The sequence below is a fragment of the Mesorhizobium sp. CNPSo 4670 genome (assembly GCF_057784235.1).
Window position 1 is genome coordinate 107,574 of the sequence record NZ_JBWJFQ010000003.1, and the last position, 111,800, is coordinate 219,373.

Here is a 111,800-nt window from a genome sequence, read left to right on the forward strand (position 1 = left end):
CGGCATCAATGTCGGCTGGACCGACACACCGGCCGAACGCACCATGCAGGCCGAGACGCTCGGCAACGGTCCGGGCTGGCTCGACGCCGCCAAGGCCTCGCAGCCTTTCGGCCGCCTGTTCTCGACGAGCGATGTGGCGAACCTCGCCGTCTTCCTGCTTTCCGATGCGGCCGGACCGATGACCGGCACGCTGGTCGACCAGGAACAGTGGGTGATCGGAGCGAACCGGTGAGTGTCGCCCTCTCCCCCGAGACACTTGGGCCGGCGCTGCTCGCCCGGTTGCCTGCCGCCGTCCAGAAACCGGCCTATGACCGCGCGGCGCTCGCGCCGGGCATGGCGCACCTCGGCGTCGGCGCCTTCCACCGCTGTCACCAGGCCGAATACACCGACGATCTGCTGGCCAGCCATTTCGACCGCTGGGGCGTCGTCGGCATCAACATCCGGCCACCCAGCCTTGACGACACACTTGGCCGGCAAGGCTGTCTCTACACGCGGTTGATCCGCGAGAACGGCAATGTCGAGGCGCGCGTCATCGGCAGCATCATACAGGTCGTCGACAGCCAGGCGAGTGCCGGACCCGCGCTCGACATTCTGTCCTCATCCGACATCGAGCTGGTGACGACGACGGTGACCGAGAAAGGTTATTGCCACATCCCGTCCAGCGGCGAACTCGATCTCGACCATCCCGACATCGTCCACGACCTAGCCCACCCCGAGACGCCGCGCAGTGTGCCCGGCCTCCTGGCGCGGGCGCTGGAATTGCGCCGGGCGACACATGGCCGGCGGCTGACGCTGCTCTCCTGCGACAACATCCCGGCCAATGGCACTATCCTGGCCAATGTCGTGCAGGCTTTTGCGGAACGGCGCGGCAACGGCCTTGCCGACTGGATCTCGGCCAACGCCGCCTTCCCGTCGGCCATGGTCGACCGCATCGCGCCGGCGGTCACGCAAGCCGACCTCGACGGCGTCGAGCAGCGTTTCGGCTACCGCGATGCGGCGGTCGTCGTCGGCGAGCCGTTCCGGCAATGGGTGATCGAGCAGAAATTCGCCGGCCGCGTGCCGCGCTGGGATCGGGTCGGCGCCAGCTTCGTCGACGATGTCACGCCGTTCGAACATCTCAAGATGCGGGTGCTCAACGGCGCCCAGACGACGCTCGCCACGCTCGGCGTGCTGGCCGGCCTCGAACACACATTCGATGCCATCGCGGACCCGCTGCTGTTGGCCTTCGTGCAACGCATGCTTGTCGAAGAGACGCTGCCGACGCTGCTGCCGGTGCCGGGCATGGAACCGCTGGCCTATGTCGCGCAGAGCCTCGGCCGGCTGCGCAATATCGCGATCCGCCACCGCAACCACCAGATTGCCACCGACGGTTCGCAAAAGATCGTCCAGCGCCTGCTCAACCCGATCCGCGACCGCCTGAGCCAGGGCCAAAGCATCGCACTGCTGGCGCTCCCGGTCGCCGGCTGGATGGCCTATCTGATCCAGGCCTCGGCACGGTTCGGCAAACGCTGGCCGGTGTCGGACCCCTATGCCGGCAAGGTCGCCGACATATCGGACGCAACCGGCCGCGATCCACAGGCACTGGTGGCCGGCATCCTTGCCATCGACACGATTTTCGAGCCCGGCCTTGCCGCGAACGATGTGTTCCGCAGGTCCGTCACATCAACGCTCGGCGAGCTGCTGTCGGACGATCCGATGGCGGCCATCAGGCACAGTCTGGAACAGAGCGAGGCCGTACGGTTGAAGCGGCCGGTACAATCGGCATAGTAGAAATCGGTCGTGAGGCCGCGACCAGGGGAGGCATGATGAAACTTGGACTGCTCACCGCACCCTTCGCGGAGACGCCGCTTGGCGAGGTCGCCGGCTGGGCAAGCTCCGTCGGCTTCGAGGCGCTGGAAATCGCCTGCTGGCCGAAATCGTCGGGCGCCAGCCGCCGCTATGCTGGCACCAGCCACATCAACGCCGCCTCGACTTCCGCCGCGCAGGCCAGAGAGATCGTCGCCTCGCTGGCAGAGAAGAACCTCTCGGTCTCCGGCCTCGGCTACTATCCCAACCCGCTGCACCCCGACGCCGCCCACCGCGAGGCTGTCATCGGCCATCTGAAGAAGGTGATCGTGCTGGCCGCCAATATGGGCGTACCTGTGGTCAACACTTTCTGCGGTGGCGATGCCGCCAAGACCGTCGACGTCAACTGGCAGGAGGCGCTCAAGGTCTGGCCCGAAATCGTCGCCCATGCGCGCGGCCATGGCGTCAAGCTCGCCTTCGAGAACTGCCCGATGATCTTCAGCTATGACGAGTGGCCGGGTGGGCACAACATCGCCTATTCGCCGCAGGTCTGGCGCCGCATCCTGGAAGCCTGGGGCGGCGATGTCGGCATGAATTTCGACCCTTCGCACCTGGTCTGGCAGATGATCGACCAGGCCCGCTTCATCCGGGAATTCGGCCCCTACATGCTGCATGCCCACGCCAAGGACCTGATGATTGATCATGATGGACTCTACGAGCGCGGAATCCTCTCGGCTGGCATAGGCTGGCAGGTGCCGCGCATGCCGGGGCTCGGCGATGTCGACTGGAGCGGCTTCTTCTCCGGCCTCTACCGGGCCGGCTATGACGGATCCATCATCATCGAACACGAGGACAGGCGATTTGAAGGCAGCGACGATCAGGTGAAGCGGGGCTTCCTGCTTGCCCGCGATGTGCTGCGTCCGTTCGTGAAGTGACGGCGCAAATGCATGTCGCCCAAAGCGGGGAGGAGCGATTTTGGGACAGCGACATGCATGGAGCAAGAACAAGAACTTAAGGCGCGCCGCCTGAATCTCTTTCTACGCGACGCGGTTTAACGGCTTGGAACTGAACTGAAAAACAATGTGGAGGAAGTCTGAAATGAAGAAATATCTGACCATGGTCCCGCTGCCCATCATCCCACTACTTGCCGGCGCGGCTTTCCTGGCCTCGGTGGGCGCCTCGTCCGCCGCGGGCAAATACACCATCGGCATCTCCAACACCGTGCAGGGCAATGGCTGGCGCGAGGAGATGGTCTGCGCCATGAAGGCGCAGGCACTGGCCTCCGGCGAGGTCGCCAAGCTCAATATCGCCCACCGCAACACCGATGCGGCCGGCCAGCTGGAAGACATCCGCAACCTGATCAGCGCCAAGGTCGACGCCATCGTCGTCAACCCGGCCGATCCGGCCGGCATCAAGGCGGGCCTCGAGGAAGCCACCAAGGCCGGCATCGTCGTCGTCGCCGTCGACCAGGCGGTCACCGAACCGTCGGCCTACATCATCTCCAACAACCAGGAGCAGTACGCCTATCTCGGCGCCAAATGGCTGTTCGGCCAGATGGGCGGCAAGGGCGAGGTGTTCTATATGCGCGGTGCCGCCGGCGCGTCTGCAGACAGCGACCGCGACAAGGGCTTCAAGAAGGCGCTGGCCGAATTCCCCGACGTGAAGGTCGCGCAGGAAGTCTTCACCGGGTGGCAGCAGGACCAGGCCAAGCAGCAGATCCTTTCCTTCCTCTCGACGGGAACGCCGATCAGCGGCATCTGGACCTCCGGCATCGACAACGTCATCGTCGACGCGCTGGTCGAGTCGCAGGCGCCGCTGGTGCCGATCGTCGGTGCCGACAATGCCGGCTTCGTCGGCCAGTTGAGCTCGGTCAAGGGCCTCGTCGGCGCCGCGGTCACCAACCCCGGTTCGATCGGCGGCGCTGGCGTGACGCTCGCGCTGCAGATCCTCGACGGCAAGAAGCCGGCACAGCAGACCGTGCTGGTCGAGCCGCAGCTGTGGGAGAACGCCACCGACGAAGGCAAAGCCAAGCTGAAGGCCGCCGCCGACCCCTCGCTGAGCCCCGAATGGCCGGTCTCGATCTCGATCCCGGATTGGACCACCTACACCAAGGACCAGATCGTAGCCTGCAAGGGCCCCGGCGAGTAAGTCTGGGCTTTCGCTAACGGCCGTCGGTCGGCGCCGCCCCTCACCTGCCTGCCGGCATCCTCTCCCCGTATAGAGACGGGGAGAGGGACGTCGTCGCCGGCGTTGCGGACAGCTTCTCTCTCCCCGTTAACGGGGAGAGATGTCCGGCAGGACAGTGAGGGGCGGCGCTGACATTCGCAGTGATCCGAGCACGCAACCCGAGAACCACACGATTTGACCAGCAACCCGCTCCTCGACGCCACCGGCGTCGCCAAGAATTACGGCGCCGTTGCCGCGCTGCGCAACGCATCGCTTTCGGTGCTGCCGGGCGAGGTGCACGCGCTGATGGGCGCCAACGGCGCCGGCAAGTCGACGCTGGTGAAGATCCTGACCGGCGCTATTCCTGCCAATGCCGGGCGTATCCTGATCCGTGGCGAGGCCCGCGACATACGCTCGCCCGCCGCCGCCCGCCGCGCCGGCCTTTTACCCGTCTACCAGGAGCCGTCGCTGATCCCCGATCTCGACGTGCTGTCCAATCTCAGGCTGACCGGCACGCCGGTCGAGCCGTTCCGCGCCTGGGTGCGCGAACTCGGCATTCCCGATCTCGATATCCGCGACACAGCCCGCGACATTCCGCTCGCCGTGCTGCGCGTGCTCGACCTCGCGCGGGCGCTGGCCGTCGAGCCCGACGTGCTGCTGCTTGACGAGATGACCGCGGCGCTGCCCGCCAACCTTGCCGAAAAGGTGTTGGAAGTGGTGCGCCGCCAGGGCGACAGCGGCCGCGCGGTGATCTTCATCTCGCATCGCTTCGTCGAGATCTCGGCACTTTGCGACCGCGCCACCGTGCTGCGCGACGGCGAGACCGTCGGCGTCGTCGACATCGTGCCCGGCGTCGAGGAAAAGATCGTCGAGCTGATGCTCGGCACCCGCATCGTCAAGACCCATGTCGCCGCCCGCAGCGCCAGCCAGAAGGCCGCAGTCGCCCCTGCCCGCTCGCGGCTGGCCGTGCGCAACCTGCGCGTCGGCACCAAGCTCAACGACGTCTCCTTCGACCTCGCCGATGGCGAGGTCGCCGGCGTCGTCGCGCTCGAGGGCCAGGGCCAGGACGAGCTGTTCGCCGCCCTTGCCGGCTCGATCCGGCCATCGGGCGGCACCATCGAAGTCGACGGCCGGCCGGCGAAATTCTCCCACCCGATCGACGCCATCCGCGCCGGCCTCGCCTATGTGCCAGGCGACCGCGCCGAGGCGCTGGCCATGCAGCGCTCGGTGCGCGAGAACATCGCGCTGCCCTTCAGCGCCGCCCTGCGCAACTGGGGGCCGATTGCCATGCGCCAGGAGCGCGCCAAGGTGGTCAGCGCCATCGAGAGGCTGCAGATCGACACCCGCGCGCAAGGGGAAGTGCAGCGTCTCTCCGGCGGCAACCAGCAGAAGGTGACCATCGCCCGATGGATCGCCGCCGACACACGGACCCTGCTGTGCTTCGACCCGACGCGCGGCATCGATGTCGGCACCAAGCAGGAGATCTACAAACTGCTGCGAGAGGTCGCCGGCCACGGCAAGTCGGTGCTGTTCTACACCTCCGAACTGGAGGAGGTGCAGCGTGTCTGCGACCGCGTCATCGTGATCTTCGGCGGCCGCGTCGTCGACATCTTCGCGGTCGAGGAGGCCGACGAGCCGGCGCTGATGCGCGCCGCCTACGGCCTGCCGCGCGGCGCCAAGGCCGACATCGGCATTCTGGCCGACCCCCACTCTTCTTCCCCGGAGAGCACGAGTTCCTCGGATTCGAACACGCCGGGGGCGACGCCATGAGCCATTTCCTGCGCCGCCAGGGTTGGGTTGCCGGCCTGTTCGTCCTCTTCGTCGTCCTGTTCATCATCACAAAACTGATCCAGCCGGCCTATGGCAGCGGCGATTTCGGCTCGCTCGTGCGCGCCGTGCTGCCTTACGCCTTCGCCGTCGCCGCCCAGACCGTCGTCGTCATCGCCGGCGGCATCGACCTGTCGGTCGCCGCCATGATGGCGCTGACCAGCGTCACCGCCGCCTCGATGATGAACGGCGCCAGCGAAGAATACGCGCTGTTCGTGGTACCCTTCGTGCTCGCCACGGGTTTCGTGCTCGGCGCCATCAACGGAATGCTGATCGTCGTCACCCGGGTGCCCGACATCGTCGTCACGTTGGCCACTTTGTTCGTGCTGCAAGGCGCTGCCCTTTTGGTGCTCGATGCGCCGGGCGGTGCGGCGGCCGAATGGCTGAAGGCGCTGATCTCGGGCACGGTGCCGATACCCGGCCTGCCCGACGGCATCGATGCCTGGCTGCCCAAGGCTTTGCTGCTGCTCATCGTCTGCCTCTGCATCATCTGGATACCGCTCAGGCGCTCCCGCCTCGGCCTCTCCATCTACGCCATCGGCTCGAGCGAACTGGCGGCGTTCCGCAGTGGCGTGCCGGTGGCACGCACCCGCATCATCGCTTATGCGCTGTCGGGCCTGTTCGCCGCTTTTGGCGGGCTGGCGCTGACCATGAGCACCGGCATCGGCGCGCCCATTCCCGGCCCCTATCTGCTCGCCAGCGTCGCGGCGGTGGTTCTCGGGGGCGTCGCACTCGGCGGCGGCAAGGGCGGCCTCCTCGGCCCCATCGTCGCCGTCTTCGTGCTGCGGCTGGTGCGCACCGACCTGACGCTGCTTGCCATCGACCCCAACGTCACCGCCATCATCGAAGGCGCCATCATGGTCGCCGTGGTGATGTTCGGCGCCTTCATCACCATGCGGAGCCGGCAGTCATGAGCGGGCATGAAATGGGGCGTCGTGGAGCACTCTCCCCTCCCGTCAACCGAACCAACATCGGGCGAAACCAATCGCGAGCACGAGCGTCATGAGCACAACCGCGATCTCTCCCCAACCTGTCCCCTTCGGCCGCCGCGTAAAGCGCTTCATGGCCGACCGGCCGCTGATCCCGCTGATCATCTTGCTCGTCATCCTGGTAGTGATCCTGCAGATCCTGCGCCCCGGCATCGTCAACGAGCGCTGGATCGCCAACACCATCAAATTCGCCATTCCCTTGGCGATCCTCGCCGGCTGCCAGACCATGACCATGCTGACCGGCGGCATCGACCTCTCGATCGGCACTGTGGCGACGATGAGCGCCTTCATCATGGCCACGCAAATCGTCAACCAGGACCCGGCGGTGGCCTTCGCGCTGGCGATGATGCCGGCGGTGCTGATCGGCCTCGTCAACGGCATCGGCGTCGGCGTCTTCCGCGTCCATCCGCTGATCATGACGCTGGGCACCAGCCTGATCGGCACCGGCTGCCTGCAGGTCTACCAGCGCACGGTGATCGCGTCGGGCGCCAGGATCCCCGACTTCCTTGCATGGCTCGGCACCGGCCTGACTTACGGCATTCCCAACGCGCTGCTGCTGTTCGTGCCGCTGGCCGCACTCATCGTCTTCACGCTCAGCCGCACCGGCTTCGGCCGCCTGCTCTACGCCGTCGGCGACAATGAGCGCGCGACCCGCCTCTCCGGCGTGCGATACTGGCAGGTCATCACCGCGCTCTACGTCATCTCGAGCGTGCTCGCCGGCATCACCGGCCTGCTCTATATCGGCCTGATCAAGGCCCCCTCCCTGTCGCTCGCCGAACCGCTGGTGCTGCCTTCGGTGGCGGCAGCAGTGATCGGCGGCACCTCGATCTTCGGCGGCCGCGGCGGCTACACCGGCACCATCATCGGCGCACTGATCCTCACCGTGCTGACGACGCTGCTGACCATCCTGCAAATGCCGGAAGGGGCAAGGCGGATCTTGTTCGGGCTGATCGTGCTGTTCGTGACGGCGGCGTATTTGCGGATCGTGGAGGAGCGGTAGGGCGTGGGCGCGGTACCGAATGTCCACGTCACGCCGCGTTTCGGCCACAGAGGCAAGAGGCAGGTTTGCGCCGACAACGGTCGCTGTCCCCCGGCATTTTCGAACAGCCATTCTCCGTCCCTAAAGAAGACCCTTCCTTCCAGCTTTGGGCCCGCATCGCAATCCGATGGTCGCAGTATACACCTGGATGTGAGGCAGTATGTGCACCGACAGGTCAGCGATCTGCGATGGATCGAAAGACTCTTTGAAGCTTATTTGCGCTCCAGCAGCTATAGCCGACTTTGTCTCACTCCCTTGGCAAGTAGATTTCGTCCAACGGGCGATTGGCTTAGCCGGCTTTGGCCGCCACTACAAAGAAATACAAGAGTGACACCAATCGGAACTCGTGCCTTTGTTGCTGGTCCAAGAGGCAAAAAAGGGGCACTGGGATCGGCTTAAGCTAGGAAGATTCCAGCTTGCGGCCTGGCTAATTTACTGACATATTTATCTGTTTCCGAGTTTTGCACTATGGCAATTGGGGCAAAAAGATGGCCAAGGAATCTGCGAATGCCGCTTCTCCAGCAGTTAAAGCGGACGTAAATCTGATGGGTAATGCAGAGGGTAACGGGCTGAACTTCATGGCGGCCCAGGCGCGCGAGGGCGGAGGCTCCGGCGACGCTGTAGGTGTCGACAAGATACGCGATCTGTTGTTCGGCAACCAGATGCAGGACTATGACCGCCGGTTTTCCAAGCTTGAAGAACGGTTCTTGCAGCGTTTCAAGGATGTCGAATCCGAGGCCAAGCGCAATCTCGAAATGTACGAGTCAAATGCAAAGAAGCAGGTCGAATCGCTTGCGGCGCAATTGCGGAACGAAAAAGACGCACGAGCCGAGGCCGACAAGGAGATTGACCGGAACCTTCGCGAGCAAAATCAGGCACTTGAAAAGCAGGTGCGTGCGTTGTCGGATCAATTGAGCGAGCTTGAGCGCGATGTTGCGGATCGGATGAATCGAAATGATCATTCGCTGCGTGAGGATATCAAGCAAAAGAATGAAACCGTTCAGATGATCATGGAGAAAATGTTCTCCGATCTCAGCAACGTCAAGACCGACCGAAATCTTTTGGCTGGCCTGTTTGTCGAGGTTGCAAAATGTCTGAATCAGGATCCGGTCGGTAACAAGAACAACTCGGAACGCAGCTGGAAAGTGAGTTGATCGGAATTTGACGTCAACCGTCGACCCAGTCAACCTTCCTCAAAGTACAGCCTCGAACGATACCGAGATTGATCGCGAGGCTCTGGCTAGGCTGTTGGTCGAAATTGCCCGAAACGTCGATCCGGACAATCATGCGCATTTCGACGTTCCAGCCGCCGATCATCGCATGGACACACTTCGCGAGCTGCTGGTCGGCCGCGAAATCTCTGAGCTTTCACGCGTTACGCACCTGCTCGACGAACCCGAGCAGCTTGCGGCCGCAGTGGGGGACGTTCTCCCTAGCGCAGCCGCATCGGCGTCTCATGCGCAACTCGGCGAGGCCTTTGCGCCAGTTGTTGAGCGGGCCGTGCGACGGTCCATCCAGAAGAACCCGCGCACGCTGACGGATATATTATACCCGGTGTTTCTGCCGGCTATTCGCAAGTCGATCGGCGAAAAGATCGACCAGACCTTTCAGTCGCTTAATGAATCTTTGAGGCATATATTTACCTGGCATGGACTTAAATGGAGATTTGAAGCTTGGAGGACAGGAACGAGCTTCTCAGAAGTTGTCCTTAAACACTCCCTATCCTATCAAGTAGAGCATGTCTTTCTCATTAACCGTAATTCCGGGCTTTTGATTACACATGTAGCCGCCGAAAATGCAACGAGCGAAGACCCTCAACTAATTTCTTCGATGCTTAGTGCAATTCAAGATTTTGTAAAAGACTCATTCAACGAGAAAGAACAGAGCGGACTGGACACTATCCGTTTCGGGGAGCTTCGTCTTTGGTCGGAAGTTGGACCGTTTGCGACCTTGGTTGCGGTGATCCGCGGAAATCCGCCAGAGGAATTACATGAAATAATTCGCGACGTACTGCTTCGCATCCACGATGAGAGCTCAGAAGCTCTAGAGCAGTTTGACGGCGACAGTTCGCAGTGGGCCGGCGTAGAGGCGCAGCTACAGACCTGTGTTGAACTGAAGCACGAGGATTCAAACGAGGGATTTCCGTGGCTGGTGGTGGCTGCAGTCCTGCTGGTTTTGGTACCGGCAGGCGGTTGGTTCTTTCTTTCCTGGCAAGCCGGGCAGCGCTGGCAGGCCTATGTGTCGCGACTGGAGACCCAGCCGGGCATCATCGTTGCGGAACACCAGATGCGCGGCGGCCAATTCTATATTGCCGGCCTGAGAGACCCGCTTGCCGCCGACCCCCAGTCGCTGTTGTCCGGAACGCAGGTCGATCCCGCTCGCATTCATTCGCAGTGGCAATTCTATCAGAGCCTTGAGCCGGAGTTCGTGTTGAAGCGGCTGGCGGCGTCGCTGGCCCCGCCGGATACAGTACGACTTTCAATCGTCAACGGTCGCATCGTTGCCGAGGGTGAGGCTCCCGACACGTGGATCGACCGGGCACGGGCCGCCGCCCAGCAGCTTTCGGCAGGCGGGCCGGAATTCGACATCTCCAAGGTTCGTGATGTTAGCCCCGAAGCACGCGCGGCGGAGCGCTGGCAGGCCTATGTGTCGCGGCTGGGGGCCCAGCCGGGCATCATCGTTGCAGATCAGAAGATACGCGATGGCCAATTCTATATTGCCGGCCTGAGAGACCCGCTTGCCGCCGACCCGCAGTCGCTGTTGTCAGGAACGCAGGTCGATCCCGCCCGGGTTCATTCGCAGTGGCAATTCTATCAGAGCCTTGAGCCGGAGTTCGTGTTGAAGCGCCTGACGGCGTCGCTGGCTCCGCCGGATTCGGTACGGCTTTCGATCGTCAATGATCGCATCGTTGCCGAGGGTGAGGCTCCCGACACGTGGATCAACCGGGCGAAGGCCGCCGCCCAGCAGCTTTCGGCAGGCGGACCGGTCTTCGATATCTCCGGGGTTCGTGATGTTAGCCCCGAAGCACGCGAGGCGGAGCGCTGGCAGGCCTATGTGTCGCGACTGGAGACCCAGCCGGGCATCATCGTTTCAGAACAAAAGATACGCGGCGGCCAATTCTATATTGCCGGCCTCAGAGACCCGCTTGGCGCCGACCCGCTGTCGCTGTTGTCCGGAACGCAGGTCGATCCCGCCCGGGTTCATTCGCAGTGGCAATTCTATCAGAGCCTTGAGCCGAAGTTCGTGTTGAAGCGGCTGACAGCGTCGCTGTATCCGCCGGATACAGTGCGACTTTCAATCGTCAATGATCGCATCGTTGCCGAGGGTGAGGCTCCCGACACCTGGATAGATAAGGCGCGCGCAGCAGCCCGACAGCTTTCGGCAGGCGGACCGGAATTCGACATCTCCAAGGTCCGTGATGTGAGCCCCGAAGCACGCGCGGCAGAGCACTGGCAATATTATGTGTCGCGACTTGAGGCCCAACCGGGAATCATCGTCGCCCAACAAACGGCGAGGGGCGGACATTTCTACATTTCCGGCCTAAGAGACCCGCTTGCCGCCGACCCGCAAGCTCTGCTGTCCGGAACGGAGGTTGATCCTGCCCGCGTTCATTCACAGTGGCAATTCTATCAGAGCCTTGATCCGAAGTTCGTGGTGAAGCGGCTGACGGCGTCGCTGACCCCGCCGAAATCGGTTCAGGTTTCGATCGTCCAGGGCCGCATCGTTGTCGTGGGTGAGGCTCCAGCCGCCTGGATCACCCGGGCGCAGGCCGCCTCCGAGCAACTTTCGGCGGACGGAGTGGTTCTGGATGTCTCGCAGCTGCGTGAGCTGAACCTTGCAGAACTTAATTATTTGAGAGAAGCCATCCAGACGACCGATATTTTCTTCTCTTCCGGCAAAGTTGTGCCGGGACCAGAGCAGGTGCCGGTTCTCGACAGGTTGGCGGATCAAATCAAGGAATTCGCCCAGAATGCCCGCAAGTCAGGCGTAACAGCGCGGTTCATGTTAACCGGGCATTCGGACGCCACTGGCCGTGAGACGGCCAACGCGTCGATCAGCGCCGCCCGCGCCGAGACAGTTCGCGCGCTTCTCAACAAGCGCGGCGTCCCTCCGGAACTGCTGCTGGTTCGAGGCGCGGGAACTTTTGAGCCGTTGGTGCCTGAAAATATTCAAACTGGTAGCTCCACCAATCGCCGGGTTTCGGTTACGGTAAACCTGGACTAGGGCGGGGCCCACGATGCTGCAAAAAAAGATCTGCATGTTGGGCGGGTTCGCCGTCGGAAAGACGAGCCTGGTGCGCAGGTTCGTGCAAAGCATCTTTTCGGAAACTTACTTGACCACGGTGGGAGTGAAAATCGACAAGAAGAGTGTCGTACTCGCGGACAAAACCGTGGATCTGATTTTGTGGGATTTGGCCGGCGAAGACGATATCGGCTCATTCCGAGTCAGCTATGTGCGAGGTGCGACCGGGCTCGTGCTTGTCGTCGATGGAACCCGCGCCGCCACTCTTGCCGTGGCGCTCACGCTGCGCGAGCGGGTTGAGGCCGAATTCGGGCCTATGCCGTTCGTATTGCTGTTCAACAAATCCGATCTGGCCGATCGGTGGGCAATACCGGATAGTGAGATTGACGGACTGAGGCAGCTTGGATGGCAAATCTATCTCACAAGCGCGCTTTCGGGTGAATGTGTCGACGATGCGTTTCGTCAGCTTGCTTCGATGGTCACTGAATAGACCATGCATGGATTGCCAAGAGAAGTCAGAAGCTGGATTTTCAACTTCTTCTACCGTGAGCACTCTGTCGCATATCTGAAAATTGACGCAGACCTTTGCATCGCTGCGAAGGGCGGCAACCTTAAACACTACGGGCTCTCATCACTTCGCATTGGCAAACCAGTTAGCGACCAGCTTGAATTCATGGAAGGCTTGCTGCCTTGTCCGGAGCTTCCATTTCATATGGCCATGGTCGAACTGCCCGGCGGGCGTGTCGCGGACCTTCATCTTTTTGCTGACGATGACTGCGTGTGGCTGCTCGTTCTTGACGCCACCGCCGAACGCGACAGCAGGCAGCGGCTTCAACAGAAGGCTTATGAAATGACGCTCCTGCAAGAGAGGGAGCGTCAACTCAACGAGAAATTACGATCGACGAACGAGGCGTTGAGGGAGAGCCAGGAGGGATTGTCGCGTGAATACCAGCGCGCCGAAACCCTGCTCCTCAACATTCTTCCGGCGTCGATCGCGGAGCGGCTAAAGGCGCACGAACAGATTGCGGACAACCACGCAGAGGTGAGTGTGCTTTTTGCCGACATCGTCGGTTTTACGGAAAGAGCGCGCAGCGTCGGAGCCGTGACGACGCTCGCTATCTTGAATTACTTCTTCAAAGTGGCGGATCAGCTCTCGGAACGATATGGCTGCGAAAAGATCAAGACAATCGGCGATTGTGTGATGGTGGTCGCCGGCCTGCCCGCCGCGCGATCCGATCATGCGGAAGCCCTTGCGCACTACGCACTTGAACTGCGCGAGGCGGGTCGGCGCGAACGCTTCGCAGGAGAACCGCTAAGACTGAGAATTGGGATTCACTCAGGACCGATCGTCGCCGGCGTCATAGGCAAAAAGCGGTTTGCCTATGACCTGTGGGGCGACACCGTCAATCTCGCCGCACGGATTCAAACGTCCGCCGAGCCCGATGAAATCCGTATTTCGGATGCAACTCACACACTGCTTGGACCAGATTTCGCTTGCGACCCACTCGAGGAAACGGAATTGCGGGGCACAGGTCGTGTGCGAATGTGGCGGCTCCGGGCCTGATTTGCCGCTTGTCCTGGGCGAGTCGGGCTGCCATCAACTAGAACGGGGCCGCTCCCATATCTGAGACCGATAAGGTAGACTGCAGCATCGGAAAACGGCGATGCACCATTCGTTTGGACAATTCGAACTTGATGAAGCTGCCCGCAGACTGTCCCTTGAGGGCGTTGGGCAGAAAATCCAGCCGCTTGTCTTTGACTTGCTCGTGTACCTGGTTCGCAACGCAGGCAGAGTTGTACCCAAAGAGGAGTTGATGGACGCTCTTTGGCCGGATGTCATTGTGACAGAAGCTTCGCTTCAGCGGGTGGTTAGCCTTACACGCAAGGCGCTTGCAGCAGGCGGATTGCAGGACGCAATACACAGCTACGTCCGCCACGGCTATCGCTTCGCAATCGATGAGCCAGGACTGGGCTACGTGCGGCCTGCCACGTTCGCGGGGGATGACAACCTTGCGCAGGCTCGCAGGCTAGCGGCGGCACGTGATTGGAGCGCGGCCGCAAAGCTCTTCGCAGGTCTTGCGGATATTGAAGCTCTCTCTCCGGCCGATGTCGATCTTTGGGCTTTGGTCGTTGAATGCGGAGGGCGGCCGACCGAGGCGATCCCTGTGCTGACCCGCGCCGTTGCTGCTCATATCGAGGCTGGAGATTCGGCGCGCGCCGCCAGATCCGCTGTGACACTGGCCAAGATCCAAGCCGAACGGGGAGCGGCTGCCGTTGCGGAGGGATGGCTGGAACGTGCTGCTTCGCTTCTTTCTCAGTCCAAGGACGCGAGCACGGAATCGTATCTGCTGTGGATGAAGTCACGTCTTGCATCCTCAGCCGGCCGCCCGGAGGAAGCGCTTCGATTGGCTTCAGCCGCCCACTCGATAGCTGAACATTGCGACGACCCTGGCCTGCGAGCCCTGACCCTGACCTACAAAGGATTTTACAATCTGGCGCTTGGCAAGATCGAGGAGGGCAACGAGCAGCAAAACCATGCGGCGGCGATCGCGTTGTCGAGTCAGGTGGACCCGATCACCGGTAGCTTGGCCTATTGCAACATCCTCTGGAGTTGCAGGACTTTCGCCGATTGGTCTCGTGCTCGCCAGTGGAGTGAAGGTTTTGAAAGCTGGTGCACCGCAAGCTTTGCCCAAACATCAGGAGCTTGTGATCTTCATCGTGCCGAAGTGGCTGCGGCGCAACAGATTTTGCCTGAGGCCCTGGCTTGCATAAATGAGGCGCTTCCTAAACTTTCTGCAGAGGAATCTTGGTCGCTTGGCGAGGGCTTTCGGGTCCGTGGCGATATCTTCGCCATGATCGGCGATCTCGCGTCGGCGCGAGTTGACTACGATCAGGCCTATGCACTCGGCTGGGACGCGGAACCGGGCAATGCCTTGCTATTGTTCGAAACCGGCGACTTGGAAGGTGCGCTCGCTGCAATTGACCGTGTCTTACAAGGGGGGTCATGGTTCCATCTTCAGCGGCGTGGAAACCTGTTGGTCAATGCAGCCTGCATTGCAGCACGCGGCGGACGCTCGAACCAGGCATCAATCTATCTCGCCGAAATCGATGCGCAGCCACAACGCTGGCGACAACCAGCGACGCAGGCGCTGATAGCCGAAACAAAGGCTGCACTCTGCAAGCCAGACGACCCGAACAAAAATCGCCTTCTGCTATTGGCCCGGCAACTCTGGACAAGCGCCGGCGTCGATTATCATGCAGCGAGGATTCGCCTGCAGTTGGCAAGAGCTCTGCTCAGTTTGGGCGACGTCAGCGGCGCGAAAGTAGAGATCACAGCGGCAGAAAGATCGGCCCGTCACCTGGGATCGCAGCGCCTGGACCAAGAAGCCGAACTGCTTCGCCACAGCCTTTTGCCCGATAGCCAATCGCTCATCAATGGTCCCAGGCAAGAGCTCATCACCTGAACGTCGCTCACTTGCCTGCCGCAATGAGCTACGGATCAGCTCTTGCCGCCGAGCCAGGGCGAAGATCAGCCAAGGATAAGGTTGAGATAAGGACGGTCAGTCCCCTCAGGAGGTAATTTTTCCCCGTCATGCAGACACGCATGGCAATCAGCAGCGCCGATGAGTTGGCGCGATAGCGAAAGGGAAAATCATGAACCTCTATGTCATCCGTCGCCCTAGCGCATGGGAATCTCTGCAGGAACTCGAAGCCGCCGGCGCGAAATCAGCAAAGGTCGCCAAGGAACAGATGCCGGGCCAGGTCCGCTGGATCCGCAGTTACGTGGTGAATGAACCCGATGGGCGCATCGGCACCTTCTGCATCTACGAAGCGAAAGACGGCGAGGCCATCCGGGATCACGCCAAGCGCGTCGGCATGCCGGGAGAGGAATTCTACCCGGTGGCCGACACTGTCATCCTTCAAAACGATCCGATTTCAACAGCGGCCGCCTGACGGAGTCCGTTTGTTGCCTCACGTCATCAGCGTGGGGCAGCATCACGCAACCAACCGGCAATGAACAGACGGCGCTTGGAGGCGGCCTGCCCACCTACCAGCGCCTCGAATCCTAGCAAGTGGAGAAAACAATGTTTCACTACCTCAAGCATGTTTCGATTGGGCTGAAGGCTCGCAGAACCGAGAGGGCTTTGCGCGCTCTGCCAGACCATACCCTGAAGGACATAGGCCTTCGACGCGATGCAATCTCTTATGCCGTTCGAGAGCATCTGAAGCACGATCGCATTTGAACGCTCGCAATAGATGGAATTGGAAAATGGAAATTCTTATAAACATGGCGAACATCATGTATGTGGTCGCTTACTTCACGTTGGATATATTGCGGCTGCGGATTCTAACGACTGCAGCAGCAATCTGTCTCGCCGTGTATTTCTACAGCCAGCCGGCACCGCTCATGAACGTGGTCGGCTGGAATGTCTTCTTTGTGCTTCTGAACCTCATCCAGATCGGCCGCATCTTGACGTCTCGCTACGTTAAGGTGCGGTCATACTCTCGCCAGGAAAATGCCAGCGGGCGTATGCGAAATGGCGGCTTTTGAACGACATTGGCGCTCGAAACCGAGACATCAAGTATGAGGCGCATAGTTCCGGACAGGTGTGATCAGCGGCTGCCGGCGACTGACGCGGCCCTCACACCGCCAGGCTCCCCTGCTCCGCCTCCTCGGCGTTGGGGTCGCCCGGGGCCGTTGCCCAGGCGAGTTCGACCAGCGTCACGGTACGCCGGCCTACCCCGTCGAGCTGGCAGACGATGAGGCCCTGCTCCTCGATATAGGTGAGGAGACGCCGGGCACGGCGCAGCGAGTGGGAGCCATAGGCGCGGGCGATCGCGGCGTCGCTCGGGCAAGGCCAGCCCTCCTTCGCCGCCCTGGCGATCATCATGAACACGCCCTGCATGTCATCGGGCAAAAGCGAGGCGCGCACCGAGACGTCCTGCCAGGCATCATCCCCTGCTGCCATGTCGGAGCCGAGCCCGGCGCGGGCGCGCGTCAACATGCGGCGGAACTCCGGCAGGTCGGGCACGACCGAGGCAAGGCCCTCGATGCGGCAGCGCACCACGAACTCCTGATAGAGCACGCCGATGACACGGAAGCCTGCATCGGGCTGCGCTAGGATGGCGCGCAGCACACGGTCCACCCGCTCGCGGCGCTCGGCCAGGTCCTCGGCGCTGATTTGCGGCTCCACCGGCTCTGGGCGGATTTCGAGTGCCGCCGACTTCGCCGCCATCAGTTGATCGAGCAGGTCCGGCGACGACCGGCGCTGCGGCCGCACCGTCTCGGGCGGCGGCGCTGCCAGGATGATGGCGCGTGCGTCCTCCAGCGCTGCTTCCGGCAGCGGCATCAGGCGCGGCGTGCCGTTGCGCGGACTGGTGTCGGTCGGACCGATGCGCAGGCCGAGCGGCCGGCGTGACAGGGCCGGGCCGAGCGCCATGAACTGGCCGCGTTCCAGGTCGCGAAACGCCTCCGCCTGGCGCCGCTCCATGCCCAAAAGGTCGGCGGCGCGCGCCATGTCGATATCGAGGAAGGTGCGACCCATGAGGAAATTGGACGCCTCGGCGGCGACATTCTTGGCGAGCTTGGCCAGCCGCTGGGTGGCGATGATGCCGGCAAGCCCGCGTTTGCGGCCACGGCACATCAAATTGGTCATGGCGCCGAGCGAGAGTTTGCGCGCCTCGTCCGAAACTTCGCCGGCCACCGCCGGTGCGAACAGCTGCGCTTCGTCCACCACCACCAGCATCGGATTCGGCGTCGAGCCCCTCGAGATTGAGCACGGTGGAGACGCGGTGGATACGCGCCCGCTCGCCGGCGCTTTGCAAGCCGCGCTCGGTATGCTCCTCGGCATCGATCACCAGATGGCCGAAACGGTCGCCCAGCGACACGAAGTCGCCTTCGGGGTCTATGATGGTCTGCTGCACCCAGGGGGCGCTCTGCTCCAGCAGCCGCCGCAAGAGATGCGATTTGCCGGAGCCCGAATTGCCCTGCACCAAAAGGCGCGTCGCCAGCAGCTCCTCGAGATCGAGCGTCGCCGCGGCGCCTGCGGTCGTGTGTCCCATCTCGATCGCAACGGTCATCTCGACTCAGGCGCTCCTTTCGCAGACGGGCTTATCAACCCGATCACAGCCCGTCGAGCGCGCATGGCCGCCCGCGCCGTGTTGCGCACAGGCCAAGGACCGTCTCCGGATCATCGACAACAAGGGAACCCTGTGGATAGTAACCACCTGTTCACCATGTGCCGGCGTTCCGATTGAAGACGCGCCGCATCCGCTTAGCCTGACCTTGCATCGCGTCCCCAACGTGGTGCGTCCCAACCGCCCCCTGGCGACCGACGTTTTCAAGTTCCCTCTCGCAGTATATGTCGGTCGCCAACCTCGCCTGATCCCGCCAAGTCCCGACATCGTCGAGACTCGCCCGCTGGCGCAAACTTTGGGTTGACCGCCCCGGAGCGCGAGGCGACACTTCCCCGACGCTGGAAGTGCGAGGAGGAAAAGCGATGGACGAGCCCGAACGGTGGCGCCACATGTCGACGGCGCCGAGGGATGGCAGCCGCATCCTGGTCACGGTTCGCCCGTCCGAACAGGGGCCGGCGGAAGTCGACCTCGCCTATTGGTCGCGCGCCGACCAGTTCGCCAGCGAAGGCTGGCGCGCGTCGGACTCCTCGCCGGGGCGCGTCGTCGAATACGCCGAACCGGAACTGAAATGCTGGATGCCACTGCCGACAGCCAATCTCAGCCGCGCTTCCATGCCGGCCCCCTGGGAGGGTGACGACGCCCAGCAGCTCGACGGCTCGGGGATTTAAGGCGCGAAGCCTTAGGTGATCAAGCGAAGTCTTGCAGGTTGGCTTCCCGGAGCTTGGCGCCCGCCAGCAGGGCTTCGAGCACCTGCTTCTTGAGATTGAGGCACTGCGAGCGGGCAAGTTTGACGATGCCGGAAACGTCGCTTGCCTCGCAGGCATGAACCAGGTCCTTCTGCTGACCAATGATCAGCTGCGTGAAGTCGCGCGACCTGAATCCGAGGTGGAGAGCCCTCTCCGACTGGTCGAGTATCTGGCCCAGCAGCTGCGCCAGGCGTGAATTTCCGGATAGCTCCGCCAAGGCAAGACGGAAGGCGCGATCCGCTGCAAGGAATGCAACGTGACTGCGCAGCGTCTCCGGCTTCAGCACCTTCCTCGCCGCCTGCCTGACATCTTCGAGTCCCCGCTCGGTGAGGCCCGACGCAGCCACCCTGAACACTTCCGGCTCGATCAGACTGCGGACATCGAAGATCTCGGTGACATCGCGCAGCGTCAGCGGCGTGATGACGTAGCCACGGCGCGGCTCGCTCCTGACCAATCCCTCCTGCATCAGCCGGGTCAGCGCCGCGCGGATCGTCGCCTTTCTGATCAGATATCGATCGCCAATCTGCTTTTCCGTCAGCGTTTCACCAGGGCGCAGCACGCAGGCGACGATGTCGCTCTTCACCTGCTCGTACGCCTGCTCGCTGCGCAGCAGGTCGGCGGTCGACGGCACTGCGGCCGTGCCGGCGGACAGTGCCGGTTTCGTCGATGCGGCAGTCAAATCACGACGAGTCATGCTTGTTCCGTTCTGGCGATCCGGTTGACGCCGCCATCGACTTTGAGTAGCCTTGAGCATCTCAGATCAATCATTTGATCATCTCAAAGGGATAACGGCAATGGCTGTTCCGGCTGGCTCGCCTCTCTACGCGGTTGTGGATGCTATCGTCAACGCCGCCGGAAGTCCCGATCCCCTCGCACGAATAAGGGGGGTGCTGGGCGATCATGTGAACCGTCTTCACGCATTGGGGGTGCTCGTGCATGAAGAAGAAGACGACGAGGTGCTTCTCCATGCAAGCCGGAATTTGACGATCTATCACATCACGCTGTCGCCCGGCCTGCAGTACCCGCCGCACAACCACCTGATGGACGCGTTGATCGGCATCTACAGGGGTGGCGAGACGAACTTCATCTATCCCGATGCCGCCAGCAAGCTCGATGCTCCCCAACGGCAGGACTCCACCGCGCCCACCGTGCTGCACCTGCCTCCACATGCTGTGCATTCGGTCGCCAACACCGGCAGCGCACGGTCGGGCGCGCTTCATGTCTATCTGGGCGACCTGCCGGCGACCCATCGACAACTCTGGGATATGCAAAGCAATCGAGCCGAGCCCTTTGACAACGATCGCTATCTGGCTGGCGCCCGGCCCATCGAGTAGTCTTGAGGGGCGAGCGCCCCTCTCCCTTCAGAAAAGGAACGACGCCGTGGCGGGGTTTGGGCCGGTGCGGCCGTTTGGCGAATCCATGCCCCGGATCGCCTGCAGGTCCTGCGCATCCAGCTCGAAATCAAAGACATCGAAATTGGCTGCGATGCGATCCCTGCGGATCGACTTTGGAATGACGATCAGCCCTTCCTGAAGGTGCCAGCGGATGATCGCCTGCGCCGCGGACTTGTCATGCTTCCTGGCGATGCCCGCGATGGTCGGGTCGCCCAGCAGCCGACCGCTGCCCAGCGGGCTCCAGCTCTCGATGCGGATGTCATGGCTGGCATGGAAGTCCCTGATGCCGCGCTGCTGGAACTGGGGATGCAGCTCGATCTGGTTGACCACTGGCGTCACGCCGGTCTCGCCGATGATCCGCTCCAGATGGTCCTGGTTGAAATTCGAAACGCCGATCGACTTGATGCGGCCGGCCTGCCTGAGTTCGACCAGCGTCTTCCACGCCTCGACATATTTGTCCTGGCTAGGCACCGGCCAGTGGATCAGGAACAGCTCGAGTTGCTCGATGCCGAGCTTCTCCATCGTCTCGTCGAAGGCGCGCAGCGCCGCATCGCGCTGGTGTGCGCCGTTGCGCAGCTTGGAGGTGATGAACAGCTCGCCTCTCGGCACGCCGGCGCTGCGGATCGCCTCTCCGACCCCATCCTCGTTCCGATAGCCCTCGGCGGTGTCGATCAGACGATAGCCGGCCTCGATCCCCCAACCCACCACCTGCGCGGTGATATCCTGGTCGACTTGCCACACGCCAAGTCCGAGCTGGGGAATGGCGGAGCCGTCGTTCAACGGTATCTGTTCAGGCATGGCAGGTCCTTTGCAAAAGATGATCCGGGCGGTCCGCCCGGCGCATGCCCTATCTAGGTTCGACAGGGAGCAACGACCAGTCGACAGCGGTCAAATTTGCCTGGTGTGCGGCCTCTAGTCCTGATCTCTGATTGAGCTCACCTCGGCCGGCGTACCGCTCTCACCACCCCGGCGGATATGCTGCCGCAGAAGAGGCGGTCGCCGCCATCGGATTCCAGCCCCGAGACGCCCATGCCGGCCGGCATGTCGAGCTTCTCCAGAACCTTGCCGGTTTGCGGGTCGACGCGGCGCAGGTCGCTCTGCTCACCCTCCCAAGTGGCGTGCCACAGTTCGCCGTCGACCCACGTCACCCCAGTGACGAAGCGGTTGGATTCGATGGTGCGCAGGATTGCCCCGGTCTCGGGATCGATCTGGTGAATCCTGCGCTCCCGGTACTGGCCCACCCAAAGCGTTCCTTCGGCCCAGGTGAGCCCGGAGTCGCGTCCGCCGCCGGGCGCTGGAATGGATGCCAGCACCTCCCCGGTGTCGGGGTCGATCTTCTGGATGCGATCCCCGGCAAGCTGGAAGAAATGTCGGCCGTCATAGGCGGTGCCAGCGTGCGCGGCGACATCGATCGAGCGCAGCGCCTGCCCGCTTTCCGGATCGAAGGCATTCAGTTTCTCACCGGAGGCAAACCAGACGTTGCGCCCGTCGAAGCTTACCCCGTGCACGGTGTCGACGCCCGGAAAGGGTCCGTATTCGCGCAGAATTTCGGCCGCTGAATGTTTCATGTCGTTATCCTCACTGAGATGATCGGGCATTTTCGGGGATCATGCTCTAACCGTTCGGCAGCGGTGCCGGGAGTAACAAGGTCGTCGTGAATCCGGCCACCGGCGGCGTCATCCAGCGGCGCGCCCGCCCGTGCCCGAACGACTGCACCTTGCCGGCCTCGCCAAGTTGCTCCAGCGCCCGCTGCACGCTGCGCTGGCCGGTACCAAGCGCCAGCGCCAGTGCCGAACTCGCCCAGGATTCACCATCGGCAAGCAAGGCCAGCACCGCCGCGTACCGCTCCTCGATCGGCCGTGCCAACACCACCACTTCGGGCGCCTGGCGCGACGCCAGCGCAAAACCTTGGCTGGTGGCATTGATGTCGGCAAGCGGGCCTAGTTCGGCGCGCAGGCGGCCGATCTCGACCCGCAATCGCGCCCGATGCGATTCATCGGCGTGCCTGCCGCCAAAAGCCTGAGCGATGAGCGTCGCCCGCGACACGTCCGCCGGCCATGCTTCGGCTAGCGTGCGCGCCAGCGCAAACAAAACCGGGCGCGTTGCCAGCGAGACCATGGTTTCCTGTTGGCGCACGAGATGGCGCAAGGCATCGACCACCAGCGCCGGCGATGCCTGCAGCGCCTCGACCTCCTCGAGCAGCAAGGGGCGCTGCTGGCCACGCGCGATCAGCCGCGCCGCCGGCGCGTCCAGCGCCAGGAAGGCGTTGTCGACCTCGGCCATCAGCCCCGGGATGCCGGCCCGGCGAGCGGCGTGGCGCGCCCACTCCAGCGCGGTGCGCGCAGCCCTTGTCTTGAGGCGCCGCATCGCGATGCCGGCGACGGCCAGTTCGTGCGCGGCTCTCGAGGCTGGCGGAAGCGGCGCCGGATCGAGCCCGGCCAGCACGTCTTCAGCCTCATCGAGGCGACCAATCAACAGCAGGCGCCGCACCTTGAGGTGGCCGGCATGCGCGGCGTTCAGCCGATCGCCATGCCTTTCCAGCGTCGCCCGCGCCGCATCCAGCACCTTGGCGGGCCAGCCGAGGTCCCGCGAGACCAGCGCGATCTCCGCCTCGGCGACGACGCATCTGGCTCGCGCCACCGCCTCTTTCGGGCCGAAGGCGCGTGCGGCCCGGCGCAACAGCGCCTTGGCGCGGTCGAGGTCGCCGAGCTGCGCCATCGCGATGCCGCGCAAGGCCAGCGCCGGCGCGTCCTCGCGCAGGGCGACACGATCCAGCGCGCCGAGCGGATTGCCCGCGGCCAGCGCCAATGCCGCTGCCGTGATCAGCGAGTCCATTCAAATCCCGTCACACTTGTAACTCCCACCCCTGCATTCCACGCCCTAACTTAAGTCATGACCGCCCCCCAGCAAGCCGTATCGGCAACAGGTAGCATACTAGGGAAAACGGCAATGACTTGGATGATGACCTAGCCATCAGGACTGGCTGAAGGCGCCGTAGCCGCCGTTGACGCCAATATGGGCATTGGCTAGCCTGAGCATCTCAGACAAAGATATTAAGCTTCTCACAAGGGAAAAACAGACAATGCCTGACTCCGACGATCTGCCCCTCCACGCGACGAACGACATGGTCGAGCGCGCCGGACGCCACCCCTGCTGCGGCGGGCCTGTCCATTCAAATCCCGTCACACTTGTAACTCCACCGCGGCACTTCATCGCCCTACCCTGCCTCACGATCCGCAAGCAACGACACGCCGCCACGGCGCGACAGACTGACAAAGGAGACGAGCAATGACCAAGCACACCGCAATGAAGACCCCACCAGTCGTTTCACAGCAGGCGTGGGAAGCCGCGCGCGAAGAGCTGCTGGTGAAGGAGAAGGCGACGCTGCGCGCCAAGGACGCGCTGGCCGCCCAGCGCCGGCGCATGCCGTGGATGGAAGTGGACAAGGCCTATGTGTTCGAGGGGCCGAACGGCAAAGCGAGCCTGCTCGATTTGTTCGAAGGCCGCCGCCAGTTGATCGTCTACCGCGCCTTCTTCGAACCGGGAGTCCATGGCTGGCCCGATCACGCCTGCCGCGGCTGTTCGCTCGGCGCCGACCAGGTCGGCCATCTCGCCCATCTCAACGCCCGCAACACCACGCTTGCCTACGCCTCGCGCGCACCACAGGCCGACATTACGCGGCTGAAGAAGCGGATGGGCTGGGAGATGCCCTGGTACACCATCACCGACAGCTTCGACAAGGACTTCGGCGTCGACGAATGGCACGGCCACAACGTCTTCATCCATGACGGCGACCGTGTGTTCCGCACCTATTTTATCAACAGCCGGGGCGACGAGGCGATGGGCACCGTGTGGAGCTACCTCGACGCAACGCCGCTCGGCCGCCAGGAGATCTGGGAAGACTCGCCCGAAGGCTATCCGCAGACCCCGCTCTACAGCTGGTGGAACTGGCACGACAATTACGACGCCGCGCCCGACCAGAAATGGGCCGAAGTGTCGGCTGCCGGCGAAGCGGCATTCCGGGACAAGGACGGCCAGTAGTAACCTGTCGGGAAAGGGTGGCGCACGCTCATCCAGCTTGGTTTCCTCTCCCTCACGCAGTGGGGGAGAGGTGGCTCGGCGAAGCCGAGACGGAGTGGGGGCTGGGCCCTACGAAAGCCCCCACTCCGTCCGCTTCGCGGCCACCTCTCCCCCGCCTCTGGCGAGGGAGAGGAACCCAAATCCTGGTCTCGACACCGCCATGACCATCAAGGAAAAGACCATGAGCGATACCCATTCTGGCACCAGCAGCGAGACCCCTGAAAATATTGCCTCTCTGGGCCTCGCCGACTGGCTGTGCCTTGCCGCGGCACCGACCTTCGCCCTGATGGCGCTGTTCGCCTGCATTCAGAATGGTGACGTGGCCATGCTATGCATGGCTGCGAACGCCTCACCGTTGAACAGCATGCCGGTGATGTATCTCCTGATGAGTGCCTTCCATCTGGCGCCCTGGCTGAGGGTGATGTCCGGCCGGCCGGTCCGGCAATGAGGCTGGTCAGGCTGAGAGCGCCGGGTGGCTTGGACAAGCTCGAACTGGTCGAGGAAGACCGTCCCCAGCCAGGACCGGGTGACGTGCTGGTCAGAATCCGGGCCTGCTCGTTGAACCTGCGTGACGATTTCGTCGTTCAAGGCAAGGTGCCGTTCGCCGATGGCCGCGTTCCGCTGTCCGATGGCGCGGGCGAGGTGGTCGAAGTCGGCGACAATCTCGATGCGTTCAAAGCTGGAGACAGCGTCGTCAGCACCTTCTACCCCTGGTGGCTGGGCGGTGACATGACGCCTGCCACCAGGCGCGACATACCGGGAGAAAGTTTTGACGGCTTTGCCAGCGAGTATGTGTGCATGCCGGCGCAGGCCTTCACCAAGGCACCATTGGGCTACACGCATGTGGAGGCGGCTACGCTCACCTGCACCGGGGTCACCGCCTGGCGCGGCCTGGTTGTGTGCGGCAAGGTGAAACCCGGCGATACGGTGCTGGTCCTCGGCACGGGCAGCGTATCGCTGTTCGCGCTGCAATTTGCCAAAGCCGCCGGCGCCAGGGTCATCGCCACGTCTTCCGACGAGCAGAAGCTGGAAAGGCTCACGCGCCTCGGAGCCGACGCCGTCATCAACTACAAGGCCGTGAAGGACTGGGGCCAAAAGGCCCGGGATTTGACGGACGGACGCGGCGTCGATCACGTCATCGAAGTCGGCGGCCCCGCAACGCTCACGCAGTCGATAGCGGCCTGCCGAACGGGCGGCCACATCGCCCTGATCGGCGTCCTCACCGGCTTTGCGGCTGATGTCTCGATCCCGGCCTTGTTTTCGAACCAGATCCGCATCAGCGGGATTTCGATTGGTAGCAGAGCCGACCAGGAGGACATGATCAGAGCGATAGATGTCAACCGTGTGAAACCGGTCGTCGATCGCCGTTTTGCGCTTCAGGACATCGCCGCCGCCTTCACGCACTACGAATCCCAACAGCATTTCGGCAAGGTTTGCCTAGAACTTTGAGCGCTCCGAAGGCGGCAGCCCCACAGCCCCCACCGATCATCCATCAGCAACAGCTAATTGACAGCCCGAAGGAAACGGCGCTGACTGGCTGAACAGGTGGATCGCACATCAGGCGGGCGATATCGACCGCCGGCTTCACCTTGGGGAGGATGCCATGCCAACCGTCATTGGCCATCACAACATCACGAAAGACAGCAAGCACTGGCTCAGTTCACCCAAGCGCAAGGAGCTTTTCGGCGCCCTTGGGATCACCAACATCCGCACGTTCGTCGATCCGCAGAATCCGAAACGCGTGGCGGTGATGATGGACGTCCCGGACATGGATGCCCTTGCGACAATGATGCAGAGCCAGAAAGCCGCCGACGCGATGGTCTACGATGGCGTGGTGCCGGAATCGCTGGTGATCCTGGTCGAAGCGAAGGGCTAACTCCCTGACCTAATGCAGGTGCCTGAGCTTGTCGGGGTTGCGCACCACATAGATTGCCGAGATCTTTCCGTCCTCGATGTCGAGTGCGGTCGTCTGCAGTTCGCCATCGGCTTCCAACGTGATGAAGCCGGGCAGTCCATTGACGAAAACCACACGAACAAGCGTCGAGGCGTTCTTCTGCAGCCATTCCGCCACACGCGCGTATTGCTGCATCACGGCATCGAACCCCAGGACCACTTCCGTGGCTGCCGGACGCTTTCCGCCGCCATCGGCATGGGCGCTGACGTCGGCCGTCAGCATCGCGCCCAGCGCCTTCATGTCGCCGCTGCGCGAGGCGGCGAAGAAGGCCTCGGCAAGCTCGAGGCCGCGTTGCCTTTCCACCTTGAAACGCGGTCTCGCCTGGCGGACATGGGTGCGCGCGCGGGCAGCGAGTTGGCGGCAGGCGGCGGGCTCGCGCTGGATGGCGGCGGCGACCTCGTCGAATCCGAGCCCGAACACATCGTGCAGCAGAAAGGCTGCCCGCTCGAGCGGCGAAAGACGTTCCAGCACCAGCATCATCGGCAAGGTGACGTCTTCCACTTCGTCCTCTTCCACGACGGGATCGGGAAGCCAGGGACCGACGTAGGTCTCGCGCAGGCGGCGCGCGGATTTGAGCTGGTCGAGACAAAGCCGCGTGACCGTGCGGCGCAGGAATGCCGCCGGCTCACGCACCTCGCCGCGGTCGGCCCTGATCCAGCGGATGAAGGCCTCCTGCACGACATCCTCGGCGTCCGCCACGGAGCCAAGCATGCGGTAGGCGACGCGCATCAGCGTCGGACGCAGCGGGTCGAAGGCTGCCGCCGCATGCTCGGTCCCTGCGCTCGTCATCAGGCGGCCGCCGCCTTGGCGGCGGACCTTATGGCCGCCGGATCGGCCCAGCCACCGAACCCAACCGCAAGGCGGTTGTAGCCGTTGATCACATTGATCATCAAGGTGAGCTTGACCTGTTCTTCCGGCGTGAATTCAGCCTCCAGGGCCTCATAGGCGCTTTCGTGCGTATGGCCTTCGCAAATCCGCGTCAGCGCCTCGGTCCAGCCGAGCGCTGCGCGTTCGCGGTCGGTGTAGCAGGGCGCCTCGCGCCACGCCGACAACAGATAGATGCGCTGCTCGGTTTCGCCGTCCTCGCGCGCAAACACCGTGTGCATGTTGAGGCAGTTGGCGCAGCCGTTGATCTGGGATGCACGGATCTTCACAAGCTCGGCCAGGCTGGGCTCGAGGCTGGAGGAAATGGCGAAGGATGCGCGCTGCCATTCCTTCATCAGCGAGGGGGCAGCGGCGAAGAGATCAAGTTTTGCGGTCATGATTGGCTTCCTTCTGTTGGTGCCGACCTCATGACGAGTTGGGATCCGCCAATGTGACATTCACGCCAGGTTTTTTGTGTGTTGCCAGCCGGCGAGAGCGGTCGCGCCGGCACCTGGTATCGGGGATCGGTGACGCTTGCCTAGGTCGCGATATCGTTGATGGGCAGCAATGGCTTGGGAAGGTCAACTTCGCCCAGCCCGGTGCGCAGCTCGATCTCGATGTCGCGACAGATTTGCGAGATCGGAACATCGTTGGCGTTGCCCTCGAAAGGGTTGGCACTGCTCTCGCCGACCTGGTCGAGAGACATGTATGCCCACCCCAGAAGCGTGCTGAACGGGATCGTGAGCCAGATCGCGATCGGGCCGAGTGCGCCGCCCAATTTGCCCATGTCGGCAAAGACTGGAACGACGCCAAATGGCAGCAAGGTGCAAAAGATCATGACGAACAAGGAACTGACTATGGCGTATTGCCGGGGATATGGATTGTTCTTGATGCGGTCGCACCGCGCCTGCTGATCATGGAAGTCGCGGATCAGCTTGGTGAGTTCGACATAGACCTGGGGAGGGATTTTGGCGTCCTTGAACAACGCATTGACCTGGACCGATTGCATTTCGAGGAGGATTAGCGCTGGACGAGGCGACTTCAGGACGTCGTCGGCTTGTTCGCCCAACAGCGGACGCAGTTCGTCGGTGATCGAGCCCGCATCCTCCTGGATACGGCAACGCCGCCGGAATTCGACATTGGCCGCCCGCCCCATGGATTCCCACGGCATCGGCCGCCGCAGGGCGAACCGGAGGGCCGTCAACCAGGCGAGATGGCGGTAGATCAGTTGCCTGGCTGTCGGCACATCGTTGAAGTCCCTGCAGAAATTGGACCACAACCGGCTGCTGGCTGTAATTTGCGCAAAGGCCTGCAGCGCTTCACTGCTGCGGGTGAATACCTGCGAATTCTTGAACCCGGCAACGAGTGACACGGTGGTGCCGAGCACGAGCACGACCGACCATGGCACCGAAAACCCGGCGATGCCCGGCAGACGGTAGGCCGCCACGGCCAGTGCGCTCACCACCACCATGTAGATGACACTGCCCCGCGACCAGACAGCGAAATCTACCACCTTGTAGGAACGGCCTACATACATCGGATGCCCTCGAAAGCGTGAACGACAAGCGAATCAAGCCATCACGCCTAGCATACCGTTTGCTCACCATGAATGGCCGTCTTGGCATGAAGCCGAAGGTTGCGGGCCGATTTCCCAAAGCGCGTCGCGTCCAATCTTACCAAAAACATGGGCACGGGGTCGCCCCCGTGCCCATGGCTTTCCACCTATCTCAATTGCACTTCGGCTTGGCGCCGTTGCAGGCGTCGACCAGTTCGGCCGGCGGATCCTTGTGGAACACGGTCTTGAAGGACTCCAGCACGTTGGACTGCACCACCGGCAAGGACTGGACACCGACCCAGGCGGGCGTGGGTTCACCGATCAGCGCCTTCATCATGGCAAGCGCCTCGGCGACACCCTGGTCATAGGGACGCTGCGAGCCCGTCGCCTTGAGCGGCCCACCCTTGGCGATTTCGATCGCCGACTGCAGGCCGAGATCGACAGTGGTGATCGGAATGTCGATGCCTTGCGCGCGCATCGACGACAGCGTGTCGAGCGCCGGCTGATCCCACACCGCAAACAGGCCCTTCACATCGGGATTGCCGGTGAGGAAGTCGCCGGCGATCTGCGACACCTTGGAGGGATCGGTGAAATCGACCTGCTTCATGACGATGTCGGGCCGGTTCTTCTTCATCCACTCCCCGACGCCCTTGGTGCGCTCATTGGTGCTGAAATAGTCGACGCCGAAATTCACCAGGCCGATCGTGCCGCCCTTCGGCATGCAGGAAGAGAGGATCTGCGCCGCGATCTGGCCGTTGCCCTGGCTGTCGGCCGAGATCATCGAGGCAAAATCCTTTGGAGATTCGAGGCCAACCGGGATGCTGTCCATGAACACCAGCTTGATGCCGGCCTCGCCCACCTTCTTGTAGGTCGGAGCCGTCGCGGTGAAGTCGACCGGGATGGAAATGATGCCGTCGGGATGCTGCTGGATGGTGTTCTCGATATCTGCGATCTGCTTGTCGACCTGATATTCGGCGGACGCGACGCCGGTCACGGTCACGCCATACTTGGCCAGCGTTTCGCTGATGCCTTGCACCTGCAGTTGCGACCAGTCGAGGTTCACCGTCTGCATGGAAATGCCGACCTTGAACTTGCCGGCCTTGACCTTGGCAGCCTGGTCGTCGCTCAATTTCAACTCATCGGGCGAGGCTGCCTTTTCGCCGTGCGGACCCTGGCCGACAATGCCCTTGGGACCGAGCGTGGCCATGTCGACGCCGGTAACGCAGGTCTCCGGCGTTTGCGCCGGGCTTATGGATGTTGAGAGCGCGAACGCGCTGGCGGCGATGCTCAATGTGCAGAAGAGCGAGTGGATTCGTGCCGAGTGCTTCATGACTTTCCTCCGTTGATCGTTGACGTTTCTGGTGCCGTTTGGAGCCGGCAATTTTCTGCTGATATCCGCGGGCGCGCGCCTTACCTCCTCGTGAAGGCGACCGCGGCGACGATGATTGCTCCCTTGATGACGAGTTGCAGCGACGAGCTGACGCCAAGTAGCACCAGCCCATTGTTGAGCGTGCCGATGATCAGGCTGCCGAGCAGCGTGCCCAGTACGAAACCGCGACCGCCGAACAGGCTGCAGCCGCCGAGGATCACCGAGGCGATGACATCGAGCTCCATGCCTTGCACGACATCGGGCCGCGCCGCGTGCGAACGCGCCGACAGGATCAGGGATGCCAGCCCGGCGAGCGTTCCGGTCAGCACGAAAGCCAGCGTGGTGACCTGCTTGATATGAACGCCGGAATAGAGCGCCGCAGTCGGGTTGCCGCCCGCCGCATAGACGCGCCGCCCATAGACGCTGTAGTGGAGCAGCAGGATGCCTGCGATCGTGACGCCAAGCGTCCACAGGATCGGCGCCGGGATGCCCAGCACCGAGCCTTCACCGAAGATCGCGAAATAATAGTCGTTGGTGATGATGACCGGCTTGGTGTTGGTGACCATCAGCGCCAGGCCGCGCGCGCCGCTCAACGTGCCCAGCGTCACCAGGAAGGACGGGATTTCGAGGCGGGTGGTCAACACGCCGTTGATCAGCCCGATCAGCGCCCCAGTGCCCAATCCCGCTAGCGCACCGACGAGCCAGTTGTTGGCGACGAAAGCCATGGCCAGCGACGCGCTCATGCCCGAAAGCGCCAGCGTCGAGGCGACGGACAGGTCGATCTGCCTGGAGATGATGACGAACGTCATGCCGACGGCAATGATCGAGACCAGCGTCGTCTGGCGGCCGATGTTGAGAAAATTGTCGATCGACAGGAACCAGGGCGACGCCAGGCTGAAGACGATCAGCATGACGACAAAGGCGACGTAAAGCATATAGGGGCGCTCGCCCTGAAGCAGATGCTGCAGCGCCGACCGACCGCCTGGCTGGTTGGCGGCAGCCCCCCTTGCCACTGATGGATTTGCCGGGCTTTGGGTGTCGGTCATGCCGCGTGCTCTTCCGATGGCTGCGAAAGTTGAATGAGGTGATGGAGATCCTCGGCGCTGCCGAATTCCTGTCTCGAAATCGTCTTCGTGATCCGGCCATCGACGACGATCGAGACGCGGTCGCAGAGCTGAAGCAGTTCGGAAAGATCCGAAGACACCAGCAGCACACCGCTTCCCGCCGCCGCCGCGGCACGAATGACGCCGTAGATCTCCTCGCGCGCGCCGACGTCGACACCAACCGTCGGCTCGTCGAGCAACAGGACGCGCGGCCGTGGCTCGTTCCATTTGCCGAACACGACCTTCTGCTGGTTGCCGCCGGACAGATTCTTCACCGTGGTCGATGCGCCTGGCGCCTTGACGGCCAGCCGGTGCATGGCGGCGTCGGCGTGCTCGCTCGCCGCGCGGCGCTGCAGCCAGCCCAGGCGCGAGAAATACGGCAACCGTGGCAGGGTCAGGTTGCGCTCGATCGAATGTTCGAGGACCAGGCCCTGGACGTGCCGGTCCTCCGGCACCAGCGCGATGCCTCGCCGTATCGCCGCGGCCGGATCGGTTCTGTTCAGCGAAACGCCGTCGAGGCTGGCATCGCCCGACTGGATGGGCCGCAGCCCGAAGATCGTCTGCAGGATTTCGGTGCGTCCGCTGCCGATCAGGCCGGCAAGGCCATGGATTTCGCCGCTGCGCAGTTCAAGATTGGTCCGGTCCAGCCTGTCATTGCTGATGCCCTTCAATTCGAGCACGGGGTTTTCCGGTGAACCAGGGCTAGCCGAGGACGGCACGCTTTGCCCGGCTGCCATGCTGTCCGCCTTCAGGACGGCGTGATCCGGCCCGACGATCGCGCCGACCAATTGCCTCATATTGGTCTGCGACGTGACAAATGTTCCGGCGTTCTGTCCGTCGCGGAACACGGTCACCCGGTTCGAAATTCGGAAGACCTCATTGAGGCGATGCGTGACGTAGATCACCCCGACGCCTCGCGCGGCAACAGCACGGATCGCCTCGAACAGGATCTTCTCTTCATCGTCGGTCAGAGCCGAGGTCGGCTCGTCGAGGATGAGCAGGCGAACGTCGCCCATCAGCGCCTTGGCGATCTCGGTCATCTGGCGATAGGCAAAGGGCAGCGACCCGACTAGGGCGCGACCATCGAGCGGGATATTCTGAGACTTGAGGAAGGCTTCGGCCTGCGCCACCAACTGGCGTTTTTTCAGGAAGCCGAAGCGGGTCTTCGGCTCTCGTCCCAGCATCAGATTGTCGGCAACCGAAAGCGATTCGACCAGGCTCAGATCCTGGTAGACCACCGCCACGCCGGCCTCACGCGACTGGGCGGGCGAAGCGAACGAGACAGGCTCGCCGTTGATCTCGATCGAACCACCATCATGCACGTGGACGCCGCTTAGAATCTTGATCAGCGTCGATTTGCCGGCCCCGTTTTCACCAAGCAGGGCGTGCACTTCACCGGATTTGATTTCGAGACTGACGCCGCGCAGCGCATTGACACCGCCGAACCGCTTGCTGACGCCCTCGACGCGCAGCAAGGGAGTCCCGGACGATGGCGAAATCGAACCCTGTTCGATCATGACGCCTGCATTTCCTTCCGTTGACGCGTCCCCTACCCCGATCGAGATTGTCTTTTGAGACTTCTCTTACTTTTTTTGTGACTTTTCCATCAGGCCAGCGAAATGTCAAACGGAGTCAGGCGGCAGTTGGAATGATTCCGGCCCTACCTCCCCATGTTCGGTGATGACGGCGTCGAAACCGTCCATCGGTGCGAAGAAGGCGCGCTTGAGCTTGCCGATCTTGCTGCTGTCGACGACGAGGTAGTTTTCGCGCGCCAGGCCCATCACCTTCTGCTTCACCACCGCCTCGTGAAAATGCTCGCAGGTGGCACCACGTTTGGCATCGACGCCGGCGGCCGACAGAAAGGCGGCATTGATGCCGACGCTCTTCAAAATGTCGAAGTCATGCGTGCCCGAGAAAGACGCCGAGGCGGGATGATACACGCCACCCAGCATGATGATCGTCACATTGGCCTTGCGGGTCAGGCGTTCCGCGACATTCATGGCGTAACATATTGCCGTTATTCGATAATCATCGGGAATGAGGTCGATCAGATGGATCAGCGTCGTGCCGCAATCGATGAAGATCGTCTCGTCGGGCCGTATCTTCCGCACCGCGTGCAGACAGGCTTCGCGCTTCGCCGCCGCATGGCTGTCGGCCGCGGTCGCCAGTTCGTAAGGAGCGTCGGTATCGATCTCGGCCGCCGCCAATATGTGCCCACCGAGAAAGGCGATCTGCCCCTGATTGGTGGCGATGTCACGCCGCACAGTCATCTCAGAGACGCCGAGCAGCGTTGCCGCTTCGCTCAGATGGATAACCCGCCGTTCCGATAGCAGATGGATCAGTAGGGCTGTCCTTTGCGCTTTACGAGCAGTCATGCGTTGGGCCTGTCGGTCGCCTGAAATGTGAGGAATTTAACAACCGCTCTCACTCAGTTGCAAGCGCGGTGTGCGAATCCGCCTGCCATGACCAACGGACATGTCTGCTACAGGGCCGTCGCCTGCCCTGGGCCGATCGCGCAGACGATCAGGCCTTGGCGGATTTCGCCGCCCCGAACCGCAGACCGTCCATCAGCAGCGAGACCAGCCGGCGTGAGCGGTCGCGCCATTGCGGGGTGTCGGGTGCCGAGTAGATGCCCGACAGTGCGTGCAGCACGTCGGAAGCGTCGACGTCGCCGCGGATGGTGCCCTCGGCCACCGCAGCCTCGACCAGTTGCCGCAAGGCCTGCGAGACCCTACCCGACGTGTCGGAAAACAGCGTCGAATTGGTGGTCAGCAGGATGCGCAGGCTGGTCGCCAGGCCGCGCTTGGTGGCGATATAGTCGACGAAGCGCTGCATCCACTGCTCCAGCGCTACATCGGACGGATGTTTTCCGGCGAGCTCGCCGGCAGCCGCGCACAGCGCCTCCGCCTCGCGCCGGTAGACCACCTCGACCAGGTGCTCGCGGGTCGGAAAATGCCGGTAGAGCGTACCGATACCGACGCCGGCTCGGCGCGCGATCTCTTCCAGCGAGGCGTCGATGCCACGCTCGGCAAAGACGGCGGCCGCCACCTCGACCAGCCTGTCACGGTTGCGCTGCGCGTCGGCGCGCAACGGCTTGGCCTCTTCGACCTTCTCTTTGGCGATGGCGGACGGCTCGGCGGCCAATTTTTTCTCCACGGTGTGGCGGGGGGCTTGAACCCGGCCGGGTCAGCCCCCACGTAATAAACGGAGGCGCCTCCGTTTTAGTGGAGCACCTTTATCATATAATAAGGCGAACCGGTATGTCACGTGCTGAAAGTAGCCTCCCCCGCCCGCTGGAGGTCGGTGAAGACCGATGAGTGCTATCTCCCCCATGCGGGGAGACTACCCAACCTGACCGCAAGGTAACCTTGCTCTTCCCCAGCAAGGCACCAGATGATTCCCATTCGCGTCAAGCAATTGGAGCCAGACGCCCATGACCAGCCTTCCCCTCGCTCTCACCATCAACGGACACCGATACGAACTGGAGGTCGATCCACGCATCACACTGCTTGACCTGCTGCGCGAGCAGCTTGAGCTCACCGGCACCAAGAAGGGCTGCGACCGCGGCCAGTGCGGCGCTTGCACGGTACTGGTCGATGGCAAGCGCATCAACTCCTGCCTGGCGCTTGCCGTCAGCCATGACGGCGCCAAGGTCTTGACCATCGAAGGTGTCTCCCATGGTGAAGACCTGCATCCGGTGCAGGCCGCCTTCATCGCCCATGACGGCTTCCAATGCGGTTTCTGCACGCCGGGTCAGATCATGAGCACACTCGGTCTGATCGCCGAGGCACAGGCCGGCGACGATCCCGAGCGCATCCGCGAGGGGATGAGCGGCAATCTCTGCCGTTGCGCTGCCTATGGCGGCATCGTCGAGGCCGTCCTGGAAGCCCAGGAACAGCTTGCCAAAGCCGACCGGAGGACCGCGGCGTGAAGAACTTCGATTATATCAGGCCCACTACCATTCCCGACGCCATTGCGGCGGCGGCCGAACCGGGTTCGGCCTATCTCGCCGGCGGCACCAACCTGCTTGATCTGATGAAAGGCGGGGTCACCAGCCCCGAGCGTATCGTCGACATCTCGCGCCTGCCGGAGCTCAACCGCATTGAGCGGCTGGCCGATGGCGGCCTGCTCATCGGCGCACTGGTGCGCAATGCCGACCTCGCTCATGATCCAGAGTTCGCCAGATCCTATCCGGCGGTGGCGGAGGCCTTGCTGTCGGGCGCCTCGGCTCAGCTTCGCAACGCGGCCACCGTCGGCGGAAATCTTTTGCAGCGCACGCGCTGCAGCTATTTCTACGACACCGCCAGCGCCTGCAACAAGCGCGAGCCGGGCGCGGGCTGCGACGCGCTGGGTGGCGAGAACCGGCTGCACGCCGTGCTCGGCTGGAGCGACGCCTGCATCGCCACGCATCCATCGGACTTCTGCGTGCCGCTGGTGGCGCTCGACGCCGTGGTCGAGATCGAGGGCAAGAAGGGCCGGCGTCATGTGACGCTGGAGGAATTCCACCGGCTTCCCGGCGAGACGCCGCAGCGGGAGAATGGGCTGGAGCCCGGCGACCTGATCGTTGGGGTGCGCCTGCCGGCGGAGGCCGCCTCCTTCTCCGCCAATGCCCGCTATCTCAAGGTACGCGAACGCACCTCCTATGCCTTCGCTGTTGTCTCGGCCGCCGCTGCCCTTGTCGTCGAAGGCGGCAAGATCCGCCAGGCGCGGCTGGCGCTGGGCGGGGTAGCAGCCAAGCCATGGCGGGCGCGTTCGGCGGAAGCGGTCCTGCTTGGCGCCGATGCCGACGAGACGAGCTTCGTCCGTGCGGCGGACGCCGCATTGGCCGATGCCAGTCCCTCCGGCGACAATGCGTTCAAGATCGAACTCGCACGCCGCATCGTGGTCAGGGCGCTGGTGTCTGTCCTGGCGGGAACGCCTGAACGGCTGCCAGCCCTTCCTGCCTCCCCATTTTCCTCCATTCCCGGAGTGCGCCATGACGCTTGAACTCAGCCTCAATCAGCAACCCGCCCATCTCCGGCAGGGCTCCAGCATCGGCCAGCCGCTGACCCGCCGCGACGGTTTTCTCAAGGTCACAGGTGCCGCCCGTTACGCCGCCGACAATCATCCGCCCGGCATGCTCTATGCGGTACTGGCCGTCAGCAGCATCGCGCGCGGCCGCGTTGCTTCACTGGATGTCGGGGCGGCCAAGGCGCACGGGGGCGTGGTCGAGGTGATGACGCCCGAGAACCGGCCGCCGCTCGCCACCAATCCGGATGCCAAGAACAATCCCTTCATGTTCCGGCTCGACCTGTTGCAGAACGACCATATCCGCTACCCGAACCAGACCATCGCCGTGGTGATTGCCGAAACGTTGGAGGCGGCGACCGAGGGGGCGGCACTGCTATCGCCGCACTATGAAGCGCAGCCGGCGCGCGTTGGCCTCGACGGCGCTGAAAGCTTTGTGCCGGGCGGTGTCGGCATCGGCAGTCCTGCGGTGCACCACAAGGGCGATGTCGAGGCCGGTCTCAAGTCGGCAGCGACGCGGATCGAGGCGACCTACGAGACGCCGGCCCAATACCACAACGCCATGGAGCCGCATGCGATCGTCGCCGCCTGGGATGGCGACAGCTTGTCGATCGACACGCCGAGCCAGGGCCTTGCCATGGCACAGGGCCGCATCGCTGGCCTGTTCGGCATCGCGCCGGAAAATATCCACATCCGCAGCCCTTTCCTGGGTGGTGGCTTCGGTTCCAAGGGCATGATCTCCGGGCCGCAGGTGCTCGGCATTCTGGCGGCGCGTCTCGTCGGTCGTCCGGTCAAGCTGGTGCTGAGGCGCGAGCAGATGTACGGGCCCGTCGGCCATCGCGCGCCAACGCGCCAGACCTTGCGCATGGGCATGGACAGCGAAGGGCGGCTGACAGCGATCGACCATCACGCCAAGACCGCATCGAGCACGTTCGACGATTTCTTCGAACCGGCCGCCGATGCCTCGCACACGCTCTATGCCAGCCCGGCCATCGCCACTTCGCACGAGGCGGTGCGGCTGGACACTGGCACGCCGCTGTTCATGCGCGCCCCGGGTGAAGCCACCGGCTCGATCGCGCTGGAGAGCGCCATCGATGAGGCGGCCGCGGCCTGCGGCATGGACCCGCTGGAGTTTCGGCTGCGCAATTATGCCGAGGTCGAGCCGATGACTGGCAAGCCGTTTTCGTCCAAGGCGCTGCGCCAGTGCTACACGCAGGCATCGGAGCGCTTCGGTTGGCAGCGCCGTCCGCTCCAGCCGCGCCAGATGCCGGACAAGGGTGGCTTTCTGACCGGCTGGGGCATGGGCACGGCAACCTTTCCGGCGATCATGTTCCAGGCTGAGGCGCGTGCGGTGCTGAGGGCCGACGGCAGCGGCCTGATGGAGACCGGCGCGCAGGACATGGGGCAAGGCGCCTGGACCGCCTTCGCCCAGATCGCCGCCGACGGGCTGGGGCTCGACATCGACCAGGTCGATTTCAGGGCCGGCAGCTCCGACCTGCCCAACGCAGGCATTGCCGGCGGCTCCGGCCATACGGCGACGGCCGGCATGGCGATCCACAATGCCGGAGCCGCCGTCATCGCCAGGCTCGCCGATCTCGCCACCGGCCATGAAGCCTCGCCGTTGTTCGGCGCCGGCAACGAGGGCGTCCTGGCCCGTGGCGGCCGCCTCTACCGGCGCGACGACGAAAATCGCAGTGAAAGCTACGGCGAGATCCTGGCCCGTGCCGGGCTCGCCGAGATCGATGGGCGTGGCACGGGAACCCCAGACCCGTCGTCGCGGGAGGCCTATGCCATGCACGCGCATGGCGCTGTGTTCGCCGAAGTGAAGGTCGATCCCGATTTCGGCCAGATCCGCGTCACCCGACTGGTCGGTGCCTTTGCCGCCGGGCGGGTCATCAATCCGCGGCTGGTGCGCAGCCAGTATTATGGCGGCATGATCTGGGGCGTCTCCTTCGCACTGCATGAGGAGGCCGTCACCGACCGGCGCTCGGGCCGTATCCAGAATGCCAACCTCGCCGAATACCATGTCCCGGTGAATGCCGACGTGCCGTCGGTCGAGGCGCTGCTGGTCCACGAGGACGACCCTTACGTCAACGCGCTCGGCATCAAGGGCGTTGGCGAAATCGGCATCACCGGCACGGCTGGCGCCGTCGCCAATGCGGTCTGGCATGCAACGGGCGTGCGCCCCCGGCGCTTTCCAATCCGGATCGAGGACCTGCTGGGATGACGAGTCATCCGCATAGCGGACAGAAGGCCAGTTGCCTGGCTTTCCAAACGACGAATGCCCGGAGCGAAAGCGAAGGGACGGACAGCTGGGAGATCCGGTAGGTCTGCCGGCTGTCCTTGCCTGCCCAACATCAGCTCAATCGACTCCGCGTCAAGCAACTGGAGCCAGACGCCCATGACCAAAACGACAATTCCCGTCCATCTCGACATCAACGGCCATCGCCATACCCTGCAGCTCGAGCCGCGCGTCACGCTGCTCGACGCCTTGCGCGACCGGCTCGGCCTGACCGGCACCAAGAAGGGCTGCGACCACGGCCAATGCGGCGCCTGCACCGTGCATGTCGACGGCGAGCGCGTGCTGGCCTGCCTGACGCTGGCCGCGCAAGTCGAGGGCCGCACCGTCACCACCATAGAGGGGCTTGCACGGGAGGGCGAACTGCATCCCGTGCAGGCTGCCTTCCTGGAGCAGGACGCCTTCCAGTGCGGTTATTGCACGCCCGGCCAGATCATGTCGGCGGTCGCCTGCATCCGCGAGGGCCATGCCGGCTCGGACGAAGAAATCCGCGAATACATGGCCGGCAATCTCTGCCGCTGCGGCGCCTATCCGCACATCGTCGCCGCTGTCCGCCAGGCAGCCCTGGAGGTCCAGTCATGAGAGATTTTTCCTATCTGCGTGCCGGCTCGCTCGATGCGGCCCGCCAGGCCGCCGCCCTGCCCGGCGCCATGCTCTTGGCCGGCGGCACTACATTGATCGATCTCGCCAAATGCGGTGTTGCCGAGCCCGACAGCCTCGTCGACATCACCCATCTCAAAGGGCTGGACAAGATCGAAGTCAGCGCAAGCGGCGCCACCATCGGTGCACTGGCTAAAATGGGCCATGTCGCCGACCATGCTGACATCAAGCGCCACTTCCCCGCCGTCTCCGAAGCCCTGTGGCAGGCGGCTTCGGCGCAGATCCGCAACATGGCGACCATCGGCGGCAATCTGATGCAGCGCACGCGCTGCCCCTACTTCCGCGATCCAGCGAATTTCCCGGCCTGCAACAAGCGGGAACCCGGAAGCGGCTGTTCGGCCATCGGCGGCGTCACCCGCGGACACGCCGTGCTCGGCACCAGCAACGCCTGCATCGCCATGTATCCGGGCGACCTCGCAACTGCCCTGGTCGCCTTCGACGCGATCGTCCATCTCGGCGAGCGCCAGCTTTCGGTCGACGACTTCTTTCTCTTGCCCGGCGCCACGCCCGACAGGGAACACGCGATCGAACCGGGCGAGATGATCACCGCGATCGATATCCCCGACTCCGCAGCGGCCCGGCGTTCGACCTATCTGAAGATCCGCGACCGCCAATCCTATGAGTTCGCCGCGGCAAGTGCTGCTGTCGGCATCGAGTTCGAGACTGACGGGCACACCATCCGGGATTTGCGCGTGGCGCTAGGCGGCGTCGCGACCAAACCGTGGCGGGCGCGGGCAGTGGAAGAGGCGCTGAAAGGCAAGGTGCTGGAACCGGACGCCGTCCGCGCCGCCAGCCTGCTCGCCATCGAAGGTGCTGTCGACAACGGCGCCAACCACTACAAGATCGAACTGGCGCCGCGCGTCGTCGCCCGCGCCATCCTAAAAATGGGAGAAACGGCATGACCGTTCACAACATGAGACACGGTGATGCGTCCGATGGCGGCGCCGACGCCATTGGCGGCCGGCTGTCGCGCGTCGACGGCCCGGCCAAGATCACCGGCTCCGCGAAATACGCTGTCGAGCAGCAGCTTGAAGGGCTGGCCTACGCCGTGTTGGTCGAAAGCACGATTGCATCGGGCAAGGTGCGCTCGATCGATACCGCGGCGGCCGAAGCAGCGCCCGGCGTGCTCAAGGTGTTGACGCCGGACACCATCATCAGCCTCAGGACTGCCTCTGACTGGTTCGGTACACCGCCGCCCGACAAGCCCTATTGCCCGCTGGCGCGCGACATCACCTTCTCAGGCCAGCATGTCGCGGCGGTCGTCGCGGCAACCTTCGAGCAGGCGATTGCGGCCGCTGCACTGGTCAAAGTCAGCTATGACGAGACCCCCTCAATTGTCGACCTCAGCGACTCCAAGGCCGGTGACGGCATCCCGATCGACGCAATGACCAAGGAATGGGGCGACGCCCAGGCGGCTTTCGCCTCGGCTCCGGTCAGGATCTGCGCCGCCTACAACACGCCGCGCGAATACCAGGCGCCGATGGAGCCGCATGGCCTGATCGCGCACTGGGAGGGCGACAAGCTCACCGTGTGGGAGCCGAGCCAGTGGCTGGACGGCATGGCGCGCACCTATGCCGAATGGTTCGGCGTGCCGTTCGAGAATGTGCGGCTGGTCTCGCCCTATATTGGCGGGGGCTTCGGCTCCAAGGCGCTGGCGCTCAGCCATGGCGCGGTGGCGGCAAGTGCCGCCAGGATGCTGGGCCGGCCGGTGAGGCTGGTGATGACGCGGCCGCAGACCTTCACCGGCTACGGCGGGCGCGCGGCGACACGCCAGACGGTGACAATCGGCGCCGACCGGCAAGGAATAATCCAGTCGATCGTGCATCGCGGCATCAGCGAGACGTCGATGGACGGCATGTGGGTGGAGCCGCTGGGATCGGTCACCTCGATCATGTACGCGACGCCGAATTTCTCATCGAAGCAGAATGTCGTGCGGGTGAATTCGGTGGTGCCGGGCGCCATGCGCGCGCCGGGCGAAAACCCCTCGGCCTTCGGCATCGAGAGCGCCATCGACGAACTCGCTTATGAGGTCGGCATCGATCCGCTGGAGATCCGCCTGAGAAATTATGCCGAGCAGGATCCGCACGCCAAAAAAGCCTGGTCGACCAGGCAGTTGCGCGAGGCTTTTGCTGCAGGTGCAGAACGCTTCGGCTGGGCCAAGCGCAGGCCCGAACCGCGCTCGATGCGTGACGGCAACCAGCTGATCGGCTGGGGTGTCGCCGCCGGCACCTATCCGGTGCGGCGCGCCTATGGCGAGGCGATCGTGCGCATCCTCGCCGACGGCTCGGTCGAGGTCGAAAGCTCCTCGATCGACATGGGCCAGGGCACCTACACGATCCTGGCGCAGACCGCCGCCGAGACGGTCGGCGTGCCGGCTGACAATGTCGTGGTGAAGCTGGGCGACTCGCGCTTCCCCCGCGCCGGCGTCGCCGGCGGGTCGCGGCTGGCCGGCGTCATGACCGGCGCCGTCTACAAGGCGGCGACCTCGGCGCTCGACCAACTGGTCGGGCTGGCGATCAGCGATCCCCGCTCGCCTTTCCACGCGCTGCAGGCCAACACGCTGGTGGTCGCCAATGGCCGCATCTCATCGCCGCGCGGTGACGGTCCCGATCTCTCGATCGCCGAACTGCTGGCCAGCGTCGGCCGCGACCACATCGAGGCCACCGGCGACACCATGCCGGCCAACTCGACGGCGCAGGATTGCTACAAGAACTACACCACCATCGCCATGGCGCTGCCGCATACGGAGGGCGACTATTCCCGCCACAGCTGGTGCGCGCATTTCATCGAGGTGCGTGTCGACGAGGATTTCGGCACGGTGCGCGTGTCGCGCGTGGTGTCGGCGCTGGATTCGGGCCGGCTTTACAACCCCAAACTCGCCGAAAGCCAATGGAAGGGCGGCATCATCATGGGCATCGGCCAGGCGCTGCTCGAGGAAGGCATCGTCGACCGCCGCCATGGCCGCATCGTCAACAACAACCTTGCCGACTATCTGGTGCCGACCAACGCCGACATTCCAGACATCGAGGTGATCTCGGTCGGCATTCCCGACCTGCATTCCTCGGTGCTCGGCGGCAAGGGCGTCGGTGAGCTCGCCATCGTCGGCGTGGCACCCGCGATCGCCAACGCGGTCTTCCACGCCACTGGAAAACGCGTGCGCGACCTGCCGATCACGCTGGAGAAGCTGATTTAGGGGGCGACGGCGACGAAGCTGCGATCTCCCCCCTTGCGGGGGAGATGGCCGGCAGGCCAGAGGGGGGTACTGTCCCGCCGGCATCTCAACCCAATCACAATCGTGCCGTCCAGTGATTTCCGGTTGAAGGTGGCAACCGCGAAGTTTGGCGATCCTTCCCACCCCCTCTGCCCTGCCGGGCATCGCCCCCGCAAGGGGGAGAGTGGCAGCTCCGCCATCTTCGCCGATCACCACTCCAGCCCGAACACCAGCTTGCCGAAGTGCAGGCCGCCGGCGGCCATGTGGGCGTAGGCTTCGGCTGCCTCGTTTGGCGAAAACACCTTGTCGGCGACCGGCTCGATTCCAGCTGCACCGATGGCGCGGGCGGCGTCGTGAAGGTCGGACACAGATCCGGTGTTGTTGCCGACCACCCTCAGCGCCTTGATGATGATCGGCAGCAGATTGACCGTGGCCTCGGCTCCGGTGACGAAGCCGATGGTGAACAGCGTGCCGCCGGGCGCGGTGGCGTTGACGGCGCGGGCGAAGGTGGCGGTGCCGCCGGTCTCGACGACGAGGTCGGCGCCGAGGCCGCCGGTCAGCTCCAGCACCTTGCCGTCCCAGTCGGGCATCGCGCGGTAGTTGATGAGATGATCGGCGCCGAGTGCCTTGGCCCGCTCAAGCTTCTCGTCCGACGACGAGGTTATGATGACGGTGGCGCCGGCGGCTTTCGCAAGCTGCAGGGTGAAGATCGAGACGCCGCCGGTGCCGAGCAGCACGACGACCGAGCCCGGCCCGACATCCGCGGCGCGGATGGCATTCCAGGCGGTGGTGCCGGCGATCGGCAGCGTCGACGCTGCCTCGAAGGAGAGATGCGCCGGGACCGCCACGACCGAATTGGCCGGCAGCGCGACATATTCGGCCAGCGACCCTGGCAGCGAAATGCCGCGCATCTGCGTCATCTCGTACGGCCGCGGCCGGCCACCGATCCAGCGCGGCTTGGCGTGGGCGACGACACGATCGCCAACGGCCAGTCTCGTAACCCCCTCGCCCAGCGCGACGATCTCGCCGGCGCCGTCGGCGACGGGGATGAGCGGAAAGCTCGGTCCGGGATAATTGCCGCTCGCCACCGCGACATCGACGAAATTGAGGCTCGCCGCACGCTGGCGGATCAGCACCTCGCCACGCTGCGGTTCGGGGGTGGCAATGGTGGCGGCGCGGAAGGCGTCTAGCCTGGGTTGGCTCAGTTCGATGGCTTTCATGGTTTCACTCCCGTGGGGCGATTGATGGGTTGAGTGAACCTAGCTGCTGCGCTATCTCTGGATAATCGTTACCAATTGCATTTAAGTACTGTGAATTATGCAGCAATCCTATGAACCCGCGGCCCTTTCCGAAATGGCGGCCTTCGCGGCGATCGCCGAGGCGCGCTCCTTCACCACGGCGGCCGCGCGTGTCGGGCGCGACGCGACCATCCTGTCGCGCCGCCTGCAATCGCTGGAGCAGCGGCTGGGGGTAAGGCTGCTCTCCCGCACGACTCGCAGCGTGTCGCTGACCGAAGCGGGCGCCGAATTCCTGGTGCGCGTGCGCGCCATCCTCGCCTCCGTCGACGAGGCCGAGGCCGCCGCGTCGGCACATGCCGGCGGCCGCCCGCGCGGCCTGCTCAGGCTGGCGCTGCCTGGTACGTTCGGCCGCATGTGGATCGGGCCGCTGCTGCCTCAATTCCTTGCCGAATTTCCCGATGTCCGCATCGAGGCCGAATTCTCCAACCGCTTCGCCGATCTGGTCGCCGAGAATTTCGACGTCGCCTTGCGGCTCGGCGTGCTGGAGGATTCGCGCCTGGTGGCCCGCAAGGTGGCGACGCGGCGCCGGCTGCTCTGCGCCGCCCCCTCCTATCTCGCCCGAAGGGGCAGGCCTCAGACACCGCAGGCGCTGCTCGAACATTCCTGCCTCGGCTTCAGCGGCTTCCAGACCTTTCCGGCCTGGGAGATGACCGACCGTGAGGGCCAGCACGTGCGCGTCGAGGTTTCCGGGCCGTTGGTCTCCGACGATGCCGAGGTGCTGGTCGAGGCCGCCGTGCAAGGCGTCGGCCTGATGATGAGCACCGACTGGCTGGTCGGCCGTGAGCTCGCCGACGGCCGGCTGGTGCCGATCCTGGAGGACTGGACGCTGGCCGACGAAGGCGCGGTCTATGTCGTCACGCCCTCAGCCAAGGGACAAGCCGCCAAGACCCGCGCCTTCGCCGACTGGATCGGCAAGCGCTTCGCGCCGGAGCCGCCCTGGCGGCGGTGAACCGCCGGTCTCCTCACAAAGGGGGCGATCACACGCTCCTCCCCTACTTCCCCTGCCCCTTCATGAACTGGCTGAGCAGATCGACCGGCAGCGGGAACACCACTGTGGACGAGCGCTCGCCGGCGATGTCGTGCAAGGCCTCGAAATAGCGCAATTGCATGGCTTGCGGCTCGGCCGCAAGCATCTTGCCCGCTTCGACCAGCTTGGCCGCCGCCTGCTGCTCTCCATCGGCGTTGATCACCTTGGCGCGGCGCAGCCGCTCGGCCTCGGCCTGCTTGGCGATGGCGCGGATCATGCTCTCGTTCAGGTCGACATGCTTGATCTCGACATTGGAGACCTTGATGCCCCAGGCATCGGTGCGCTGGTCGAGGATCTCCTGGATATCGCTGTTGAGCTTGTCGCGCTCGGCCAGCATTTCGTCGAGTTCGTGCTTGCCGAGCACCGAGCGCAGCGTGGTCTGCGCCAGTTGATTGGTGGCGGCCATGAAGTCCTCGACCTGGATGATCGCCCGTTCGGCGTCGACGATGCGGAAATAGAGCACCGCGTTGACCTTCACAGAGACGTTGTCGCGCGAAATCACATCCTGCGGCGGCACATCCTGCACCACCACCCGCAGATCGACCTTGACCATCTGCTGGATGAAGGGGACGAGGATGATGAGACCAGGACCCTTGACCCCGGTGAAGCGGCCGAGCGTGAAGACCACACCGCGCTGATATTCCCTGAGGATGCGAATGGCCGCGGACAGGAACATGACCACCACAAGCGCAAGCAACAGATAGGCGACGTAACCGATGCTCATTTTTTTGCTCCATTCCTTCCGGCGTCGCGCCGCCGCACCGTCAGCACGAGATCGCTGATGTCGGTCACCTCGACGCTGTCGCCGGGTGCGATGGGTTCGTCGGCCTTCGCCCGCCAGCGCTCGCCCTGGGCCATTACATGGCCCTCGCCGTCCTGCCAGTCGAGAATCTGGGCCGACAGTCCGCGCATGGCCTCACCGCCGACACGCGGCAGGCTCTTGCGCGCCGCCCAGACATAGGTCCCCGTCAGCAGCGCCAACCCAAGCGTCAGCGCGGCGGCGGGACCGATGACGGCCCATGACACGGCGAAGCCCGGACCTTGGGTCTTGAGCAGCACGGTGGCGCCAAGCAGAAAGGCGGCCACGCCGCCGAGTCCAAGCACCACGGTGGGATTGAAGGCCTCGACAACGAGGAAGGCGACGCCGAGCAGCATCAGGGCGAGGCCGGCATAATTGATCGGCAGGAGATTGAGTGCATAGAGCCCAAGCACGAGGCAGATGGTCCCGATGACGCCGGGCGCCACCGCGCCGGGGCTGGTGAACTCGAAGATGATGGCGTAGACGCCGACCAGCATCAGGATGATCGCGACGTTCGGATCGGTGATGACGGAGAGAAGCCGGATGAACCAGCCGGGTTCCAGCGTCTCGACCGGCAGCCCTTTGGTCGCCAGAACCACTTTCCTGCCCGCTACATCGACGGTCCGCCCATCGGCCAGTTGCAACAACTCCGTGGTGTCGTGGGCGACGAAGTCGATCACATGTTCCTGCAGCGCCGCGTTGGCCGAAAGGCTCGCCGCTTCGCGCACGGCTTTCTCGCCCCAGTCGCCATTGCGCCCACGCAATTCCGCCAGCGAGCGGATCAAGGCAACCGCATCGTTGGTCACCTTGGCCATCATCGCGTCGCCTGCCGGCCGCCCGGTGGCGTCCTTCTGGTCGCCCTTGTCGTTCTGGTCGCCCTTGTCCTTGTCGCCGCCGGGGAGCGAGGGCAGCCCGCCCATCTCGACCGGCGTCGCGGCGCCCAGATTGGTGCCGGGCGCCATCGCCGCGACATGGGTGGCATAGAGGATATAGGTGCCGGCGCTGGCGGCATGGCCACCGGCCGGCGCGACATAGCCGATGACGGGCACCGGAGAGGCGAGGATATCGGCGATCATCTCGCGCATCGAGGTGACCAGCCCGCCGGGCGTATCGAGCTGAAGGATGAGGACTTCGGCGCCCCGCTTGGCGGCGACGTCAAGCGCTTCCTCGAGCTGCCTGGTGCTTGCCGGCCCGATGGCGCCGTCAATGGCGACGCTCAGCGCAACCTTCTCGCTCCCGGCCGAAGAGAAGGGAGAAAAGACAGCTGCGGCGACGAAGGCCGCGGCAAGAAGGGCCACCCGCGCGAAGGTCACGCTCAAAGCTCCGTGAAATCAATATGGGTTGTATTTTGGCGAAGTCCAAGAGGAGCGACGCCGGCGATTGCGAACGCGGCCGAGCGCAATCTCTTGTCGAGGAGCTATTCCGGCGATGGTACCGGTGGCCGCGACGTCAGCGCGGTGCCGAAGGCGGCAGCAATGACGGCGGCGATGCCGGCCAGTTGCGGCGCGGTCAGGCTTTCGTGCAGGAACAGGAAGCCGGCCAGCGCGCCCAGCCCGGGCTCGAGGCAGGTCAGCGTGCCGTAGATGCGAGCCGGCATCCGGGTCAGCGCCACCATCTCCAGCCAGAACGGCAGCGCGCTGGAAAACAGGCCGACGAGCAGCGCGCTGGTCAGGATCGATGGCGCGAGCAGCGCGGCTCCCGCCTGTGCCACGCCGAAGGGCAGCACCAGCACGGCTGCGATCGCCATGCCATAGGCTGTGGTCCGAGAGCCGAGTTCGGCGCCCGCCTTCTGGGCGAGCACGATGTAGAGCGCCCAGAAGCCGCCGGCCGCCAGCGCCAACATCACTCCGGTCGGATCAAGCGGCTGCAGCGAATGGACGAACGGCGACAACAGCACGATGCCGGCCACCGCCAGCGCGATCCAGGCAAAGTCGCTGGCACGCCGCGAGGTCAACGTCGCCACCAGCAATGGACCGGAAAATTCCAACGCTACCGCGATGCCCAGCGGAATGGTGGCGAGTGCGGCGTAAAACAGAAGGTTGAGCGCGCACAGCGTCACGCCATAGGCGATCAGCCATGGCATGGTGGCGCGCGACGGCCGCATGTGCCACGGCCGCAGCACCGCGATCAGCATCAGCGCGCCGACGACCAGCCTGAGCGTCGTCGTGCCCTGCGCGCCGATCAGCGGGAACAGGCCCTTGGCGAAGGTGGCGCCGATCTGGATCGACACCATGGCACCCATCAGCGCGGCGATCGGCAAGGGCGCCGCTTCGCGATGGGCAACCGGCGTCGATGTCACTTTGGTTCATCCTCCATGCCGCCGGCCAAAACCCGCTTGGCGGCATCGCGATAGGCTGAACCGGCCGGTCTGTCGTGAGGCAGAGCCGACGTCTTGATGGGGCAAGGGGCTCGGTGAGCACTCAGACCAGGCCCGTGGAACCAGGTGACGCTGTGTTCGCCGCAACGGCGCTTATGGTTTAGGCTCCATTGCTTACATAGGGCTAGTCTTCTCGACATCAGGAGGATTTGATCCGTGCTCGCCCGCGTCGACGCCGTCGCACCTCTGCCCGAAAATGTGCTCAGCCTGTCGACAGCGCGGCGGGCCTGGAACGGCGTTTCTCTCGACGTCAATGAATGGCGCGGCTCCGGCAGAGTGGCTCACCAATTTCCCCACGAGACGGAGACCCGCCTGATTGCCTTGCTGGAAGAGGTCGGCAGCCCCTGTGAGCCGCGGCTGCGTGAGAACCAGCCTTGCCCCGCCGGCTACAGGGCCAGGCACATGGACTTCGCCCCTGCCGGCATGGAGATGTGGGGCTATAGCGCCGACGTCCGCTTCGTTCGAGACGCCACGCTGATGTTCGATCTCGCCGCCATGGACGAAAAGCTGGCTACCCAGTTCGATGGCGAAGCGGTCTCGACGCCGCGGCTGCGTTTTGCCGATGACCGCATCTGGACCCTGGTCAAGCTGCTCGCCGAGGTGGTGAACGACCCCGATCCGTCGGCGCAGCTCTACGGCGATGGGCTGACCGTGGCGATCATGGCGCGGCTGTTCGCCGATCCGCGGGAGCCCGGCACGGACGGCAAGGGCCTGGCGCCCTGGCAGCTTCGGCGTGTCGTCGACCATCTCGATGCGCATCTGCCCGAGCGTGTCGACCTCGCGCGGCTGGCGGCACTGGCCGGCCTGTCGCAATCGCACTTCAGCCGGGCATTCAAGGCCTCGACCGGCATGGCGCCGTATCGCTGGCAACTCGACGCCCGCATCCGGCGCGCGCAGGCACTGCTCATCGACAGCCGCGCCACGCTCGACCATGTGGCCGAGGCCACCGGCTTTGCCGATGCCGTGCATTTTGGACGCACGTTCCGCAAGCTCATCGGTGCGACCCCGGCGACGTGGCGGCGCGACCGCAAGAGCTGATCGCAAGGCGACGGCGGATTCAGGCTGGAAACAGCAGGATCGAACAGTGTGTTGCGCCCCGTGACGGGCAATAGTCCCCTGACCGGCAGGCGAGACATCGGATTGAGCACTTTTCGACATCCGCCTCCCCAGAACTCCTGATCCGGAAGGTGGACGATGAGCGCAGAACCGATCGACTATGATACCCTGATGCAGGCCAACCTCGCCCGCGTGTTCGGCGAGCGCGATGCCGTCCGCCGGATGAGCGCCATCGCAAAAATCTATGCCGACGATGCGGTGCTATATGAACCGCATGCGGCGGCAACGGGCCATATCGCCATCAATCAGGCGGTGGATGCGCTGCTGTCGAGCCTGCCGGCAGGCTTTGTCTTCAAGGCGATCGGCCCCGCCGTTGGTCACCACGGCATCGGGCGGCTGCGCTGGCAGTCCGGCCCGCCCAACGGTCCCGTCGCCGTGACCGGCACTGATGTCGCGCATTTCCAGGGCGACCTCATCCATTCCCTTTACGTTTTTCTCGATCCCGCCGGCGCCTGATGCATGTCGCCCAAAAGTGCGCAGCGTTTTGGGACAACGACATGCACAAAAAACAGAAGCTTAAAGCGCGTCGACTGAAGCCGTTTCAACACGACGCGCTTTAACCAGTCGCCCGCATATCCAAGGAGTTTCCCATGCCCAAAACCGGCCTCGAAGCCCTGCTTCGACCCGAAGACAGCATTCTGGTGCTGATCGACCATCAGCCCTACCAGTTCACCAGTCTCAACAGCCACGAGCCGACGATGATCGTCAACAATGTCGTCGGTCTCGCCAAGACGGCCAAGGTCTTCAATGTCCCGACGATCCTGACCACCGTGCTCGAGGAGCGCGGCGGCTACATCATCAAGGGGCTGCAGGATGTCTTTCCGGAGAAGAAACCGATCGACCGCACCTTCATCAACACCTGGCAAGACCCCAAAGTCACCGACATCGTGAAGAAGAGCGGACGCAAGCAGCTCGTGCTGGCCGCGCTCTACACCGAGATTTGCCTGGCCATGCCAGCGATCCAGGCGCTGGCCGAAGGCTATGACGTCTTTATCGTCACGGATGCTTCAGGCGGCGTCTCGCTGGAAGCGCATGACATGGCCGTGCGCCGCATGGTCGCCGCAGGCGCGGTGCCGATCACCTGGATGGCGGTGCTCGGCGAATGGCAGCGTGACTGGGCGCGCGAAGACACGGCCGCCGGTATCGCCGACGTCGTTGCCGAACATGGCGGTGCCAGTGGCGTCGCCTTCGCCTGGGAAATGCAGCTGCTCGCCACCCGCGCCAAAGCCGACACCTGAACAGGCCCGCACGTCAAGAGGCCCGTACTTCGAGAGAGGCTAGCCATGTCCGCCGCGCCCATCCGCATCGGCTACTGCCTGTCGCTGACCGGCCCGCTCGCGGGCAACAGCCGGTCGGCGCGGCTCGCGCATGACATCTGGCGGGAAGACACCAACAGACGGGGCGGCTTGCTCGGCCGCCCTGTCGAACTTGTCTGCCACGATGACCATGGTGACGCCTCGCTCGTGCCTGGCCTCTACAAGCGGCTGATGGACGACGAGAAGGTCGACCTGGTCATCGGCGGCTACGGCACCAACACGGTTTTGCCGGCAATGCCGCTGATCATCGAACGGCAGCGCTTCTTCGTCGGCCTGATGGGCCTCGGCGTCAACAACGCGCTCGCCTATCCCAACTATTTCGCCATGATCCCGACCGGGCCGGATCCGAACGCGGCACTGACCGAAGGATTCTTCACGCTCGCCGCGCAGCAGAAGCCGCGGCCAGCGACCGTGGCGCTCTTGTCCGCCGACGCCGAATTTTCTAGGAATCCCATTCTCGGCGCCAAGGCAAACGCCGACAAATACGACTTCAGCATCGTTCATGAGGCCACTTATCCGCTGACGACAACCGACTTCAAGCCGGTGCTTGATGCCGTCGCCAAAAGTGGCTGCGACCTCTTGTTTCTGTGTTCATACCTTCAGGATTCGATCGACTTGGCACGCGCCATCCATGCGCACCGGTTCCGCCCGAAGATGGTTGGCGCCGGCATGACCGGGCCGCAGAACACAGCGGTGAAGACGGCGCTCGGCCCGCTGCTCAATGGCTTCGTGAACTACGAATATTGGGTCCCCGTCTCCAGGATGATGTTCCCCGGCGTTCAGGAGTTTCTGGACACTTACCAGGCGCGAGCCGGCGATGCCGGCGTCGACCTCTTGGGGCACTATATGGCGCCGCTCGCCTTTGCGCAGATGCAGGTGGTTGCCCAGGCAATCGAGGCGACCGGCGGCTTCGACGACGCCGCCCTGTCGGCATACACGCGCGAAGCGATCTTCGACACCGTCATGGGCGCCGTCAGCTTCGGGGTGAACGGCGAATGGGCGCGGCCACGCGTCCTGCAGGTTCAGTTCCAAGGCATCTCCGGCCATGAAGCTGGCCAGTTCCGCAACGGATCGAGGCAGATCGTGGTATCGCTACCAGACTTCGCCTCTGGTGAGCTGATCTTTCCCTATGCGCAAGCCCGCTCTGCCGGGTGAAGGGCTTTGCGTGCGGCTTCCCGTTGGGCTTTGGGAGGAGCGAACCGTGCGGGCAACCCACGAAAAAGCCGGCGATCATGCTGCATCGCGCAAAACCCAATAATTCCAATTCATTCCATGCGTAACCGGGGGCCAACTACGTATAGTAGATTATAGATTTTCGAGTTTCGCTCACGATTTAATAAAGATCTGAGCTTTTCTTATTCTCCAAGCCGGGGTTTTTTCCAATCAACCGGAGCGGGCAGATCCATACAGCTCAACGACGGGGTTGAAATGCTGGGGAAATCGCCAAAAAGGGTGAAATCCGGGCGGCTTTGTCAACCTTTATCGCTTGCTCACACAAGTATTTCGGCCTGGTAGATTTTTTGTGTTGCGCTGCACAATGCGGTAGCCGAACCATCTTCTGGGGGACTCGTTTTGCGACTGGACATACGCCGTGAAGGATTCCGCCAGGCTGACCGACTTGAGCTGTTCGTCCGTCGATTTCGAGCCCGGCCCGAGCGGACTCGCAGAACGCGGGTTTGACGCTGCCGGCCCCGTGGCGGGTCTTGGCCTACCGTTCGAAATGACCGCCTTGCGGCTTCGTCGCGGACATCACGCCGGCGGACGCCGCTGATGGGAAACGCCCGCGACATCCAACTGGATGCCTTGAGGGCCATCGCCGTCACGATGGTGCTGTACTCCCATTTCTTCGCGGCCGGAGGATCTTCCTTCTGGGGCCATATAGGCGTGCGGTTGTTTTTCGTGTTGAGCGGCTTCCTGATCACCCGCCTGCTGCTGGAAGCGCGTTCGGCCGCCGAATTTGAAACCGGCGCCGCGTTGCGATCCTTCTACATCAGGCGGGCGCTGCGGATATTTCCTCCCTATTTCGCCGTCCTGGGTTTCGTTTGGCTGTTTGACCTGGAACAGGCCAGGGCATCGCTAATCTGGCACGCGCTTTATCTGTCGAATTTCTGGTATGCGCTGCGCAATGACTGGACGCCCTGGGTGCTGTGCCATTTCTGGAGCCTGAGCATCGAGGAACAGTTCTATGTCGCCTGGCCACTGATTGTCCTGCTTGTCCCACGACGGCGCTTCGAGCCTATCTGCATCGGCATCATCCTGCTGTCGCTGGCCTATCGCTTCTACTGGCCGGTCACCGCCACTCCGGCGCTGGCACGCGACCTGCTGCCGCCGGCATCCATGGATGCGCTGGCGTCGGGTGCGCTGCTTGCCTGCTGGCGATCCAGAGGTGCTGTCCTGCCGCAATGGATGCGGCTGGGCTGGCCTGCCTTCGCGGCCGCATTCCTGGTGATCGAGTGGTTTGTCCCGGCGCCTCCCGATCCGACCCTGGAATGGGTCCGCTGGCTGCTGCTGCAAGTCCTGCCGCTGGTGCCGTTGATGGCCATTGTCGCCGCCTGTTCGAGCGGGCTTGGAGGCACAATCGGCAAGCTTGCCGAACTGCCGCCGTTGCTCGCTCTCGGTCGCATCAGCTACGGCGTTTATCTCTATCATCCGATACTGTTGTCGCTCGCCGTCAAGTCTCAACACTGGATTCCGCTTAACGTCTCGGAGCAAGGGCCAGGGCGGTTGCTGGTTGCGAGCGCAGCCACGATTGTCGTGGCCTCGATTTCCTGGGTGGTTTTCGAAGGGCCGCTCAACCGCCTGAAGCGCCACTTCCCCTATGTGGCGCGCACCAATGCCGCGCCGACACGCGCCGAGCGCGCCGGTTGGGTCGCGAGGGCGCCCGGCCGATCGCCCGATGGCCTGGCACCATCGCTCGACCTCCAGCGAACGGACGCGAGACCATGACCGCCGCGCCGCTCGTCTCAGTCCTGCTGCCGGTCTACAATGCCGGGCCCTATCTCGCCGCCGCGTTGGGAAGCATCCTGCGGCAGGACTACTGCCGCGTGGAGGTCATCGCGATCGATGACGGGTCGACCGACAATTCGCTCGAAATCCTCGAGCGATACCGGCAAGCCGACAGCCGCATCTCGATCATCTCGCGCGAAAACCGCGGCCTCGTCGCGACGCTCAACGAAGGGCTGCGAAAAGCCCAGGGCGAACTGGTCGCACGGATGGACGCGGACGACGTCGCCTACCCCTGGCGCCTGTCTCGCCAGGTGGCGCTGTTCGAGCAGCGGCCCGAACTTGGCTTCTGCGGCGCTGGCGTCGACATGTTGATCCGCGGCCGCATCGCCAGGGGCAAGCCCGATCCGGTGTTCCAGTTCGGCCGCATTCCCATATTGGCGATGTTCTTCACCATCTTCATGCACCCGACGGTCGTCTACAACAGGAAGGTCATCGAAGACGGCGATCTCCACTACGACAAGACGTACAGGCACGCCGAGGATTTCGACCTTTTCAGGCGGTTGGCCGGCCGTTACCCGGCAGCCATGATGCCCGAAAACCTGGTCGTCTACCGCATCCATCAGGCAAGCGTGACCAGCCGGCACAGCAAGGAAATGCGCCGGACGCATTTGCGGATCGTGGCGGAGAATCTCGAGCGCGAGGGCCTCGCGGAAACCACGCGGGACCTGCGCGACATCGGCGATGCGGTCAGCGTCGACACCGTTGCCCGTGCGGCCAACTTCATCGTCGCGCTGGAGGAGGAGATTTGCTCGCTGCCGGCCGAGACGCGGCGGAGCTTCGAGGCCGGCGCGCTGAACCTGTTCTATTTCCTCTACCAACTCGTCGCCGACGAAAAGCAGCCCTCGCTGACGCATGAATTGCTGACGCGGACCGCGAAATGGAACGTCATCCGGCGCCGCGAGAAATATGCGCTGCGGCCGGGCTCCTGGGCGCCCTGGCTCAGCCTTGCCTCGCTGTCGGCCGGCCGGCAGGCGGACGCCCTGGCATACTTCTTCAAATCCGCGCCCGCCGAGACGGTCCTGGCGCCTTATCAGTTGAGTTAGAGGGATGACCGTCAAAGCCCACCAACCCCTGCAGCGCGATCGTTCGACAGCGCTCTGCGCCGGCCCGGCCAATCCCCGCCCGGAACGATCAGCGCCGGAAGTCAGCTTCATCATCTGCACGCGCAACCGCGTCGCCGTGCTCGAGGCTTGCATCAAGTCGGTGCAGGCCGCGTGCCGCGCCCATGCCGGCTTCGCTGCCGAACTGGTGGTCGTCGACAACGGCTCGAGCGACCGCACGGCGGAACGCTTGGCCAGCATCGCCGCCATGTCGGACATTCCATTCACGCCCGTCTGCGAGCCCCGCCCCGGATTGGCGACTGCCCGTAACGCCGGGTTGAAGCGCGCGCGGGGCCGTGTGCTGGTCTTTGTCGATGATGATTGCGCGGTCCATTGCGACTACCTGCGCGATCTGGAGCGACACTATGCGTCGGGGGAACAATGGCTCATCCGGGGCGGCCGTGTCGAACTTGGCGACCCCCGGGATTTGCCTTTCACGATCAAGCGCTCGCGGGTACGTGAGCGGCTGACGCCGGATGTCCATCCCGGCGGTTTCGTGCTGGGCTGCAACATGACGATGCACCGCGATGTCGCGGCCCGTATCGGCTATTTCGACGAACGTTTCGGCGCCGGCGGGCCGTTGCGGTCGGCGGAGGATACCGACTATCTCGTGCGCGCGGTGCTGCTCGGCATCGCGGTCGAGTATGTGCCGGACATGACTATATTCCACCATCACGGCCGGCGGGATCGCAAATCGATCGATAAGCTCCACCGCGACTACAGCCTGGGAAATGGCGGGCTCTGCCTGAAACATGTTCGCCATGCGCCCTGGCTGCTGCGTCATTTCTACTGGGCCGCGAGAGCCGCTTTCCGGGAATCGGCGGGCGGCCCCGCGTTCGATCGTGAACTCAACCTGTCGCATTGGCCGATCGTCGGCATGAATTTGCTCGGCGCGGCCAGATTCGCGGTTCTCATGCTGGCGAGACGGGCGCAGGGTGCGCCGATGCGACAAGATCAACAGGCAAATGCCGAAGCGAGTTGAACCGCTATAATGCCATTGCTACCGCCCAGCCTGCCGATGCTGTTCCGGACGTTCGGAAAGAAGCAACTGCGCCTGCTTCCGGCGGTGGTGGTCCTCGGCCTGGTCGGCGCCGTCCTCGAAGGGTTCGGCATCGGCCTGATCATCCCGTTGCTGGGCATTATCATGGGACACGGGGACGCAGCGGGAATGGGCGGCTTCTCCGCCGTCCTCCAGCATGTCGGATCGGGCCTCAGCGAGCGCGACCGGCTTATGGTCATTTCGATCGCCATCCTCGGCTCGATCGTCCTGAAGAACATTTTCGCCTTCGCCAACACGCTGCTGACGACCTTCATCTACGGCAAGGCAAGCCATTCGATCCGCAGCGCCTTGTCGGAGCGGCTGTTGCGGGTCGGCTACCCATTCTTCCTGCGGCAGAGTCCGGGGCGGCTGCTCAACATCATCTCCAACGAATCCTGGCGGGCGTCTGATGCGATCCAGATCGTGCTGTCGGCCATCGTCAGCGCCTCGGCCGCAATCATCCTGCTGGCTTTTCTGCTGCTGCTTTCGTGGCGCATGACGCTTTTGGTCACGCTGGGACTGGCCGCCGTCCAGATCGCGCACGCCATCCTGTCGGCCAATCTGAAAGGGCCCAGCCGCAGCGTCGCCTCGCGCAACTCGTACCTCGCATCGCAGATGCTCCATCTGGTGCATGCCGGACGCCTGATCCGCATCTTCGGACAGGAGAGCCGGGAGCAGGCTATATTCGATACGGCGTCCGATGCGGTCCGCCGCGCTTCCTTCGTCCTGCTTGTCCGCCAGGGAGCGTTGCCGCCGCTGACGGAGGTTCTCCACGCCGCGCTGTTTCTGGCGGTGGTGATTGGCGCCTGGCTGGCGCAGGTGAACTTCCCGCTGATCATCGCATTTGTCATCCTGCTCTACAGGCTGCAGCCGCATATGCGGGCCCTGCAGGGGTCGTGGAGCCAACTGCAAGGCCTGAGCGGATCGCTCGAAGAGGTGATATGGATGCTGGATCCGTCCGGCAAGCCTCAACCGCCGCAAGGCGACGGGCCGTTCCACGGCTTGCGCCAGGGCATCAAGTTCGATGACGTGACGTTCACTTATTCCGGCACGGACCGGCGTGAGGTGGTGCTGCATTCGGCGACTTTCGAGATCCGCGGCGGCCGCTCGACGGCGCTGATCGGCCGCTCGGGCGCCGGCAAGACGACGATCGTCAATCTCCTGTGCCGCTTCGTGGAACCGGACACCGGCAGGATTCTCGTAGATGGATCACCGCTCGACGGGATCGACGCCAGCCAGTGGCGCCAGCACATCGCACTGGCCAGCCAGGAACTGGAGCTGGTCGATGGCACCATTTTTGAAAACATCACCTACGGGCAGGACGCGGCCACGGCCGCCGAAGCCGAGCGTGCCGCGAGACTGGCCGAGGCGCACGAATTCATCGAACGGCTGCCGCTCGGTTACGACACGCTCGTCGGCTACAGGGGTGTCAACCTCTCGGCGGGACAGCGACAGCGGATCGCACTGGCCAGGGCCCTGGTGCGCGATCCCGATCTTCTGATCCTTGACGAGGCCACCAATGCCGTCGACGGGCTCTCGGAAGCAGCGATCGTCGAGACGCTGAAGTCGAGAGCCGGCCGCCGCACGACCATCGTCATCAGTCACCATCACAGCACCATCTCGTTCTGCGACGACGTGGTGATCCTGAGCGGCGGCAGGGTGAAAAAGCAGGCACCTTTCGGGGCGCTGGCATCGCTCACCATGGACGAGCTTTACCAGCACGAGCAACTCGCCGCCCCCGGCCGAGCGAGTGCCAAGCGACGTCGCGGCGAGCCCGCGAAGTAGCTACGGCGTCGCGCGCAGGTTCCTGCGGACGCGCCGCCTGCCCGTTGCACGCGCTTTCTCCGCCACCACGCCGGTGATCTCGACCACGGTGCCCTCACGCGGTCTGCCGCTGGTGGCCTTGTGGAGCCGCTCGTAGGGCAGCAATTCCTTGATCCGGGCATTGAGCGAGACGATTTCGGCCCTGAGGTCCTCGCATTCCTGCCTCTGGACATCGAGCTGTATCTGTTCCGACGCCTGTTGCAGCACAAGCTGTGAAAGATTGGCGTTCACTTTCGAAAGGCTGGCCTTGTCGCTTTCGTTCTCATCGGTGAGCGCGGTCAATTTTTCGTCGGCGATCTTCTTTTCGGCCAGGGTGTCGTTCAATTCAGTCTTGAGCCTGGCGATCTCGCTGGCGGCCTCGCTGTTCTCATTCGAGGCCCACTCCAGCCGCGATTGCAGGTCCTGGATCTCGGAGCGCAACCCGCGCATTTCCGTCTGGCTGCGCGCCAGCTCGGCTTCCCGGTCGCCTTCCACCATGCTGGCCGCTTCGGCCATGCCCGACAGCTTCGCCTGTGCGGCCTCAAATGCCTTCTGGAGCCGCACCTCCTCCTTCTCGCTCTTGGCGAGCGCGGCCAGCAGTTCGGCAAGCCGCGCGGCTTCGCTGGCATGGATCGCCGAGAGCTCGTCGAGCCGGTGGCGCGCCTGGGATTCCCGCTTCAACGCCTTGTCGAGCTCCATCGACAGGCTGACATGCTGTTCCCGCAGCATCTTGCTCTCGCGCAAGCGCCTGTTGGCCTCGACGGTCCTGGCGGTCAGCCGCTTGGCGATGTCGCCGAAGTCCGCGTCACGTTTTGCGCTGGCATTGGCTGCCTCCGCGAGTTCCAGCCTTGTCGCGGCAAGTGCAGTGCGAAGCGCCTCCCTGTCCTGGACCAAGCTTGTCTCGCGGTGTTGCAGCACTTCGCAAGCGCTTTCACGCTCGCGCAACTTTCTGCCCGCGTCGTGCAGCTTTTCCGACAGCGTTCTCTGTTCGGCGATCAGGCCGGCATTTACCAGCTCCAGCTCGTTGGCGCGAAGGATGTCGCCATGGAGGATGTTGAGATATTCGCGCGTCAGGTGATGTGAGGTCGCGATCTCCGACAGCTTGCCGTGGATGTCGTCCAGATAATCCCTGGCGTCATGAAACAGCCCTTCAAACGCACTCAACGCAGCCAGTCGGGTCTGTGCATGGGACGTCAGTCGCGGCCCGGTTTCGGGACTGTCGGCATTGCCCGCACTGTCTGCATTCTTCGCACTATCCGCATTTGCCGCATCGGCCACGGGTGGCGGCTCGTCAGGTCCTGCCACGGCATCCGGGACATCGTCGCTCTCTGGCGGCGCCTCGTCCTCGGCGTCGAGACTTGCATCCAGCGCATCCGCCAGATCGATCTCGAGTTCCTGAATTGCTTTATCTACGTCTTCAGCACGCTTGATCAGGCCCTTGAAGTTCATAGCCGAACTCCCCCTTACGCAAACCCCAACTTGCTACTTAACGAATTGCTAACATATCCTTACATCCGCAATTTGCGCAGGGGAAGCCCCCGTTGGCGGGAGGTAGGTTCGGACATTTGGGGGTGGATGCCGCGAGCAAACAATGCCACGGCCATGGAAAACTCTACCTCAAAAGGCGTCTCAGCTGCTTTTCGGGGCTGGCACCAATTGGATCGGGGGGCGCTCCCCGGACGCGTTGCCCAGCGCGATAGCGACCCGGTCGCGCCCGTTGCCCTTGGCATCGTAGAGCGCGTGATCCGCGGCATTCGTCAACTCGGCCCAGCCCACGCCATGCTCGGGATAGGCGGCGACCCCGAACGAGGCTGTAACGGTGCCCAGCGTCCGGCCGCGATGCGTCAAATGAAGCTTCCTGATCGCCTGGCGCAGCGCTTCTGCCCGCTCGGTGCCTTCTTCGACCGAGCTTCCCGGCATGACAAGGGCAAACTCCTCGCCGCCGTAGCGCGACACGACATCGCTATCCCTGGCATGCTCGATCAATGTGGCGGCGACCTGCTTCAGGACAAGGTCGCCGGCTTCGTGGCCGAACGTATCGTTGAACTGTTTGAAATGATCGACATCGAGCATGATGATCACCAGCGGTTGGCCCGAGCGCTCCATCCGGCGCAGTTCGCGGCTGCTCGTCTCCTCGAGATATCGCCGGTTGAAGAGACCGGTGTTCGGATCGCGGATCGACTGCTGCCGCAGGGTCTCGCGCAGGCGCAGATTTGCCAGCGCCAGCGCCAGCGTGTCGACAACGCCGCGCAGGATCTGCTGTCTTTCGGCCAGCCATTGCGGCTTTTCGGCCGCATTCGGCTCGCACAGATGAAGGATGCCCAGCGTTTCGCCTTGCGCCGCCAGAGGCATGCAGACATAGCCTTTCTTGCCGTTCTCGGTGATATGAGCGCAGCGCGGCGTGAGCATGCCGGGGCCGGTGACATGTTCCTGGCCGCGTCGGAGCGCCCAGCAGTCTTCCGGCGCAAATTGCGTGGCGCTCGAGCGGACGTCGCCCCAATGCGCCATCTCCTCCACCAAATTGCGCGACGCGCTGGTCAGGTGGACGGTTCCGCTCAAGCCGCTGAGGAACTCGGCCATGGCGGTGCCGACCACCGAGAACGCTTCCGGGAAGGTGACGCAGGCCTGGAGCAGTTCGCCAAGCTTCACCAGGCGGGTCGTGGTTTCGGACTTCTCGTGCAGTTCGCGGTTGAGCAGCGCCAGCTGATCGGCACGCTCGTTCACAACTCCTTCGGCGCGGCGCAGCTCGCTGATGTCGCTGAGCGTCAGCACGAGGCCGCCGTCGGGCCGGCTGAGCGGACTGCAACTGGCGATGACAGGCACATGCGAGCCATCCGATTTGGTCAGGCGCACTTCGCTCTGGTGCTGGCGGCCCGTGGTCAAGGCCTGCTCCACGGGAGACGTTCCCCCGGCGAACTCGGCTCCCCTCGGATCCCGCATTGCCATGACCGAGCCCCAGTCCTGCCCTACGATCTTGTCGGCGCGCCGCCCGATCATCGCCGCCGCCGCGGGGTTGACGCTTGCAATCTTGCCATCGCTGTCCAGCACGGCGATGCCTTCGGCGGCCGTCTGGACGATATCCTCGATGTGGGCCCGTGCGGATGCAAGCTCGTCCGCCATGGTGTTGAAGCCCCGCGCCAACTGCCCGAACTCGTCCTTGCGGCCGTGGCTGATGCGCGTCATGGCGTTGCCTTTCGCCAGCGATTCCATGCCTCTCATCATGTCCGAAAGGCCGGCGCCGAAACGGCTGAGCAGCCCCCAGGCGAATGCCGCCGCAACCAGTATGGCGGCTGCCGCACCGAGGCCAACCAGCCAAAGCAAGCTGTTGGTGCGCTGTTCGGCGGCGCGCAGCAAGGGATCGTATTCCAGCAGCACGGCGCCGACGATCGTATCCTTGGGATGTTCGATCGCAACGGCCAGTATTTCATTGGCTTCATGCGTATCGCTGAACTTGCGCGGGATGCCATCCGCCAAAGTCTGACCGACTTCGTTGCCGGGGTCGTGATCGAACTTCTCGCCGGTCTTGTGTTCTTCGTCGGCGGCGTGGGCCAGCAGGATCTTGTTGGGGTCGACGATCAGGAAATCCCTGAGCGAGCGATGGTGCTGCAGCTCCAGAAATTCGCGCAGCGCCTCAGGCCGCTCGAACAGCGAAGGTGAGCCGTCGGATGATTTGAAGACGATCGTGTCGGCCAGTTCCCGGGCGACGTTGGTCGCTTCGGTCAAACCCAGCGACCTGGTCGCGATCATCTGCGTAAAGATCGCGAGGCCGCCAACCAGCCCGATCAAGGCCGCGGCGCTCGCCATGCTGAGGATGATCAGGCTTTTGATGCGCACGTTAGGGCACCGCCGAAAACGACGGCATCCTGCATGTCAAATCGAGCCAGCATCTCATTCCTGGCTTTTATTACCAAATGCTTATCATCGTCCTAACGATGCCAGCCCGACCACACCTCGCGGGATGGACAGCCAAGGTGAAAGCGCAATCTCCCCCTAGGGGGAGATCGAACGTCACGCCGGCTTTCGCCAATAGCCAACGTCAGCGAGGGCGAGGAAAGGCTTGTCAGCCCGCCATCGCCAGCGGCACGGCGCTCTTGTTGGGGATCTGGATGTCGATTTCCAGCGTCGACATGGTCTCGCCGCGGTCCATCGAGACCTGCAGATAGTCCTGGTCGATCTGCACGTGCTTGGCGATCACGGCCATGATCTCCTCGCGCAGGATGGAGACGAGGTCGGGCTGGCTGCGGTTGCGGCGCTCATAGGCGAGCAGCACTTGCAGCCGCTCGCGCGCCACCGGCGCACTGGAGCGCCGCTTGAAGATGTCGAGCAGGTTCATGCCGCCCTCCTTCCCAAAAGACGATCGAGAAAGCCCTTGCGTTCGAACGGCACGACGACGGGCAAGTTCTCGCCCTCGAGCCGCCTGGCGGCGTCGATATAGGCCTTGGCGGCGGCGTTGAGCGGCTCCGACAGCGTCACCGGCGAACCGAGGTTGGAGGCCCTGAGCACATCCTGGCTCTCGGGAATGATGCCGAGCAGCGGCGTCGACAGGATTTCCAGCACGTCGTCGATGGACAGCATTTCGCCACGCGAGGCGCGCGCCGCGTCGTAGCGCGTGACCAGCACGTGCTTGGCGATCTGCTCGCCCTGCTCTGCCCTCAAGGTGCGGGCATCGAGCAGGCCGATGATGCGATCGGAATCGCGCACGGAGCTCACCTCCGGATTGGTGACGATGACCGCCTCGTCGGCAAAGCGCATGGCGAGCTGCGCGCCGCGCTCGATGCCGGCCGGGCTGTCGCAGAACACATAGTCGAACACCGAGCGCAGCTTGTCGATGACCTCGCCGACGCCGTCCTCGGTCAGCGCATCCTTGTCGCGCGTCTGCGAGGCCGGCAGCAGGAACAGCGTCTCCACCCGCTTGTCGCGGATCAGCGCCTGCGAAAGCTTGGCCGAGCCCTGGATGACGTTGACGAGGTCGAACACCACGCGGCGCTCGGCGCCCATGATCAGGTCGAGGTTGCGCAGGCCGACGTCGAAGTCGACCAGGGCCACCTTCTTGCCGGTCTTGGCGACCGCCGCCCCGAGGGCTGCCGTCGAGGTCGTCTTGCCGACGCCCCCCTTGCCCGAGGTGACCACCACTACCTTGCCCATAAGAATGCCTCCGTTGTTGTTGTGTTATTGTCCGTCGCGCGGCCCATATCGGCCCGCTCAGCTGAGCGGCGCGACGCGCAGCCCGTCCCCGTCGAGAAATGCCTGAATTGGCTTGCCGCGCGAAACGCCTTCCATCTCCTCGGCGGTGACATACCAGCCGTCGACCGCCAGAAGTTCGGCCTCGTTGCGGCGGCAGAAGATGCGCGCGCCTTTGTTGCCGAGCGCACCCGCCGAAGCGCGCCCGCGCAGCGTGCCGTAGACATGGATCGATCCCGCCGCGATGATCTCCGAACCGGAAGCGACCGAGCCCAGCACGATGACATCGCCATGCGGATGCACGATCGCCTGGCCCGAACGGATCGGCGACTTGATCATCAACGTGCCCGAAGCCTCAGGCTGCGCGGCCTGCGGCTCGCTTTCGCCCACCTTGCTTGCGCCAGCCTTGCCTTTGCCGGCACCGCCCGTATCCGCGCGCCCCTCCGGCGCCTTGCTCTCGGCCTTGTCGGCCTCCCTCGCCTTGCGGCCGGGCAGCAGCCCATCCGTCGTCGCCTCCTTGGCGCCGGTCAGCACCGGCGGCAATTCGGCGCCGAGGGCAGCCCCTTCGAGCTCGATGGCATAGATGCGAATGCCGCGCGTGGCCAGCTCCACCACCAGCGCCGCGATCTCGCTCGGCTGCGGCTTCAGCGTGTTCAGATCGAGCAGCACCGGGCGGCCACTGAAATAGCCGGGCGAGTTGCCGATCCAGTGATCGAGCCCCTCCAGCCAGGCCGCCAAAGGCGCCTCCGGCGTCAGCGTGAAAGCGACGAACGAGCGGGCGCGAAAGCGAATGGATTTGGCCTCGAGGGGAGCGGCAAAAGTCACTGGCGCGAATCCTTACTGATAGGTAAACGCTAGCGAGTGAATGGTTAACGAATGGTTAATGCGAGGGGTGGAAGCGCGCCTGAATGGCGGCTCCTGACAACCTCGCGCCGGCGCCTGCGGCGAGCATATTCGACAGCTGCGCGATGGCCCGTGACCCACGCAAGGCGCGAATTGGCGCGATCATCTCCTACCGCCAGCAACGCTATTTATTACAATCACAACGACCACCACTGCCATGGATATCGGCGCAGATCGTCGAAATTAATCGTGTGTGAGTCTCCGCCGAATACTTGCGCAACGTCATGAGCTGCGCAATGTTGTCGGTGGATGGGCTTTATTGAATAGTGGGGGAATAGTGAAACGTGCTGTTTCGGCAATATCGGTGTTGGCCAGCCTCGCAGGATGCGCCACACCGCCAGACAAGATATCGAGAATTCAAAATTCCGGTCCCCGTAACCAGGCTGACAGACAACGCCTAACCGTCATATCCAACCTGCAGAACAAGGCTTCGACCTGAGATGCCTGGGGTATTCCTGATTGGTGTGCCGGTCGCGTCCATGTCGGGAGGCGACCACAAGGCAGAGATCGCCACCATCATGGGACGCTGCGGCCCGCCAAAAACCTAAATCGTGACCTACTGCTGAAAGTTAAACCCCACCCACGGACTGAGGGAATATGGCCGAAATTCGACTAGCGACTGTGTTGCGTGGAGCGTCTCCTTTCAAAGAAGGCAACATCAACGAAACGTATCGTGGTCAGGTCCTCCTTGACGGCGGAGAAGTAAGGCAAGCTGTTATAAAAGATCTCCATTTGATAGAGCTGTGCAATGAGTTGCTCGCTTTCTGCCTCGCGAAACACGTTGGATTGCCAATTACTGACGCATTTATTGGGCTTGTTCGTCCAGGTATACTTCCTACGACCAAGGCCCCAGAGCTGCCGGGCGGATCTCACCTGGTTTTTGTCAGCACGAATGTGAAAGTTCCTAACCTGACCTTTCGGTTAACAGGAGAAGATACGGTTGGACGCATGACGCTCCTTGCGGAAGTGGCAAAATGGGCTGACCTTGGGAAGCTCTACGCATTCGACACGTGGATCGCTAACGTTGATCGCCACTGCGGGAATCTCTTGTTTGGCAATTCAGGCGATGCGTGGATCATCGATCATGGCCATGGATTCTCAGGTCCAACGTGGAGCGAAGCCGATCTTGACCCCGTAAAAGACTTCAAGAACCGGCTGGAGGACTGGATGACGCCGATGCTGTCAGCAGCACAACGCAGCTCAAGAAAGCAGGAGGCGACGGCTATGGAAGCGTCCATTTCTGGGTTCGATGCGACCGAAGCGTCAAAATTAAGTCGGATAGTGGATCTATTGCCACCAGAGAAAGTGAAGGTCGTGAAAGCCTTTATTGAGGGGCGCGTCGCTAGAATTACGTCCGGGGCAAGCAAAGCTCTTGGCGTGCCGGTGATCGTATGACGCATTTCGAAATAGCCCATTTCCCTTCTTTAGAACGGAGCGTCCAAGCGCATTGGGCGCCGATCCTGTTAGAGCCGATTTCAGGCTCATTTGAGCGCTTGGTTGTTGGCGTGGCAGTTGCAAATGCTGATGGCTTCCATCTGGAAGTCGCTAACGCCCTACATAGGCTCAATTGCCTTTACGGCGCTGAGGCTGGCGCCGCAGCGAACGCCGTCAGGCTAGCTGCTACGTATTTGCGGCGTGACCTATCCTTGCGATCGGTCGAAGCGTTGTTGAAGCCCGATCCGCCGTTATCGGGAATAGTATTTGGCCCTAGCCAAGAGGGCGAAGGCACAAGCTTGGAAGCGCTCGCGCAGAGTTGGATGGCGGCCCTATCATCGCTCTATATAGCGCCAGGAACAGCCTTGGTTCATTCTGTGGACGAGCCGATAGACCTCGTGGCGGCTGCGGCAAGCGGTGGTGGCGGCGATCGGTTGCCATTTCTAGTTTGCGACTATGTGAAAGAGCATCGGGTGGGATACAGTGGATATTTCAGCACAGATCTTCGCAACGGTCGAGCACAACGGATGAAAGGCGGTAGCCATCAGATCGTGATAGATTTTGCAGGGCCGAAATTAGTGGCAAACTTTGGAACCCTACGAGCTCACGCCATCACCCAATCAGTCTATCTAATTAAGCGGCGGCTGTGGGACTTAAAGGTTGACAGAGACCGCGAGCCCGCTCCGGCATTTGCTCGGGAGCATGAGATGATCCTTCATCGTCCTCCACAAGATGATCCTCAAGTGACGCAACAGCAACAATACACTATCGCGGAGGCGTTAAGCGCACTAGAAGCTCAAGCAGACCAAGAAGAACTTCGACTTATCGCCATGGATAGCGTCTCACAGATCGGCGAGCGAATAATTTCTTACAATATGGCTGCCTAGTCATTTGACCATGCGCAACGCGGTAGCCGGCCAACTCCCGTCGCGATCCTTCGACGCATCCCGGCGGAACAATCCCTTTCTCAGACCGGTATGTTCCTCCTCTACCTGTCCATCGGCTGCGATGGTAGGGCAAAGGTCGCGTAAGCGACTCGATTTTGCAGCTTGAGGTCCAAAACCCGTGGACTGCATTATCTTACCCCTTTTCACTACATCGTTGTATTTCGATTATGCACCTTTGTAAAATAGTCCAGTCGACAACGGCCCGCCTTCCTGTCTAATTTTACATCTCATATTTTCGGAACAATTCTGAAGTCAGAAGAATCAAAAATGCCAATTATCGGTGACGATCAGATACGAACGCTCCTTGCGGCTGAGCAAATTGAGGCCCTTACGATTGACACAAGCATATTCGATCAAAAGCGCCTACAGCTCAATTCGCCACCGATCCAAGCACTCGCCAGTCTAAAAGAGAGACCCCTTTCTTTCATTTTGTCTAATACTGTTGTGAAAGAAGTAACCGGGCATCTCGAAAAAACGTTCGAGGAGGCGATTCGGTCTGCGAAAAAAGGAATCGGAGAAGCGCTCTTTGCGTTCGGGACAGAGAAACCGACGCGAGATGAATTAATCGAGCAGATTTCCGGTGGACAGTCCGCTGCCGAAGCTGCGAAGGGGCGCTTCAACTCCTTTCTAAGGGAGACAAGCTGCGAAGTACTCGACGATACCAAATTGGTCGATATGTCAGCCTTGTTCGAGGAATATTTCTCAAGTAGGCCGCCATTTGGGCCTGGCAAGAAAAAAAGTGAATTCCCCGATGCGTTGGCCTTGTTTGCGTTAGAGCGCGCCGCGACTGACCGTGACACCGGTATTCTGGTTGTGTCTAAAGACGGAGATTGGCGGGCCTACTGTGCACACTCAGAACGGCTTTATCTTGTGCCTGAAATCGAAAAAGCGCTTGACCTGGTGAACAATGCGCCCTCCGGCCTACGGAAGGCTGTTGTGTCTTGGATGATGGAGGGTGGTGCCGGCAATGATGAGGTTCGAGAGCATATTGCAAGGAATGTTGAGCAGATCGAATTCACGGTACTCGGCTATCCGACATCAGGCGAGTTGGAAGCATTGGCTTGGGGCGCTGAACTCAAAACTCTTGAATGGCCAGACCCTTCCGATATTGACATCATCGAGACTGAACTCGTCGGCGACGAAGGCACAATAAAGGTCACGGTCAGCCTGCCACTCCAATTGACTACGCGAGTTTCCATCGAGCTGAAGTTTTCGATTTGGGATAGTATAGACAAAGAGTCCGTTAATCTGGCTGCGCGCTCCATCGAAATTGATGAAGAGCTGAGCGGCCGGCTCACAATGACAGTATCTGTCTACGAGCAAGGTACCGAACACGAGGAAATCATCTATGAAGATAGCGACTTGGATATCCGGGATCATGAAGTCGACCTTGGCAATGTAGACGTGTTCGAGGACGACGAGATTTGGGATGGAAACGAGAATTGATCGATAGCGCCTGTACTGATGTAGCTAAGCAACTATCGCATCCGCGACTAGTTTAGCCCCGTCGTTTCACCGCCGCCCCCTCGATGCCGCTTAAAATGCTGCACCTCCCTCTCATGCTTCCGCCGCCTCGCGGGTATCAAAAGGTCCCAGGTTCCGCCGTTTGCCGGTCTCTTCGTCCTTCTTGCGCGAACAGAGCGGTATTTTCCGTCCTTGGGTTTCCAAATCCTGTGTCTCTCCCTGGTTAGGACCTCCGCTTGCCCTTGAGATTGCGCGCGTGCTCGATCGCCGCGCGGCCCAGCCTGTCGATCAACTCCTGCCCCCTGGTCGCCCGATATGCCGAAGCGGCGGCGCTTGGCCTTCGGCAGGGTGCGGCATGCCGCGCGAGGTCGCCATGGTGTTGCTGAGGAGGTCCGTTATTGCCCACCCCTCCAGCTCACGCCCCGTGTCATCGACGGTAAACGTCGCCGCCTGATCGACATTCGCATCGCGGCCGGCCTTGCTTGGTGTCGGAGCAAGGTTTGTCGTGCTAGGATCGCCGGTCGGCACCCTGCTGCCTCAGCGCAACGCGGCTGCAAATGCCGGTTGGCAAGCATAGGCTGACGGCAGCAGATTTTCTTGGCCGCAAATTTCTGCAGGAGCAAGGGGGCGGTGATGAGCGCAAGGGACCGATTTTTCCGCAGCCTGATGATGGCTGGCCTGTTTGCCGGTGTCTTCTGGGTGGATGCCGCCCTGGCGCAGGGCGCAGGGTGTGCGTTCGCGCCGGTGGCCGGTACGTCCCGACAGATTGTGAGATGTCAGGAAGGCCTGACCATCATTGTCGAAGGTGGCGCTCGTTTCACGCTGGTGGACCGCGATCGAAACGGCAAGGTCGATGCCGTCAGGCTGCGGCGCAAGGCGCTGCTGCTCGATGCTCCGGCCGGCTCGATCCCGGCTGGCTTCGCGGTTGTCACCCCGCAGGCGATCGCCGCGGCGCGAGGCACCAAATGGGCGGTCGACGTCGGCCGGGGCAAGACGTCCGTTTTCGTCCTCAGGGGCCGCGTCGCCGTGAACCGGCCGGCGTCCAGTGCCGGCGTGGTGCTGGCGCCAGGCGATGGCGTCGATGTCGAGGCCGGAACAGGACCATTGACCGTCAAGCGCTGGCCCGCCAAGCGCGTTTCCGCCTTGCTGGCCCGTTTCGGCCAGTGAGCCGCAGTGAGCAGGCGAGCGCTTCCGACGCTGATCGCGCTCATCCTGGCGGGTCTCTGGGGCGCCGGCCTGGGCTTCGCGCACTGGCGCGGCAATCTGTGGTTTCTCGATCGCGTCGAAGCCACGATGACCGATCTTCGAACGCTTGTTCGAGGAACGGTAAAGCCGCCGGAGCTGATCACCATCGTCGCGATAGACGATGAGGCGGTGCGGCACGAGGGTGCATATCCCCTCAGCCGCGCCACGCTGGCCCGGCTTGTCGATACGATCGCGCGGCTTGGACCGAAAGCCATTGCGCTCGACCTGCTGCTGGTCGATCCCGGGGAAAAAGACAACGATGAGGCGCTCGCACATTCGCTGCGCGGGAGTGCGAGCGTCATCGCTGCCGCGGCGGTCTATCCCGGAGGTGAACAATGGACGGAGGCCAAGGGCGGCGGCCCCATCGCCGGCGTACCGAATGCCGAGCGGTTCCTGTGGCCCCTGAAAGCATTCTCGGATGCCGCCGCTGTCGGCGTCGTCAACGTGGCCACCGACAAGACGGGAACGCCCCGCTTCGTGCCGTTGCTGTTTCGGGCCGGAGATCGGCTGGAAACGTCTTTCCCCTTGCGTGTTGCCGCCATGGCGGCAGGAGGGGATCCAGAAATCGCAGCCGATCATCTATCGCTGGGCGGGCGCTCTATCCGGACGGACATTGGTCACATCCTGCCGCTGACATTCTATGGCCCCCGCGGCACGATCCGCACGATCAGCGCGGCGACCGTGCTGGAGGGCCAACTCGATCCCGGCGCGATCCTGGATCGAATTGTGGTGATCGGCGCCACTGCAACCGGCACCGGCGATGTTTACCCGACACCGTTCGATCCCATACTACCGGGCGTCGAAGTCATGTCGACGGCGATTGCCCATCTGATGGCCGGCGACGCAGTTGTGCGAGACCAGTATGTCCGGCTGGCGGATGCGGGCTTTGCAGTTGTGTTGCCAATGGTTCTTGTCGGGCTGTTGGTATGGCGGCGAAACGCCGGTGGCCTCGCGGCGGTCGCCGGCGTGGTCTTGATCTGGCTGGTGGTCAACATGACCGCTTTCCTGCACCACATCTGGCTGAGCGCCGCGTTGCCGATGACCGCCGCCATTCCGCCGGCTATCCTGTTCGGGGCCGCGCAGCTTTGGCTTGGCAGGAGCCGGGCCCAATTTTTCGCGACGCAGAGCCAATTGCTTCAGCGCGTTGAAGCCCCAGGCATGGGGGAGTGGCTGGCCAAGCATGGCGACTTCCTCTCGGAGCCCGTCCGGACAGACGCCGCCATCCTGTTCATCGACCTGTCCGGCTTCACCGGACTGAGTGAAACACTAGGGCCGACCGCCACACGCGAACTCCTGAACAATTTTCATGCGTTGGTCGACGAAGAAGTGACGAGCTGCGGTGGCGTCGTCACCAGTTTCATGGGTGACGGAGCCATGATCCTGTTCGGCCTGCCGGAACCGGCGGCAAATGACGCCTTCAATGCCGCCCGCTGTTGCGTGGGGCTCTCCGGCCGCACCAACGATTGGCTCGCCTCGATGCCTGCATCGACCGTATCCCGGCTCGGCTTCAAGATTGGAGCCCACCACGGAACGATCGTCGCCTCTCGGCTCGGCGGCGAAGGCCGTCAGCACATCGCGGCCATTGGCGACACGGTCAACGTTGCCAGCCGCTTGATGGAGATCGCGGCCGACCAGGATGCCGAAGTCGCGGTGAGCGACAAAATGCTCGATGCCGCCGGCCGCGACTGCGCGTTGTTCAAATCCGGCACCCTGAAAGGACCTGTGGAAACACAGATCCGCGGGCGATCCGGCTCGCTGGCAATCTGGCTTTGGCAGAGTGCAGGGACACTGCCCTAGAGCGTTGCCGCCAGGCCTGCGGCTTGCCTGCCCTGCAAACAGCGGGGCCTCCCCTCACTGCCGCTTGAAATACCGCACCTCGCGCTCATGCCTCTCCGCAGCTTCGCGCGTATCAAATGTCCCCAGCTTGCGCCGCTTGCCGGTCTTTTCGTTCTTCCTGCGCGCGCCAGCGCTCACGCCGCGAGTTGGACCTCACGGGCGGCTGCGATCATGACACTCGCGAGCAAACCGTAGGCTGCCTCCCAGGCCTCGCGCACCGCCGGTGTAAAAGCGGGGCCGAGGCCGGCCGCCAGCGTCTCGATCAGTGCTTGCCCGACGATCGGGTAATGATGCTCTTCAACACCGTAGGTGACGTGACGCTTGGCGAGTTCGCGCACGGTGGGCAGGATGGTCTCGGCACGATCCAGACCATGCACGACAAAGCCCAGGCTCGCCATCAGCTTGGCGCCTTGCTTGGTCATGTCTCTTACCGGAAACAGCGCCCGAAGATTCCCGTCGATGGCGAACAGGCGTTCATAGAACAAGGCGGCGGCAGCGGCACGGATCGGGACGACTTCGCGAAAACTATCCTGGACAAGTCGAATCTGGTCGGGTGTCATCGGCGCGCTCCTGGGTTTGTGGGTAAGGCGCAACCATCTCCCCAGGGCGTTTCGCACGCATGTCGCCTGTCGCGTCGATGTGTTTCAGTTATGTCTCAATCTGGTTTCAAGTTGCATTCAGTTGTTTTCAATTTCCTTCCGCGCCGCAATGTTCGGCAGCCCATCCCCTTAATGCCGCTTGAAATACTGCACCTCGCGCTCGTGCTTCTCGGCCGCTTCGCCAAGGTGGCGCCCTACGGCGCCCCCTTCTGCCCTGCCGGGCGTTCGTCGTTCGGAAAGCCAAGCAATTGGCTTTCCGTCCGCTTCGCGGATCACTTCTCAACCCCCGCAAGAAGGGAGATTGGCCGGTACATCCGCCTTTCGCTAACTTTCAACGTTGCAAAACGCCGGCGCCGAAGCTGCCATCTCCCCACAAGTGGGGGAGATGGCTGGCAGGCCAGAGGGGGGCGCCGTGGAGCTCGACGGCGGAGGCTTCACCCTCCCCCAAGGACCAACAAGGGAGAGCAGCGCAACAAATCCAAGTTAACGGGTTCCTTCGGGCGCCGGCGCGTTGGTTGACGAAGCATCAAACGCAAAAACCCGCCTGTGCGGCGGGTCATTGGCGCAAATCAGCACCATGGACGAATATTTAGCATAGCTGCCCTCACCATGTCAAGAATAAATTCCTATCGAAAGCCCCCGGAACAAAAGCCGCCGACACCGCCGGACTGGCCGTCGACAGGCTTTGTTGACCTGAGTTCGGAGCCCTGAGGCGGAGGGTCAGAAGAGCGCCCAGACACAATCCAGAAACAATATTCAACAGTTGGGAAAAACTGGCGAAAAGATCGGATGGCATAACTTCCCGTGGCGGCCCGAAACGGCTGCGATAGCCGTTGCTCGGCCAAGACGGGAAAGAATGGAAATGGACCACGGTTTCGATATCGCCGAACTGGATGCGGCCGAACTGGAAGCGGCAAGACCGGACAGCCAGCCGGAAACTGGCCTGGCAATCGTCGATGCGCTCGTGGAGGCCGCTCACGGCTCCGGAAGGCGCGCGCGCAGCCAGATCCTGACGGGCGCCGACTTTGCCCGGCAGGGGCAACCCGGTGAGCGGCTCGATACCGTCTTCGAAGAGCTCGCCGAGACATTTGCCGCGTTGCCGGCGGTGATCTCCGATGGGCGTGTCTGGACGTATCAGGAGCTCAACAACCGTGCCAACCAGTTCGCCCGCCTGCTGGTCAAGCGAGGCGTGCGAAGGGGTGATCGGGTTGGGCTCATTCTCGACCGGTCGGCGGAGACCTATGTTGCCGTGCTGGCGGTTATGAAGGCAGGCGCGGCCTTCGTGCCGCTGGCCACCGCGTTTCCCCAGGAGCGGATGACGCTCATCATCGAAGACGCCAGCGTCAGCCTGGTCGTCACCATCGCAGCGTACGCGTCGCGAGCCGATCAACTGCCCGTTCCCCACCTGCTGATCGACAGCGCCGCCACCGAGATCTGCAAACAGTCCAGCGCGCCGCTGAAGCCGGATGAGAGGACCGCTGTATCGGACGACACCTGCTACATCCTCTACACCTCGGGCACCACCGGCAAACCCAAGGGCGTGGTCATCAAGCATCAGAGCTTCGTCAACTTCGTCCGCGTCGCCGCCGCATCCTACGGATACCGGCCGGGCGATCGTGTCTATCAGGGCATGACAATCGCCTTCGACTTTTCCTCCGAAGAGATCTGGGTGCCGTTTGTCGCCGGCGCGACGGTCGTGCCGGCGCCAGGCCAGATGCCTCTCGTGGGCGAGGAACTGGCGGATTTCCTGCGGCTCCATGACATCACCTGCATGGCCTGCAGCCCGACCCTGTTGTCGTCGATGGCGAGCGACGTGCCCAGCCTGCGCACGCTGCTGGTGGGCGGCGAGGCCTGCCCGCACAATCTGGTGGTGCGCTGGTCGAAGCCGGGGCGGCAAATCCTCAACACCTATGGCCCGACCGAAGCCACCGTCACCGCAACCATGGGCGCGCTGACGGCCGACAGTCCGGTGACGATCGGCGCGCCGTTGCCGACCTACTCGATCGTCATTCTCGACGCTTCGCTGCCGCAGCTTGCCGAGCCTGGTGAACTGGGCGAGATCGGCATCGCCGGTATCGGGCTCGCGGTCGGCTATCTCAACCGGCCGGACCTGACGCATCAGAAATTCATCGCCGATTTCGTCGGCCTGCCCAACAACCCGTCGCAGCGCATCTACCGGACGGGCGACCTTGGCCGGATCAACGACAAGGGCGAGATCGAGTATAACGGGCGCATCGACACCCAGGTGAAGATCCGCGGCTATCGCATCGAACTCGGCGAGATCGAGGCGGTGCTGCTGGACCAGCCGGAGATCGCGCAGGCTGCCGTCACCACCTGGGAGATCGAGCCCGGCCGCGTGGAACTCGTCGCCTATTACGCGCCAAAACCCGCCCTGCCGGCGATCTCGCGGGCGGATCTCGCCCAGACGATGAAGCGACGCCTGCCGGATTACATGGTGCCCTCCTACCTAGAGGAACTGCCGGCGATCCCGATGACGGTCTCCAACAAGGTCGACCTTCGCCAGCTGCCGAAACCGACAAGCCTTCGGCTTTCGGCCGACCGCACCATGGTGCCGCCCGGCAATGACGACGAGCGTTTCCTTGCCGACGCACTGGCCGCGGTGCTGAAATTCGACGAAGTATCCGTCGAGGACAATTTCTTCGACGATCTCGGCGCCAACTCGCTGCTCATGGCCCATTTCTGCGCGCGCGTGCGCACCAAGAAGGAATGGGCGACGACGTCGATGCGCGACATCTATCTCTATCCGACCGTGGCGCGGCTGGCCAAACATCTGAGCCTAGCGGAAGAGATGACCACGCCCACCAATGAGCGTGTCCTCACCCGACAGGCATCGAACTTCGCCTATTGGACCTGCGGCGGGGCGCAGCTCATGTTCTACGGGCTCTACAGCTATGTGGCGCTGTGGGCGATCAATGACGGCCTCAACTGGATGTATGACGCGCTCGACAATCCGCTGCAGCTCTATTTGCGCTGCGTGGCGCTTTCGGCCGCCGTGTTCTTCGGCATGTCGGGCTTTGCCGTCATCGCGAAATGGGTTCTCATCGGCCGCTGGAAGGCAGAGGCGTTTCCCATCTGGGGCCTGCGCTACTACCGCTTCTGGGTCGTCAAGACATTGATCCGCACCGCACCCGTGGTGCTGTTCCGGGGCAGCCCGCTCTACAGCTTCTATTTGAAGCTTCTCGGCACCAAGCTCGGGAAAAACGCCGTCATCGAATCGAAATCGGTGCCCGTCTGCACGGATCTCATTTCGATCGGTGCCAACACCATCCTGCGCAAGGAATCTATGATCCTCGGCTTCAGGGCCCAGTCCGGCTACATCCACACCGGGCCGGTGACCATCGGCCGCGATGCCTTCGTCGGCGTCGGCTCGACCCTCGACATCGACACCAGGATCGGCGACGGCGCCCAGCTCGGCCATTCGTCCTCGCTGCACCGCGGGCAAAGCATCCCCGACGGCGAACGCTGGCATGGATCGCCAGCCGTGCCGACCACGGCGGACTATTGCAAGGTGCGCAACGTCGATCCTTCCAACATCCGGCGCTTCCTCTTCGAAGCGGTCCAGCTGATTGGCCTGTTTGCCATCGTCACCCCGCTGCCGCTCCTGTTCCACAGCTATTGGGAGAACGTCGGCGACGACTATCAGGAGACCATCGGCATTGTCGCGATCGGCACCACGGTCACGCTTTTTGGCTACATCGCCGTGGCCTTTCTGGCGGCAACGCTGGTGCCGCGCCTGTTCAGCCTGATCCTGAAGCCCGGCCGCACCTACACGCTCTATGGTTTCCGCTACTGGCTGCAGACCGTCGCCGAATTCTCGAGCAACTCCCGTGTCCTGGGCCTCCTGTTCGGCGACAGTTCGGCAATCGTGCACTACATGCGCGCCATCGGCTGGAACCTCAACAAAGTGGTGCAGACCGGTTCCAACTTCGGCAGCAACCAGCAGCACGAAAACCCGCTCCTGTGCGAGATCGGCACCGAGACCATGGTGTCGGACGGACTTTTCATGATCAACATGCACAAGTCCGCTTCCGCATTCAGGCTCGAGCCGACGCGGATAGGCGAGCGCAACTATCTCGGCAACAACATCTATTACCCGCCGGATGGGCGCACGGGCGACAACGTCCTGCTCGGCACCAAGGTGATGATCCCCATCGACGGGCCGTTGCGCGAGAATGTCGGCCTTCTCGGTTCGCCGTCCTTTGAAATCCCGCGCATGGTGAACCGCGACAAGGAACTCATCGCCGGTGTCGACGAGGACGACCGCCGCCGGCGCATCCCGCTCAAGAACCGCCACAACATGGTGACGATACTGCTGTTCGTGGCAACGCAATGGGTCATGCTGTTCGCCACACTGGCGATCTGGGACCGCGCGCTGAACTACTATACCGAATGGGCTGAGGTCGCCCTCTTCGTCGCCGTGCTTTTGACGTCCGCGATCACCATTCCGTTCTACATCCTTGTCGAGCGGGCAAGCCTTGGTTTTCGCAGGCTGAAGCCGCAGATGACGACGATCTACGACGTCGCCTTCTGGCGCCACGAACGCCACTGGAAGCTTGCGGATTCGCCGATCGTGCGCCTGTTTGCCGGCACGCCGTTCCGGCCGATGATCCTGCGCATGCTGGGCGTCAAGGTCGGCAAGCGGGTCTATGACGGCGGCAGCAACCTGACCGAGCGTTCGCTGGTCGAGATCGGCGATGACGTCACGCTCAATGAAGGCTGCGTCATCCAGGCCCACTCGCTGGAAGAAGGCGCGTTCAAGTCCGATTACATCCGCATCGGCAGAGGCTGCACGCTTGGACCTTCCGCATTCGTCCACTACGGCGTCGTGATGGGCGAAGGATCGGTGGTCGATGTCGATTCCTTCGTGATGAAGGGCGAAGAGCTGGAGCCCAACTCCATCTGGCGGGGCAACCCCGCCAAGCTGCATCGGTTCGTGGAGCCGATCACGGACGATGCCTCCAGGGCATCGGCTTGAAGACCGGAGAAATCCGCCTCGCCTCCGTGACCAAGGCCAACCAGGCCTTGGTCACGTCGCTGCAATTGGCCTCGGAGCAGATGGATCTCGTTGCCGGCAATGCGGAGTCCCTGGACGAAGCCGCATCTGACGGCGACGCGCGGCCCCGCGTCGTGATGGCTGGGGATCTTGTCGTCGGTTTCCTGATGTACGAGGCGCCGCAGGATGACGACGAGGCGCGGATCTACCGTTTCATGATCGACCGCACGTGGCAGGGCAGAGGCTACGGCAAGGCTGCGTTGCATGAAGTGCTGGACGAAATCAGAAGGCTCGGCCACATCAGGCACGTTTCAATCTGCTACGAACCGCACAATGAAGCGGCACGACAGCTCTACCGTGCCGCCGGTTTCGTGGAACAAGGGCTCGACGAGGATGGAGAAATGATCGCCGACCTCGCCTTCGCGGCGGATGATCGTTGACGCGACCACCCTCCCCTGAAAGCGCCCTAGCGCAAGCGTCCCTGCTACAGGCGATGGTCGCCATCGCGCCCAAAAGTGTCCGCATCGGATGCCAGGTGATACGCGATGGCGACGAGGCCCATCTTCTGCCCGAGGAAGCGCGTTCCATCCCCGCGCGCCAGCCGGCCATGCGCCGCGCAAGCGGAGCGGCCCGCTGGATCGCCCACGGGCTGCTGGCGGATGTTGGTGTCAACGACTTCGCCATCCTGCGCGCGCCATCCGGCGCGCCGGTCTGGCCCGACGGGATAACCGGTTCGCTCGCCCATGACGACGAAATGGCCGTAGCGGCGGTTGCGCCTGTTACCGACATCGGCTCCCTTGGCATCGACGTCGAGCCCGCCCAACCCTTGCCGCACGACCTCCTTGCGCTTGTTGCAACCCGTGCGGACCGGACAGACGTCGCGGACCCGCATCTTGCCGGTCGCGTGCTGTTTTGCGCCAAGGAAGCGGTCTACAAGGCGGTTTATCCGCTCGATCGCGAGGTCCTTGGCTATGAGGATATAGAAGTGAACCTCAACGCAGGCCGAGCGACGACCAAAGGCGGCCGCAAGCTCACCCTCGCCTACTGCGTTGCCCCGCGCGTGGTCGTCCTGGCGTGCGTTGACCGGGGGGCAGTTTAGGTCTCGTGCGGACGGTGGAAATGGGTGACAATCGTGACCCGCTGCCCCTCAGTGCCGCTTGAAATACTGCACCTCGCGCTCATGCTTCTCCGCCGCCTCGCGCGTATCAAACGTGCCGAGGTTGCGCCGTTTGCCGGTCTTTTCGTCCTTCTTGCGCGAATAGAGGCGGTATTTTCCGTCCTTGAGCTTTCTGATCATCTGGCTCTCCCTGCTTAGGACCGCCGTTTGCCCTTGAGGTTGCGCGCGGCTTGCTCGACCGCCGCGCGGTCGTGGCCCAGCCTGTCGATCAGTTCCTGCGCCTCGTCGCCCGATATGCCGGTGCGCATTGCCAGCGCCTCGACCGCCAGGACGTCGGAGCTGGCGATCTCGCTAGTCTCCGGCAGCGCATCGCCGGCCGTCAGTGGCAGTGCCGCCTCCCGGTCGATCTCGGCCGCAGCCTGATGCCAGTGCCGCTCGGGATCGCCGCCGCCTTCGCGTTCCCAGATCTCGTATGCGCGTTGCTGGATCTTCTCATGCCGTTCGTCGCCCATGGTCATTCCTCCGTTGTCAGGGAAGAACGCCGCACCGGTCCGAACGATCCAAAAAATCTGCGCGATCGTTGCTCCGTTGCGGGGATGGCGCGGGGCGCTGGGCAGCCTAGCCAGAGGTCATTCCAGGTGGCGGGCGAGCCCGCCGCCTGGATGGCGGCCGTTGCGGCCGGCTTGGTTGTCAGTGCCCCCAGATTCCCTGGCCATAGCCGGCTGACATGTCCGAGTTCGCACTTCCTCCCAGGGCCGGTGCGCTGTTGGCAGTGCCGATGCTCTTCGTGCCGCTGAGGTCGAGCGCATTGGCGCCATCGGACCCCATCGAATGGTAGACGCTGCTGCTCGGATAGGCGTCGGGGCCAGGGATGTAGTCCGTGCCATAGTTGTCGCTGCCGGCAAAAGCGGTGCCGGAGGCAACCAAAACCGTGGCAATAGCCAAAACGATCTTTCTCATTTCAAGCTCCATCTTTAGAAGTTGACATTTGGCCACCCCGCGCCGCCCGCACCGCGTTCATGAGGCCGTCCCTTGATTGCTCTCGGGCGAAACCAGCCAACCGCGATGCCTACGGATTTGCGGCGGCAGGTCCAGCGTACGGTCGTGTTGGTCCTTCGTGCGCTGTTGGCCTATTCATAGGGGCGTGGCGTTTGCACCGGCGTGGCACGGCGCGTGGTACCAACCACCGCAAACGTGGAATTTTGCGTTGAATGCAGCCGCGAAGCGCGCCGAACGCTGCCCGGGAGCGCAAGGCCGTGGCACTTTCAGATCGGCAGGCTGGTGTGGCCGTGCTGGGGATAGGCCGCCATGAGCGCATCGACCGTGTCTTTGTCGCCACGCCGGGGCTTCACGAAACCAGTGAGCACCCTGTCCAGCGAAATCCTGCCGGCGCCTGATATGGCCAGCACGAACATGCCACCGGCAATGGCGAGATCCTTTTCGAAATGCAGCAATTCGTTCTGGTTGGCGAAGTTGGTGTGGAAGAGTATCGCCGTTGCCAGGCAGAACAGGCCGAGACCGATGGCGCCCAGCCGCGTCAAGAGGCCCAGCCCGACCGAGAGCCCTGCCCCCAGTTGCAGCGCAACCGTGGCAACAAACAGCGGCAGGCTGACGCCCAGCGCGGCCATCGCCTTGGCGGCGCCGTCGAAATGGGTGGCCAGTGTCAGGCCTTCATGCAGGAAGAGCAGGGAAAGCAGCAGGCGGCCGGCAAGGAGTGTCACATCGCCAGCGTATAGCTTCGTGGCGAGGAGGTGCAGCTTCGCGGCAAGTTCAGTCGGTGTCATGGTCGGGCTCCAATTTCTCTAACAGGCAGGCGCCGCGTCCGATCGGACAGGCGCAATGGCGCTGCCAAGCGTCTGATTGAAAAAGGCCGGAGCCAGCGCAAGGGAGGGGATGCCGGCTCCGGCAATGGGCGCCAGCCACGAACGCCCAAACTATGGTGCTTAAGAGGGATGGTGCGACGCCAAGCCCCCTCTCGGTCCCGGCTTCGCCGAGCCACCTCTCCCCACATTCGTAGGGGAGAGGAACAGCCCTCTGGGCCCTACTTCGTCACCTTGGTATCGATGGCCTTCTGCAGGTCCGACAGTTCCTCGCAACCGGCCGGGCAGAGTTTTTCCAGCGACGCCAGCTGTTCGTTGGCCTTGGCCATGTCGCCGGTCTCGACATAGAGCTCGCCCAGATATTCGCGGGCGGCCTTGTGGTCGGGCTTCAGCTCCAGCGCCTTGGTGTAGTAGGTCAGAGCGGTCTTGTAGTCGCCGGTCTTGCGCAGCGTGAACCCGAGCAGATTGTAGACGTCGGGCTGCTGTGTGTCCTGCGCTAGGTCGCGCAGCTGGGCCAGCGCGCCAGTATAGTCCTTGGCCTTGATCTTGGCCTTGACGGCGGTGAGGTCAGGCGCGTCAGCGCCCTCGATGTCGTCGACGGCATAGGCGGGCATGATGGTCGCGACCGGAACCACGGTCAGCACCGCAACGGCGCCGAGCAGGCCGAACAGGGCATGTTTGCCAAAAACAGAATGTTTCATTGTCTTTCTCGCTTGGGTTGAGTGCTAGCGTTGAGAAGACCGCTTCGAAATTCGCTCTGGCGAGTCAGCTGATGGTGGATTCGAGAACCGCAGCGCAGCGGACGTCCGGTCCGTGAGCAACGGAAGTGCAGAAAACGCCTTCAGATGGCCGCCAGAGTGGAGTTTCCAAACGGCCTCAGATCTGGACCGGAGTGAAGCCGTAGGCGTTGCCGTCCTTGACGAAGACGCCGGTGCCCGGGAATGGAAAGTGCGAGCCCGAGATGCGGATGTTGTCGGCAATCACGCGGTCGATGATCTTGTGGCGCGTAGTGATCGCCGTCGGCCCGTCCTGGTCGTAGCTGCCCTGCCATTCTGGATGCGGCGCCAGAAGGGCGGGCACATACATGGTGTCGGCCGAGATCATGATCTGCTCCTTGCCGGAGTTGGCCAGGTAGACCGAGTGGCCGGGCGTATGGCCGGGCGCGGCGATGATGTGGATGCCGGGCGCCACCTCGGCGCCGTCCTCGACCAGCTTCCAGTTTTTCCATTTCGGGAAGTTTTCACCGATGCGCTTGCCCGCCGGCTTGCGGCCCTCGGGCAGCTTGGCCAACCGGCTGGGATCGGTCCACCAATTGTATTCGGTGGCGTTCACGATGAGCTCGGCATTCGGGAAAACCGGCGCGTTGGTGCCCTTTTCCATCAGGCCCCAGACATGGTCGGGGTGGAAATGCGAAATCATGATGGTGTCGATCGCCTTGTAGTCGATACCGGCGGCGGCCATGTTGGCCGGCAGGTGGGTGGCGTTGGTCTGCCACTGGCCAACGCCAGAGCCGGCATCCATCATGATCAGCTTACCGTTCATCTTGAGCACGGCGACGGTGAGCGGAATGGGCATGAAGTCGGTGGTCAGCCCCGCCTTGGCGAGTGCTGCCTTGGTATCGTCGACCGAAACATCCTTGATGAAGGCCGGGTCATGCGGCTTGCGCCATATGCCATCGTAGATGGCGGTGATCTCGATGTCGCCGACCTTGTATTTGTAGAAACCGACTGTCGGCTCCACTGGAGTTTCGGCAAAGGCCGGCCGGGTGAATTCAAGCTTGCCGGCAAGGCCGAAGGCGGCAGCGGCAGCGGCGGATCCAAGCAGTGTGCGTCGTGTCATGCTGAACATGGTGGTCTCCTCAGTTGGTGGGTGCGGAAGGGATGATGGAGGGCCAAGTCCGGGGCCATCCCGATGTGGTTGAGGTCCGACCGTTGGGATTCGGTCTTGCCCCCTGGCGAACTCAACGGCCCCAGATGCCTTGGTCTGGTTCGCTCGCATTCGATTGCGTCGTCGGGTGCCGCGGCCCTGTCGTGACCTTGGTGTCGACGCCGTCTGTAGGTGCGATGTAGGGGATCGAGGCGGTAGCGTTGGTGTCGACGGAAGCGACCGGTGAATTGGCGTTGTTTGCGCCGTGGTCACTGCCGGCAAAGGCAGCGCTCGAGGCAAGCAGCATGGCAGCCACGCTGAGAGCGAGCTTGGTCATTATCGTAGGTCCTTGTTTCGTTTCTTCGGGTTGCGGGCCGGGCGAATGGCCTCGCTGAAGGGAAGACCCGGCAGGGCGGGCCTTTATTCCCGGTTGCCGCGAGATTTTTTTGAGAGGCTGGAATCAAGCGGGCTGCGTCAGGCTCGAGCCGCTGCATCGATAGCCTACCCGTTCGGGTAATTCCCAAGCCGTTTTAACAGCCGTAACCTGCCTTGGGATGACGGGAAGGAGATGTCAGCGAGGAGACTTCGCAATGACCACCATGCCCGCAATCCAAACCTTCAACTTCCCGAGCGCAACCTCCGGCGGCAATATCCAGGTCGAGACCAAGGCTCCGGTCATCATCCTGAAAGGCCCCGCCTTCCGCCTGCTTGCCTGGGTGTATCTGAACGACACCGGAGGCTCGATCAACATGACCGTTTTCTCCACCGAGGTGCTCAGCATCGGCGTCACGACCTACGGCTCGAACCCGCCGGAACTCTTCGGCACGCTGGCCGACGCCGACCACAACAGCTTCCTGATCCAGGGCGGCGTGGTGCCCACCAACCAGTGGGTGATGCTGGAGATGGTCTGCTCCCAGGGTGGCAGCCTAACCGGGCTGATCAACGGCGTCGAGGTCGCCTCCACTGCGGCCCCCACCACGGTGCCGCTGGAGTCGAACACGCTGACGAACTATGTCGGCGACAATTTCAACGGCATCTTCCAGCAGCCTTTCGAGGGCATGATCCAGTCGGTGCTACTGGTCGACGCGGTGGACTATGCCGACGCCACCCAATTCCTCGCCATCATGCCGACCAACGCGATCAGCAGTTGGGGCCACGCCGACGTCACGCCGCAGGGCACGGCCAACATCACCACGCTCACAGCTTCGCCGTCGACTCCCTACTCCATCATGTTCAACGCCCTGCCTCCGGCGCCAACTTCGCTCAGTGACCCGCAGCCGCCAAGTGCATCCAGCGGCCCGACCTTCCAGATGGTGGTGCCCAGCAGCGACACCACGGTCTACATGCTGTTGTCGATGTCGCAGGACTGGCTGGCGCTTGTCAGCCTGCTTGGCCAGCCCAACACCTCGACCGAGCAGGACGTCTCGGTGACAACGGGCGTCGAGCTTTCGAGCAGCGAGACCCAGACCCTGGGCGCCTCGCTGGGGCTGTCGGCGGGCTTCGATATCGGGCTATTCAGCAGCCAGCTGAATCTCACGCTGTCCTGGTCGGACTCCTTCACGCAGACGATCACGGTTGACGAGGAGACCACGACGACCAAGACGGAGGGGATCGACAATCCGACGGTCGAGACGCTGGGCTGGTGGTGGCAGGAGCAGATCACCGCCTCGACGCTGAGTTTCGTCAACGACTTCGGCGTCACCGCGGCCTCCGTGCCCAACCCGATCGACGCCATCGCGGCCATGACCTATCCGGCCGCCAGCCAGATCACGCTGCGGCTGGTCGACGCCAAGCCCGGCAAGCCGGCGATGCGCGCCGCCGAGTAGGCATCAGACGAGGGATAGGCCGGTTCTGCGTTCCTTGTGACGACGAACCGCTCCAGGGTGGTCGCCGCGGCGACCGCCCTTTGTCTGGGCACGCTGTCGATTTTTCAGTAGCGCGCGCATAGCGGAGTCAACTATGATCTGCTTGGTTGAAAACAGTATATAACAATAGTCTAAAGTAATATATCACCAAAGACTAAAGTAATGACGTGTCATGGCTGATATCCTGAAGGACGAGATCATAACGCTTTACGCGGCCGAGCCGGACCTGGCTGGCCTGCCGGGGGTGCTGTTCGGCTGCGTCGCCCGGCTCATCGAGGCCGATGTCGTCTCCTATGCCGAGCAGCATGATCGCACGCGGGAACTCAGGGCTCTTCTGTCGGTGGAAGACAACCCGGCCAAACGAGCCCAGGCGATGGGGGCGTTCGCCCGCAACATGCATTCGCATCCGTTCTGGCAGTACAATCCGGCCTTTTACGGCGAGCGCGCGCTGCGCGAATCCGACTTCTTCAGCGATGAGGAGTTCTTCGGCCTGCCGATGGCGAAGGAAGCTTTCCTGCCATCGGGCGCACACCGCATCATGGCCATGCCGATGCAGCATGACGGCTATTCCCTGGTGATCGTCGGTCATCGCATCGTTGGCCGCGCGCCGTTCAGCGACGACGACCGCGACCGCCTGCAGGCGTTCCGGCCGCATATCCTGCGCAGCTACCGGCAGGCGCAGCAGCGCACCTTGGCGGCCCTGACGCCGGTCGCGCGATTGAGCCTGGCGTTTCCCAGGCTCACACCACGCCAACTGGCGGTCGCGTCCGGACTGATCGACGGCAGATCCTACGAGGAGATCGCACTGGCCCTCGGCACCGGGGTCGACGCCGTCAAGGCGCATGTCAAGGCGATCTATCGCACGATCGGGTCAAACAATGGCCGCGTCGCGGCAGCCATTGCTCACACCGTCCTGCCCTTCGCCGAGATGCCTCCGCTTTGGAAAGTGGGCGCGAATGCCTGGGGGCTTTCGCCAGCCCGACGTTCCGCGCGATGACTCGGGCGCAACTACTCCCCAACCACCTCCGCATAACCCCTCACCTCGCCATCCAGCCCGCGCAGCCGCCAGCTCTCCCCGTCGCGTCCCTCGACATAACACGGGCCGATCGGCACCTTGCCGCCGCCTTCCGGCAGGTCGAGAACATAGACCGGGTTGCAGATGCCCGACAGGCGGGCGCGTAGCGCGGCGGCCAGCGCCTGGCCTTGCGCGATGGTTGTGCGGCGGTGCGCCATGCCGCGCGCGAGGTCGCCATGGTGCAGGTAGTATGGTTTGACGCCGAGCCGGTACATCAGCTCGCGGCAGAGCTCTTCCAGCACCTCGACCGTGTCGTTGACGCCTCTCAAGAGAACACTCTGGTTGAGCAGCACGAAGCCGGCTTGCCGCAAGGTGCGGCAGGCAGCTTCGGTGGCGCCGGTGATCTCCCGCGCGTGGTTGAAATGGGTGACGACCGTGACCATCAGCCGGCCCTGCAGGGCCGCGACCAGCCCCGGCGTGATGCGCGAAGGCAGTGCCACCGGCACGCGCGTGTGGATGCGCAACAGCCGCACATGCGCGATCGCCTCGATGCGGGCCCGGATTTCGGCCAGAGCCTTGTCCGGCAGCGAGAGCGGATCGCCGCCGGTCATGATCACCTCTCGGATTTCCGGGTGATCGGCGATATAGGCGAGCGCCGGCTCCAGCGCCTCGCGCGTATAGCCGCGGCCGATCGAGGTCAGCGATTCCTTGCGAAAGCAGAACCGACAATAGACCGCGCATTGATAGGTCGGGAACAACAGCACGCGGTCGGCATGGCGATGCGTCAGCCGCGGCACCGGGCTGAACGCGTGGTCGGCGATCGGATCGTCGAGCTCGCCGTCCTGCTCCACGAGTTCGTCCGGCGACGGGATGACCTGCGCCCGGATCGGATCGGCGGGGTCGTTCCAGTCGATAAGGTCGAGATAGGTTTTCGGGATGCGCACCTTGTGGTTCGCGGCCGCGGCTTGCGCCGCCGCGCGCTCGCCCGGCGACAGCGGCAGGGACGCGAGGTCGCGCACATGGCGCACGCCGGCGCGGACGTCGGTCTGCCAGGCTGTGTCGGAGGTGTCGATGCGCTCGCTCGCATCGGAGAAGTTGGCGTCTGAAGTCATCTGATATCTCGGGGGCAATTTCTGGCGGAGCTATCGGCCGGATGGCCGGGCGGGTCAACCACCTGCTTGCCGCAGACCCGCCGACGCGAGCCCATAGGTATTTAAGCAAAATGGCACTATTCTGCGCAGTCCGGGGGTTTCAGGGAAAACAGATGGACTTCAATACGGGCCATGGGTACCTGCTCATCGGCGGCCTCATCCTGGTTGGCGCCGGCCTGCTGATCCTGTCGCTGATCGTCAATCTGCGCGTCGCCCACAGCGTGCGCGACGATGTACGCCACCGCGAAAAACTGCTGGAATACTACCGCAACATCTTTTCTCAGCTGGGCGTGATCCTGATCGGCATAGGCGTGTCGCTGTTCATCTTCTTTTTCCAGCAGAATTACCAGGACCAGCGCAGACGTGAAGCGGAACTCCAGCAGGTGCTGGCCAAGCTGGCGGCGCGCATCGCCCACGGCGCCCCCATCGTCGGATCGCTTGGCCAATTCGACGCACTGCTGGATGAAGGCGGGGCCTATGTCAGCCCCGAACTTGGTGGAACCAACGCCGCGATCGGCGCGCAGGGGGCGGAGCTCGGCAAGCAGATCGGCGAGATCGCGCTGGTCGAGCGCGACATCGACGTCCGCGACTTCGACGTCCTCAACCTGTCGCGCGATTTCGAATCGTCGTTCGTCGTCAACGAGCTCGATCCCACGCTGTGGTTCGACATCGTGCGTGACGAGAGCGAGATCAAATATGCCACCACCCAGCTCGCCCTCGACTACAAGGACCTGCAGGATGCGATCGGCGGCCAGCCGGTCGAGCTTGCGATCGCCAATCCTGAAACGGGGCGCAAGATCAAGCACGAGGTGCTTGACGTCTTCTACGATGCCGATCTCCTGCGCCAGCGCAGCAGGCGGTTTCTCGGCCGTGCGTGCTGGCTCTTCAGCCACGGGCGCAGCTTTGTCAGGCTTGCACCGGTCGATGCAATCGAAGCCGATGCGAGGTCGCATCAGGAATGGATCGACCGGTCCAAACCCTTCCTGACGCAGGCGAAGTCGGGCAACGGCGATTGCTTCAAACTGCTCCAGTACGGCCCGTCGCCTTGAGCTGCTGCCGGCACTGTTCGATTTGACGGTCAGTCACCCACGCGTTGAAGCGTCCCGAGATGATTGTCGTCGAGAAAACCTATGGTCATGGCCGACGCCTTGCCGTCCGGGCCGACGACGAAGCTCACGCCGGTTGGCCTGTCAGGGGTCTCGGCATCTGGAAAGGTCAGGAAAATGTCGCCGTCGAAATGGGTCAATGAATAGGACCGGGCTGCAGCCGGGCCCACCCTGAGCACGAGGTCGTCTCCCGCTTTCGATACGATTGCGTCGCCGATGAAGTCGTTGGCGTAGCGGCCGGCATAGGCGCTGGCCGATCCGGCTGGCCTCGCCGGGGAAGGTGGCGCTGAATAGGTGGCCTTGGCTGCCGCCACCGCCGGGCCGAACAGGCCTGCATAGATATCGTCCCACGCCTTGACCCAGTCCTTCTCGACTGTGCCGTCGAAGACGAGATCGGCGAAGCTGTCGGACAATCCCTCCGGCAGGCCTGTCGGAAAGGCGTTGGTGATGATGACGATGCCAAGCTTCTCCTTCGGGAAGACTGTCACCAGGGTGCGCGCGCCGACGCTGAAGGCGCCCGCGTGGCCCCAGCTCAGGCCGTGCCGGCCGAATTCGACATTCCAGCCGAGGCCGTAGAACGAGGCACCTCCAGAGACGGGATTGTTGCCGCGCGCCATCAGCGGAACATGCGTCTGGTCCAGCGCATCGGCGGCAATCAGTGTCTTGCCGGCGTAGACGCCGTTGCCGATGATGAGGCGCACCCATTGCGAGAGGTCACGTGCCGTGGAACTGACGCCGCCGGCGGGCGCCTGCGCATCCGGATCGCGCTCGATCTTCGCGGCCCAGGCGCCGTCGAGCCTGACGTGAAGCGCGGCGCGGTTCGCGTGCTTGACGAAGTCCGAATGGCGCGAACTGGTCGAGGCCATGCCAAGCGGACGGTAGAGCTTCTCCTCGGCCACCTCCTCCCACGGCTTGCCTGTCGGCATCGCGGCCGCCACGGCACCCTCCGTCAATCCGAAATTGCTGTAGGAATACCCGGCGCGAAAGCTCGACGATGGCGGCACGAACCGCAGGCGATGCAGGATTTCGGCGCGGCCGTAGCCAATGTCCTCGAGGTCGTCGCCGGCGGTGCCCGGGAGCCCGCTGCGATGCGAAAACAGGTCGCGGACGGTGAGTTGGCTCGCCGGATAGGGATCGGCCAGGCGGAAGGCCGGATCGAGATCGGCGATCTTCGAATCCCAGGACACGATCCCGTCGCTGACCAGCGCCGCCACGACGGTGGCGGAGACGGGCTTGGAAAGCGACGCGATCTGGAACACCGTGTCGGCGTCGACGACCTCGGGCTTGCCGGCCTCGCGATGCCCGAACCCCTTAAGGAAGATCACCTCGTCATCATGCACTACGGCGATGGCGAGACCGGGTACCGCACCCTCCGCGACGGCGGCTTCGGCGAGCGCTTCAAGCTTGGGCAGGGCAGCCGTGATCCGCTCCGGAGTGATGCCGTCGGCCGGCGCCGTCTGCGGCCAAAGCACCATGGCGGTGATGAGGGCCCAGATCCTCAAATGCCAGATCCTCCAATGACGGAGATTCCGATTCAGCCGCATGAGCGAGCCTCCTCTATGTGCATTCACCTTGCGATCATACAGGCCCGCGCGGGTGAGGCCAGCCCACGCGCCATCCGTCATGGGGGCGCGTAATCGGTTCCTGCCGTCAACCCTCGGGGCCCATGCGGGCAAGGCAGCGGGCCTGGTCGCGCGGGCGGCCGAGTTCCTGATAGCGCGAGGCCGCCTCGTCGAAGGCGGCGAGCGCGCGGATCTCGTGGTTCTGTGCCCGCCGCTGCACACCGCGCGCTTCGGCGTCTGCGGGGCGCCCTACAAGTGCCCACCGGCGCCCAGCGAATGTGTGGTGATGCTGCACGACTATCTGGTCAGGCAGGGCGTGCGCGAGGCCTGCGAGATCGCCCTGGTGCTGCCGCTGGGCAGCCCGGTACCACCCTCGCCCGACACCTCGCGAGCGCTGCTGGCGGCCTTTGCCGAACGCGATATCACGTTCGTCCCCGGCAGGCGCGTCGCCTCCGTCGACAATGCCCGCAATGTGGCGGTGCTCGACGACGGCACGGAAATGCCGTTCGATCTCTTCCTCGGTGTTCCCAAGCATCGCGTGCCGCCAGTGGTGCTGGAAAGCGGCATGGCCGAGAACGGCTGGATCCTGGTCAATCCGCGTACGCTCGAAACAAGATACGAGAATGTCTATGCCGTCGGCGACGGCGCCAACACCGGCACGCCCAAGGCCGGCGTGTTCGCCGAGGGTGCGGCGCGCGCCGTTGCTACCGGGCTCATCGCAAAACTGCGTCAGAGCGGCAGCGGCTCGCTCTATGACGGCTTCGGCACCTGCTATATCGAGTTCGGCGGCGGCCGCATCGGCAAGGTCGAGGTCGATTTCTTCTCAGGCCCAGCACCAACTGGCACCTACTACGAGCCCTCGGTGGCCCTGCGCGCTGACAAGGAGACTTTTGGATCGAGCCGCCGCTCGCGCTGGTTCTGCCTCTAGGGCCAGAGGGTGAGGAGCGCTTGGGGTCCGGATACCCCCCGGCGCGGTCATGACGCCCGAAGCGTGAAGGCGAGCCCCTACCCCGTTTGCACCAAGCCTTGCGGCGATCACCTCATCGACCGTGAGTGCGATCTTGGCTATCCTGTCGGCAATGACGATGGTCCACGAGGACGCCGCTACGGAGGGATGCTGCGATGGTTGGAGCTTCGGCCGGCTTGCCGCGCTACGCGGATGCCGTTCAGCGCTTTCGTATCGAGAATGAAATCGCGCGCCTTCATGGCGACCCCTCGACCGGCATCAATGCCTGCGTCGAATGCTGCGATCGCCACGCCGGGCAAAACCGGCTGGCGTTGCGCGCGATCTCCGCCGATGGTGAGCTGCGGGAATTCAGCTTCGATGCTCTTCGCGATATGTCGGCGCGCGTCGGCAATGTGCTCAAGGAATCAGGCGTGCGCCCAGGCGGTGTCGTCGCCGGCATGCTGCCGCGCATTCCCGAACTGGTGGCGCTCATCCTCGGCACGTGGCGTATCGGCGCGGTCTACCAGCCGCTGTTCACCGCCTTTGGCCCGAAGGCCATCGAGCACCGGCTGAAGACCAGCGGTGCAAAACTCGTCGTCACCAACATGGCCAATCGCGGCAAGCTCGACGAGGTGGAGGATTGCCCCCGCGCGGCGACCATCCTTGCCCCTGGCGAAACCTTGCCGGCGGGCGACATCGATTTCCGCGCCGCGTTTGCCGCCGCCTCGACGTCCAGCGAGCCGGTCATGCGCAAGGGCGACGACCTGTTCATGATGATGTCGACTTCGGGCACGACAGGCCTGCCCAAGGGCGTGCCGGTGCCGCTGCGCGCGCTGCTGGCCTTCGGCGCCTATATGCGCGATGCGATCGGTTTGCGGCCCGGCGACGTCTTCTGGAATATCGCCGATCCCGGCTGGGCCTACGGCCTTTATTACGCGATCACCGGCCCCTTGCTGCTCGGCGTCGCCACGACCTTCAACGAGGGCACCTTCACCGCCAAAAGCACCTACGACATCATCGAGCGCCTCGGCGTCACCAGCCTCGCCGGATCGCCGACCGCCTTCCGCCTGCTGCTGGCCGAGGGCGCGGTGCCCGCCGCCCGCATCAAGGGCCGGCTGCGAGTGGTGAGCAGCGCCGGCGAGCCGCTCAACCCGGAAGTCATCCGCTGGTTCGACGCCCATCTTGGCGTACCTATCCATGACCATTACGGCCAGACCGAAAACGGCATGATGGTCAACAACCATCACGGCCTGTCGCACCCGGTGCGCCCGGGCTCGGCCGGGTTTGCCATGCCGGGCTACCGCATCGTCGTGCTGGACGAGGCCGGCCGGGAGCTCGGCCCCAACCAGCCCGGTATCCTCGCGGTCGACATCGCCAACTCGCCGCTGCGCTGGTTCGACGGTTATCACCAGGCTGAAACTCCGGCGATTTCGGGCGGCTATTACCGCAGCGGCGACACGGTCGAGTTCGAGCCGGACGGCTCGATCAACTTCATCGGCCGCGCCGACGACGTCATCACCTCGTCGGGCTATCGCATCGGCCCGTTCGACGTCGAAAGCGCGCTCATCGAACACCCGGCGGTCAACGAGGCAGCGGTTGTCGGCGTGCCCGACCCGCAGCGCACCGAGATCGTCAAGGCCTTCGTCATCCTGGCATCTTCATTTCGCGGCAGCCCGGAACTGGCCGAGGAACTGGCGCAGCATGTCCGCAAGCGGCTCTCGGCCCACGCCTATCCGCGCGAAGTCGACTTCGTCACCGAATTGCCGAAGACGCCGAGCGGCAAGATCCAGCGGTTCTTGCTGAGGAAGGCGGAGGTGGAGAAGCGGAAGGGGTGAGGCGTGCCGTGCAATAGCCGCAAAGCTGCTCGATGGCTCCCAATCTGTCGATAGCCACAAGGGGGCAATGTCATGCGGTTGGTCTGGATGATCGTGTTCGCGCTCGCGACCGGAACAGCTTTCGCGGCTTCACCGGAGGACGATTATGTCGCCGCACGCGACAAGGCGATTTCCGCTATCGCGGCGCTGGAAAGCGCGAACGAGCCGGTGGAAACGCTCGATGCCGCCGGGACGAAAGCGCTGGCCGATCTCGAAAAGCGGCTTTCAGCCCTTCTCGGCCCCTTGGCGGTTTCAGGTTTCCCGGCAACCGGCACGATCAATCTCGAAAGCCTGAGCGATGCCGATATCGGGTTCGGCATGCTGGACGGGTTGCGCTACACCAAAGGCGACGACGGCCCGAGCCTTGTGGCAACGACGCGGGGGCTTCTCGCGCGCTGGCTCCAGTCCAAAGCCGCCGAGATGGACGCGAGCTTCAGACTGCCCACGGGTATCGATGCGGCACTGAAGCTCGATGCCTTCTACACCCAGGCCATCAACAGCGACGCCGCGTTCACCGGGACGCTCGACTTTGCGCTGAAGAAGCCTAAAGGCGCCGACATCGCCTTTGCGCGGCTCGGCGGCTGGGCGCAGGACATAGGACCGAACCCCGACCAGCAGGTCATCGTCACGCTCGTCAAGGGCAACAGCGTCATGATCGCCTCGGCCCCCGCGGCACCGCCTGTTCCGAAGATCGCCGCCTGCGACGCCTTGTGGGCGTCGGCGGACGCCGCCGCCCAGAAGTTCCAGGAGGCCTACCAAGCCTCCGACCTCAAGGACCAAAAGGCGTATGACGCCGCCAATGCCGCCTGGGAGAAAGGTGACGCCGACTATCGTGCCTGCATGGGCCAGCACCTGCCGAGCGAGCCTGTCTTCCCGGCGCTTCTCGCCCAGGCCCAGGAGCTTGCCGATCACATGGCCGGCAAGTAGGCCCTCCCGGCGCGCCAGCGCCGCGCTTCCTCAGCACGCCGGCCAAGGCATGGCTCGGTTCGGGCGCTACGCCTTGGCGCGATAGGCCTCCGGCACGACGAACACTTCGTCGGCCCGGCCATAGCCGCCGTCGGCGACTTCCTCCACCAGCACCATCGTGTAGGGCCGGACGCCTTCGCCGAAAAAGTCGACGAACATTGCCGTGGTTCGATGGATGAGGTCTTCCTTCTGCGCCTTGGAGAGAGCCGCTTGCGGCATCTTGATGTTGGCGAATGGCATGATCGTTTTCCTTGGTCTTTGAGGGTGGATTTCAGGCTTGGGGATGAAGCAGGTCGGCAAGGCCGATCCGTTCCATGAGTTGCGCGCGGACGCGATCGGCAACGCCATTGACGACCGCCGCACCATCGTCCGCAGGGTCGATGTGCACGCGCAGCGGACGCCTTCCGTGCGGCAACGCCACAAGGTCGACGATGGCCGCCGCGATATCAGCCGGGTCGGCATCCGCCGGCTCAAGTGCGGCCAGCCCCTTCAGCACCTGCTGATCGACACCGGTGTAGGGGCCGGACCAGTAGAGGGCCGCGCGTTCGACATCGGCAGGCGCTGCGGCATGGTGAAAATGCTCGGTGCCCTTGGTGAAGGCGCCCGGCACGACGATGGTCGTCTCGATGCCGAAGCGGGCAAGTTCCAGCGCATAGCTCTGCGCCAGCGCATCCATGCCGGCCTTGGCCGCGAAATAGGCCGCGAGGAAGGGCGGCGTGCCGCCGCGCGTGCTGCTCGAGCCGACCCAGATCATCTGGCCCCGGCCAAGAGAGCGCATATGCGGCAAGGCCGCCCGGTTGACGCGCTGCGTGCCGACGACGTTGACGTCATAGAGCTGCGCCAGCTGTTCGGGCGCGAAAGCCTCGGTCGGTCCGAACCCCATGTGTCCGGCATTGTGGATCAGCACGTCGAGCCGGCCGGTCTCGCTGAGGATCAGCCGGACCGCCGCCTCGGCCGAGACGTCCGAGGTCACATCGAGCGCGATGGGCTTGAGCGCCACGCCCTCGTCGCGGGCGAATTTTTCCATCTCGGCTGCAGCGCCACCGCCTCGCGCCGCCGGGTCGCGCATTGATGCGTAGACGGTGTAGCCCGCGCTTGCGAGCGCCCGCGCCGTCATTGCGCCGAAGCCGCTGGAAGCACCTGTGATCAAAATTGTCTGTTGCATGATTGTCTCCTCAGACCACGCCGCCATTGGCGCGGATGATTTGCCCGTTGACCCAACCGCTATCTGGCCCGGCCAGGAACGACACAAGCCCGGCAATGTCGTCGGGCTGGCCGAGCCGGCCGAGCGGGATCATTTTGCCGATGGCCTCGATTTGCGCTTCGCTCTTGCCGTCCATGAACAGGGCGGTCTCGATCGGTCCGGGCGCCACGGCGTTGACGGTGACACGGCGCACGCCAAGTTCCTTGGCCAGGATGTGGGTCATCGCCTCGACGCCCGCCTTGGTGGCGGCGTAGACGCCGTAGCCCGGCTGGTAGAGGCCGACGACGCTGCTCGAAAAATTGATGATGCGGCCCCCATCGCGAAGCCGACGCGCACCTTCCCGCATGCCGCGGAACACACCGCCGAGATTGATCGCGACCTGCATGTCGAACGAGGCGTCATCGGTCTGCGCGATCGGCGAAAGCTTCATGATGCCGGCATTGTTGACGAGGATGTCGATGCCACCGAACGCCTTCTCGCCGGCATCGAATAGCATGGCGAGGCCGGCCGGATCGGCGATATCGGCCTGCACGGCGATGGCCTTGCCGCCGTCGGCTTCGATCGCCCGGACAAGCTCTTCGGCCTCAGCGCGTCCCCGTGCGTAGTTGACGACGACGGCCACGCCGTCGCGGGCGAGCCGCTGCGCGATGGCGGCACCGATGCCCTTGGAGGCGCCGGTCACGATCGCCGTTCTGGTTTGAGTATCTGTCATGGAAGTGTCTCCGCGTTGTTGGTGACACGGATATAGACCAACCCACCTTCCGGATAATCAGCCGCCTATTGACATGACTATTCGGAAACTGCGAACAAAGACCATGGATCGTCTGGACACCATGCGGCTCTTCGTTCGCATTCTGGAGCGGCGCAGCTTCACCGCCGCCGCGGCAGATCTCGGCCTGCCGCGCTCAACCGCGACGGAAGCGATCCGGGGGCTCGAAGAGCATCTCGGCGCGCGCCTGCTGGAGCGAACGACGCGGCAGGTCAACGCCACGCAGGACGGCGAAGCCTATTATCGGCGCTGCCTGTCCATCCTTGCCGAGATCGAGGATGCCGAGGCCGCCTTCCGCAATGCCGAGCCCTACGGGCTGCTGCGCATCGACGCCAGCACGCTGCTCACCCGCACATTCCTGTTGCCGCGACTGCCCGAGTTTCTCGCCCGCTATTCCCGCATCGACCTGCAGATCGGACAGAGCGACCGGCTGGTCGATCTCGTGCGCGAGGGCGTCGACTGCGTGATACGCGTCGGCGAGCCGTCCGACAGCGGCATGATCATGCGGCGCCTGGCGATGATCCGCGAGATCACCTGCGCCAGTCCCGCCTATCTGGAGCGCCACGGCAGGCCGATCTCCCCCGATGCGTTGGATGGTCACCAGGCAGTGGGCTTCGTCTCGTCGCGCACCGGCGAGACCCTGCCCTTCGAATTCACCGTGGCCGGCAGGATCCGCGAGGTCCGGCTGCCGGGCCGTGTGGCAGCCAACAATTCAGACACCGCCGCCGATCTGGCACGGCTTGGGCTTGGCCTCATCCAGGCGCCGCGCTATCGCTTCGAGAAGGACCTCGCCGATGGGACGCTCGTCGAGGTGCTGGCCGACTACCCGCCCTCGCCGTCGCCGCTGTCAGCGCTTTACCCGCAGAACAGGCAGCTCTCGCCGCGGCTTCGCGTCTTCCTCGACTGGGCATCGCGCATCTTCGCAAAGGCGAACCTTTAGCCTTAGCAGCCGGCAATTCAGCCTGCGAGCTGAAATGCCGGCATAGGCACGATGCTGAAACTTCAGGCTGGCTTGGAAGGTTAAATTTAAGCGTTTGGCAGTAGGATCGACCGACGAGCTAATATCCAGGAAAGGTACCCGGGTCGAATTGGCCACTACGCGATACAGTCTCGGCCGCTTGAGACAGGCCGTTTTTTCTTCCGCCAACTTGCCGGCGGCGATAGCTTTTGTTGTGCTCATGGTCTGCGCCGTCGTTGCCGACCAGCAGAACAGGCGGGTCTCCGATCAGCTGGCGCGCGCCGATGTATTGGCCAAGGTCAACGTCATCCGCGCCAAGCTCGAAGGTAATGTAAACGGCAATCTCCAGCTTGTTCAGGGGCTCGTCTCAGCCATCGTTACAGAGCCCTATATGGGCCAGCAGAGATTTGCGTCGCTCGCAGGCAATCTGTTCGCGCAGAAATCGCAATTGCACAACATCGCCGGCGCGCCCGACCTGGTTATCTCGCTGATGTACCCGATGGAAGGTAACGAGAAGGCAATCGGGCTCGATTACCGCAAGAACGAGGAGCAGCGCCTGGCAGCGCTTCGGGCGCGCGACCAGCGCGTGCTGGTATTTGCCGGACCGGTCAAGCTGGCGCAAGGCGGGCGCGGCTTCATAGGCCGCATCCCGGTCTTTGTGCCGACGGCGGGAGGCGGCGACCGCTTCTGGGGCATTGTCTCGGCAGTCGTCGATGTCGACCGGCTCTACGCGGCGAGCGGACTGGCCGACCCCGATCTCGACATCGATGTCGCGCTCACCGGCAAGGATGCGTTGGGCGGCGGGGGCGAACGTTTCTTCGGCAACGGCACTGTCGTCGCCGGCAATCCCGTAGCAGCCGATGTGCAGCTGCCTTCCGGTTCCTGGCAGATTTCGGCCATTCCCAAGGGTGGCTGGCAAGCGGCTCCGAAAAATCAATGGACCTTGCGAGCGCTCATGGCACTTGCCGGCGCGCTGGTGGTGGTGCCGATCCTGGTGGCCGGGCGGCTGTTCGGCGAACGGCAAAGGAACTACGCCGAGTTGAGGCGCCTGTCCGGCCGCCTGGAGCTGGCCCTGGAAGCCTCGGGCATCGGCGTTTGGGAGCACGATCTCGTCACCAACGAACTGCTGTGGGACGACCGCGTCAACGAAATCTATGGCAAGCCAGCCGACGGCAAGCCACGCGGCTATAGCGACTGGGCGCTGGCGATCCACCCCGAGGACATCGAGCGGGCAAAGCAGGACTTCGATTCGGCAGCGGCGACAAAAGGCCCTTACTTCTCGCAATACCGGCTCCTGCGCCCCGACGGCGCCGTCCGTCATGTGCGCACGCGCGCAAGCTTCTTCCAGGACATCAGCGGCACGCCCAAGCTGATCGGCGCCGAATGGGACGTGACCAGCGACGTCCTGCTTAATGAGAACCTCATTCGCGAGCGCCAGCTGTCGGAATCGAAGAACACCGAGCTGAAGCTCGCTAAGGCGCGTATCGAGCATGTGGCGCTGCACGATTCATTGACCGGCCTGCCCAACCGCCGCTTCCTCGACGAGATGCTGGCCGAAACCGGCCAACACGACCGCATGGCGCTGCTGCATCTCGACCTCGACCGCTTCAAGCAGATCAATGACACGCTCGGCCACGCAGCGGGCGACGCCATGCTGATGCATGCCTCGAGGGTCATCACGGCCAATGCCGGCTCAGCGGATTTCGTTGCGCGCATCGGCGGCGACGAGTTCATTGTGGTGAGCCAGGGGCGTGACGATGACGAGCTCGCGGCACTCGCCGACCACATCATCGAGGAGATGCGCCAGCCTGTCTATTATCGGGGCCATCAGTGCCGGTTCGGAGTCAGCATCGGCATTGCCGCCAACAGCGGCGTCGACGCAAAGCAGTTGCTCGTCAACGCCGATCTCGCGCTTTACCGGGCGAAGGGCCGTGGCCGCAACCGCTACGAGTTCTTCAACGAGGAACTGCAGAGCGAGATCGTGCGGACCAAGCAGGTCGCCGACGAGATCCTGGGCGGGCTGGAACGGGATGAATTCGTCGCCTACTACCAGCCGCAGTTCGACGCCAGGACGCTCGAGATCGTCGGCGTCGAAGCGTTGTCGCGCTGGAAGCATCCGCGACGCGGCATCCTGGCCCCCGACGCCTATCTCAAGGTGGCCGAAGAGCTCAATGTCGTGGCGCTGATCGACCGCATCGTCCTCAAGGATGCGCTGGAGAATTTCGAGCGCTGGTCGCGCAGCCATCTCAACATCCCGCGTGTCTCGGTCAACGTCTCGGCCAGGCGCCTGGAGGACAAGGACTTGATCAAGGGTTTGCGCGAGCTCGCCATCAAGGAAGGAACCGTGTCGTTCGAGCTGGTGGAGTCCATCTTCCTCGACGAGAACGACGATCTGGTCACCTGGAACATCGAGCACATCAAGGAGCTCGGCATCGACATCGAGATCGACGATTTTGGCACCGGCTATGCCTCGATCGTCTCCCTGCTCAAATTGCGGCCGCGTCGCCTCAAGATCGACCGCCAACTGGTCACGCCCATCACCGGCTCAACCGCGCAGCGACAGCTGGTGTCGTCGATCATCGAGATCGGCAAATCGCTCGGCATCGAGGTGGTTGCCGAGGGCGTCGAGACGATGGAGCACGCGCGCATCCTGAAGGAGCTTGGCTGCGATATCCTGCAAGGCTATTTTCTTGGCCGCCCGATGGAGGCGAAGGCCTTCAAGACCTTCGCCCAGTCGCGCAAGTGGCTGGCCGCGGGGTAGTGGCTCGGCGCCCTTAGCTCCGCAGCCCCGGCGCTTCGTGCCCGGTGCGCTCGACATATTCGGTATAGCCGCCGCCATAGGTGTGGATGCCTTCGGGCGTCAGCTCCAGCACGCGGTTGGAAAGTGCCGCCAGGAAATGCCGGTCGTGCGACACGAACAGCATGGTGCCTTCGTACTGCGAGAGTGCCGTGATCAGCATCTCCTTGGTGGCGATGTCGAGGTGGTTGGTCGGCTCGTCCAGCACCAACAGATTGGGCGGATCGAACAGCATCAAAGCCATCACCAGCCGCGCCTTCTCGCCGCCTGACAGCACCCGGCACTTCTTCTCGATTTCGTCGCCGGAAAAGCCGAAGCAGCCGGCGAGTGCCCTGAGCGGCGCCTGGCCGGCCTGCGGGAACGCGTCCTCCAGCGTCTGGAACACGGTGCGCTCGCCTTCCAGCAATTCCATGGCGTGCTGGGCGAAATAGCCCATCTTGACGCTTGGACCGCGCGCCACCGTGCCGGCGTCGGGCTCGGAGGCACCGGCGACCAGCTTCAGCAGCGTCGACTTGCCGGCGCCGTTGACGCCCATGATGCACCAGCGCTCGCGGCGGCGGACCTGGAAATCCAGCCCTTCATAGATGCTGCGGCTGCCATAGCCCTTGTGGACGCTCTTCAGCGTCACAACATCCTCGCCGCAGCGCGGCGCCGGCTGGAAGTCGAAGGACACCGTCTGGCGGCGCTTGGGCGGCTCGACGCGGTCGATCTTGTCCAGCTTCTTCACCCGGCTCTGCACCTGGGCGGCGTGCGAGGCGCGCGCCTTGAAGCGCTCGATGAAGGCGATTTCCTTGGCCAGCATCGCCTGTTGGCGTTCGAACTGCGCCTGCTGCTGTTTGTCGGCGATCGCCCGCTGCTGCTGGTAGAACTCGTAATTGCCGGAATAGGCGGTTAGCGAACCGGCGTCGATCTCGACCACCTTGTTGACGATGCGGTTCATGAACTCGCGGTCGTGCGAGGTCATCAGCAATGCGCCGTCATAGTTCTTCAGGAAGGATTCCAGCCAGATCAGGCTTTCGAGGTCGAGATGGTTGCTCGGCTCGTCGAGCAGCATGGCGTCGGGCCGCATCAGAAGGATGCGGGCCAGCGCCACGCGCATCTTCCAGCCGCCGGAGAGTTTTCCGACATCGCCGTCCATCATCTCCTGGCTGAAACCCAGACCATCGAGCACCTCGCGCGCGCGGCCGTCCAGCGCATAGCCGTCGAGCTCCTCGAAACGGTGCTGCGCCTCGCCATATCTGGCGATGATCTCGTCCATCTGATCGGCCTGGTCGGGGTCGGCCATGGCGGCCTCAAGTGCGGCCATCTCGGCCGCTACGTCGCTCACCGGCCCGGCGCCGTTCATCACTTCGGCCACCGCGCTGTGGCCTTCCATGTCGCCGACATCCTGGCTGAAATAGCCAATGGTGACGCCGCGATCGACCTGCACCTGGCCTTCGTCGGGCTGTTCCTGCCCGGTGATCATGCGAAACAGCGTCGTCTTGCCGGCGCCGTTGGGGCCGACGAGGCCGACCTTTTCGCCCTTCTGCAGCGCCGCCGATGCTTCGATGAAGACAAGCTGACGGCCATTCTGCTTGCTGATGCTTTCCAGTCTGATCATGCGATTTCCGGGGGCTTGGAACTTGGAAGGATTTTCCCCGGGGCCAATACGCGATGGCGGGCGCCAGAGGAAGAGGCGCAAGCGCCGCAGCGGCAGCACTTCCCTCCTTCTTGTGGGAGAAACCAAGACCGTCCCCGGACACAATCCAGAAACAAGATTCAACAGTTCGGAAAAACTGGCGAAAAGATCGGCTGGCATAAGCATCCTCGCGGCGGCCGGAATGGCCGCGGCACAACGCCAACGGGATGTTACCGGCAATGCAACGAGGTTCGAACGGATGGACGGGTGCCCTGCTCGGCATGTCCCTTGCCGTCACCGTGATCGGACCGTCGGAAGCAAAAGCCGCCATCACCCGCAGCGAGCATTGCGACCGGCTCAGTCATCAACTCGACGAAGCCATCCAGACCAAAGCCGAGACGGCCGAGGTCGCCGAGGCAACGACGCTGCAGAAGACCGCCATCCGTTTCTGTGCCGAGCGCAAGCAGGCGCAAGGCATCAGGACGCTGGCCAACGCTCTGGAGCTGCTTGGGGTGACGCCGGACGATGACGCCCAGTGATATCACATCTTTGAACCCAGTTTTTGAAGCCCGGACTTTCAACACGTCAAGAAGCACTGCCACAAGAAGCACGGCAACAAGCACGCCAAGGCTTATTGATCGCCCTTCTCTCTGACTTCCTCCCAGGGAAAGGCCGCCACTCGCAAAAGCGAGGGCGGCTTTTTTCTTGCGCGATTCTTCGAAAGCGAGCATTCCGCCCGGAACTGCGTGAAATCAAGACCTTACAGCGGTTCAACGATTAACCGTCCAAAACCAGACACCGGCTGAATCTGTGCTCCGCCGATCGTGCCCGCGTCCGGAAACCTCACCACGGCAGCCTTTTGCCGTCGCGAAAGAAACCGCCGGTCGGACCGTCATCCGCCAAGGTCGCCGCCCACACGATGCCCGCTGCTCCTTGCGCCACCGGGCGCCCGCCCGGCCCACCCATGTCGGTGGCGACCCAGCCGGGGCAGACGGCGTTGACCAGCACGCCGGCGCCGTGCAGTTCAGCCGCCAGCACGCAGGTCAGCGCGTTGAGGGTCGCCTTGGAGGTCGAATAGGCCGGCACCCCCGCGCCCATCGAGGCCAGAGAACCACCCTCGGAAGAAACGTTGACCAGCCTGCCATGGCCACCGGCCTTGAGCAGCGGCGCGAAGGTGGACGCAGCCCGCCAGGCGCCGAAGACATTGGTCTCGAACGCCTCGCGGATGACCGTCCAGTCCGGCAGCAAGGCCCGCGAACCGGTGTCGTAGTGGATCGCGGCGTTGTTGATCAGCACGTCGAGACGGCCGAACCGGCGCTCGACATCCGCCGCCGCCAGTGCCGCCGCGTCGGGCGCCGCGACATCGAACGCGATGGCCTCGACATGGCCGTCGAGGCCTCGTGCCGCCGCTTCTCCTTTGGCGAGGTCGCGCACGCCGAGCAGAACGGTGAAGCCGAGCTTCGCCAGCTGGCGCCCGGTCTCGAGCCCGATGCCGCGATTGGCGCCGGTAACAAGCGCGACCTTGCTGGATTGCGAGTTCATCTGCTGGTCCCGGGATGTCGATTGCTTCGCGAGAAAGATGGCACGCGCGGAAGTGATTTATTAGGTGGCGGGGATCGCATTCTTCATGCGATGGCGTGCAGGAATCGGGTGGTGGCCTGGCGGCGCGCCATGCAATGGTTGATCCATCACGAGGACCAGCCATGCTCACGCTTCATGATTATCTGCCATCGCAGAATGGCTGGAAGGTCCGGGTTCTGCTCGGGCTGCTCAAGATCCCCTATGACAGTCACATGGTCTCGATTTTCGAGGACGAGAGCCACACCGACGCCTTCCTTGAGCTCAATCCTGCCGGTGCCGTCCCCGTGCTCCAGCTCGAAGACGGCAGCGCCATCGCGGAATCCAATGCGATCCTGACTTACCTCGCCGAAGGGACGCCTCTTCTGCCGGCTGACCGCTATCAGCGCGCCAAGGTCATACAGTGGCTGTTCTTCGAACAATACAATGTCGAACCGGTCATCGGCTCGCTGCGCTTCTGGACCTTGACCGGACGCCTCGAGCGCAACCAGGGCATGGTTGCGGGCAAGCGCGAAGCCGGAGCTCGGACACTCGCCGCCATGAACCGCAGCCTTGGCGACACCCCGTTCCTCATCGGAAACGATTTCACGATCGCCGATATCGCTGTCTATGCCTACAGCCATAGCGCCGAGGATTGCGGCTTCTCGCTGGCGAACTATCCGGCGGTCATGGCGTGGATCGGCCGCGTGCGCGACGCCATCGGTCCCGGCTATCCGGTCCATCCCTACAGCATTGACCCGCATTCCGGCGCCTGAATGGCTTACTTCTTGCCCTGCGGACGATGCTGAAACCCCATTCAGGCGGGGCCGGGAGCCCGTCTGTTTACACCGCGGTAGAATAGGGATATTTTGTATCCTTAATAAAGCTCGGTCAGTATCGACCCCGGAATTCATCGATGATCCTGAAAAGCCAAGTCGAATGGGCGCTGCACTGCTGCGCTATTCTCGCAGGCCTGCCTGCCGGGCGCTATCTCTCGACAAAAGCGCTTGCCGAGTTCCACGGCCTTCCCAAGGAGTATCTCTCCAAGGCCCTGCAAAGCCTGTCGCAGGCGGGCCTGGTCCATACGACGCTGGGTCCGTCAGGTGGATATCGATTGGCGCGGACACCGGCTGAACTGACCTTCCTGGATATTGTCGAAGCGGTTGAGGGCAAGTCGTCGACGTTCGTGTGCAACAACATCCGCGCAAACAACCCATGTCGTCCCCAGGACTATTGCGAAAGCAGCCCTTGCGCGGTGTCACGCATCATGTGGGAAGCCGACGAGGCTTGGCGTGCAAAATTGCGCAGCGTCAAGCTTTCCGATCTCACCGAGGCCCTGGCGCAGGAGATTCCAGCCGAACTCTGGAAGAGCAGCTTTGAATGGGTGCTGGAGCGCGCCGGATGAATGGAAATGGCAGATCGTGGCGGATGGCTAGTCCTTCTTACAGACAACAGGCGGGCCATCGGGCACCCTGAGGATGCCACGCACCCGACATGGACTCGCCGACATGATTTCCGTCCACCGGAACGGCCGGACACCAGGTGCCCGGCCTCTTCGGCCTACTTGCCTCGTCGGCCTACTTCTTGACCGGATAGGTCAGTTCCTTCTGGTCAGTGTCGACCACGAAGACTGCCAGTAGTTTCGCTGGCTTGGTCTTGCTGCCGTTCTCGCTCACACTGTGGCGATCGCCCGGCAATTCCGAAAAGCTCTCGCCGGCCTTGTAGACCTTGACCGGACCATCATTGACCTGGCTGCGGATGGAGCCTTCCAGAACCGTTGCATAGATGAAGGCGGAGGTCGGATGGGTGTGCGCTTCCGAGTGACCGCCGGGACCATATTCGACCAGAATGCCCTTGATGCTCTTGCCGGGGACATTCGGCAGTTCATGCTCATAGACGAGCGTGACTTTGGCGGCTTTGCCGCCTGCGTCCTGTGCTGCGGCCGGGCTTGCCAAGGCAGCCGTGACGATAAGGGCGGCGACGATTGACTTGATCATTTCGAGACTCCTTTCATGCGTCGAGTGGAACGCTGCGCTGCGGCGCATCGTGACGGTCATTTGCGCGTCGAGGTGGCGAACCACTGCTCGAAGGTGATGCGGCCGAGACGCGGATTGTTGTCGGAGACGAGCGACGTGTCGTTCAGCCTCGCGCCGAAGTAGCGCGCTTCAGGATCAGCCACGACCTTGCGAGGATCGCCGGCAGCCTTCAGGTAGCGGGCGACGAGCTCGCTCATTCGCACACGCTCCGGACCGGAAATCTCGATCATGCCGTTGATCGGCGCGGCGAGCGCGACACCGGCCATGACGTCGGCGACGTCGTCGGAGGCGATGGGTTGTATATAGGCCGGCGACAGATGCACGGCGTCGCCGACCGTACCTGATTGGGCGATGCCGGCCAGGAACTCCATGAACTGCGTGGAATGAACGATCGTGTAGGGAATGCCGGAAGCCTTGATCAGATTTTCCTGGGCGAGTTTGGCGCGGAAATAGCCGACGTCCTGCAGGCGTTCGGTTCCGACAACCGAGAGCGCGATGTGGTGCTTGACGCCAGCAGCCTTGTCCGCCGCGAGCAGATTGTGGCCCGACGTCTCGAAGAACTCCATCGCGGCCTTGTCCTCGAAGGAGGGTGAGTTGGCGAGGTCGATCACGACCTCGGCGCCCGCGAGCGCTTCCTTCAGACCTTCGCCGGTGATGGTGTTGACACCGGTATTCGGGGAGGCGGCGATCACCTCGCACCCCTGTCTGCGTAGGCGTTCGACTGTCTTGGAACCGATGAGGCCGGTGCCCCCAATGATGACGATTTTCATAAGACTTCTCCGTTAGCGGCCGCGCCGTCGCGCCGCATCGATTGATGGGTATGCCAGAAGGAAGGGGTTAGTTCAGGCCAGCCTTGTCGAGGCCGTAGAGCTTGTCTGCAGAGCCGGGCACGGTCTTGAAGGCGACGTTGGCGCGGTTCCAGGCGTTGATGGCCATGATCGAGAAGGTCAGGTCGGAGATTTCCTTTTCCGAAAGCTGCCCACGCACACGCTCATAGAGCTCATCCGGAATACCGCCTTCGGGCAGCTTCGTGACGGCTTCGGTCCAGGCAAGGGCGGCGCGTTCACGAGGAATGAAAAGGTTCGATTCGCGCCAGATGGCGACATGGTAGAGCCGCAACTCGCTCTCGCCGTGGATCTTTGCTTCCTTGACATGCATGTCGAGGCAGAAGGCGCAGCCATTGATCTGGGACGCCCGGATATGGACCAGATCGCGGATCTTCTCTTCGATCACGCTGCGCGCCTCGGCCATGCTGAAGTCGAGAAACTTCTTGAATAGCTCAGGGGATTGTTGGGCGACGTTTAGGCGCTGTGTCACTGCTCTCTCCTTTTGAGGACATTTAATATCCTTAAGGATACATGATATCCATAATCCTGTAAAGCGCCTCCCGCCTGGGATGCGGGACATAAGGTTTATGTCGAAAAGTATGGGTGAGAGTGGATCGGGATTTCGAACGTTCCCGCGAGTGGCGGAGACAGGTCCTTTCCCGGCGGCGGCGAATCGACCTCGATCTGACGCGGCCGGCCGTCATCAGCGGCCTTGATCGACTGCATGGCATCCGAAAGCCCGAGGCGGCCAATACCCACCGTGGCTGGAGCAATTCCAAGAAAGTGTGAAACGGGTGCGGCTAAACGCAAAGCGCCGGCAGTCCGGCGCCTGAAAGGACTTACTTCTTGCCCTGCGGATGGATCGTCTCGCCGCGCTTCAGCATCGCGACGAAGGTCTCGATCTTCTTCTTGCGGCCAGCTTCGGTCTTCATGTTGTGGGTGCGGAAGGCAAGCGCGAAGCGGTTCTGTGCGCTGAGCTTTGCCAGCATCTCTTTCGCCTTGGGTTCGACATCTATGGCTGCCTGCAGGTCATCGGGGATTTTCATCTCCTTGCCGCTGCCATAGGCGCGCGCCCAGCGGCCGTCGGCCTTCGCTGCCTCGACCTGTCTCAGCCCATGCTCGGTCATGCGGCCCTCCTCGACCAGCCGCGCGACATTGTCGATGTTGATCAAGCTCCAGATGCTCTTCCTGCCGCGCGGCGTGTAGCGCTGCAGGAAGCTGTCGCGGTCCAGCCCCTTGCGCACCGCGTCGATCCAGCCGAAGCACAGCACCACGTCGATGGCCTCTTTCGGCGTGATCGACTTCAGCCCCGACCCCACCTTGTGGATCTTGATCCACACCTCGGTTTCCGCAGCGTGGTGCTTGCCGAGCCAGGCGTGGAAGCTAGCCGCGTCCGGGAACTCCCTGACCTTGTCGGGATCGACCCTGACCGGCGCCATCAGCCGGCCTGCCCGCTCGTTCGCATCACCGACATCTTACCTCCAGCCAAACATCATCCGTCAACATCGTGACTTGGGTCCCTGTCAGTTTCCGGCAGCAGCAAAGCCTGCTGGCGGATGACGATGGAACGCACCACCCATCGCCGCGTTCCGGCTTCAGTGCAACCGCCGGATGGAGGTTCCCGATGACAATCCAGACCATCTTCGCCCATGTCAGCTGCGCCGACCTCGAAGCCAGCATCGGCTGGTATGCAAAGCTCTTCGGCAAGGCGCCGCTGCGCCGGCCGATGCCGGGCCTGGCCGAATGGCAGTTCAGCGACAGCGCCGAGGTACAGCTCTTCGAGGACAAGGACAAGGCCGGCACCAGCACGCTGACGCTCGGCGTGCTGCCGCTGGCGTCCGAGCGGCAGCGACTGGTGGGCGCCGGCCTCGAACCCGGCCCGATCGAGGAAGCCGACGATTTCTACATCATGCGTATGCACGACCCCGACGGGAACCTGGTGGTGTTTGCAAGTGCGCAACGCGACTAGGGCGCACTTGGCCGAAAATATTTTCCTCCACCCCGCTGTCGAAATCTCGCAGACCTGCCATGGTCCTGTTCCACACGCTTGGGGGACACATCATGAAATCTCTGCTCGTCGCCCTGGCGATGCTGTTTCCCACAGCTGCCCTCGGCGAACCGATCGACACCCTGAAAATCATCACGGCGGTGACCGGCGACTTCAACGGCGACGGCGCCGTCGACCTTGCCATGGTGGTCGAGACCCAGCCCGGCAGTCCGATGGACATCCACTTCTTCCTCAGGGACAAGGAGCACAATTACCTCAAGCCCGTCGAAACCGTGCACGAGCAGATCCTCGGCGAATGGAACGGCTACGACCGGCCGGGCTACGAAATTTCAGACACCGAGCCGGAACTGACGATGCTGCCGAACGGCTCGATCAAGTTCTATCTTCCGGCGATGCCGATCGGCGGCCAGCGGACCAACATGACGCTGACCATCGCCTGGCGCAACGGTGCCTTCATCGTCGCCCACTATGATTACGAGGATTTCCAGCAGGACAATGTCGCCAGCCCCTGTGAGTACAATGTGCTGACCGGCAAGGGGACCAGCAGCAAGACGCAGCCGGACGGCAGTTCGAAGCACAGGACTGTGTCGGTGGAAGGCCGGACCGTCGCCTTCAAGGACTGGAACCCGGGTGCTGATTTCAGCGCTTGCGATGGGTGACCGGCGTCTCTTCGACCGGCTTCAGGTCGGTGGCGGCGCTGCCGGCGTCAATCCGTGCCGGCGCATGATGTCCATCATTTTGAGCTTGTCCGGCGGGCCGCCGGCGGCAGCATTGAGCACCGCAAAGGCCTCGCGAAAATAGTCCGGGCCGATCGCCGCCGGTGTGATGACGCAAAGCGCCTTGGCATCCCTGGTGCCATTGTTGTCAAACCGGTGAACGGCGCCGCGTGGGATGCACAGCGCCTCCCCTGGCCCAACCTCGATCGCCTTGCCGTCGACGGTCCAGGTCAACACCCCGTCGACGCCGTAGATCGTCTCTTCGTAGTGGTCGTGGCTGTGCGCCGGCGCCGGCAGCCGCTGCGCGCCGGGCACCATCAATTCGAAGGCGGCGACGCTGCCGTTCGAACTGTCGCCTGACACCAGGAAGCGAACCGATAGCCCCTTAGTACCGATGGTTTCGTTGGCTGGATTGACCTGAAGATCAAAGACTGGCATTGCATAAGCTCCCCGAGTAAATTACATTTACCGCCCATAAGTAAACTCAATTTACCGGATCGTCAATGGCCACCTCTACCGAAGTTCTCCAGACCAGGACCGAGGATCTGCTGATCGGCGCGCTGCTGCGCGTGCCGGCCCAGGCGATCCAGCGCCGGCTGATCAAGGAGCTCAACGCCGCCGGCTTCGACGAATTACGCCTGCCGCATATGGCGGTGCTGCAGTTTCCCGGGCCGGACGGCGCGCGCCCAAGCACCATCGCCGAGCGCGCAGGCATGAGCAAGCAGGCCATCAACCAGTTGCTCAGCAGTCTCGAAGGTTACGGCTATCTGGCGCGCTCCGACATTCCGGGCGAAGGCAGCGCGCGCGTGGTGCGGTCCACCGAACGCGGACACGCCGCCTTCTGGAAAATGGTCGATATCCTGCGCGACATCGAGGAAGAGTGGCGCACCGAGCTCGGACCGGAACGCTTTGCCCAGCTGAAAGCGCTGTTGTTTGTCGTCTGGGACAGCCCGCTGGCGCGCTGAGCGGCCACCAGCCGACTCTGCGCGGCCGCGCTTCCATCGGCATTACCGATAGCGCCATCGATATCTTCCGTTTCCCTGGCTCACACCAAACTGCCAATCCCCTGCCCTTGTTCATCCAAACAAAGGCAGAGCGAAATGAGCATTTCAAACCAGAAAATCCTGATCGTCGGCGGCGGTTCCGGCATGGGTCTGGCGCTGGCGCGGCGATGCGTCGAGGCGGGCGCCGAGACCGTCATCGCCGGGCGCGACGAGGACCGGCTGCGGCAGGCACGCGAGGCGCTTGGCAATCCTGCTGGCCTGGAGGTGGCCGCCGTCGACATCACGCGAGAAGACCAGGTGGCCGAGCTGTTCGCGCGGATCGGCGGGCTCGACCATGTCGTCAGCACCGCCGCCGACATCGAAGGCGCCTACCGGCTGTTGCCGGAGCTTGACCTGAAGGCAGCGCAAAGGATGGTGGAGAGCAAGCTTTACGGCCCGCTGCTGCTCGCCAAGCATGGCGCACCACGGCTTGGCCCCGCCGGGTCGATGACCTTCGTCTCCGGCATCGCCGCCTATCGGCCGGCAGCACGCGGCGCCGTCGTTGCCGCCGTCAATGCGGCGCTCGAAGGGCTGGTGCGGGCGCTCGCCGTGGAGCTCGCGCCAATCCGCGTCAACGCCGTGTCACCCGGCTGGGTCGACACCACGATCTGGGCGCAGGTCGCCGGTGACAGAAAGGCCGAGATGCTGGCCGCGATGGCCGAACGGCTGCCGGTCGGCAGGATCGGCCAACCCGACGATATCGCCGACGCCATCCTCTTCCTGATCGGCAATGGTTTCACCACGGGAACGACGCTGCATGTCGAGGGCGGCCACCGTCTTGTCTAGGATGGCCCGGTGCCAGGAGTTGTTTTTAAAGCAAGGCTTTGGAGCAGTTCGCCGATCAGGCTCTGAACTGGTTTAAGGGCGTTCCGTGGCAGGCTCTAGCGTGTCCCGCGCAGCGGCAAGAAGCTGCCTGAGCGCCGGTGGCTGAACACGCCGGCGTCGCCAGATCATCGCCAGCGGTGCCGTCCGCATCTGGCCGGGCCACTGCATTTCGACGAGGTCGCCACGTGCCAGCGCCTCGCTGACGGCAAGGCGCGGCACCAGGCCCAGCCCCGCGCCGGCCGCCACCAGCCGCGCAATGGTGCTGATGCTACCGACCTCTGCGGCAAGCCTGGGCGCGGCGATGCTCGCCTCGGCGAAGGCGGTGTCGAACATGTGCCGGTAGATGCATCCGGGCTCCGTTGCCACGAAGCGCAACGAGGCAAGCGCAGCCAGATCTGATGGCGCTGGACCCTGCCCCGGGGCCGCGACAAGCACCAGCGGTTCGGCCGCGATCGTGCGCCTGGCGAAATGGTCACCGGAGCCGCCGTCGTCGCGACGGTCGAAGCAGAAGGCGACGTCGATGTCGCCGTCCTCCAGCAGGTGCCGCAGCGCGCCGCTGTCGGCCACCTTCATGCGCACGGTAATGTCGGGATGGCGGGCCTGAAACCCCGGCAGCCATGGTGCCAGCCGGGCCGACGCGATCGTCTCCAGCGCGCCGATAGTCAGTGCCCCGCTGGTCTGTCCGGCAGCCGCCTGCACGGCCGCGCGCGCCTCGCCATCGAGCCGCAACAGGTCTGCGGCGATGGGCTTCAGCGCCAGTCCTGCCGGCGTCAAGTCGAGACCCGTTTTCGAGCGCGTGAACAGGGCAGCGCCAAGCTCGGCCTCGAGCGACTGGATCTGGTCGCTGACACTCGATTGCGCAAGATGAACCGTCTCGGCGGCGCGCGTGATGTTGCGGCTCCGCGCCACCGCGAGGAAGGTCTTGAGCAATCTGTGATGCAACGAAATGCCCTGGCCGATGCCTACTGCAGCTGCGGCTTCTTGAGGAAACTGCCGCGGTCGGCCGATTTGACGCGCAGCCAGGTTTCGCGGCCGTCGCGCAGCACCCGCATCGGGATCTCCGCGCCGGCCGAGCCGCTCTCCCACAGCTTGCGATAGAAATCGGCCAGCCCATCGACCGCGCCGTCACGAATGTCGGAGATGATGTCGCCCTGCCGCAGGCCGGCCTTGGCGGCCGGGCCGCCTTCGGTGACGCTCATCACCACCACCTTGCCGTCGCTTTCTGCCGACAGAGCGCCGAGCCACGGGCGCGGAGGCCTGGCCACATGGCCGCGCGTCAGGAGATCGTCGAGAATGGGCGGCAAAAGGTCGATCGGCACCACCATGTTGATGTCGGCGACCTCGCCGTTGCGGCTCATCTGCAGGCGCAGCGAACCGATGCCGAGCAGCGAGCCGTCGGCGCCGAACAGCCCGGCACCACCCCAGGACGGGTGCGCGGGCGCGATGAAGATCGCCTCGTCGAGCAAATACTCCCAATAGCCGGCGAATTCCTGCTTGGTGACGATCCTGGCCTGCACCGACTGGCCGACGCCGTCGGCCAGCACCACGGCGTCACCGATCCTGGCCTTGCCGGCATCGCCCAGCGCCACCGCCGGCAGGCCGAGCGGCGCCAGCGCCTGCACCAGGCCGAAGCCCGATTCCTGGTCATAGGCGAGCGCGTGCGCCGGGATGACGCGGCCGTCATGGCTGGTCAGCCAGACCTCTTCCGCTTCGGTGATGAGATAGCCGATGGTCAGCACCAGCCCGTCTGCGCGGATAACGACGCCGCTGCCTTCCCTGAGCGTGCCCAAGGCACCCGCCGTAAAGGCATCCTCCGGAACGGTGGCCCGTACGGCAACGACCGAGCGCGGATTGGGATTGATGGTCATGCTGTCATTCCTGGATAGGTGATATTTCTATAGGTATGCCGCAAGCGAGATGGTGCAAGGGGTGAGAAGCGGTTCGCGCGGCCACGGGCACGACGAATTCGCTTCGCGAACCGGCTGGTTCACCCCACAGGGGAAGGGAAAACGGCGCCTCCGTCAACAATAGTTCAACGCAAGTTGAACTTCCCCATCTGAAACCCTAGTTGTAATGCGACCTGCCCATCCTTCCCCACGAGGCCCTGAGATGACCGACTACACCCCGCCGAAAGTATGGACCTGGAACAAGGCGAATGGCGGCGCCTTTGCCAGCATCAACCGGCCGATCGCCGGGCCAACGCATGACAAGGACCTGCCCGTCGGCAAGCACCCGCTGCAGCTCTATTCGCTGGCGACGCCGAACGGCGTCAAGGTGACCGTCATGCTGGAGGAGCTTCTGGCGCGCGGCCACAAGGGCGCCGAATATGATGCCTGGCTGATCCGCATCAACGATGGCGACCAGTTCGGCAGCGGCTTCGTCGACGTCAATCCCAATTCCAAGATTCCCGCCTTGATGGACCGCAGCGGCAAGACGCCGGTGCGCATCTTCGAATCCGGCTCGATCCTCGTCTATCTCGCCGAAAAATTCGGCGAATTCCTGCCGACCGAGCAGCCGGCCCGCGCCGAGGTGCTGTCCTGGCTGTTCTGGCAGATGGGCTCGGCGCCGTATCTGGGCGGCGGCTTCGGCCATTTCTACGCCTATGCGCCTGAGAAGTTCGAATATGCCATCGACCGCTTCTCGATGGAGGTGAAGCGCCAGATGGACGTGCTCGACCGTCGGCTTGCCGAGTCCGAATATCTCGGAGGCAAGGACTACAGCATCGCCGACATGGCGGTTTGGCCATGGTATGGCGGGCTGGCGCTCGGCCGCATGTACAATGATTCCGGCGAGTTTCTGTCCGTGCAGGAGTACAAGCACGTTCAGCGCTGGGCCAAGGCGATCGACGCACGCCCGGCGGTCAAGCGCGGCCGCATGGTCAACCGCGCCTTCGGTGAACCCGCCATGCAGTTGCATGAGCGCCACGACGCCCGCGATTTTGAGACGAACACGCAGGACAAGCTGGCCGCCGAATAGGCTACGGCAAAGCCTGCCTCAAAGGAAAGCCCGCCACCGACGCGAATGTCTGGTGACGGGCTCCTCCCAAGACAACCCAACGCGGGCAATCCCGGTGTGTCGGACCCTGTGCGTCGGGCCTCACTCAGTGCAGGACTTCGACGATCTGGCGGGTCTCTGGATCGACCAGGACGGTCTGGTCATTGATCACCGCGACGCGATATTTGACGTCGGGCACCTGCCGCAATTCGACCGTGTCGGGCACCGACGAGCCGAGCTTGAGTTCAACGCCCAGCAGGTTCACCGACGCAAGCGGCTCCTTCTTGATGTATTGGCGGACGACCGTCTCCTGCTCAGGCTGGACGACGACGACGTTTTCCGCCATCGCCACGCCAATACCGCCCATCAGGACGATCGCGGCCGCAGCACTCGAAAGATAATGTTTCATCATAGCCTCCAATGTATTCATCAGAATTCCGCCCGAGATGAAAACTCCGCCACCACCTTGAGGTTCCATTTCAATTCCCGAATTGAAAGCGTCACGAAATCGACCTGATATTGACACTTGTCGATACAACTATCGGTCGAAGAGGCAAAAAAGCTTCCGGAGTTCGTAGATAAATTATGCAGATCGGTGCTGAATCGCACACAGAACTGCCAAGAGCTACACGCGTCACGGGAGAACGCCCCATGGCATGGGCTTCAAAGGCCGTCGCCAGGCTGGATCGGCCTCAATATTTTCATTGCCTAGCCAACGTAGAGCGCACCGTGTCGTTCCAGCCGCCTTTCTTGTTTTCGCCGAAAGCTCCGACACGAAAGAGGCCCGCCTTGCTGGGAGCAAAGCGGGCCTTAGACGGTGTGGCCGAGGTGGCAGTCCTCACAGGTCACACTCAAAACGCGAAGCGCCGGCGCTTGGTTCCAGCCTTGGCATCCTGCGCCGCCGTGGCGCCCCTGCATTGGCGGCCGTTGCCGCGCTGTGGCCGTGATGTCAGGGCTGCCAGCGGGGGCCATTTTCGGTGCCGCGATTGCGGGGAAGACGCTTGGCCGGCTAAGTTTTTTCCCGATCCTGGCCCCGCGAAACGACCGCGTCATTATATCGCGTTTGACTAAAATACCGGAACGTCCAATGCACATTGCCGGAACCGAACAGGGCCCCTCGGACCTTTGCGGCGGACACCTAAGACCTTGGTCCTAGACGAAAACGCAAACGGCCGATGTGGCCCGGATTGAAGTCCGGAGAAGGGAACATCTCGCCCTGGCTGTCGTT

105 protein-coding genes and 1 pseudogene (1 of these 106 only partly in view) are annotated in these 111,800 nt (G+C 63.4%); 61 read left to right on the forward strand and 45 right to left on the reverse strand.

Going from position 1 to position 111,800, the window contains the following annotated elements:
- The 15 genes from AC0ZT5_RS06835 to AC0ZT5_RS06905 all read left to right on the forward strand — a co-directional run.
- Positions 1–232, forward strand: the end of a protein-coding gene (locus AC0ZT5_RS06835; RefSeq protein WP_095091302.1) for an SDR family oxidoreductase. The gene continues 551 nt to the left of window position 1, outside the view; only the last 232 of its 783 coding nucleotides appear in the window; its start codon lies off the left edge, out of view; the stop codon is at positions 230–232.
- Entirely contained in the window at positions 229–1,767 is a 1,539-nt protein-coding gene (locus tag AC0ZT5_RS06840) for a mannitol dehydrogenase family protein (protein WP_488495796.1), read from the forward strand. Before AC0ZT5_RS06835 ends, AC0ZT5_RS06840 begins: the two co-directional genes overlap by 4 nt.
- Positions 1,768–1,805: 38 nt before the next feature.
- Positions 1,806–2,720, forward strand: a complete 915-nt coding sequence (locus AC0ZT5_RS06845) for a sugar phosphate isomerase/epimerase family protein (protein ID WP_488495797.1) — start codon at positions 1,806–1,808, stop codon at positions 2,718–2,720.
- Between the two features lie 163 nt (positions 2,721–2,883).
- Positions 2,884–3,933 (forward strand): ABC transporter substrate-binding protein, encoded by a 1,050-nt coding sequence (locus AC0ZT5_RS06850; RefSeq protein WP_488495798.1) that lies wholly within the window; start codon positions 2,884–2,886, stop codon positions 3,931–3,933.
- 213 nt (positions 3,934–4,146) lie between these two features.
- Positions 4,147–5,721: a sugar ABC transporter ATP-binding protein gene (locus AC0ZT5_RS06855; RefSeq protein WP_488495799.1), complete on the forward strand. Its 1,575-nt coding sequence runs from the start codon at positions 4,147–4,149 to the stop codon at positions 5,719–5,721.
- Positions 5,718–6,692 carry an ABC transporter permease gene (locus AC0ZT5_RS06860; RefSeq protein WP_488495800.1) on the forward strand — a complete coding sequence of 325 codons (975 nt, stop codon included), beginning with the start codon at positions 5,718–5,720 and terminating at the stop codon, positions 6,690–6,692. The genes AC0ZT5_RS06855 and AC0ZT5_RS06860 overlap by 4 nt, the downstream gene beginning before the upstream one ends.
- A gap of 88 nt (positions 6,693–6,780) precedes the next feature.
- Entirely contained in the window at positions 6,781–7,767 is a 987-nt protein-coding gene (locus AC0ZT5_RS06865) for an ABC transporter permease (protein ID WP_488495801.1), read from the forward strand.
- Between the two features lie 527 nt (positions 7,768–8,294).
- Positions 8,295–8,960, forward strand: a complete 666-nt coding sequence (locus tag AC0ZT5_RS06870; RefSeq protein ID WP_095091773.1) for a hypothetical protein — start codon at positions 8,295–8,297, stop codon at positions 8,958–8,960.
- Positions 8,961–9,054: 94 nt separating this feature from the next.
- Entirely contained in the window at positions 9,055–12,030 is a 2,976-nt protein-coding gene (locus AC0ZT5_RS06875) for an OmpA family protein (protein ID WP_488495802.1), read from the forward strand.
- 13 nt (positions 12,031–12,043) lie between these two features.
- On the forward strand, positions 12,044–12,538 hold the full coding sequence (locus AC0ZT5_RS06880; protein WP_477226802.1) for a Rab family GTPase: 495 nt from the start codon (positions 12,044–12,046) through the stop codon (positions 12,536–12,538).
- A gap of 3 nt (positions 12,539–12,541) precedes the next feature.
- Entirely contained in the window at positions 12,542–13,612 is a 1,071-nt protein-coding gene (locus tag AC0ZT5_RS06885; RefSeq protein WP_488495803.1) for an adenylate/guanylate cyclase domain-containing protein, read from the forward strand.
- A 100-nt stretch (positions 13,613–13,712) separates the two neighbouring features.
- Positions 13,713–15,512, forward strand: coding sequence for a winged helix-turn-helix domain-containing protein (locus tag AC0ZT5_RS06890; RefSeq protein ID WP_488495804.1), 1,800 nt, complete (start codon positions 13,713–13,715; stop codon positions 15,510–15,512).
- Between the two features lie 190 nt (positions 15,513–15,702).
- Positions 15,703–16,002 carry a DUF4242 domain-containing protein gene (locus AC0ZT5_RS06895; protein WP_488495805.1) on the forward strand — a complete coding sequence of 100 codons (300 nt, stop codon included), beginning with the start codon at positions 15,703–15,705 and terminating at the stop codon, positions 16,000–16,002.
- A gap of 131 nt (positions 16,003–16,133) precedes the next feature.
- On the forward strand, positions 16,134–16,292 hold the full coding sequence (locus AC0ZT5_RS06900; RefSeq protein ID WP_488495806.1) for a DUF1127 domain-containing protein: 159 nt from the start codon (positions 16,134–16,136) through the stop codon (positions 16,290–16,292).
- Between the two features lie 26 nt (positions 16,293–16,318).
- A complete protein-coding gene (locus AC0ZT5_RS06905; RefSeq protein ID WP_477283249.1) occupies positions 16,319–16,600 on the forward strand; it encodes a hypothetical protein in 282 nt (93 codons plus the stop codon).
- A gap of 91 nt (positions 16,601–16,691) precedes the next feature.
- Here AC0ZT5_RS06905 and AC0ZT5_RS06910 read toward each other — a convergent pair.
- Positions 16,692–18,129: pseudogene (locus AC0ZT5_RS06910) on the reverse strand (helicase HerA domain-containing protein).
- A 419-nt stretch (positions 18,130–18,548) separates the two neighbouring features.
- On the opposite strand from AC0ZT5_RS06910, the gene AC0ZT5_RS06915 reads away from it, so the two are divergent.
- The gene (locus tag AC0ZT5_RS06915) at positions 18,549–18,854 is read left to right on the forward strand and encodes a hypothetical protein (protein WP_095091288.1); all 306 of its coding nucleotides are present in this window, start codon (positions 18,549–18,551) and stop codon (positions 18,852–18,854) included.
- 19 nt (positions 18,855–18,873) lie between these two features.
- Here AC0ZT5_RS06915 and AC0ZT5_RS06920 read toward each other — a convergent pair whose 3' ends face one another.
- Positions 18,874–19,626 carry a GntR family transcriptional regulator gene (locus AC0ZT5_RS06920; protein WP_488495807.1) on the reverse strand — a complete coding sequence of 251 codons (753 nt, stop codon included), beginning with the start codon at positions 19,624–19,626 and terminating at the stop codon, positions 18,874–18,876.
- A 52-nt stretch (positions 19,627–19,678) separates the two neighbouring features.
- Here AC0ZT5_RS06920 and AC0ZT5_RS06925 point away from each other — a divergent pair, with 52 nt between their 5' ends.
- Positions 19,679–20,266: an autotransporter gene (locus AC0ZT5_RS06925; RefSeq protein WP_488495808.1), complete on the forward strand. Its 588-nt coding sequence runs from the start codon at positions 19,679–19,681 to the stop codon at positions 20,264–20,266.
- A 27-nt stretch (positions 20,267–20,293) separates the two neighbouring features.
- Here the strand turns inward: AC0ZT5_RS06925 and AC0ZT5_RS06930 are convergent, their stop codons facing one another.
- From AC0ZT5_RS06930 to AC0ZT5_RS06940, 3 genes are all read right to left on the reverse strand, one after another.
- Positions 20,294–21,124: an aldo/keto reductase gene (locus AC0ZT5_RS06930; protein ID WP_488495809.1), complete on the reverse strand. Its 831-nt coding sequence runs from the start codon at positions 21,122–21,124 to the stop codon at positions 20,294–20,296.
- Positions 21,125–21,261: 137 nt separating this feature from the next.
- Positions 21,262–21,894, reverse strand: coding sequence for a Vgb family protein (locus AC0ZT5_RS06935; RefSeq protein ID WP_488496099.1), 633 nt, complete (start codon positions 21,892–21,894; stop codon positions 21,262–21,264).
- A 46-nt stretch (positions 21,895–21,940) separates the two neighbouring features.
- On the reverse strand, positions 21,941–23,161 hold the full coding sequence (locus AC0ZT5_RS06940) for a helix-turn-helix domain-containing protein (RefSeq protein ID WP_488495810.1): 1,221 nt from the start codon (positions 23,159–23,161) through the stop codon (positions 21,941–21,943).
- 453 nt (positions 23,162–23,614) lie between these two features.
- Here AC0ZT5_RS06940 and AC0ZT5_RS06945 point away from each other — a divergent pair, with 453 nt between their 5' ends.
- The 4 genes from AC0ZT5_RS06945 to AC0ZT5_RS06960 all read left to right on the forward strand — a co-directional run bounded on the left by AC0ZT5_RS06945 (position 23,615) and on the right by AC0ZT5_RS06960 (position 26,282).
- Positions 23,615–24,367: a DUF899 domain-containing protein gene (locus AC0ZT5_RS06945; RefSeq protein ID WP_488495811.1), complete on the forward strand. Its 753-nt coding sequence runs from the start codon at positions 23,615–23,617 to the stop codon at positions 24,365–24,367.
- Between the two features lie 220 nt (positions 24,368–24,587).
- Positions 24,588–24,854 (forward strand): hypothetical protein, encoded by a 267-nt coding sequence (locus tag AC0ZT5_RS06950; protein WP_488496100.1) that lies wholly within the window; start codon positions 24,588–24,590, stop codon positions 24,852–24,854.
- A complete protein-coding gene (locus AC0ZT5_RS06955) occupies positions 24,851–25,855 on the forward strand; it encodes a zinc-dependent alcohol dehydrogenase family protein (protein ID WP_488495812.1) in 1,005 nt (334 codons plus the stop codon). The genes AC0ZT5_RS06950 and AC0ZT5_RS06955 overlap by 4 nt, the downstream gene beginning before the upstream one ends.
- 154 nt (positions 25,856–26,009) lie before the next feature.
- Positions 26,010–26,282, forward strand: coding sequence for a hypothetical protein (locus AC0ZT5_RS06960; protein ID WP_488495813.1), 273 nt, complete (start codon positions 26,010–26,012; stop codon positions 26,280–26,282).
- 9 nt (positions 26,283–26,291) lie between these two features.
- On the opposite strand, the gene AC0ZT5_RS06965 is transcribed toward AC0ZT5_RS06960, so the two are convergent.
- The 8 genes from AC0ZT5_RS06965 to AC0ZT5_RS07000 form a co-directional block, all read right to left on the reverse strand.
- Positions 26,292–27,149 (reverse strand): sigma-70 family RNA polymerase sigma factor, encoded by an 858-nt coding sequence (locus tag AC0ZT5_RS06965; RefSeq protein WP_488495814.1) that lies wholly within the window; start codon positions 27,147–27,149, stop codon positions 26,292–26,294.
- The gene (locus AC0ZT5_RS06970) at positions 27,149–27,622 is read right to left on the reverse strand and encodes a carboxymuconolactone decarboxylase family protein (protein WP_095091770.1); all 474 of its coding nucleotides are present in this window, start codon (positions 27,620–27,622) and stop codon (positions 27,149–27,151) included. Before AC0ZT5_RS06970 ends, AC0ZT5_RS06965 begins: the two co-directional genes overlap by 1 nt.
- 140 nt (positions 27,623–27,762) lie before the next feature.
- Positions 27,763–28,761: a bestrophin family protein gene (locus AC0ZT5_RS06975; protein ID WP_488495815.1), complete on the reverse strand. Its 999-nt coding sequence runs from the start codon at positions 28,759–28,761 to the stop codon at positions 27,763–27,765.
- Positions 28,762–28,951: 190 nt separating this feature from the next.
- Positions 28,952–30,109, reverse strand: coding sequence for a substrate-binding domain-containing protein (locus AC0ZT5_RS06980; protein ID WP_488495816.1), 1,158 nt, complete (start codon positions 30,107–30,109; stop codon positions 28,952–28,954).
- Between the two features lie 80 nt (positions 30,110–30,189).
- Positions 30,190–31,194, reverse strand: coding sequence for an ABC transporter permease (locus AC0ZT5_RS06985; RefSeq protein ID WP_488495817.1), 1,005 nt, complete (start codon positions 31,192–31,194; stop codon positions 30,190–30,192).
- On the reverse strand, positions 31,191–32,768 hold the full coding sequence (locus AC0ZT5_RS06990) for a sugar ABC transporter ATP-binding protein (RefSeq protein WP_488495818.1): 1,578 nt from the start codon (positions 32,766–32,768) through the stop codon (positions 31,191–31,193). The genes AC0ZT5_RS06985 and AC0ZT5_RS06990 overlap by 4 nt, the downstream gene beginning before the upstream one ends.
- 105 nt (positions 32,769–32,873) lie before the next feature.
- Complete coding sequence (locus AC0ZT5_RS06995; protein ID WP_488495819.1) at positions 32,874–33,626, reverse strand: DeoR family transcriptional regulator; 753 nt, start codon at positions 33,624–33,626, stop codon at positions 32,874–32,876.
- 148 nt (positions 33,627–33,774) lie between these two features.
- On the reverse strand, positions 33,775–34,395 hold the full coding sequence (locus AC0ZT5_RS07000; protein ID WP_488495820.1) for a TetR/AcrR family transcriptional regulator: 621 nt from the start codon (positions 34,393–34,395) through the stop codon (positions 33,775–33,777).
- Positions 34,396–34,684: 289 nt separating this feature from the next.
- Between AC0ZT5_RS07000 and AC0ZT5_RS07005 the strand changes: the two genes are divergently transcribed.
- The 6 genes from AC0ZT5_RS07005 (at position 34,685) to AC0ZT5_RS07030 (ending at position 42,410) form a co-directional block, all read left to right on the forward strand.
- Positions 34,685–35,182, forward strand: coding sequence for a (2Fe-2S)-binding protein (locus tag AC0ZT5_RS07005; protein ID WP_488495821.1), 498 nt, complete (start codon positions 34,685–34,687; stop codon positions 35,180–35,182).
- Positions 35,179–36,237 carry an FAD binding domain-containing protein gene (locus tag AC0ZT5_RS07010; protein WP_488495822.1) on the forward strand — a complete coding sequence of 353 codons (1,059 nt, stop codon included), beginning with the start codon at positions 35,179–35,181 and terminating at the stop codon, positions 36,235–36,237. Before AC0ZT5_RS07005 ends, AC0ZT5_RS07010 begins: the two co-directional genes overlap by 4 nt.
- Positions 36,227–38,485, forward strand: coding sequence for a xanthine dehydrogenase family protein molybdopterin-binding subunit (locus AC0ZT5_RS07015; protein WP_488495823.1), 2,259 nt, complete (start codon positions 36,227–36,229; stop codon positions 38,483–38,485). The genes AC0ZT5_RS07010 and AC0ZT5_RS07015 overlap by 11 nt, the downstream gene beginning before the upstream one ends.
- A gap of 174 nt (positions 38,486–38,659) precedes the next feature.
- Positions 38,660–39,139, forward strand: a complete 480-nt coding sequence (locus tag AC0ZT5_RS07020; protein WP_488495824.1) for a (2Fe-2S)-binding protein — start codon at positions 38,660–38,662, stop codon at positions 39,137–39,139.
- A complete protein-coding gene (locus AC0ZT5_RS07025) occupies positions 39,136–40,119 on the forward strand; it encodes an FAD binding domain-containing protein (RefSeq protein WP_488495825.1) in 984 nt (327 codons plus the stop codon). Before AC0ZT5_RS07020 ends, AC0ZT5_RS07025 begins: the two co-directional genes overlap by 4 nt.
- Complete coding sequence (locus AC0ZT5_RS07030; RefSeq protein ID WP_488495826.1) at positions 40,116–42,410, forward strand: xanthine dehydrogenase family protein molybdopterin-binding subunit; 2,295 nt, start codon at positions 40,116–40,118, stop codon at positions 42,408–42,410. The genes AC0ZT5_RS07025 and AC0ZT5_RS07030 overlap by 4 nt, the downstream gene beginning before the upstream one ends.
- 227 nt (positions 42,411–42,637) lie before the next feature.
- Here the strand turns inward: AC0ZT5_RS07030 and AC0ZT5_RS07035 are convergent, their stop codons facing one another.
- On the reverse strand, positions 42,638–43,648 hold the full coding sequence (locus AC0ZT5_RS07035; RefSeq protein ID WP_488495827.1) for a zinc-dependent alcohol dehydrogenase family protein: 1,011 nt from the start codon (positions 43,646–43,648) through the stop codon (positions 42,638–42,640).
- Between the two features lie 97 nt (positions 43,649–43,745).
- On the opposite strand from AC0ZT5_RS07035, the gene AC0ZT5_RS07040 reads away from it, so the two are divergent.
- Positions 43,746–44,675, forward strand: a complete 930-nt coding sequence (locus tag AC0ZT5_RS07040; protein ID WP_488495828.1) for a LysR family transcriptional regulator — start codon at positions 43,746–43,748, stop codon at positions 44,673–44,675.
- Between the two features lie 43 nt (positions 44,676–44,718).
- On the opposite strand, the gene AC0ZT5_RS07045 is transcribed toward AC0ZT5_RS07040, so the two are convergent.
- The 3 genes from AC0ZT5_RS07045 to AC0ZT5_RS07055 form a co-directional block, all read right to left on the reverse strand.
- Positions 44,719–45,477, reverse strand: coding sequence for a slipin family protein (locus tag AC0ZT5_RS07045; RefSeq protein ID WP_477283198.1), 759 nt, complete (start codon positions 45,475–45,477; stop codon positions 44,719–44,721).
- Positions 45,474–46,865 carry an NfeD family protein gene (locus tag AC0ZT5_RS07050; protein WP_488495829.1) on the reverse strand — a complete coding sequence of 464 codons (1,392 nt, stop codon included), beginning with the start codon at positions 46,863–46,865 and terminating at the stop codon, positions 45,474–45,476. Before AC0ZT5_RS07050 ends, AC0ZT5_RS07045 begins: the two co-directional genes overlap by 4 nt.
- Positions 46,866–46,969: 104 nt before the next feature.
- The gene (locus AC0ZT5_RS07055; RefSeq protein ID WP_488495830.1) at positions 46,970–47,851 is read right to left on the reverse strand and encodes an EamA family transporter; all 882 of its coding nucleotides are present in this window, start codon (positions 47,849–47,851) and stop codon (positions 46,970–46,972) included.
- A gap of 234 nt (positions 47,852–48,085) precedes the next feature.
- Between AC0ZT5_RS07055 and AC0ZT5_RS07060 the strand changes: the two genes are divergently transcribed.
- From AC0ZT5_RS07060 to AC0ZT5_RS07095, 8 genes are all read left to right on the forward strand, one after another.
- Complete coding sequence (locus tag AC0ZT5_RS07060) at positions 48,086–48,967, forward strand: helix-turn-helix domain-containing protein (RefSeq protein ID WP_488495831.1); 882 nt, start codon at positions 48,086–48,088, stop codon at positions 48,965–48,967.
- 156 nt (positions 48,968–49,123) lie between these two features.
- Entirely contained in the window at positions 49,124–49,501 is a 378-nt protein-coding gene (locus AC0ZT5_RS07065; RefSeq protein WP_488495832.1) for a nuclear transport factor 2-like protein, read from the forward strand.
- 134 nt (positions 49,502–49,635) lie between these two features.
- A complete protein-coding gene (locus AC0ZT5_RS07070; protein WP_488495833.1) occupies positions 49,636–50,283 on the forward strand; it encodes a hydrolase in 648 nt (215 codons plus the stop codon).
- A 45-nt stretch (positions 50,284–50,328) separates the two neighbouring features.
- Complete coding sequence (locus AC0ZT5_RS07075; protein WP_488495834.1) at positions 50,329–51,516, forward strand: amino acid ABC transporter substrate-binding protein; 1,188 nt, start codon at positions 50,329–50,331, stop codon at positions 51,514–51,516.
- Between the two features lie 615 nt (positions 51,517–52,131).
- On the forward strand, positions 52,132–53,307 hold the full coding sequence (locus AC0ZT5_RS07080; protein WP_488495835.1) for an acyltransferase family protein: 1,176 nt from the start codon (positions 52,132–52,134) through the stop codon (positions 53,305–53,307).
- The gene (locus AC0ZT5_RS07085; RefSeq protein ID WP_488495836.1) at positions 53,304–54,410 is read left to right on the forward strand and encodes a glycosyltransferase family 2 protein; all 1,107 of its coding nucleotides are present in this window, start codon (positions 53,304–53,306) and stop codon (positions 54,408–54,410) included. The genes AC0ZT5_RS07080 and AC0ZT5_RS07085 overlap by 4 nt, the downstream gene beginning before the upstream one ends.
- 4 nt (positions 54,411–54,414) lie before the next feature.
- Positions 54,415–55,449 (forward strand): glycosyltransferase family 2 protein, encoded by a 1,035-nt coding sequence (locus AC0ZT5_RS07090; protein ID WP_488495837.1) that lies wholly within the window; start codon positions 54,415–54,417, stop codon positions 55,447–55,449.
- A gap of 9 nt (positions 55,450–55,458) precedes the next feature.
- Positions 55,459–57,291 carry an ABC transporter ATP-binding protein gene (locus AC0ZT5_RS07095; RefSeq protein WP_488495838.1) on the forward strand — a complete coding sequence of 611 codons (1,833 nt, stop codon included), beginning with the start codon at positions 55,459–55,461 and terminating at the stop codon, positions 57,289–57,291.
- On the opposite strand, the gene AC0ZT5_RS07100 is transcribed toward AC0ZT5_RS07095, so the two are convergent.
- The 5 genes from AC0ZT5_RS07100 to minC form a co-directional block, all read right to left on the reverse strand.
- Entirely contained in the window at positions 57,292–58,758 is a 1,467-nt protein-coding gene (locus AC0ZT5_RS07100) for a coiled-coil domain-containing protein (RefSeq protein ID WP_488495839.1), read from the reverse strand. It abuts the gene before it with no gap.
- 180 nt (positions 58,759–58,938) lie between these two features.
- Complete coding sequence (locus tag AC0ZT5_RS07105; protein ID WP_488495840.1) at positions 58,939–61,143, reverse strand: sensor domain-containing diguanylate cyclase; 2,205 nt, start codon at positions 61,141–61,143, stop codon at positions 58,939–58,941.
- 226 nt (positions 61,144–61,369) lie between these two features.
- Positions 61,370–61,642, reverse strand: coding sequence for a cell division topological specificity factor MinE (gene minE, locus AC0ZT5_RS07110; RefSeq protein WP_024501686.1), 273 nt, complete (start codon positions 61,640–61,642; stop codon positions 61,370–61,372).
- The gene (gene minD / locus AC0ZT5_RS07115) at positions 61,639–62,454 is read right to left on the reverse strand and encodes a septum site-determining protein MinD (protein WP_184875292.1); all 816 of its coding nucleotides are present in this window, start codon (positions 62,452–62,454) and stop codon (positions 61,639–61,641) included. Before minD ends, minE begins: the two co-directional genes overlap by 4 nt.
- A gap of 57 nt (positions 62,455–62,511) precedes the next feature.
- Complete coding sequence (minC, locus tag AC0ZT5_RS07120; RefSeq protein ID WP_488495841.1) at positions 62,512–63,315, reverse strand: septum site-determining protein MinC; 804 nt, start codon at positions 63,313–63,315, stop codon at positions 62,512–62,514.
- An 83-nt stretch (positions 63,316–63,398) separates the two neighbouring features.
- Between minC and AC0ZT5_RS07125 the strand changes: the two genes are divergently transcribed.
- The 6 genes from AC0ZT5_RS07125 (at position 63,399) to AC0ZT5_RS07150 (ending at position 70,280) form a co-directional block, all read left to right on the forward strand.
- A complete protein-coding gene (locus AC0ZT5_RS07125; RefSeq protein ID WP_488495842.1) occupies positions 63,399–63,590 on the forward strand; it encodes a hypothetical protein in 192 nt (63 codons plus the stop codon).
- A 400-nt stretch (positions 63,591–63,990) separates the two neighbouring features.
- Positions 63,991–64,788, forward strand: coding sequence for a HipA family kinase (locus AC0ZT5_RS07130; RefSeq protein ID WP_488495843.1), 798 nt, complete (start codon positions 63,991–63,993; stop codon positions 64,786–64,788).
- Positions 64,785–65,714: a hypothetical protein gene (locus AC0ZT5_RS07135; protein ID WP_488495844.1), complete on the forward strand. Its 930-nt coding sequence runs from the start codon at positions 64,785–64,787 to the stop codon at positions 65,712–65,714. Before AC0ZT5_RS07130 ends, AC0ZT5_RS07135 begins: the two co-directional genes overlap by 4 nt.
- A 327-nt stretch (positions 65,715–66,041) precedes the next feature.
- Entirely contained in the window at positions 66,042–67,220 is a 1,179-nt protein-coding gene (locus AC0ZT5_RS07140) for a PIN domain-containing protein (RefSeq protein ID WP_488495845.1), read from the forward strand.
- Positions 67,221–67,871: 651 nt separating this feature from the next.
- Positions 67,872–68,405, forward strand: a complete 534-nt coding sequence (locus AC0ZT5_RS07145; RefSeq protein WP_488495846.1) for a FecR domain-containing protein — start codon at positions 67,872–67,874, stop codon at positions 68,403–68,405.
- 6 nt (positions 68,406–68,411) lie between these two features.
- On the forward strand, positions 68,412–70,280 hold the full coding sequence (locus AC0ZT5_RS07150) for a CHASE2 domain-containing protein (protein WP_488495847.1): 1,869 nt from the start codon (positions 68,412–68,414) through the stop codon (positions 70,278–70,280).
- 173 nt (positions 70,281–70,453) lie between these two features.
- Here AC0ZT5_RS07150 and AC0ZT5_RS07155 read toward each other — a convergent pair whose 3' ends face one another.
- Positions 70,454–70,879, reverse strand: a complete 426-nt coding sequence (locus AC0ZT5_RS07155) for a globin family protein (protein WP_111543346.1) — start codon at positions 70,877–70,879, stop codon at positions 70,454–70,456.
- 895 nt (positions 70,880–71,774) lie between these two features.
- On the opposite strand from AC0ZT5_RS07155, the gene AC0ZT5_RS07160 reads away from it, so the two are divergent.
- From AC0ZT5_RS07160 to AC0ZT5_RS07170, 3 genes are read left to right on the forward strand one after another with little or no spacing between them, the layout of a single operon-like run.
- The gene (locus tag AC0ZT5_RS07160) at positions 71,775–75,914 is read left to right on the forward strand and encodes a Pls/PosA family non-ribosomal peptide synthetase (protein WP_488495848.1); all 4,140 of its coding nucleotides are present in this window, start codon (positions 71,775–71,777) and stop codon (positions 75,912–75,914) included.
- Complete coding sequence (locus tag AC0ZT5_RS07165) at positions 75,911–76,372, forward strand: GNAT family N-acetyltransferase (RefSeq protein WP_488495849.1); 462 nt, start codon at positions 75,911–75,913, stop codon at positions 76,370–76,372. Before AC0ZT5_RS07160 ends, AC0ZT5_RS07165 begins: the two co-directional genes overlap by 4 nt.
- Before the next feature lie 53 nt (positions 76,373–76,425).
- Positions 76,426–77,031 carry a 4'-phosphopantetheinyl transferase family protein gene (locus AC0ZT5_RS07170; protein ID WP_488495850.1) on the forward strand — a complete coding sequence of 202 codons (606 nt, stop codon included), beginning with the start codon at positions 76,426–76,428 and terminating at the stop codon, positions 77,029–77,031.
- Positions 77,032–77,079: 48 nt separating this feature from the next.
- On the opposite strand, the gene AC0ZT5_RS07175 is transcribed toward AC0ZT5_RS07170, so the two are convergent.
- The 7 genes from AC0ZT5_RS07175 to AC0ZT5_RS07205 form a co-directional block, all read right to left on the reverse strand.
- The gene (locus AC0ZT5_RS07175; RefSeq protein ID WP_023677295.1) at positions 77,080–77,229 is read right to left on the reverse strand and encodes a hypothetical protein; all 150 of its coding nucleotides are present in this window, start codon (positions 77,227–77,229) and stop codon (positions 77,080–77,082) included.
- Positions 77,230–77,243: 14 nt separating this feature from the next.
- Positions 77,244–77,561 carry a DUF2934 domain-containing protein gene (locus AC0ZT5_RS07180; protein ID WP_488495851.1) on the reverse strand — a complete coding sequence of 106 codons (318 nt, stop codon included), beginning with the start codon at positions 77,559–77,561 and terminating at the stop codon, positions 77,244–77,246.
- 178 nt (positions 77,562–77,739) lie between these two features.
- Positions 77,740–78,009, reverse strand: a complete 270-nt coding sequence (locus AC0ZT5_RS07185) for a hypothetical protein (protein ID WP_488495852.1) — start codon at positions 78,007–78,009, stop codon at positions 77,740–77,742.
- 305 nt (positions 78,010–78,314) lie between these two features.
- On the reverse strand, positions 78,315–78,833 hold the full coding sequence (locus tag AC0ZT5_RS07190) for a DoxX family protein (RefSeq protein ID WP_488495853.1): 519 nt from the start codon (positions 78,831–78,833) through the stop codon (positions 78,315–78,317).
- A gap of 257 nt (positions 78,834–79,090) precedes the next feature.
- Positions 79,091–79,570, reverse strand: coding sequence for a tetratricopeptide repeat protein (locus tag AC0ZT5_RS07195; protein ID WP_488495854.1), 480 nt, complete (start codon positions 79,568–79,570; stop codon positions 79,091–79,093).
- A gap of 175 nt (positions 79,571–79,745) precedes the next feature.
- A complete protein-coding gene (locus tag AC0ZT5_RS07200; RefSeq protein WP_488495855.1) occupies positions 79,746–80,717 on the reverse strand; it encodes an MBL fold metallo-hydrolase in 972 nt (323 codons plus the stop codon).
- A gap of 112 nt (positions 80,718–80,829) precedes the next feature.
- The gene (locus AC0ZT5_RS07205; RefSeq protein WP_488495856.1) at positions 80,830–81,072 is read right to left on the reverse strand and encodes a DUF680 domain-containing protein; all 243 of its coding nucleotides are present in this window, start codon (positions 81,070–81,072) and stop codon (positions 80,830–80,832) included.
- A gap of 253 nt (positions 81,073–81,325) precedes the next feature.
- On the opposite strand from AC0ZT5_RS07205, the gene AC0ZT5_RS07210 reads away from it, so the two are divergent.
- Both AC0ZT5_RS07210 and AC0ZT5_RS07215 read left to right on the forward strand, forming a co-directional pair.
- The gene (locus AC0ZT5_RS07210; protein WP_488495857.1) at positions 81,326–82,561 is read left to right on the forward strand and encodes a hypothetical protein; all 1,236 of its coding nucleotides are present in this window, start codon (positions 81,326–81,328) and stop codon (positions 82,559–82,561) included.
- A 211-nt stretch (positions 82,562–82,772) separates the two neighbouring features.
- A complete protein-coding gene (locus AC0ZT5_RS07215) occupies positions 82,773–83,597 on the forward strand; it encodes a helix-turn-helix transcriptional regulator (protein ID WP_488495858.1) in 825 nt (274 codons plus the stop codon).
- A gap of 11 nt (positions 83,598–83,608) precedes the next feature.
- Here the strand turns inward: AC0ZT5_RS07215 and AC0ZT5_RS07220 are convergent, their stop codons facing one another.
- Positions 83,609–84,727 carry a KamA family radical SAM protein gene (locus AC0ZT5_RS07220; protein ID WP_488495859.1) on the reverse strand — a complete coding sequence of 373 codons (1,119 nt, stop codon included), beginning with the start codon at positions 84,725–84,727 and terminating at the stop codon, positions 83,609–83,611.
- A 152-nt stretch (positions 84,728–84,879) separates the two neighbouring features.
- On the opposite strand from AC0ZT5_RS07220, the gene AC0ZT5_RS07225 reads away from it, so the two are divergent.
- The gene (locus tag AC0ZT5_RS07225) at positions 84,880–85,815 is read left to right on the forward strand and encodes a hypothetical protein (protein ID WP_488496101.1); all 936 of its coding nucleotides are present in this window, start codon (positions 84,880–84,882) and stop codon (positions 85,813–85,815) included.
- Positions 85,816–85,844: 29 nt separating this feature from the next.
- On the opposite strand, the gene AC0ZT5_RS07230 is transcribed toward AC0ZT5_RS07225, so the two are convergent.
- Positions 85,845–87,416, reverse strand: a complete 1,572-nt coding sequence (locus AC0ZT5_RS07230) for a serine hydrolase (RefSeq protein ID WP_488495860.1) — start codon at positions 87,414–87,416, stop codon at positions 85,845–85,847.
- Between the two features lie 79 nt (positions 87,417–87,495).
- On the opposite strand from AC0ZT5_RS07230, the gene AC0ZT5_RS07235 reads away from it, so the two are divergent.
- From AC0ZT5_RS07235 to AC0ZT5_RS07245, 3 genes are all read left to right on the forward strand, one after another.
- Complete coding sequence (locus tag AC0ZT5_RS07235; RefSeq protein ID WP_488495861.1) at positions 87,496–88,362, forward strand: NAD(P)/FAD-dependent oxidoreductase; 867 nt, start codon at positions 87,496–87,498, stop codon at positions 88,360–88,362.
- A 194-nt stretch (positions 88,363–88,556) separates the two neighbouring features.
- The gene (locus AC0ZT5_RS07240; protein WP_488495862.1) at positions 88,557–90,215 is read left to right on the forward strand and encodes an acyl-CoA synthetase; all 1,659 of its coding nucleotides are present in this window, start codon (positions 88,557–88,559) and stop codon (positions 90,213–90,215) included.
- A 72-nt stretch (positions 90,216–90,287) separates the two neighbouring features.
- Positions 90,288–91,181: a hypothetical protein gene (locus AC0ZT5_RS07245; RefSeq protein ID WP_488495863.1), complete on the forward strand. Its 894-nt coding sequence runs from the start codon at positions 90,288–90,290 to the stop codon at positions 91,179–91,181.
- Positions 91,182–91,247: 66 nt separating this feature from the next.
- Here the strand turns inward: AC0ZT5_RS07245 and AC0ZT5_RS07250 are convergent, their stop codons facing one another.
- From AC0ZT5_RS07250 to AC0ZT5_RS07260, 3 genes are read right to left on the reverse strand one after another with little or no spacing between them, the layout of a single operon-like run.
- On the reverse strand, positions 91,248–91,460 hold the full coding sequence (locus AC0ZT5_RS07250) for a tautomerase family protein (RefSeq protein WP_126069815.1): 213 nt from the start codon (positions 91,458–91,460) through the stop codon (positions 91,248–91,250).
- Between the two features lie 31 nt (positions 91,461–91,491).
- Entirely contained in the window at positions 91,492–92,388 is an 897-nt protein-coding gene (locus AC0ZT5_RS07255) for an SDR family oxidoreductase (RefSeq protein ID WP_488496102.1), read from the reverse strand.
- A gap of 7 nt (positions 92,389–92,395) precedes the next feature.
- Positions 92,396–93,136: an SDR family oxidoreductase gene (locus AC0ZT5_RS07260; RefSeq protein ID WP_488495864.1), complete on the reverse strand. Its 741-nt coding sequence runs from the start codon at positions 93,134–93,136 to the stop codon at positions 92,396–92,398.
- A gap of 103 nt (positions 93,137–93,239) precedes the next feature.
- On the opposite strand from AC0ZT5_RS07260, the gene AC0ZT5_RS07265 reads away from it, so the two are divergent.
- Both AC0ZT5_RS07265 and AC0ZT5_RS07270 read left to right on the forward strand, forming a co-directional pair.
- On the forward strand, positions 93,240–94,133 hold the full coding sequence (locus AC0ZT5_RS07265) for a LysR family transcriptional regulator (protein WP_488495865.1): 894 nt from the start codon (positions 93,240–93,242) through the stop codon (positions 94,131–94,133).
- Positions 94,134–94,371: 238 nt separating this feature from the next.
- Positions 94,372–96,912 carry a bifunctional diguanylate cyclase/phosphodiesterase gene (locus AC0ZT5_RS07270; protein ID WP_488496103.1) on the forward strand — a complete coding sequence of 847 codons (2,541 nt, stop codon included), beginning with the start codon at positions 94,372–94,374 and terminating at the stop codon, positions 96,910–96,912.
- Between the two features lie 13 nt (positions 96,913–96,925).
- Here the strand turns inward: AC0ZT5_RS07270 and AC0ZT5_RS07275 are convergent, their stop codons facing one another.
- Positions 96,926–98,548 carry an ABC-F family ATP-binding cassette domain-containing protein gene (locus AC0ZT5_RS07275; protein WP_488495866.1) on the reverse strand — a complete coding sequence of 541 codons (1,623 nt, stop codon included), beginning with the start codon at positions 98,546–98,548 and terminating at the stop codon, positions 96,926–96,928.
- A gap of 257 nt (positions 98,549–98,805) precedes the next feature.
- Between AC0ZT5_RS07275 and AC0ZT5_RS07280 the strand changes: the two genes are divergently transcribed.
- A complete protein-coding gene (locus tag AC0ZT5_RS07280) occupies positions 98,806–99,105 on the forward strand; it encodes a hypothetical protein (protein WP_477283134.1) in 300 nt (99 codons plus the stop codon).
- 304 nt (positions 99,106–99,409) lie between these two features.
- Here the strand turns inward: AC0ZT5_RS07280 and AC0ZT5_RS07285 are convergent, their stop codons facing one another.
- Complete coding sequence (locus AC0ZT5_RS07285; protein WP_488495867.1) at positions 99,410–100,108, reverse strand: SDR family NAD(P)-dependent oxidoreductase; 699 nt, start codon at positions 100,106–100,108, stop codon at positions 99,410–99,412.
- A gap of 161 nt (positions 100,109–100,269) precedes the next feature.
- On the opposite strand from AC0ZT5_RS07285, the gene AC0ZT5_RS07290 reads away from it, so the two are divergent.
- Positions 100,270–100,899, forward strand: coding sequence for a glutathione S-transferase family protein (locus AC0ZT5_RS07290; RefSeq protein ID WP_488495868.1), 630 nt, complete (start codon positions 100,270–100,272; stop codon positions 100,897–100,899).
- 140 nt (positions 100,900–101,039) lie between these two features.
- Positions 101,040–101,528, forward strand: a complete 489-nt coding sequence (locus AC0ZT5_RS07295) for an RrF2 family transcriptional regulator (RefSeq protein WP_488495869.1) — start codon at positions 101,040–101,042, stop codon at positions 101,526–101,528.
- A gap of 172 nt (positions 101,529–101,700) precedes the next feature.
- On the opposite strand, the gene AC0ZT5_RS07300 is transcribed toward AC0ZT5_RS07295, so the two are convergent.
- The 4 genes from AC0ZT5_RS07300 to AC0ZT5_RS07315 all read right to left on the reverse strand — a co-directional run bounded on the left by AC0ZT5_RS07300 (position 101,701) and on the right by AC0ZT5_RS07315 (position 104,425).
- Complete coding sequence (locus AC0ZT5_RS07300) at positions 101,701–102,120, reverse strand: cupin domain-containing protein (protein ID WP_488495870.1); 420 nt, start codon at positions 102,118–102,120, stop codon at positions 101,701–101,703.
- Positions 102,121–102,176: 56 nt separating this feature from the next.
- Positions 102,177–102,929, reverse strand: a complete 753-nt coding sequence (locus tag AC0ZT5_RS07305) for an SDR family oxidoreductase (protein WP_488495871.1) — start codon at positions 102,927–102,929, stop codon at positions 102,177–102,179.
- Positions 102,930–102,996: 67 nt separating this feature from the next.
- Positions 102,997–103,476, reverse strand: coding sequence for a carboxymuconolactone decarboxylase family protein (locus tag AC0ZT5_RS07310; protein ID WP_488495872.1), 480 nt, complete (start codon positions 103,474–103,476; stop codon positions 102,997–102,999).
- Positions 103,477–103,825: 349 nt separating this feature from the next.
- Positions 103,826–104,425, reverse strand: coding sequence for a YdeI/OmpD-associated family protein (locus AC0ZT5_RS07315; RefSeq protein WP_488495873.1), 600 nt, complete (start codon positions 104,423–104,425; stop codon positions 103,826–103,828).
- A 185-nt stretch (positions 104,426–104,610) separates the two neighbouring features.
- Here AC0ZT5_RS07315 and AC0ZT5_RS07320 point away from each other — a divergent pair, with 185 nt between their 5' ends.
- Positions 104,611–104,955, forward strand: coding sequence for a VOC family protein (locus tag AC0ZT5_RS07320; RefSeq protein WP_488495874.1), 345 nt, complete (start codon positions 104,611–104,613; stop codon positions 104,953–104,955).
- Between the two features lie 92 nt (positions 104,956–105,047).
- Positions 105,048–105,653 carry a hypothetical protein gene (locus AC0ZT5_RS07325; protein ID WP_488495875.1) on the forward strand — a complete coding sequence of 202 codons (606 nt, stop codon included), beginning with the start codon at positions 105,048–105,050 and terminating at the stop codon, positions 105,651–105,653.
- A 21-nt stretch (positions 105,654–105,674) separates the two neighbouring features.
- Here the strand turns inward: AC0ZT5_RS07325 and AC0ZT5_RS07330 are convergent, their stop codons facing one another.
- Positions 105,675–106,148: a cupin domain-containing protein gene (locus AC0ZT5_RS07330; protein WP_488495876.1), complete on the reverse strand. Its 474-nt coding sequence runs from the start codon at positions 106,146–106,148 to the stop codon at positions 105,675–105,677.
- Between the two features lie 65 nt (positions 106,149–106,213).
- Here AC0ZT5_RS07330 and AC0ZT5_RS07335 point away from each other — a divergent pair, with 65 nt between their 5' ends.
- Together AC0ZT5_RS07335 and AC0ZT5_RS07340 are read left to right on the forward strand one after the other, a co-directional pair.
- Entirely contained in the window at positions 106,214–106,675 is a 462-nt protein-coding gene (locus AC0ZT5_RS07335; protein WP_488495877.1) for a MarR family winged helix-turn-helix transcriptional regulator, read from the forward strand.
- Between the two features lie 135 nt (positions 106,676–106,810).
- Entirely contained in the window at positions 106,811–107,539 is a 729-nt protein-coding gene (locus AC0ZT5_RS07340; RefSeq protein ID WP_488495878.1) for an SDR family oxidoreductase, read from the forward strand.
- A 72-nt stretch (positions 107,540–107,611) separates the two neighbouring features.
- Here AC0ZT5_RS07340 and AC0ZT5_RS07345 read toward each other — a convergent pair whose 3' ends face one another.
- Positions 107,612–108,520, reverse strand: coding sequence for a LysR family transcriptional regulator (locus AC0ZT5_RS07345; RefSeq protein ID WP_488495879.1), 909 nt, complete (start codon positions 108,518–108,520; stop codon positions 107,612–107,614).
- Between the two features lie 20 nt (positions 108,521–108,540).
- Entirely contained in the window at positions 108,541–109,446 is a 906-nt protein-coding gene (locus AC0ZT5_RS07350) for a S1C family serine protease (protein ID WP_477283110.1), read from the reverse strand.
- A 241-nt stretch (positions 109,447–109,687) separates the two neighbouring features.
- Between AC0ZT5_RS07350 and yghU the strand changes: the two genes are divergently transcribed.
- Positions 109,688–110,554 (forward strand): glutathione-dependent disulfide-bond oxidoreductase, encoded by an 867-nt coding sequence (gene yghU, locus AC0ZT5_RS07355; RefSeq protein WP_488495880.1) that lies wholly within the window; start codon positions 109,688–109,690, stop codon positions 110,552–110,554.
- A 124-nt stretch (positions 110,555–110,678) separates the two neighbouring features.
- Here the strand turns inward: yghU and AC0ZT5_RS07360 are convergent, their stop codons facing one another.
- The gene (locus AC0ZT5_RS07360; protein ID WP_477226733.1) at positions 110,679–110,981 is read right to left on the reverse strand and encodes a DUF1236 domain-containing protein; all 303 of its coding nucleotides are present in this window, start codon (positions 110,979–110,981) and stop codon (positions 110,679–110,681) included.
- Positions 110,982–111,800: the final 819 nt, after the last annotated feature.

What these genes read in the sequence shown, in the direction of transcription:
- AC0ZT5_RS07085 (WP_488495836.1), top strand. Translation starts at nt 53,304, where the DNA reads ATGACCGCCGCGCCGCTCGTCTCAGTCCTGCTGCCGGTCTACAATGCC.
- AC0ZT5_RS07135 (WP_488495844.1), top strand. Translation starts at nt 64,785, where the DNA reads ATGACGCATTTCGAAATAGCCCATTTCCCTTCTTTAGAACGGAGCGTC.
- AC0ZT5_RS07185 (WP_488495852.1), bottom strand. Translation starts at nt 78,009, where the DNA reads ATGAGAAAGATCGTTTTGGCTATTGCCACGGTTTTGGTTGCCTCCGGC.
- AC0ZT5_RS06980 (WP_488495816.1), bottom strand. Translation starts at nt 30,109, where the DNA reads ATGAAGCACTCGGCACGAATCCACTCGCTCTTCTGCACATTGAGCATC.
- AC0ZT5_RS07360 (WP_477226733.1), bottom strand. Translation starts at nt 110,981, where the DNA reads ATGAAACATTATCTTTCGAGTGCTGCGGCCGCGATCGTCCTGATGGGC.
- AC0ZT5_RS07045 (WP_477283198.1), bottom strand. Translation starts at nt 45,477, where the DNA reads ATGAGCATCGGTTACGTCGCCTATCTGTTGCTTGCGCTTGTGGTGGTC.
- AC0ZT5_RS06950 (WP_488496100.1), top strand. Translation starts at nt 24,588, where the DNA reads ATGAGCGATACCCATTCTGGCACCAGCAGCGAGACCCCTGAAAATATT.
- AC0ZT5_RS06895 (WP_488495805.1), top strand. Translation starts at nt 15,703, where the DNA reads ATGAACCTCTATGTCATCCGTCGCCCTAGCGCATGGGAATCTCTGCAG.
- AC0ZT5_RS07280 (WP_477283134.1), top strand. Translation starts at nt 98,806, where the DNA reads ATGCAACGAGGTTCGAACGGATGGACGGGTGCCCTGCTCGGCATGTCC.
- AC0ZT5_RS07040 (WP_488495828.1), top strand. Translation starts at nt 43,746, where the DNA reads ATGCAGCAATCCTATGAACCCGCGGCCCTTTCCGAAATGGCGGCCTTC.
- AC0ZT5_RS06915 (WP_095091288.1), top strand. Translation starts at nt 18,549, where the DNA reads ATGGACGAGCCCGAACGGTGGCGCCACATGTCGACGGCGCCGAGGGAT.
- AC0ZT5_RS07030 (WP_488495826.1), top strand. Translation starts at nt 40,116, where the DNA reads ATGACCGTTCACAACATGAGACACGGTGATGCGTCCGATGGCGGCGCC.
- AC0ZT5_RS07125 (WP_488495842.1), top strand. Translation starts at nt 63,399, where the DNA reads ATGGCGGCTCCTGACAACCTCGCGCCGGCGCCTGCGGCGAGCATATTC.
- AC0ZT5_RS07070 (WP_488495833.1), top strand. Translation starts at nt 49,636, where the DNA reads ATGCCCAAAACCGGCCTCGAAGCCCTGCTTCGACCCGAAGACAGCATT.
- AC0ZT5_RS07230 (WP_488495860.1), bottom strand. Translation starts at nt 87,416, where the DNA reads ATGCGGCTGAATCGGAATCTCCGTCATTGGAGGATCTGGCATTTGAGG.
- AC0ZT5_RS07270 (WP_488496103.1), top strand. Translation starts at nt 94,372, where the DNA reads ATGGTCTGCGCCGTCGTTGCCGACCAGCAGAACAGGCGGGTCTCCGAT.
- AC0ZT5_RS06860 (WP_488495800.1), top strand. Translation starts at nt 5,718, where the DNA reads ATGAGCCATTTCCTGCGCCGCCAGGGTTGGGTTGCCGGCCTGTTCGTC.
- AC0ZT5_RS06935 (WP_488496099.1), bottom strand. Translation starts at nt 21,894, where the DNA reads ATGAAACATTCAGCGGCCGAAATTCTGCGCGAATACGGACCCTTTCCG.
- AC0ZT5_RS07175 (WP_023677295.1), bottom strand. Translation starts at nt 77,229, where the DNA reads ATGATCAGAAAGCTCAAGGACGGAAAATACCGCCTCTATTCGCGCAAG.
- AC0ZT5_RS06905 (WP_477283249.1), top strand. Translation starts at nt 16,319, where the DNA reads ATGGAAATTCTTATAAACATGGCGAACATCATGTATGTGGTCGCTTAC.
- AC0ZT5_RS07200 (WP_488495855.1), bottom strand. Translation starts at nt 80,717, where the DNA reads ATGTTCAGCATGACACGACGCACACTGCTTGGATCCGCCGCTGCCGCT.
- AC0ZT5_RS07015 (WP_488495823.1), top strand. Translation starts at nt 36,227, where the DNA reads ATGACGCTTGAACTCAGCCTCAATCAGCAACCCGCCCATCTCCGGCAG.
- AC0ZT5_RS06890 (WP_488495804.1), top strand. Translation starts at nt 13,713, where the DNA reads ATGCACCATTCGTTTGGACAATTCGAACTTGATGAAGCTGCCCGCAGA.
- AC0ZT5_RS06970 (WP_095091770.1), bottom strand. Translation starts at nt 27,622, where the DNA reads ATGACCGCAAAACTTGATCTCTTCGCCGCTGCCCCCTCGCTGATGAAG.
- AC0ZT5_RS07180 (WP_488495851.1), bottom strand. Translation starts at nt 77,561, where the DNA reads ATGGGCGACGAACGGCATGAGAAGATCCAGCAACGCGCATACGAGATC.
- AC0ZT5_RS06870 (WP_095091773.1), top strand. Translation starts at nt 8,295, where the DNA reads ATGGCCAAGGAATCTGCGAATGCCGCTTCTCCAGCAGTTAAAGCGGAC.
- AC0ZT5_RS07240 (WP_488495862.1), top strand. Translation starts at nt 88,557, where the DNA reads ATGGTTGGAGCTTCGGCCGGCTTGCCGCGCTACGCGGATGCCGTTCAG.
- AC0ZT5_RS06945 (WP_488495811.1), top strand. Translation starts at nt 23,615, where the DNA reads ATGACCAAGCACACCGCAATGAAGACCCCACCAGTCGTTTCACAGCAG.
- AC0ZT5_RS07035 (WP_488495827.1), bottom strand. Translation starts at nt 43,648, where the DNA reads ATGAAAGCCATCGAACTGAGCCAACCCAGGCTAGACGCCTTCCGCGCC.
- AC0ZT5_RS07100 (WP_488495839.1), bottom strand. Translation starts at nt 58,758, where the DNA reads ATGAACTTCAAGGGCCTGATCAAGCGTGCTGAAGACGTAGATAAAGCA.
- AC0ZT5_RS07145 (WP_488495846.1), top strand. Translation starts at nt 67,872, where the DNA reads ATGAGCGCAAGGGACCGATTTTTCCGCAGCCTGATGATGGCTGGCCTG.
- AC0ZT5_RS07005 (WP_488495821.1), top strand. Translation starts at nt 34,685, where the DNA reads ATGACCAGCCTTCCCCTCGCTCTCACCATCAACGGACACCGATACGAA.
- AC0ZT5_RS06920 (WP_488495807.1), bottom strand. Translation starts at nt 19,626, where the DNA reads ATGACTCGTCGTGATTTGACTGCCGCATCGACGAAACCGGCACTGTCC.
- minE (WP_024501686.1), bottom strand. Translation starts at nt 61,642, where the DNA reads ATGAACCTGCTCGACATCTTCAAGCGGCGCTCCAGTGCGCCGGTGGCG.
- AC0ZT5_RS07250 (WP_126069815.1), bottom strand. Translation starts at nt 91,460, where the DNA reads ATGCCATTCGCCAACATCAAGATGCCGCAAGCGGCTCTCTCCAAGGCG.
- AC0ZT5_RS07170 (WP_488495850.1), top strand. Translation starts at nt 76,426, where the DNA reads ATGGTCGCCATCGCGCCCAAAAGTGTCCGCATCGGATGCCAGGTGATA.
- AC0ZT5_RS06960 (WP_488495813.1), top strand. Translation starts at nt 26,010, where the DNA reads ATGCCAACCGTCATTGGCCATCACAACATCACGAAAGACAGCAAGCAC.
- AC0ZT5_RS07340 (WP_488495878.1), top strand. Translation starts at nt 106,811, where the DNA reads ATGAGCATTTCAAACCAGAAAATCCTGATCGTCGGCGGCGGTTCCGGC.
- AC0ZT5_RS06965 (WP_488495814.1), bottom strand. Translation starts at nt 27,149, where the DNA reads ATGACGAGCGCAGGGACCGAGCATGCGGCGGCAGCCTTCGACCCGCTG.
- AC0ZT5_RS07320 (WP_488495874.1), top strand. Translation starts at nt 104,611, where the DNA reads ATGACAATCCAGACCATCTTCGCCCATGTCAGCTGCGCCGACCTCGAA.
- AC0ZT5_RS07245 (WP_488495863.1), top strand. Translation starts at nt 90,288, where the DNA reads ATGCGGTTGGTCTGGATGATCGTGTTCGCGCTCGCGACCGGAACAGCT.
- AC0ZT5_RS06995 (WP_488495819.1), bottom strand. Translation starts at nt 33,626, where the DNA reads ATGACTGCTCGTAAAGCGCAAAGGACAGCCCTACTGATCCATCTGCTA.
- AC0ZT5_RS07295 (WP_488495869.1), top strand. Translation starts at nt 101,040, where the DNA reads ATGATCCTGAAAAGCCAAGTCGAATGGGCGCTGCACTGCTGCGCTATT.
- AC0ZT5_RS06850 (WP_488495798.1), top strand. Translation starts at nt 2,884, where the DNA reads ATGAAGAAATATCTGACCATGGTCCCGCTGCCCATCATCCCACTACTT.
- AC0ZT5_RS07205 (WP_488495856.1), bottom strand. Translation starts at nt 81,072, where the DNA reads ATGACCAAGCTCGCTCTCAGCGTGGCTGCCATGCTGCTTGCCTCGAGC.
- AC0ZT5_RS06940 (WP_488495810.1), bottom strand. Translation starts at nt 23,161, where the DNA reads ATGGACTCGCTGATCACGGCAGCGGCATTGGCGCTGGCCGCGGGCAAT.
- AC0ZT5_RS07210 (WP_488495857.1), top strand. Translation starts at nt 81,326, where the DNA reads ATGACCACCATGCCCGCAATCCAAACCTTCAACTTCCCGAGCGCAACC.
- AC0ZT5_RS07220 (WP_488495859.1), bottom strand. Translation starts at nt 84,727, where the DNA reads ATGACTTCAGACGCCAACTTCTCCGATGCGAGCGAGCGCATCGACACC.
- AC0ZT5_RS07305 (WP_488495871.1), bottom strand. Translation starts at nt 102,929, where the DNA reads ATGAAAATCGTCATCATTGGGGGCACCGGCCTCATCGGTTCCAAGACA.
- minD (WP_184875292.1), bottom strand. Translation starts at nt 62,454, where the DNA reads ATGGGCAAGGTAGTGGTGGTCACCTCGGGCAAGGGGGGCGTCGGCAAG.
- AC0ZT5_RS07265 (WP_488495865.1), top strand. Translation starts at nt 93,240, where the DNA reads ATGGATCGTCTGGACACCATGCGGCTCTTCGTTCGCATTCTGGAGCGG.
- AC0ZT5_RS06885 (WP_488495803.1), top strand. Translation starts at nt 12,542, where the DNA reads ATGCATGGATTGCCAAGAGAAGTCAGAAGCTGGATTTTCAACTTCTTC.
- AC0ZT5_RS06985 (WP_488495817.1), bottom strand. Translation starts at nt 31,194, where the DNA reads ATGACCGACACCCAAAGCCCGGCAAATCCATCAGTGGCAAGGGGGGCT.
- AC0ZT5_RS07095 (WP_488495838.1), top strand. Translation starts at nt 55,459, where the DNA reads ATGCCATTGCTACCGCCCAGCCTGCCGATGCTGTTCCGGACGTTCGGA.
- AC0ZT5_RS07130 (WP_488495843.1), top strand. Translation starts at nt 63,991, where the DNA reads ATGGCCGAAATTCGACTAGCGACTGTGTTGCGTGGAGCGTCTCCTTTC.
- AC0ZT5_RS07065 (WP_488495832.1), top strand. Translation starts at nt 49,124, where the DNA reads ATGAGCGCAGAACCGATCGACTATGATACCCTGATGCAGGCCAACCTC.
- AC0ZT5_RS07285 (WP_488495867.1), bottom strand. Translation starts at nt 100,108, where the DNA reads ATGAACTCGCAATCCAGCAAGGTCGCGCTTGTTACCGGCGCCAATCGC.
- AC0ZT5_RS07195 (WP_488495854.1), bottom strand. Translation starts at nt 79,570, where the DNA reads ATGAAACATTCTGTTTTTGGCAAACATGCCCTGTTCGGCCTGCTCGGC.
- AC0ZT5_RS06990 (WP_488495818.1), bottom strand. Translation starts at nt 32,768, where the DNA reads ATGATCGAACAGGGTTCGATTTCGCCATCGTCCGGGACTCCCTTGCTG.
- AC0ZT5_RS07325 (WP_488495875.1), top strand. Translation starts at nt 105,048, where the DNA reads ATGAAATCTCTGCTCGTCGCCCTGGCGATGCTGTTTCCCACAGCTGCC.
- AC0ZT5_RS07235 (WP_488495861.1), top strand. Translation starts at nt 87,496, where the DNA reads ATGGGGGCGCGTAATCGGTTCCTGCCGTCAACCCTCGGGGCCCATGCG.
- AC0ZT5_RS07025 (WP_488495825.1), top strand. Translation starts at nt 39,136, where the DNA reads ATGAGAGATTTTTCCTATCTGCGTGCCGGCTCGCTCGATGCGGCCCGC.
- AC0ZT5_RS07215 (WP_488495858.1), top strand. Translation starts at nt 82,773, where the DNA reads ATGGCTGATATCCTGAAGGACGAGATCATAACGCTTTACGCGGCCGAG.
- AC0ZT5_RS06845 (WP_488495797.1), top strand. Translation starts at nt 1,806, where the DNA reads ATGAAACTTGGACTGCTCACCGCACCCTTCGCGGAGACGCCGCTTGGC.
- yghU (WP_488495880.1), top strand. Translation starts at nt 109,688, where the DNA reads ATGACCGACTACACCCCGCCGAAAGTATGGACCTGGAACAAGGCGAAT.
- AC0ZT5_RS07090 (WP_488495837.1), top strand. Translation starts at nt 54,415, where the DNA reads ATGACCGTCAAAGCCCACCAACCCCTGCAGCGCGATCGTTCGACAGCG.
- AC0ZT5_RS07335 (WP_488495877.1), top strand. Translation starts at nt 106,214, where the DNA reads ATGGCCACCTCTACCGAAGTTCTCCAGACCAGGACCGAGGATCTGCTG.
- AC0ZT5_RS07300 (WP_488495870.1), bottom strand. Translation starts at nt 102,120, where the DNA reads ATGATCAAGTCAATCGTCGCCGCCCTTATCGTCACGGCTGCCTTGGCA.
- AC0ZT5_RS07330 (WP_488495876.1), bottom strand. Translation starts at nt 106,148, where the DNA reads ATGCCAGTCTTTGATCTTCAGGTCAATCCAGCCAACGAAACCATCGGT.
- AC0ZT5_RS07315 (WP_488495873.1), bottom strand. Translation starts at nt 104,425, where the DNA reads ATGGCGCCGGTCAGGGTCGATCCCGACAAGGTCAGGGAGTTCCCGGAC.
- AC0ZT5_RS06930 (WP_488495809.1), bottom strand. Translation starts at nt 21,124, where the DNA reads ATGCCTGAACAGATACCGTTGAACGACGGCTCCGCCATTCCCCAGCTC.
- AC0ZT5_RS07190 (WP_488495853.1), bottom strand. Translation starts at nt 78,833, where the DNA reads ATGACACCGACTGAACTTGCCGCGAAGCTGCACCTCCTCGCCACGAAG.
- AC0ZT5_RS06975 (WP_488495815.1), bottom strand. Translation starts at nt 28,761, where the DNA reads ATGTATGTAGGCCGTTCCTACAAGGTGGTAGATTTCGCTGTCTGGTCG.
- AC0ZT5_RS07020 (WP_488495824.1), top strand. Translation starts at nt 38,660, where the DNA reads ATGACCAAAACGACAATTCCCGTCCATCTCGACATCAACGGCCATCGC.
- AC0ZT5_RS07155 (WP_111543346.1), bottom strand. Translation starts at nt 70,879, where the DNA reads ATGACACCCGACCAGATTCGACTTGTCCAGGATAGTTTTCGCGAAGTC.
- AC0ZT5_RS07290 (WP_488495868.1), top strand. Translation starts at nt 100,270, where the DNA reads ATGCTCACGCTTCATGATTATCTGCCATCGCAGAATGGCTGGAAGGTC.
- AC0ZT5_RS07260 (WP_488495864.1), bottom strand. Translation starts at nt 93,136, where the DNA reads ATGACAGATACTCAAACCAGAACGGCGATCGTGACCGGCGCCTCCAAG.
- AC0ZT5_RS07140 (WP_488495845.1), top strand. Translation starts at nt 66,042, where the DNA reads ATGCCAATTATCGGTGACGATCAGATACGAACGCTCCTTGCGGCTGAG.
- AC0ZT5_RS07075 (WP_488495834.1), top strand. Translation starts at nt 50,329, where the DNA reads ATGTCCGCCGCGCCCATCCGCATCGGCTACTGCCTGTCGCTGACCGGC.
- AC0ZT5_RS06900 (WP_488495806.1), top strand. Translation starts at nt 16,134, where the DNA reads ATGTTTCACTACCTCAAGCATGTTTCGATTGGGCTGAAGGCTCGCAGA.
- AC0ZT5_RS06865 (WP_488495801.1), top strand. Translation starts at nt 6,781, where the DNA reads ATGAGCACAACCGCGATCTCTCCCCAACCTGTCCCCTTCGGCCGCCGC.
- AC0ZT5_RS06880 (WP_477226802.1), top strand. Translation starts at nt 12,044, where the DNA reads ATGCTGCAAAAAAAGATCTGCATGTTGGGCGGGTTCGCCGTCGGAAAG.
- AC0ZT5_RS07160 (WP_488495848.1), top strand. Translation starts at nt 71,775, where the DNA reads ATGGAAATGGACCACGGTTTCGATATCGCCGAACTGGATGCGGCCGAA.
- AC0ZT5_RS06955 (WP_488495812.1), top strand. Translation starts at nt 24,851, where the DNA reads ATGAGGCTGGTCAGGCTGAGAGCGCCGGGTGGCTTGGACAAGCTCGAA.
- AC0ZT5_RS07080 (WP_488495835.1), top strand. Translation starts at nt 52,132, where the DNA reads ATGGGAAACGCCCGCGACATCCAACTGGATGCCTTGAGGGCCATCGCC.
- AC0ZT5_RS07350 (WP_477283110.1), bottom strand. Translation starts at nt 109,446, where the DNA reads ATGACCATCAATCCCAATCCGCGCTCGGTCGTTGCCGTACGGGCCACC.
- AC0ZT5_RS07275 (WP_488495866.1), bottom strand. Translation starts at nt 98,548, where the DNA reads ATGATCAGACTGGAAAGCATCAGCAAGCAGAATGGCCGTCAGCTTGTC.
- AC0ZT5_RS07225 (WP_488496101.1), top strand. Translation starts at nt 84,880, where the DNA reads ATGGACTTCAATACGGGCCATGGGTACCTGCTCATCGGCGGCCTCATC.